The 115,343-nt window shown below is 60.8% G+C and carries 95 protein-coding genes, 1 tRNA gene, 2 rRNA genes and 1 pseudogene (1 of these 99 running past the window's edge); 48 read left to right on the top strand and 51 right to left on the bottom strand.

Annotated features, from left to right (window positions below; genetic code table 11):
• Window positions 1–108 precede the first annotated feature (108 nt).
• The 3 genes from KF691_03845 (at window position 109) to KF691_03835 (ending at window position 2,637) form a co-directional block, all read left to right on the top strand.
• Entirely contained in the window at window positions 109–690 is a 582-nt protein-coding gene (locus tag KF691_03845) for a DUF1905 domain-containing protein (protein ID MBX3388569.1), read from the top strand.
• Between the two features lie 128 nt (window positions 691–818).
• Window positions 819–1,472, top strand: a complete 654-nt coding sequence (locus tag KF691_03840) for a dihydrofolate reductase family protein (GenBank protein MBX3388568.1) — start codon at window positions 819–821, stop codon at window positions 1,470–1,472.
• A gap of 316 nt (window positions 1,473–1,788) precedes the next feature.
• Window positions 1,789–2,637, top strand: a complete 849-nt coding sequence (locus KF691_03835) for a CPBP family intramembrane metalloprotease (protein MBX3388567.1) — start codon at window positions 1,789–1,791, stop codon at window positions 2,635–2,637.
• Window positions 2,638–2,836: 199 nt separating this feature from the next.
• Here the strand turns inward: KF691_03835 and KF691_03830 are convergent, their stop codons facing one another.
• Genes KF691_03830 through KF691_03815 form a run of 4 tightly spaced genes read right to left on the bottom strand, consistent with a single transcriptional unit; the run spans window position 2,837 to window position 5,789 of the window.
• Entirely contained in the window at window positions 2,837–3,766 is a 930-nt protein-coding gene (locus tag KF691_03830; GenBank protein MBX3388566.1) for a hypothetical protein, read from the bottom strand.
• 36 nt (window positions 3,767–3,802) lie between these two features.
• Window positions 3,803–5,164: an aminotransferase class I/II-fold pyridoxal phosphate-dependent enzyme gene (locus tag KF691_03825; protein MBX3388565.1), complete on the bottom strand. Its 1,362-nt coding sequence runs from the start codon at window positions 5,162–5,164 to the stop codon at window positions 3,803–3,805.
• A 26-nt stretch (window positions 5,165–5,190) separates the two neighbouring features.
• Entirely contained in the window at window positions 5,191–5,514 is a 324-nt protein-coding gene (locus tag KF691_03820; GenBank protein ID MBX3388564.1) for a type II toxin-antitoxin system RelE/ParE family toxin, read from the bottom strand.
• Window positions 5,511–5,789, bottom strand: coding sequence for a hypothetical protein (locus KF691_03815; GenBank protein ID MBX3388563.1), 279 nt, complete (start codon window positions 5,787–5,789; stop codon window positions 5,511–5,513). Before KF691_03815 ends, KF691_03820 begins: the two co-directional genes overlap by 4 nt.
• Window positions 5,790–6,054: 265 nt before the next feature.
• Between KF691_03815 and KF691_03810 the strand changes: the two genes are divergently transcribed.
• Complete coding sequence (locus KF691_03810) at window positions 6,055–6,672, top strand: YceI family protein (protein MBX3388562.1); 618 nt, start codon at window positions 6,055–6,057, stop codon at window positions 6,670–6,672.
• A 212-nt stretch (window positions 6,673–6,884) separates the two neighbouring features.
• Window positions 6,885–7,814 (top strand): hypothetical protein, encoded by a 930-nt coding sequence (locus KF691_03805; protein MBX3388561.1) that lies wholly within the window; start codon window positions 6,885–6,887, stop codon window positions 7,812–7,814.
• Here the strand turns inward: KF691_03805 and KF691_03800 are convergent.
• Window positions 7,811–9,331, bottom strand: coding sequence for a DUF2330 domain-containing protein (locus KF691_03800; GenBank protein ID MBX3388560.1), 1,521 nt, complete (start codon window positions 9,329–9,331; stop codon window positions 7,811–7,813). The two genes, KF691_03805 and KF691_03800, sit on opposite strands and share 4 nt — an antisense overlap.
• A 72-nt stretch (window positions 9,332–9,403) precedes the next feature.
• Between KF691_03800 and KF691_03795 the strand changes: the two genes are divergently transcribed.
• A complete protein-coding gene (locus tag KF691_03795; GenBank protein MBX3388559.1) occupies window positions 9,404–10,351 on the top strand; it encodes an FAD-dependent oxidoreductase in 948 nt (315 codons plus the stop codon).
• Between the two features lie 12 nt (window positions 10,352–10,363).
• On the opposite strand, the gene KF691_03790 is transcribed toward KF691_03795, so the two are convergent.
• Window positions 10,364–10,585, bottom strand: coding sequence for a hypothetical protein (locus tag KF691_03790; protein ID MBX3388558.1), 222 nt, complete (start codon window positions 10,583–10,585; stop codon window positions 10,364–10,366).
• A gap of 88 nt (window positions 10,586–10,673) precedes the next feature.
• Between KF691_03790 and KF691_03785 the strand changes: the two genes are divergently transcribed.
• The gene (locus KF691_03785) at window positions 10,674–10,988 is read left to right on the top strand and encodes a hypothetical protein (GenBank protein MBX3388557.1); all 315 of its coding nucleotides are present in this window, start codon (window positions 10,674–10,676) and stop codon (window positions 10,986–10,988) included.
• A gap of 218 nt (window positions 10,989–11,206) precedes the next feature.
• Here the strand turns inward: KF691_03785 and KF691_03780 are convergent, their stop codons facing one another.
• The 9 genes from KF691_03780 to KF691_03740 form a co-directional block, all read right to left on the bottom strand.
• Window positions 11,207–12,631, bottom strand: a complete 1,425-nt coding sequence (locus KF691_03780) for a glycoside hydrolase family 30 protein (GenBank protein ID MBX3388556.1) — start codon at window positions 12,629–12,631, stop codon at window positions 11,207–11,209.
• Between the two features lie 65 nt (window positions 12,632–12,696).
• Window positions 12,697–13,479 (bottom strand): hypothetical protein, encoded by a 783-nt coding sequence (locus KF691_03775; protein MBX3388555.1) that lies wholly within the window; start codon window positions 13,477–13,479, stop codon window positions 12,697–12,699.
• A gap of 214 nt (window positions 13,480–13,693) precedes the next feature.
• Window positions 13,694–15,067: a beta-lactamase family protein gene (locus KF691_03770; GenBank protein ID MBX3388554.1), complete on the bottom strand. Its 1,374-nt coding sequence runs from the start codon at window positions 15,065–15,067 to the stop codon at window positions 13,694–13,696.
• A 346-nt stretch (window positions 15,068–15,413) separates the two neighbouring features.
• Window positions 15,414–15,520, bottom strand: a 5S ribosomal RNA gene (rrf, locus tag KF691_03765).
• Window positions 15,521–15,846: 326 nt separating this feature from the next.
• Window positions 15,847–18,619: ribosomal RNA gene (locus KF691_03760) — 23S ribosomal RNA — on the bottom strand.
• A gap of 633 nt (window positions 18,620–19,252) precedes the next feature.
• On the bottom strand, window positions 19,253–21,130 hold the full coding sequence (locus tag KF691_03755) for a hypothetical protein (GenBank protein ID MBX3388553.1): 1,878 nt from the start codon (window positions 21,128–21,130) through the stop codon (window positions 19,253–19,255).
• 46 nt (window positions 21,131–21,176) lie between these two features.
• Window positions 21,177–22,541 (bottom strand): hypothetical protein, encoded by a 1,365-nt coding sequence (locus KF691_03750; GenBank protein MBX3388552.1) that lies wholly within the window; start codon window positions 22,539–22,541, stop codon window positions 21,177–21,179.
• A complete protein-coding gene (pilM, locus tag KF691_03745; GenBank protein ID MBX3388551.1) occupies window positions 22,538–24,490 on the bottom strand; it encodes a type IV pilus assembly protein PilM in 1,953 nt (650 codons plus the stop codon). Before pilM ends, KF691_03750 begins: the two co-directional genes overlap by 4 nt.
• A 568-nt stretch (window positions 24,491–25,058) precedes the next feature.
• Window positions 25,059–25,694: a tyrosine-protein phosphatase gene (locus tag KF691_03740; GenBank protein MBX3388550.1), complete on the bottom strand. Its 636-nt coding sequence runs from the start codon at window positions 25,692–25,694 to the stop codon at window positions 25,059–25,061.
• Window positions 25,695–25,735: 41 nt separating this feature from the next.
• On the opposite strand from KF691_03740, the gene recR reads away from it, so the two are divergent.
• The 5 genes from recR (at window position 25,736) to KF691_03715 (ending at window position 32,066) form a co-directional block, all read left to right on the top strand.
• On the top strand, window positions 25,736–26,425 hold the full coding sequence (gene recR / locus KF691_03735) for a recombination mediator RecR (GenBank protein ID MBX3388549.1): 690 nt from the start codon (window positions 25,736–25,738) through the stop codon (window positions 26,423–26,425).
• Window positions 26,426–26,481: 56 nt separating this feature from the next.
• Window positions 26,482–28,107 (top strand): RNA polymerase factor sigma-54, encoded by a 1,626-nt coding sequence (gene rpoN / locus KF691_03730; protein ID MBX3388548.1) that lies wholly within the window; start codon window positions 26,482–26,484, stop codon window positions 28,105–28,107.
• A gap of 189 nt (window positions 28,108–28,296) precedes the next feature.
• Window positions 28,297–29,520 carry a thioredoxin family protein gene (locus KF691_03725; GenBank protein ID MBX3388547.1) on the top strand — a complete coding sequence of 408 codons (1,224 nt, stop codon included), beginning with the start codon at window positions 28,297–28,299 and terminating at the stop codon, window positions 29,518–29,520.
• A gap of 27 nt (window positions 29,521–29,547) precedes the next feature.
• Window positions 29,548–30,786, top strand: coding sequence for a thioredoxin family protein (locus tag KF691_03720; GenBank protein ID MBX3388546.1), 1,239 nt, complete (start codon window positions 29,548–29,550; stop codon window positions 30,784–30,786).
• Window positions 30,787–30,818: 32 nt separating this feature from the next.
• Complete coding sequence (locus KF691_03715) at window positions 30,819–32,066, top strand: thioredoxin family protein (GenBank protein MBX3388545.1); 1,248 nt, start codon at window positions 30,819–30,821, stop codon at window positions 32,064–32,066.
• A 26-nt stretch (window positions 32,067–32,092) separates the two neighbouring features.
• Here the strand turns inward: KF691_03715 and KF691_03710 are convergent, their stop codons facing one another.
• The 15 genes from KF691_03710 to KF691_03640 form a co-directional block, all read right to left on the bottom strand.
• Complete coding sequence (locus KF691_03710) at window positions 32,093–33,010, bottom strand: GGDEF domain-containing protein (protein MBX3388544.1); 918 nt, start codon at window positions 33,008–33,010, stop codon at window positions 32,093–32,095.
• A 70-nt stretch (window positions 33,011–33,080) separates the two neighbouring features.
• Window positions 33,081–34,130 carry a hypothetical protein gene (locus KF691_03705; protein MBX3388543.1) on the bottom strand — a complete coding sequence of 350 codons (1,050 nt, stop codon included), beginning with the start codon at window positions 34,128–34,130 and terminating at the stop codon, window positions 33,081–33,083.
• 170 nt (window positions 34,131–34,300) lie between these two features.
• Entirely contained in the window at window positions 34,301–35,068 is a 768-nt protein-coding gene (locus KF691_03700) for a type 1 glutamine amidotransferase (GenBank protein MBX3388542.1), read from the bottom strand.
• Between the two features lie 24 nt (window positions 35,069–35,092).
• Complete coding sequence (locus KF691_03695; protein ID MBX3388541.1) at window positions 35,093–35,320, bottom strand: type II toxin-antitoxin system HicA family toxin; 228 nt, start codon at window positions 35,318–35,320, stop codon at window positions 35,093–35,095.
• Window positions 35,317–35,808: a hypothetical protein gene (locus tag KF691_03690; GenBank protein MBX3388540.1), complete on the bottom strand. Its 492-nt coding sequence runs from the start codon at window positions 35,806–35,808 to the stop codon at window positions 35,317–35,319. Before KF691_03690 ends, KF691_03695 begins: the two co-directional genes overlap by 4 nt.
• A gap of 196 nt (window positions 35,809–36,004) precedes the next feature.
• A complete protein-coding gene (locus tag KF691_03685; protein MBX3388539.1) occupies window positions 36,005–36,226 on the bottom strand; it encodes a type II toxin-antitoxin system HicB family antitoxin in 222 nt (73 codons plus the stop codon).
• Between the two features lie 225 nt (window positions 36,227–36,451).
• Window positions 36,452–37,372, bottom strand: coding sequence for a sugar kinase (locus KF691_03680; protein ID MBX3388538.1), 921 nt, complete (start codon window positions 37,370–37,372; stop codon window positions 36,452–36,454).
• A gap of 45 nt (window positions 37,373–37,417) precedes the next feature.
• Window positions 37,418–38,434, bottom strand: coding sequence for an SRPBCC domain-containing protein (locus tag KF691_03675; protein MBX3388537.1), 1,017 nt, complete (start codon window positions 38,432–38,434; stop codon window positions 37,418–37,420).
• 19 nt (window positions 38,435–38,453) lie between these two features.
• Window positions 38,454–38,879, bottom strand: coding sequence for a DUF1761 domain-containing protein (locus KF691_03670; protein ID MBX3388536.1), 426 nt, complete (start codon window positions 38,877–38,879; stop codon window positions 38,454–38,456).
• 13 nt (window positions 38,880–38,892) lie between these two features.
• Window positions 38,893–39,519: a TetR/AcrR family transcriptional regulator gene (locus KF691_03665; GenBank protein ID MBX3388535.1), complete on the bottom strand. Its 627-nt coding sequence runs from the start codon at window positions 39,517–39,519 to the stop codon at window positions 38,893–38,895.
• Window positions 39,520–39,678: 159 nt separating this feature from the next.
• Window positions 39,679–40,161, bottom strand: a complete 483-nt coding sequence (locus KF691_03660) for a GNAT family N-acetyltransferase (protein ID MBX3388534.1) — start codon at window positions 40,159–40,161, stop codon at window positions 39,679–39,681.
• Window positions 40,158–40,622: a hypothetical protein gene (locus tag KF691_03655; GenBank protein ID MBX3388533.1), complete on the bottom strand. Its 465-nt coding sequence runs from the start codon at window positions 40,620–40,622 to the stop codon at window positions 40,158–40,160. The genes KF691_03660 and KF691_03655 overlap by 4 nt, the downstream gene beginning before the upstream one ends.
• A 65-nt stretch (window positions 40,623–40,687) precedes the next feature.
• Window positions 40,688–41,698 (bottom strand): fatty acid desaturase, encoded by a 1,011-nt coding sequence (locus tag KF691_03650; GenBank protein MBX3388532.1) that lies wholly within the window; start codon window positions 41,696–41,698, stop codon window positions 40,688–40,690.
• A gap of 167 nt (window positions 41,699–41,865) precedes the next feature.
• Window positions 41,866–43,401, bottom strand: coding sequence for an aldehyde dehydrogenase family protein (locus KF691_03645; protein MBX3388531.1), 1,536 nt, complete (start codon window positions 43,399–43,401; stop codon window positions 41,866–41,868).
• Between the two features lie 41 nt (window positions 43,402–43,442).
• A complete protein-coding gene (locus tag KF691_03640) occupies window positions 43,443–44,042 on the bottom strand; it encodes a hypothetical protein (protein ID MBX3388530.1) in 600 nt (199 codons plus the stop codon).
• A 204-nt stretch (window positions 44,043–44,246) separates the two neighbouring features.
• Between KF691_03640 and KF691_03635 the strand changes: the two genes are divergently transcribed.
• Window positions 44,247–44,627 (top strand): hypothetical protein, encoded by a 381-nt coding sequence (locus KF691_03635; protein MBX3388529.1) that lies wholly within the window; start codon window positions 44,247–44,249, stop codon window positions 44,625–44,627.
• A 12-nt stretch (window positions 44,628–44,639) separates the two neighbouring features.
• Here the strand turns inward: KF691_03635 and KF691_03630 are convergent, their stop codons facing one another.
• The 3 genes from KF691_03630 to KF691_03620 all read right to left on the bottom strand — a co-directional run bounded on the left by KF691_03630 (window position 44,640) and on the right by KF691_03620 (window position 48,144).
• The gene (locus tag KF691_03630; GenBank protein MBX3388528.1) at window positions 44,640–46,022 is read right to left on the bottom strand and encodes a serine hydrolase; all 1,383 of its coding nucleotides are present in this window, start codon (window positions 46,020–46,022) and stop codon (window positions 44,640–44,642) included.
• A gap of 84 nt (window positions 46,023–46,106) precedes the next feature.
• Complete coding sequence (rpiA, locus tag KF691_03625) at window positions 46,107–46,781, bottom strand: ribose-5-phosphate isomerase RpiA (protein MBX3388527.1); 675 nt, start codon at window positions 46,779–46,781, stop codon at window positions 46,107–46,109.
• Window positions 46,782–46,971: 190 nt separating this feature from the next.
• The gene (locus KF691_03620; protein ID MBX3388526.1) at window positions 46,972–48,144 is read right to left on the bottom strand and encodes a carbohydrate kinase family protein; all 1,173 of its coding nucleotides are present in this window, start codon (window positions 48,142–48,144) and stop codon (window positions 46,972–46,974) included.
• A 67-nt stretch (window positions 48,145–48,211) separates the two neighbouring features.
• On the opposite strand from KF691_03620, the gene KF691_03615 reads away from it, so the two are divergent.
• Window positions 48,212–48,853 carry a non-canonical purine NTP pyrophosphatase gene (locus KF691_03615; protein MBX3388525.1) on the top strand — a complete coding sequence of 214 codons (642 nt, stop codon included), beginning with the start codon at window positions 48,212–48,214 and terminating at the stop codon, window positions 48,851–48,853.
• 77 nt (window positions 48,854–48,930) lie between these two features.
• A complete protein-coding gene (locus KF691_03610; GenBank protein ID MBX3388524.1) occupies window positions 48,931–50,160 on the top strand; it encodes a hypothetical protein in 1,230 nt (409 codons plus the stop codon).
• A 6-nt stretch (window positions 50,161–50,166) separates the two neighbouring features.
• On the opposite strand, the gene KF691_03605 is transcribed toward KF691_03610, so the two are convergent.
• Window positions 50,167–50,961 carry a 2-phosphosulfolactate phosphatase gene (locus tag KF691_03605; GenBank protein MBX3388523.1) on the bottom strand — a complete coding sequence of 265 codons (795 nt, stop codon included), beginning with the start codon at window positions 50,959–50,961 and terminating at the stop codon, window positions 50,167–50,169.
• 85 nt (window positions 50,962–51,046) lie between these two features.
• Here KF691_03605 and KF691_03600 point away from each other — a divergent pair, with 85 nt between their 5' ends.
• Together KF691_03600 and KF691_03595 are read left to right on the top strand one after the other, a co-directional pair.
• Window positions 51,047–51,844, top strand: coding sequence for a hypothetical protein (locus tag KF691_03600; protein ID MBX3388522.1), 798 nt, complete (start codon window positions 51,047–51,049; stop codon window positions 51,842–51,844).
• An 81-nt stretch (window positions 51,845–51,925) separates the two neighbouring features.
• Window positions 51,926–52,294 carry a cupin domain-containing protein gene (locus tag KF691_03595; GenBank protein MBX3388521.1) on the top strand — a complete coding sequence of 123 codons (369 nt, stop codon included), beginning with the start codon at window positions 51,926–51,928 and terminating at the stop codon, window positions 52,292–52,294.
• Window positions 52,295–52,369: 75 nt separating this feature from the next.
• On the opposite strand, the gene dnaK is transcribed toward KF691_03595, so the two are convergent.
• Window positions 52,370–54,319: a molecular chaperone DnaK gene (dnaK, locus tag KF691_03590; protein ID MBX3388520.1), complete on the bottom strand. Its 1,950-nt coding sequence runs from the start codon at window positions 54,317–54,319 to the stop codon at window positions 52,370–52,372.
• A gap of 220 nt (window positions 54,320–54,539) precedes the next feature.
• Here dnaK and KF691_03585 point away from each other — a divergent pair, with 220 nt between their 5' ends.
• From KF691_03585 to pckA, 5 genes are all read left to right on the top strand, one after another.
• On the top strand, window positions 54,540–55,313 hold the full coding sequence (locus KF691_03585; protein ID MBX3388519.1) for a class I SAM-dependent methyltransferase: 774 nt from the start codon (window positions 54,540–54,542) through the stop codon (window positions 55,311–55,313).
• A gap of 21 nt (window positions 55,314–55,334) precedes the next feature.
• A complete protein-coding gene (locus KF691_03580; protein ID MBX3388518.1) occupies window positions 55,335–58,268 on the top strand; it encodes a serine/threonine protein kinase in 2,934 nt (977 codons plus the stop codon).
• A 13-nt stretch (window positions 58,269–58,281) separates the two neighbouring features.
• A complete protein-coding gene (locus KF691_03575; GenBank protein ID MBX3388517.1) occupies window positions 58,282–58,896 on the top strand; it encodes an AAA family ATPase in 615 nt (204 codons plus the stop codon).
• 59 nt (window positions 58,897–58,955) lie between these two features.
• Window positions 58,956–60,134 (top strand): DMT family transporter, encoded by a 1,179-nt coding sequence (locus tag KF691_03570; GenBank protein ID MBX3388516.1) that lies wholly within the window; start codon window positions 58,956–58,958, stop codon window positions 60,132–60,134.
• Window positions 60,135–60,358: 224 nt separating this feature from the next.
• A complete protein-coding gene (gene pckA, locus KF691_03565) occupies window positions 60,359–62,068 on the top strand; it encodes a phosphoenolpyruvate carboxykinase (ATP) (protein ID MBX3388515.1) in 1,710 nt (569 codons plus the stop codon).
• A 28-nt stretch (window positions 62,069–62,096) separates the two neighbouring features.
• Here pckA and KF691_03560 read toward each other — a convergent pair whose 3' ends face one another.
• From KF691_03560 to KF691_03550, 3 genes are read right to left on the bottom strand one after another with little or no spacing between them, the layout of a single operon-like run.
• Entirely contained in the window at window positions 62,097–62,819 is a 723-nt protein-coding gene (locus tag KF691_03560) for a hypothetical protein (protein MBX3388514.1), read from the bottom strand.
• Window positions 62,820–62,875: 56 nt separating this feature from the next.
• A complete protein-coding gene (locus tag KF691_03555; protein MBX3388513.1) occupies window positions 62,876–63,307 on the bottom strand; it encodes a type II toxin-antitoxin system VapC family toxin in 432 nt (143 codons plus the stop codon).
• A gap of 24 nt (window positions 63,308–63,331) precedes the next feature.
• Window positions 63,332–63,574: a type II toxin-antitoxin system Phd/YefM family antitoxin gene (locus KF691_03550; protein MBX3388512.1), complete on the bottom strand. Its 243-nt coding sequence runs from the start codon at window positions 63,572–63,574 to the stop codon at window positions 63,332–63,334.
• A gap of 146 nt (window positions 63,575–63,720) precedes the next feature.
• Between KF691_03550 and KF691_03545 the strand changes: the two genes are divergently transcribed.
• Window positions 63,721–65,052 (top strand): FAD-binding oxidoreductase, encoded by a 1,332-nt coding sequence (locus KF691_03545; GenBank protein MBX3388511.1) that lies wholly within the window; start codon window positions 63,721–63,723, stop codon window positions 65,050–65,052.
• 24 nt (window positions 65,053–65,076) lie between these two features.
• Here KF691_03545 and tpiA read toward each other — a convergent pair whose 3' ends face one another.
• A complete protein-coding gene (gene tpiA, locus KF691_03540) occupies window positions 65,077–65,823 on the bottom strand; it encodes a triose-phosphate isomerase (protein ID MBX3388510.1) in 747 nt (248 codons plus the stop codon).
• 278 nt (window positions 65,824–66,101) lie between these two features.
• Between tpiA and KF691_03535 the strand changes: the two genes are divergently transcribed.
• The 3 genes from KF691_03535 (at window position 66,102) to KF691_03525 (ending at window position 72,055) form a co-directional block, all read left to right on the top strand.
• The gene (locus KF691_03535; GenBank protein ID MBX3388509.1) at window positions 66,102–67,955 is read left to right on the top strand and encodes a S8 family serine peptidase; all 1,854 of its coding nucleotides are present in this window, start codon (window positions 66,102–66,104) and stop codon (window positions 67,953–67,955) included.
• 1,038 nt (window positions 67,956–68,993) lie between these two features.
• A complete protein-coding gene (locus KF691_03530; protein ID MBX3388508.1) occupies window positions 68,994–69,890 on the top strand; it encodes a S8 family serine peptidase in 897 nt (298 codons plus the stop codon).
• 257 nt (window positions 69,891–70,147) lie between these two features.
• Window positions 70,148–72,055, top strand: coding sequence for a hypothetical protein (locus KF691_03525; GenBank protein MBX3388507.1), 1,908 nt, complete (start codon window positions 70,148–70,150; stop codon window positions 72,053–72,055).
• 53 nt (window positions 72,056–72,108) lie between these two features.
• On the opposite strand, the gene KF691_03520 is transcribed toward KF691_03525, so the two are convergent.
• Together KF691_03520 and KF691_03515 are read right to left on the bottom strand one after the other, a co-directional pair.
• On the bottom strand, window positions 72,109–72,921 hold the full coding sequence (locus tag KF691_03520; GenBank protein MBX3388506.1) for a hypothetical protein: 813 nt from the start codon (window positions 72,919–72,921) through the stop codon (window positions 72,109–72,111).
• Entirely contained in the window at window positions 72,918–73,502 is a 585-nt protein-coding gene (locus KF691_03515; protein MBX3388505.1) for a sigma-70 family RNA polymerase sigma factor, read from the bottom strand. The genes KF691_03520 and KF691_03515 overlap by 4 nt, the downstream gene beginning before the upstream one ends.
• A gap of 287 nt (window positions 73,503–73,789) precedes the next feature.
• Here KF691_03515 and KF691_03510 point away from each other — a divergent pair, with 287 nt between their 5' ends.
• Both KF691_03510 and KF691_03505 read left to right on the top strand, forming a co-directional pair.
• A complete protein-coding gene (locus KF691_03510; GenBank protein MBX3388504.1) occupies window positions 73,790–74,566 on the top strand; it encodes a type II secretion system protein in 777 nt (258 codons plus the stop codon).
• A gap of 33 nt (window positions 74,567–74,599) precedes the next feature.
• Entirely contained in the window at window positions 74,600–75,622 is a 1,023-nt protein-coding gene (locus KF691_03505) for a peptidylprolyl isomerase (protein ID MBX3388503.1), read from the top strand.
• On the opposite strand, the gene KF691_03500 is transcribed toward KF691_03505, so the two are convergent.
• Window positions 75,594–76,550 carry a hypothetical protein gene (locus KF691_03500; GenBank protein MBX3388502.1) on the bottom strand — a complete coding sequence of 319 codons (957 nt, stop codon included), beginning with the start codon at window positions 76,548–76,550 and terminating at the stop codon, window positions 75,594–75,596. The genes KF691_03505 and KF691_03500 overlap by 29 nt on opposite strands.
• A gap of 221 nt (window positions 76,551–76,771) precedes the next feature.
• Here KF691_03500 and KF691_03495 point away from each other — a divergent pair.
• Window positions 76,772–76,844 (top strand) — tRNA-Ala (locus tag KF691_03495).
• 1,056 nt (window positions 76,845–77,900) lie between these two features.
• On the opposite strand, the pseudogene KF691_03490 reads toward KF691_03495, so the two are convergent.
• The 4 genes and pseudogenes from KF691_03490 to KF691_03475 all read right to left on the bottom strand — a co-directional run bounded on the left by KF691_03490 (window position 77,901) and on the right by KF691_03475 (window position 88,109).
• Window positions 77,901–78,467 (bottom strand): annotated as a pseudogene (locus KF691_03490) (recombinase family protein).
• A gap of 110 nt (window positions 78,468–78,577) precedes the next feature.
• A complete protein-coding gene (locus tag KF691_03485) occupies window positions 78,578–79,033 on the bottom strand; it encodes a hypothetical protein (GenBank protein ID MBX3388501.1) in 456 nt (151 codons plus the stop codon).
• Window positions 79,034–80,300: 1,267 nt separating this feature from the next.
• Window positions 80,301–80,585: a hypothetical protein gene (locus KF691_03480; protein ID MBX3388500.1), complete on the bottom strand. Its 285-nt coding sequence runs from the start codon at window positions 80,583–80,585 to the stop codon at window positions 80,301–80,303.
• A 72-nt stretch (window positions 80,586–80,657) separates the two neighbouring features.
• Window positions 80,658–88,109 (bottom strand): hypothetical protein, encoded by a 7,452-nt coding sequence (locus KF691_03475; protein ID MBX3388499.1) that lies wholly within the window; start codon window positions 88,107–88,109, stop codon window positions 80,658–80,660.
• Between the two features lie 309 nt (window positions 88,110–88,418).
• Between KF691_03475 and KF691_03470 the strand changes: the two genes are divergently transcribed.
• From KF691_03470 to KF691_03430, 9 genes are all read left to right on the top strand, one after another.
• Window positions 88,419–89,156: a hypothetical protein gene (locus KF691_03470; GenBank protein ID MBX3388498.1), complete on the top strand. Its 738-nt coding sequence runs from the start codon at window positions 88,419–88,421 to the stop codon at window positions 89,154–89,156.
• Window positions 89,157–89,231: 75 nt separating this feature from the next.
• Window positions 89,232–91,589: a hypothetical protein gene (locus KF691_03465; protein ID MBX3388497.1), complete on the top strand. Its 2,358-nt coding sequence runs from the start codon at window positions 89,232–89,234 to the stop codon at window positions 91,587–91,589.
• A gap of 223 nt (window positions 91,590–91,812) precedes the next feature.
• Window positions 91,813–93,273 (top strand): type II/IV secretion system protein, encoded by a 1,461-nt coding sequence (locus KF691_03460; protein MBX3388496.1) that lies wholly within the window; start codon window positions 91,813–91,815, stop codon window positions 93,271–93,273.
• Complete coding sequence (locus KF691_03455; protein ID MBX3388495.1) at window positions 93,263–93,958, top strand: hypothetical protein; 696 nt, start codon at window positions 93,263–93,265, stop codon at window positions 93,956–93,958. Before KF691_03460 ends, KF691_03455 begins: the two co-directional genes overlap by 11 nt.
• Window positions 93,955–94,935, top strand: a complete 981-nt coding sequence (locus KF691_03450; protein ID MBX3388494.1) for a hypothetical protein — start codon at window positions 93,955–93,957, stop codon at window positions 94,933–94,935. Before KF691_03455 ends, KF691_03450 begins: the two co-directional genes overlap by 4 nt.
• On the top strand, window positions 94,932–95,621 hold the full coding sequence (locus KF691_03445) for a hypothetical protein (protein MBX3388493.1): 690 nt from the start codon (window positions 94,932–94,934) through the stop codon (window positions 95,619–95,621). The genes KF691_03450 and KF691_03445 overlap by 4 nt, the downstream gene beginning before the upstream one ends.
• A complete protein-coding gene (locus KF691_03440; protein ID MBX3388492.1) occupies window positions 95,618–96,232 on the top strand; it encodes a tetratricopeptide repeat protein in 615 nt (204 codons plus the stop codon). Before KF691_03445 ends, KF691_03440 begins: the two co-directional genes overlap by 4 nt.
• A gap of 195 nt (window positions 96,233–96,427) precedes the next feature.
• Window positions 96,428–97,945, top strand: a complete 1,518-nt coding sequence (locus KF691_03435; protein MBX3388491.1) for a recombinase family protein — start codon at window positions 96,428–96,430, stop codon at window positions 97,943–97,945.
• A gap of 276 nt (window positions 97,946–98,221) precedes the next feature.
• Window positions 98,222–99,835, top strand: a complete 1,614-nt coding sequence (locus tag KF691_03430; protein ID MBX3388490.1) for a hypothetical protein — start codon at window positions 98,222–98,224, stop codon at window positions 99,833–99,835.
• Window positions 99,836–100,187: 352 nt separating this feature from the next.
• Here KF691_03430 and KF691_03425 read toward each other — a convergent pair whose 3' ends face one another.
• Both KF691_03425 and KF691_03420 read right to left on the bottom strand, forming a co-directional pair.
• The gene (locus KF691_03425) at window positions 100,188–100,994 is read right to left on the bottom strand and encodes a hypothetical protein (GenBank protein MBX3388489.1); all 807 of its coding nucleotides are present in this window, start codon (window positions 100,992–100,994) and stop codon (window positions 100,188–100,190) included.
• 254 nt (window positions 100,995–101,248) lie between these two features.
• Complete coding sequence (locus KF691_03420; GenBank protein MBX3388488.1) at window positions 101,249–102,601, bottom strand: hypothetical protein; 1,353 nt, start codon at window positions 102,599–102,601, stop codon at window positions 101,249–101,251.
• A gap of 421 nt (window positions 102,602–103,022) precedes the next feature.
• On the opposite strand from KF691_03420, the gene KF691_03415 reads away from it, so the two are divergent.
• The 6 genes from KF691_03415 (at window position 103,023) to KF691_03390 (ending at window position 107,149) form a co-directional block, all read left to right on the top strand.
• Window positions 103,023–103,547 (top strand): hypothetical protein, encoded by a 525-nt coding sequence (locus KF691_03415; protein ID MBX3388487.1) that lies wholly within the window; start codon window positions 103,023–103,025, stop codon window positions 103,545–103,547.
• A 74-nt stretch (window positions 103,548–103,621) separates the two neighbouring features.
• Window positions 103,622–103,969, top strand: a complete 348-nt coding sequence (locus KF691_03410; GenBank protein ID MBX3388486.1) for a hypothetical protein — start codon at window positions 103,622–103,624, stop codon at window positions 103,967–103,969.
• A 621-nt stretch (window positions 103,970–104,590) separates the two neighbouring features.
• Entirely contained in the window at window positions 104,591–105,277 is a 687-nt protein-coding gene (locus KF691_03405; protein ID MBX3388485.1) for a DNA/RNA non-specific endonuclease, read from the top strand.
• A gap of 136 nt (window positions 105,278–105,413) precedes the next feature.
• Window positions 105,414–105,641, top strand: a complete 228-nt coding sequence (locus tag KF691_03400; protein ID MBX3388484.1) for a hypothetical protein — start codon at window positions 105,414–105,416, stop codon at window positions 105,639–105,641.
• A 10-nt stretch (window positions 105,642–105,651) separates the two neighbouring features.
• Window positions 105,652–106,659: a hypothetical protein gene (locus KF691_03395; protein MBX3388483.1), complete on the top strand. Its 1,008-nt coding sequence runs from the start codon at window positions 105,652–105,654 to the stop codon at window positions 106,657–106,659.
• A gap of 97 nt (window positions 106,660–106,756) precedes the next feature.
• The gene (locus tag KF691_03390; GenBank protein MBX3388482.1) at window positions 106,757–107,149 is read left to right on the top strand and encodes a hypothetical protein; all 393 of its coding nucleotides are present in this window, start codon (window positions 106,757–106,759) and stop codon (window positions 107,147–107,149) included.
• A 601-nt stretch (window positions 107,150–107,750) separates the two neighbouring features.
• On the opposite strand, the gene KF691_03385 is transcribed toward KF691_03390, so the two are convergent.
• A complete protein-coding gene (locus KF691_03385) occupies window positions 107,751–108,491 on the bottom strand; it encodes a hypothetical protein (protein ID MBX3388481.1) in 741 nt (246 codons plus the stop codon).
• Between the two features lie 372 nt (window positions 108,492–108,863).
• On the opposite strand from KF691_03385, the gene KF691_03380 reads away from it, so the two are divergent.
• Window positions 108,864–109,049, top strand: coding sequence for a hypothetical protein (locus KF691_03380; protein ID MBX3388480.1), 186 nt, complete (start codon window positions 108,864–108,866; stop codon window positions 109,047–109,049).
• Between the two features lie 513 nt (window positions 109,050–109,562).
• Here KF691_03380 and KF691_03375 read toward each other — a convergent pair.
• Both KF691_03375 and KF691_03370 read right to left on the bottom strand, forming a co-directional pair.
• Window positions 109,563–109,994, bottom strand: a complete 432-nt coding sequence (locus KF691_03375; protein ID MBX3388479.1) for a hypothetical protein — start codon at window positions 109,992–109,994, stop codon at window positions 109,563–109,565.
• A gap of 938 nt (window positions 109,995–110,932) precedes the next feature.
• Window positions 110,933–112,768 carry a M20/M25/M40 family metallo-hydrolase gene (locus KF691_03370; GenBank protein MBX3388478.1) on the bottom strand — a complete coding sequence of 612 codons (1,836 nt, stop codon included), beginning with the start codon at window positions 112,766–112,768 and terminating at the stop codon, window positions 110,933–110,935.
• Between the two features lie 207 nt (window positions 112,769–112,975).
• On the opposite strand from KF691_03370, the gene secG reads away from it, so the two are divergent.
• The 3 genes from secG to KF691_03355 form a co-directional block, all read left to right on the top strand.
• Window positions 112,976–113,464: a preprotein translocase subunit SecG gene (secG, locus tag KF691_03365; GenBank protein MBX3388477.1), complete on the top strand. Its 489-nt coding sequence runs from the start codon at window positions 112,976–112,978 to the stop codon at window positions 113,462–113,464.
• 37 nt (window positions 113,465–113,501) lie between these two features.
• Window positions 113,502–114,380 carry a YicC family protein gene (locus tag KF691_03360; GenBank protein ID MBX3388476.1) on the top strand — a complete coding sequence of 293 codons (879 nt, stop codon included), beginning with the start codon at window positions 113,502–113,504 and terminating at the stop codon, window positions 114,378–114,380.
• A 127-nt stretch (window positions 114,381–114,507) separates the two neighbouring features.
• Window positions 114,508–115,343, top strand: the 5' portion of a protein-coding gene (locus KF691_03355) for a hypothetical protein (protein ID MBX3388475.1). It continues 343 nt past the right edge of the window; 836 of the gene's 1,179 nt are visible here — the first part of the coding sequence; its start codon is at window positions 114,508–114,510; its stop codon lies off the right edge, out of view.

Raw genomic sequence — 115,343 nt, 5'->3', positions numbered from 1 at the left:
TGGTATTGGCTTGCGACAGGATGTCAACGTGCCGGGCATCTATGAACCCGCCCATAACATGGGCGGGCGGTGCTTCGATTCTCCTCACTGGTTCTCAAAGAGAAAACCATGGCAACGCGCACGTCAAAGTCTTCAGCAGTAACTTCTCCAATCCGCTTCAGCACGAAACTCCTCCGCCCCAAGCCCGACAACGGCATACGCCCCGCGTGGTCCTTTCTCGTTCTTCCAAAACAAGCCACTTCCAAACTTCCTTCCCGGAGCCAGGTTTCGGTCCGCGGCACTTTCAACTCCATCCCTTTCGCCTCAACCCTTCAGCCGGACGGCCGCGGCGGACACTGGCTCAAGGTCGATCCCAAACTCAGCAAGCGCGCTCGCACCAAAATCGGCGATGAAGTCTCTCTCGAGATCACACCCCTCGCTCCCGATCAGGAACCCGAGCCCGAAGTCCCGCCCGACTTTCGCAAGGCCCTCGCCGCCGCGCCAAAAGAAGCGCAGCTCGCCTGGAAAGAAATCACTCCCGTCGCCCGCCGCGATTGGATCCAGTTCATGACCTCCGGCAAACGCGCCGAAACCCGCACGCTCCGAATCGAAAAGGCCTGCGACATGCTCGCGAATGGCAAGCGCCGCCCCTGCTGCTTCGATCGCTCCGGCATGTACGACAAAAGCCTCAGTTGCCCCGTCCCCGAGTAAGACCAACGCCTTTCAGAATCGCCTCGCCGCTTCCAATTTGGCGCTTCCCCCGCTCGTCTCATTCCTCATTTGCCATTTGCTCATTTGCGATTTGCCATTTCTCTCCGCCATCCGCCCAGGATTCTCCCATGCCCTCCCGCCTCCGCGTCCTCTGCTTCTCCCTCTCTCTCGACGGCTACGGCGCCGGCCCCGCGCAGAGTCTCGAAAACCCGCTCGGCCTCCGCGGCTCCGAACTCTTCAATTGGTTCATGACCACCCGTACCTGGCGCCAGATGCAAAACCAATCCGGCGGCGACACCGGTGGCGATGACGACATCGCCGCCAAAGGTTTCGAAAACATCGGCGCGTGGATCCTCGGCCGCAACATGTTCGGCCCCGTGCGCGGCCCATGGCCCGACGAGAATTGGAAAGGCTGGTGGGGCGAAGAACCCCCTTACCACACGCCCGTCTTCGTCCTCACGCATCACCCGCGCCCGCCCCTCCGGATGAAAGGCGGCACAACGTTCCACTTCGTGACCGACGGCATCCACTCCGCGCTCAAACAGGCGACCGATGCCGCGGGCGGCAGAGACGTGCGCGTCGGCGGCGGCGTCGCAACGATCCGCCAATACCTGCAAGCCCGCCTCATCGACGACCTTCACCTCGCCATCTCGCCGGTTCTTCTCGGCCGCGGCGAACACCTCCTCCACGGCATCGACACCCACGCGCTCGGCTACTACTGCGAGCGGCATGTGGGCAGCGAAAAGGCCGTGGCGCATGTCTTCCTTCGTAAACAGCCCTAGTTCATCCAACGCCTCCGACCGATGCACCGCCCACTCGTTCCTTCAACTCCACGTTCGCCATTCTCTGTTCTGCGATCTGCGATCCGCGATTTCTGTTTCTGATTTCCGATCCGCGATCCGCGATCCGCGATCCGCGATCCGCGATCCGCGATCGGATTCTCCGCCCCAACGGGGCGCCGGGCTGTAGCCACGGGTGGAACGAGGTCGCCTCGACCGAGCGCAACCCGTGGAAACCGACGCGCATGATCTCTCCTGCCCCGGAGGGGCAGCGGAATCCCCCGCAACACAATCCCGTCCATTCCCAACAACCCTCCGCGTGCCTTCTTCCACCCCCAAACCCCGCGCAATCGACTGGCCCCTCCTCCTCATTCTCCTTGCCGGTGGCCTGCTCGGATTCCTCGCCACGATCCCACTCGTGGTGCAGTGGCTCCCAAGACTGGTGAGCCCGGGCGCCAAAGCCGAGTTCCAAAAAAACCTGCCGATGCCTCTCCCCGCGGTCTTCGCGCTCGGCTTCGTGCAAAACGCCGCGATCTTCGGTGTCGCAATCGCGGTCGGTCTCGTGCTCGGCAAGAAAGTCGGTCTCGGCGCGCCCGAACTCGAAGCCTGGCGTGCGGGTTCGCCGCGCCCCGGCCTCGCGCGCCGTCTCGCACTCGCCGCAATCATCGGCCTCGGCACAGGCCTGCTTCTGATTGTCCTCGACGCCTTCCTCTTCCTCCCGCGCACCGGCCTCGAACTCGCGAAGTGGATGGCCGACGTTCCACTCTGGAAGCGCCTCCTCGCCGGTCTCGTCTACGGCGGCATCACCGAAGAACTCATCTGCCGCTTCTTTCTTGTCACATTGCTCGCATGGCTTCTCGGCAAATTCTGGCGCACCCCCAGTAGCCAACCAGATGGCCAGCCCACCCCCGGCGCGATCTGGACCGCAATCCTGATCGCCACATTCCTCTTCGCGCTCGGCCACTTGCCCCTCGCCGCCCGCCTCGGCGAATTGACTCCTTGGCTCGTCGCCCGTGTTCTGGTTCTCAACGGTGTCGCCGGCACCGTCTACGGCTACCTCTACACCCGCCGCGGCCTCGAATCCGCGATGGCCGCGCACGCGGCAACGCACATTCCGCTGCAAATCCTTGCCGGAACTGCCGCGAGCATCGCGCAGAGTGTCAGCTAGTCTGGCAAGGTTTCCAATCTTCTGCGCCCGAGCGGGGGAGAGACGGATGGAGCGAGGTCGCTTCGATCGACCGCAACCCGTCGATAACAACCCCCAACTCCTCCTGCCCCGGAGAGGCAGTGGGCTCGCCCGCGATCTGAATCAACGATTTCGGCATCATCCAAGACATGTTGCAGACTTTCGCTTCTTCAAGTCCTACTTATCTTATCCCAATCTGCAATATTGCCTCCATTGTCTTGGCGGCAGATTCGGTATCAAATTGCATTGTCATAACCGGCATCTCCGACGCGTCCGTCAAAACATCCAAGAGCCACGACTCTGATACCAAGACACGCGACGCGCGTTGCGATTCTGCCCACGCTGCACCGATTGCGGCACCTGCCGCGAGACTTCCGCCACCGAGAGCTGCACCCATCATTCCTGCAAGAACACCTCCCGCCAAAGCAGGCCCTGTGTCCTGAACAGTCAAGTCTTTCTTATGCGACAGTCGCAGCTCTTTAATTCTTTCGTTTGAAAGAACCAAGAGCAAATCGCTCGGGACATCTGCCAAGACGAGGCCGTGTTTCGACGCAATCGCAATTAGCCCGTCTTCCCACACCTTCATCTGCCCATCCGCCATTATTTTCTTAAACTTGGATGCCAACTTATTCGCAAATATGTTTACGATTTTCTTTCCACACAAATCTCTTGCGCCAAGAACTTCATCGTAGGTCAGACCGGCCATTTGTTCAGCTGAAACAACTTCCCCAACTCCCATGCGTCTTAGTTCATAGGGCGCGATCCCGGGACTATTTGGAAGGTGAAGCGCGCGGCTGCCCGTCAACCAAAACAACAAGGCGCCGAGCAGAGCGATTGGGATCAGCGACAGCGCCGCTACGGCGGTGCCTCCGAGAGCGCTTAATGTCATTATGGCCATGAGAACGATGCCGACGAAAACAACGATGCGAGCGAGATCCCGTTGAGATTCGAACTTTGCTTGCGCTGCGGATCGCTTGCTAGTGGCCATCCCCAGCAATTGGGTAGCAAGCGACTGGCGCAATTGCTCCGAAAATGCCGCCTCGTGCAGAGAATCAGCCAGCCTAACGAGTTGAGCACCAGATATCCAACTTGGCGATCGAGTAGCACCCATCTCACCAATCCCCCTTCGCAGTTTCACAACTCACACCTACAACTTTCTCAGCGCCCCCACCAGCGCATCAATATCCCCCGTCGAATGCGCCGCCGAGATCTGGCACCGCAGCCGCGCATGCCCCTCCGGCACGACCGGATACCCGAATCCGATCACAAACACGCCCAGTTCCAAGAGTCGCTTGCTCATCGCGATCGCCTTCGCCGTCTCGCCCACGATGATCGGGCAGATCGCGGTCGGGCTCTCGAGCACATCGAACCCCGCCTCCTTGATCTTCTTCCGCGCATACGCCGTGTTGTCCTTCAGTTTCTGCACGCGCTGCGGCTCGCGCAGCATGATCTCGATCGCCTTCTTCGCGCTGCACGCCACCGTCACCGGCAACGCATTGCTGAAGAGCGTCGGCCTGCCGCGCTGGATGAGCAATTTCGTCACCCGCTCGCTCGCCGCCACAAACCCTCCCGCCCCACCACCAAGCGCCTTCCCCAGCGTGCCGGTAAAGATGTCCACGCGCCCATTCCCCGATCCATTTGAGCTTTGCTGCTTTGAGCTTTGAGCTTTCTCTTCATTTGGCCCTTTGGCCATTTGGCCATTTGGCCATTTCCCTTCTTCTCCCCCTTTGCCATTTGCTATTTGGCCCTTTGCCATTTGCAACTCCCCCACCATCCCCCAGTGCTCGTGCGTCCCTCTTCCCAATTTCCCCATCACCCCGTGCCCGTGCGAATCATCGACGACGAGCAGCGCCCCGAACTCATCGCACAGTTTCCGCATCGCCGGCAAATCCGCGATCGAGCCTTCCATGCTGAAGACGCCGTCGGTCACGACCCAGATCTGCCCCGTCACCTCCGGATTCTTCTTCGCCGCCTCGAGCGCCGCGCGCAGACTCTTCTCGCCTTCCAATCTGTTGTTCGCGTACACCGCCTTCTGCACGCCCTTCTTGATGACCGTCGTCAGGCGGATCGCATCGATGATGCACGCGTGGTTGAGTTCATCGCTGATGATGCAGTCGCCCGGCTCCGTGCACGTCGGGAAGAGCGCCTCCGCCGCGGTCCACGCGCTCACGAATGTGTACGAACTCTCCGTCCCCATCATCCGCGCGATCTCGGCTTCCAGTTCATGATGAGGCGAGAACGTCCCGCAGATGAACCGCACGCTTGCCGTCCCCGCGCCGTAATCGCGCAAGCCCCTGATCCCCGCTTCAACAACCTCCGGGTGATTCGCGAGCCCCAGGTAGTTGTTCGAGCAGAAGCACAGGACTTCCTTTTCCTTCCCGTCCGCCTGCCTCAGCCGGATCTTCGCGTCCATCGGCCCTTCGATGGTCTGCAACTCCTTCCAGACCTTCTGGTCGCGGAGTTGCGAGAAGAGTGCGTCCGTCCGCGTATCAAAAACGTTCTTGCTCATAATGGTCACCGACTGTATTCGATCACCTATTCCGCCGCCGAAATGTCCATCGCCGGAAGATCCCGCGAGCCGTGCAGGACCCTCACCACGTACAGGTTTTCTTCGCGAATGCGATACACAACGAGGTGCTTCGGAAACCCTTCGACAGCCAGCAGCCGCAACTCGGCAACTTCCACCGGGAACAAGTCTCGTCGCACGTGCCCCAATTCCGGCCGCTCTCTCAGCAACTCGATCGTGGAATCCACCCGTTCCAGAAACCGTGCCGCAGCTTCGTGGCTATCGAGCGCCAGAAACATCGCGTGCGACTCAACATCACGCTCCGCGGCACGCGAAATGATGATGTTGATCACGCGCTCTTCCGCTTCTTGAGCCGTTCAGCAACTCGCGCCTTCATCGCTTCCCAGAATTCCGGCGTCACCTCGGTGGCGCCGGTCTCATCAAGCCCTTCTCGAATCAACTGCTCAAACCGCGTGCGCTTCTCCGCATCCTCCCGCACCAGATGACGAAAATACTCGCTCCGGTTCCCGAACTGCCCCGCCACCCTGTGCTCGACAAACTCCGCCAGTTCCTTCGGTAGCGAGATGTTCATCGTCTCCATCTTCTGCTTGTCTTCCTTCTCTTTCATGATGCCTCCCGCAATCGCCGTCGGTCCCGCCCCTCTCTTCCCTGAGCAATCCGCCTTCTGCCTTTGCGATCCGAAATCCGAGTTCCGAGTTCCGCCATCCGCCATCCGCCTTCCAAGCCCTTCCCTCGCCCCTCGTCTGCCAAAATCCTACATCTATTGCCATCTATTGTCAATGAATCCTCCCGAAGCCCCCCGCATCCAACTCTCCGTCGCTTCCCGGACGTTTCCGGTAGGCTCTCGTTTCCCCGCTTGGAGACCGATTCTCATGCAGAAGCTGGCCAAACTCTCACTCCCCTTCCTCACCGTCGCCGCCGTCGGAACTGCCGCGGCACTCTGGAGCTCCACCCCGCCAGCAGTCGCCAACTTCGCCGCGGACAACGGCTACAAGGTCGATCCCGTTCACACCTCCGCCGTCTTCGGCGTCAAGCACAACGGCGTTTCCAACTTCTACGGTCGCTTCAACAAGACCGGCGGCACCTTCAATGTCGACCCCGCCGACCCTTCCAAGAGCTTTATCGATATCACGATCGAAACCGACTCCGTCGACACCGCCAACGCCAACCGCGACAAGCACCTCAAGAGTGGCGACTTCTTTGCCGTCACCGAATTCCCCACGATGAGCTTTAAGAGCAAGTCGTTTAAGAAAACCGGCGACGGGACCTATGACGTGACCGGCGATCTCACGATCCGCGGCAAAACCACCGAGGTCATCGTCCCCGTCACCGACACCGGCCACGGCAAAGCCCGCAACGGCGAAGTCGCCGGCTTCGAAACCAGGTTCAGAATCAATCGCTCCGATTACGGCGTCTCGTTCATGGTCGGTCCCGGCCTCAGCGATGAAGTCAGCATCCTCTTCAGCGCTGAAGGCGGCAAAGGCACCTGACTTTTTCGAAACCCCCTCCCGGAGGTAGGGGGCAGGGGGTGGGTCTTCCGCATTCCAGTACGATCAAACGCACCGCACGCCGCGGTGCGTTTTCTTTCCAGACCATTCGATCCATTTTTCTTCCACGTGCTCTCCGCGCAACTCCGCCAACTCCGCAACTCCGCGTTCTCTCCTTGCTTCCGTTTCGCGACACGCATCACCAAGAATCTCGCATGTCCATTTCTCCCGAACAACTCAAAGTGCTCCTCCTCGGCTCGGTCCCGCCCTTCTTCATCGGCGCGATCGTCTTCTTCTTCCTCGCGCCAAGGTCCGAGCCGCAGCCCGACGCGAATGGCAAACTCCCTCGTCCGCGCCACGCATGGGTGCTTCCCGTGCTCCTCTGCACGCTGATGTTCATCTTTCAGCCGCTGGTCGCGGGCAAGTTCGTGCTCTACCCGCGCTCCGCATCCGAGTGGCCCCTGCTCACCGCGCTCATCTCCGCCATTCTCGCGCTCGTCGCGCTCGCCCTCCCCCGCCCTCGCGCACTCCGCTTGCTCGCCCGCTTCGGCGCGATCGTCACGCTCGGCGGCTTTGTCGCACAAACCATCTTCTTTCGGTGGACGCTCCCCGAAAAACTCGCCTGGCTCGGCTTGCTCGGCGCGTTCGCCACCACTGCCTGGTTCTCGCTCTCCCACATCGTCACGCTGAACAAAGGCATCAGCGGCATCGGCATTCTCGCGCTCTTCACGCTCGCCGCGGCCGTCGCTTGCGAGCCCGGACTCAGCTCGCTCCCGAGCGCCCAGGCCATCGGCATCATCTCGTGGGCGCTCCTTGGCGGCGCCGCGGTCGCACTCATCCGCCCCAACCTGCGCCTCGCGGAGAACGCAACGCACGTCCCCGTCTTCGTCGCGTCGATGATCACTTTCGCCGCATCCATCGGCGCCGGCGAAGACCCGAATTGGCTCAAAGTCCTTTTCGGCGCGCTCGTAGCGCTCGTTCCGACACTCCCGTTCCTGCTCGATGCGATCTGGAAGCCCGCCGTGCCTTCAAAGGGCCGCACGTTCCTGCGCCTCGCCGTCGCCGCGATTCCTTTTCTTGTTCTCGCCGCGATCGCCGGCAAACGCGCCATGGACGCGCTCGCGGCAGATCCGTACTCGTATTAGTAACGCAAAGTCTCGACGGTCTCCTGTCCGTTCCAGTTGAAGTACACACACTGAATCTCGCCATTCTTCTCTCGAATGATGAAGTTGCCGGGCGAATCCTCGACGCGTACGTCGTTGGGATAGCCGAACTCTTGCTGAAGCAGGCGAACGGCGGCCTCTGCAACGAGCGATGCTTCCTTATTCTTTGCGGGCCCTTGTTTCTCCATCTGATCGATGGCCACGGAGCACGCACTCTGAATCTCCCTCATGCGCTTGTAATCTGAAATACCGGATTTGCTCGCTTCCGAAACCGCCGGGATCAAATGCCATGTCAGAAGGAAACCGACAATGCCCGCTGCAAGCGACATTCCCAACCCCTGCAGACCGGCAGGCCACGGCCCAATCTGCGCCGCCCAGCGCGACAAGCCGGCGCCGCTAATCAGAAACGCGGTCAGCCCCATCGCGATCGCCATCTGAAGCGCCGCGGTCTTCGATGCGATCGAGTTGCCTTTCCTGCTTGCACCGGCAAACTCGATATCGATGTCGCGGTTCATGTCTCCTGGCCGCAGAGTGCGCCGCAGCAGCGTTGCGCACGGTGCATCACCCACAACTTCCTTCACAAGCGCGTGCGAAACGCGAACGTTGGTAGAACCGCGCCAGTAATAACCTTGTCCGCTCTCCAGAATCTCAACGTCCGCCCGCCGCACGCTGTCGAATCCCGATGCAAACGCAAACGACTTTCCAAACACGAACAGTTCGAGCCGCAGCGGCGCCGTCGCGCCCGCTCCCGTGAGTTGCATCGGATAGACCGGCTTGCTCGCGGCAAATTTGAATATCAGAGGGGTCGGTGCGGTCAATCTCGCTTCATCGAAGGAGCGACGCAGCTTCGACACCGCAAAGAACCATCCTCGCTTCACGTAGTCCTCGATCGCCCGGTCCGCGTCCGGCGAAGTTCCGACTCCATTTTCCGCGAGCCATCCCTTTATTTCGCCGGCATCCGCCGACTGTACAACCGACACATCGAAGTCGCCGATCAAGGCACGTTCGATGACCGTCACCGCGCCGAAATCGCCTCCGCCTCCCCTCGCTAGTCCCAGTGAACTCATCACGCAGGACGTCACAAGGAGCCATGCCAGAGTTCCCCAGGCCGCGATTCTTGCACCTGCCGAACCAGCTCCAAGCATCACGAGGCAACACCCAACGCACCAAAACAACAGCAGTCCAATCACAACTCCGGCACCCTCGAAAACCCACATCCGCGGCAGAAACATCCCCCGCAGCGTCGGAAACATCCCTGCCGTGCCGGCCCGAATCTCCGGCTTCGCCGGCAGTGGCACCACCCATGCAAAGTCCCTGCCCTTCGCAGCAAACCGCGTTTCGATCGCCAGTGTCTCGACTCTCCCGTCGTACACAATCAGCGCCGACTGCTCGGGAATCTCCGCCGGCGCGGCATGACCGGCAAATATCTTCCCATCGCCGAGCGCCGGTGAACACACCAGCAATGCTGCGCAGATCAAAGCCCGGAACATCACAGCCATTCACCGCACCCGCCTTCCGTGCCGGACTATCCGCCGCGGCATGTCTCCAGGTTCCTCAGCGTACCCTGAAACATGGCTCGCGTTGTTGTTCTTGGCGCTGGTGTGATCGGCCTGACTTCGGCGTTGACGCTCGAAGAAGCCGGTCACGACGTGCGCGTCATCGCCGCCGCGAAGGGCAGTTCCACGACCTCCGCCGCGGCAGGCGCAATCTGGTACCCCTTCAAGGTCGGGCCGCCCGAAAAAGCCGCGATCTGGGCCGGCGCAACTCTTCATTGGCTGACCGAGCTCGCGAAAGCGACTCCGGGTGCGGGTGTGGATTTGCTTTTGCGGACCGAGCTCGCAGCGGATGGCCGCTGGCCTTGGTGGGCCGATGCAACTCCGGGTATTGAGAAGATCGAATCGGTGGATGGCAAGACTCTCCCCGCCGGAGCACATGTCGGCTGGAAGTTTTCCGCGCCGCGCTGCGATCCGCCGATCTTTCTCGAGTGGCTCGAAAAGCAACTGCGACGGCCTGTCGAGATTCGTCGGGTCGACTCGCTCGCGGAATTGCTCGCCGAGACGAATGCCGAAGCGCTTATTAACTGCACGGGCCTCGGCGCGCGCCGATTGACGGGCGACACTGAATTGCAGGCGATCTACGGCCAAACCGTGATTACCGCGCCGGGTCGGATCGATCTCGCGCACTGCCTCGGCGATGAACGCGATGAGAGCCGCATGTTCTATTCGATCCCCCGCCGCGCGGAGGTCGTGCTCGGCGGATGCGCCGAAGTTTGTTCCGATGATCGCCCATGCACAACCACCCGCGCGATGACCGATGTGATCCTCTCTCGCGCGGCATCGATGGGGCTCGAACCGGGCCCGGTACTCCGTGAATCCGCGGGACTCCGGCCCTACCGCCCTTCGGTCCGCCTCGATCGCGACGCCGCGGACCCGCGCATCATCCACAACTACGGGCACGGCGGTTCGGGCTACACGCTCTGCCGCGGCTGCGCGGAAGAGGTCGCACGGCTCGTTCGATGAACGGCCGCTCGCTCACTTCCGGCGGCGGAAATAGAGCCACCACGGATCGCGATCCATGTCGATGTTCGCGATGCGGATGGTGCGACCGACGAGTTCGCTGAACGACTGCGAGAGACTTGTCGAAGGCGCTGGCGGCTGCTTCGGTCCCGCGTCGGCGCGGTGGCGCAGCGCCTCGGCGGCATCGGACAACGCGTGACGAGCAAACGGGAAACGCAGGCGGCGGACGGCGGACATGAGTAACTCCCTTGTGGTTCGTGCGCCGGGCCCGCATCGGGAAGCGAGCCGCGGCGTGTGAGTGTCAATTTCAGCAAACCATGCGAACGTGCGCGAACAGGAAAACCTCTTTCAGAATCGTGCTTTCAAATTTGGTATCTGGATCCGTCGTACCTCGCGGTCAGATCCGCGGGCGAATCGCGCAACAGCATTGAAGCGTGTGCGAAAGTCGGCCGTGTCGGCCGGCATGGGCAAGTTGAAGTCGAGCGTTGATCATGGTCTTGAACATGGACTTGATCACGGATCGGCTCAGGTTCTTCAAACTTCCGGCGGACAAACGCGGGAGGCGTACTTGGCTTGGATGCCGCGTACACCCATGAGTATCGGCGCCTCGCGCGGTCTTGTCACCAACAAAACACGCTGAAACTGCTATGAAAATAGGCTGTTTTGTTACGGAAACAGCAGTGAAAGGAAGCGAAACGCGCAGGATGCCGGAAAAACACGGAAGGCAACGGAGAAGAAATACTGAAGAGGAAAGCGAACGTGTGAAAGGAAAACGGAAAACGGGGGCGGGAGATGACAGGAATCCGGAACATCGCGCGAGAGATTTGGATTCCGAGCGCGCGTCGCTGCGACGCATGCTCAGCGTTTGATCACCGCCGTGAAGATCGAGTGCGCGGGGGCTGTCTGCTTCACGGCTTCGCCTCGGAGTTGCAGGTTCACATCAATCGCTTTGCCGGTCTGGTTCATCACCACAACCGCGATCGAGCCGTCCGTGTTTTTGAATGCAATGGTGAGCAGGTCGTCGGATGTAGAGGACGCGATGATTCGTTTCGCGCCGGGGCGGATGAACTTGGAGAAGTGGCCGAGGTAGTAGAACGAGTTCATGAAAGTGAGCTTGCCGGCGCCGATGTCCGCATGCACGGGCGCGAAGCAGTAGTTGCCGACGTGATTCGGGCCGCCGCGCTCGTCGAGGAGGATGTTCCAATCGGTCCAGCCGACGGCGCCGTTGTTGAAATCGTGCATGAGTGATCGGCCGTAGCGCTCGCCCGCGCCCCACTCCTTCACCCGCGCTGCATCAAAACTCTCGACGCACCCTTCGGTGAAAAGAAGGTGGGTGTCGGGGAAGCGCTCCTGCACCAATCGCACGTTTTCGAAGTGATCGCCGACGTACCAGTGGAAGCCGACGCCCCAGATGTACCTTGCCGCGGCGGGGTCTTCGAGCACTACCTTCGCACGCTCGTACATGATGTCGCGGTTGTGATCCCAGACGATGATCTTCTTCGAGTTCGGCGCATCGACGTTTGCTGGATCGAGCATTCCCGCTTTCACGAGCGCGGGTCCGAGATAGTTCTTGACGAAATCGCGTTCCTGCTCGGCGGAGTAGATGCAGGATTCCCATCGCTGGACTGCCGCGGGCTCGTTCTGGACGGTGACGCCGAAGATTGGGATGCCCTGCTTTTCGTAGGACTGGATGAACTTGACGAAGTAGTTCGCCCATGCGCTGGCGAATTCGGGCTTGAGCTCGCCGCCCTCGAGCATGTTGCTGTTCGACTTCATCCACGCGGGGGGCGACCAGGGGCTGGCGTAGACGGTGATCTGGTTGCCGGCGAGCGCGAGGGCGCGCTTGATCATGGGGATGCGGTGTTTGAGATCGGGCGCGATGTCGAAGGATTCGAGCGACGCGTCGTTGTCTTTCACATAGGTGTAGCTCGCGCTCGAGAAATCGCAGGAGTGGATGTGCGTGCGGATGAGCGAGTAGCCGATGCCGGCGTTCGGATCGAAGTAGGCGGTGATGAGTTCTTGCTGTTTGGGCGCGGGGAGCTTGGCGAAGACTTCTGCCGCGGCATCGGTGATCGCGCCGCCGATTCCGACGATGGTTTGAAAGGTGGTGCCGTCGTCGAGAAAGATTGTCGCGTTTGCGTTGCCGGGCGCCGCGGAAGTGAGTACGCCCGCGGGCGCGAGACGCGACTCGGTGTCCTTGGCGGTGAGGAAGACATTGGCCTGAAAAGGCTGCGCGAGCGTGGGCATAGTGAGTAGTCCGAGTGGAAGTAGGAACCAGAACATGAAGAAAGGTAGTATCGCCGCGGAAGTCGCTCGCTTATTGATCCGGGGCGTAGCTTGCCTCATCGCTACGGACAGATCAGTTCGTTGTACGAAGCGACGAACACTGTGAAGTCCGCATCGTCAACGAGGCCGTCTCCGTTCAGGTCGCTTGGACAGTTCGGCGGCATTGCCGGATCGGCACAATCGAGAATGTCGTAGGCAGCGACGAAGAACGAAAAATCCGCATCGTCCACGAATCCGTCGTGATTCAGATCGCCGGCGCACGCGGTGAAGCTCTGCACCTGCAAACCGAACCCGTCGGTCTGACCGTTGCCCTCGACATAGAAATCGATCGTGTTCACGCCGGCGACGAAGCCCTTTGTCAGGGTGATCCAGGGAGAAAAGTCGTAGGTCGGGATGCGGTGATCGGGCGTCGAGCCGGGGTAGTTGATGAATGCGCCGCCGTTGAGACGGAAGGCGGGAATCCATGAGCCGCGAAAGGCGATGATCTCGCCGGAATCGTCCGCGGCCCAGCGGAAAGTCAGTGCCGCGACCGCCGGGTTGTAACCGGTGAGGTCAAAGGTCTGGCGGAAGACGAAGAAGGTCCAGTTGCCGACGCCGCCGTGACTGCCGCCGGGTACATCGGCGATCCAATCGGCGCGGGCGGGGGTGTATGTCACGTTGACGGCCTGCTGGAAGTTGTTGGTCACGAACGATGCGAAATTGCCGTCGCCGCCAGGCGCGACATTGGTGGAGACGAACCAGTGACCGAGGGGGCTTGCGGTCGGATAGAAGACGGGCGCGGCCTGGGAGAGGCGCGGGGAGATGCCGGAGACAACGACTGCCGCGATTCCAACATATGTACGCACGTTTGATTTCCTCATCGTTGCTTCGCGCCGGTGCGCATGGAGCTTGCGGGCGCGTGTCACAAAAGAATACCGCGGGCGGCGGGAACGGCAAGGAAAATCGTGTTCGTGGCGCGCGAGAATGAAGCGGGTTGTTCACGGGAGAATCGCAGAGAACGCGGAGAAAACAGGGGATTTCGGGGAAGAAAAGAGCTTGCCCGTTCCCCGCGTGAGGGTCTTATTTCTTCCTCTTCGCGGGGATCTGGCCGCCCTGGTGGAGAACGAAAGAATCCGAGCTGCCTTCATCGAACACGAACTTCACGTCGGTGTCGAAGGTCGGGCGGAACTCGCCGTTGCCCTGGTAGAGAAGGCGAGTTTCTTTCTGGCCGGTGGCCTGGGCCCACATCTTGCCGTCGCGGTCGAAGAGTTTGATTTCGAGCGGAATCCCTTCGAACGCGAAGTCGCCCTTGAAGCGCGCGATTTCGGCTTCGGTCAAATCAAGATCCTTGGGCTCGAAGACTTCGATGCCGAGCGCGTTCTTGGCGACGATGTCGGCGAATTTGCCGGAGTTGATCGAATCGTTGTTGACGAGCACGGCGACGGTGAGATCGTCGGCGTGCTTGTCGTCCGCCGGGAGCGTGAGGAGCATGGAGTTGAATCCGAAGATTCCGCCACCGTGCGAAATGCGCCTGCGATCCTCCCATTCATCGATCTGGAGTCCGAAGCCGTAGTCGGTCTGCTTGCCGCCTGTGAGAACCGCCGGCGTCGTCATCTGTTTGTACGACTCGGGCGAGACAACCTTTCCCGACGCGAGCGCCATTTCCCAGCGGCAGAGATCGCTCGCCGTTGAGAGAAGAGAACCCGCGGCGCCGGGCACATCCGCCCCGATCGCGCGATCGTTGGTGAGCTTGCCCTGCTGGAGCGAATATCCCTGGGCGCGGTTCTTGATGATGTCGGAATTGGATTCGTAGCGGGTGTGCTTCAGTCCGAGCGGCGTGAAGAACTCATCCTGAAGAAACGCGGCGTAGGGCTTGCCCGAAACCTTTTCGATGATCGGGCCCAGCAAGTAATACGCCGAGTTGCTGTAGTGCCACTTCGTGCCGGGCTCGAAGTCGAGGGGCTTTTCTGCGAACGTTGCGATCAGTTCGGTGGGCGTGAGCTCGAGCGAGGCGTCACGGCTCATCCACTTGCCGTCGCTGGTGTAGGACCAGATGCCGGAAGTGTGGGTCAGGATCTCGCGGATGGTGACGGGGTGGTCTTTCTTGGGAAAATCGGGGAGATAGGTCTGTATTTCTGCGTCGAGAGAGACTTTGCCTTGTTCGACGAGGCGCATGATTGCCGCGGCGGAGAACTGCTTGGTGACCGAACCGATCCGGAAGAGAGAGTCGGGCGTGGCGGGGACATCGAGTTCGACATCGGCGAGGCCGTAGGCCTTGGCGAAGATGATTTCTCCGTTGCGAGCGACGGCCACAGAAACCGCGGCGGCGCCGGGTTCGGCGAGTGCCTTTGTTGCCGCGGCGTCGATTTTTTGGGTGAGGTCGGCGGGAGGAGCGGCGAGGGCGGTGAGGGACGAAAGCAGGACAATGGCGAGCGATGCGCGGAGAGTGGGCATGGTGGCTCCTTCGGGGTGAAGGGTACTTGGGAATGCGCCCGAGGGATTTGCCGCAGCTTTTTGGAAGAGAACGCGGAGGTGCGGAGTCTGCGGAGTTACGCGGAGTGGGAGAATGAGTGCGCGAAACGCAACCGCCCTTTCGCCAACCCCTTTGCTCCCCCACGGAAGGAGCTTCGGAAGTGCGCGAGGTGCGCGGGTGCAGTATGTGTGCGTCACTCGCCCCCCCAACCCCCTCCCTCCGGGAGGGGCCTCGGAGGAAAGCACACCGCCCGGAAGAGCGGTGCCACGGCGAGCGCGCGGAGCAAAAATGAAAAGGGCTCCTCAAGGTTTACCTTGAAGAGCCCAAAGTCGGCGATGACCTACTTTCCCGCAGTGCAGTATCATCGGCAGCGTCAGCTTAACTGCTGTGTTCGGGATGGGAACAGGTGTTTCCTAACGCTTGTGGTCACCGACAAACCGAGTCGGCCTGCCTTTCGGCGGGCCGTCAGAGTTGACAGCGAAGCTGGAAGAAGAAGGCACCAGGCACTCGGCATCAGGCACGAGGCGAAATGCAGAGGGAAAAGGCCCGACGAGCACCGACCTTGCAAAGCCAAGGTCGGTGGCACGAGTGAATAGAAACAGTAAGGATCGAGACCGGACCGCGTGATTGAAGTCACGCGAACAGAACTCTTGAAGCGCTGCCACGAGTTGTTCGGATTCATCTGCGGAGGCGGATGAGAGGGACAAGCCCGTCTCATCTGCGGAGGCAGATGACTCGAACGAAATCGCGGCGGCTGGTTGGTGATCAGACATTCGACCGTTCGTACCGCTCCGCTGAAGGCATTACTGCCCGTACACGCGCGGCCGATCAACCTGGTGGTCTTCCAGGGGTCTTCCGTCTTACGACAAGCAAACCTCATCTCCGGGGGGGCTTCACGCTTAGATGCTTTCAGCGTTTATCCCTGCCATACGTAGCTACCCAGCGGTGCACTTGGCAGTGCAACTGGATCACCAGGGGTATGTCCAACCCAATCCTCTCGTACTAAGGTTGATTCCCGTCAAGTTTGCGACGCCCACAACAGATAGGGACCGACCTGGCTCACGCCGGTCTGAACCCAGCTCGCGTACCACTTTAATCGGCGAACAGCCGAACCCTTGGGGCCGCCTTCAGTCCCAGGATGTGATGGGCCGACATCGAGGTGCCAAACCGCTCCGCCGCTATGGACGCTCGGGAGCGATCAGCCTGTTATCCCCGGGGTACCTTTTATCCGTTGAGCTACGACCCTTCCACACGGGATCGCAGGATCACTAGAACCTACTTTCGTAACTGCTCGACCCGTCGGTCTCGCAGTAAATCCGGCTTGTGCTCTTACACTCGACACACGGTTTCCATCCGTGCTGAGCCGAACTTTGTGCTCCTCCGTTACTCTTTTGGAGGAGACCGCCCCAGTCAAACTACCCGACACCAACTGTCCCTCGCCCGGATTCACGGGAAACGAGGTTAGACCACAAACTTACTCAGGGTGGTATTTCACCTTTGGCTAATCCTGGACCGGAATCCAGGCTTCAAAGCCTCCCACCTATGCTACGCAGAATATGCTCGTGGTCAATAGGAGCCTATAGTAAAGGTCCACGGGGTCTTTCCGTCTTGCTGCGGGTAGGCGGTATCTTCACCGCCACTACTATTTCACCGAGTCGGTCGTGGAGACAGTGATCCAGTGATTACGCTATTCATGCGCGTCGGAACTTACCCGACAAGGAACTTCGCTACCTTAGGACCGTCATAGTTACGGCCGCCATTCGCCGGTGCTTCGGTCGCGACCTTCGCTTTCGCTTAGCCACTTCCTTGACATTCCGGCATCGGGCAAGCGTCACTCTGTATACTTCGGTTTACACCTTTGCACAGAGCTGTGTTTTTGATAAACAGTTCCCAGATCCTTTTCTCTGCGCCCTTTCCTTGCGGAGTAGGGCCCCCTTCTCGCGAACTTACGGGGTTATGTTGCCTAGTTCCTTCACGACCGTTCTCTCGAGCGCCTTAGGCTATTCGCCTCATCCACCTGTGTCAGTTTTGGTACGGGACCTGTTTCGCCACCGCTGCTTTTCTAGGAACTCCCTTTGCTCACATCGGCCACAAGGGCCTGCCCATCCAACAGGGCCGTGAACTCCGGAAATCCGCACAACGGATTGATCTACGCAGGTGCTCGGGAATATTGACCCGACTTCCATCGACTACGCCTTTCGGCCTCGCCTTAGGACCCGGCTAACCCTGGGCGGATTTACCTTCCCCAGGAAACCTTGGATATATGGCGGACAGGATTCTCACCTGTCTAATCGTTACTCAAGCCGACATATGCACTTCTTGGCGCTCCACCTAACTTTACAGTACAGCTTCGATGCACCAAGAACGCTCTCCTACCACTCAATATTGCTATTGAGTCCACAGCTTCGGTTTTCTGCTTATTCCCGATCATTATCGGCGCCAGATTCCTCGTCCAGTGAGCTGTTACGCACTCTTTAAATGATGGCTGCTTCTAAGCCAACATCCTGGATGTCACGGCAACCTGACTTCCTTTGACTGAGCAGAAATTGGGGACCTTAGCTGGTGGTCTGGATTTTTCTCCTTTTGACGACGGATATTGTCACTCGCCGTCTATCTCCCAGCGCTTGAACTATGGCATTCGGAGTTTGGTTGGTCCGGCTAGCCGGGTAGGCCGCTCAGACCATCCAGTCGCTCTACCTCCATAGTTTGCTTGCTGAGGCTAACCCTAGAGTTATTTCGGAGAGAACGAGCTATCTCCCAGTTTGATTGGACTTTGACCCCTCCCGTCAGTTCATCGCAGAACTTTTCAACGTTCACGCGTTCGACCCTCCAGGCGGTTTTACCCGCCCTTCAGTCTGACCAACGGTAGATCACAAGGTTTCGCGTCTAGCCCATGAGACTGATCGCCAGTTTCAGACTCGCTTTCGCTCCGCCTCCGGTCCGGTAGACCTTAGGCTCGCCGCATAGGCTAACTCGTCGGCTCATTATGCAAAAAGCACGCCGTCACCCCTCTTTTGGAGGAGGCTCCGACCGCTTGTAAGCGCACGGTTTCAGCTACTCTTTCACCCCGCTCGTCGCGGTAGTTTTCATCGTTCAGTCGCCTTACTGGTTCGCTATCGGTCGTCGAGGAGTATTTAGCCTTGGAGGGTGGACCCCCCATATTCAACCCGGGTTTCCCGAGCCCGAGTTTACTCGTGGGCATCCCCAACGTGCGGCTACAGGGCTTTCACCTTCTGGAGCGTGTCTTTCCAGACACTTCACTCGCACAATTGGTTCATCCGCGTTCGCTCGCCGCTACTTGCGGAATCGCTGTTGCTTTCTTTTCCTGTGGGTACTGAGATGTTTCACTTCTCCACGTTCGCTTTCGGCACCTATGCATTCAGTGCCGAATACCCTTGCGGGTGGGTTGCCCCATTCGGAAATCCCTAGATCTCTGCCTATTTACCGGCTCCCTAGGGCTTATCGCAGGTTTTCGCGTCCTTCATCGCCTCTCGACGCCAAGACATCCGCCGTGCGCCCTTCGTGCCTGATCACCAACCTGACGCCGCGATGCTCCGCCCGGCCAATCGCTTGGTCGAACTTCGCACCTCGTAGTCAAGTCGTACCCCGCAGGCCTGAATACCCGCGGTTTCGATTCCTCCGTCCGATTGCCTTGCGGCACGCGGACTGATTCGTCGAAAAGGCCAACCTGAATTGCGCTTCGAGAGTCCGTTGATGCCTGCTTGCTTTGGGTTTGCACCCATCGCAAACAGACGTCTCCGATCTCGATTCTTACTTGCTTCTATTGCACTCAAAACCTGGCCGAAAAGAAGTCTTTTTCAAGGCTTCCATTGTGGGCTCAAGGTCTTTGAGTCGTCGTGATTCCGGGTGTTGCACTCGGGGCCGCGGCACGCATGAAAGCATCCGCACCCGTCGGCAAAGGCCCGGGATCGATTCTTCTTCCAATCTCCGGTTGTCAAAGATACCCGTCGCCGTGGCCTTCGCCCCGGTGATCGGCCCGACTCGGTTTTCACCGTTCCGGGGTTCCGCCCGTTTTGAGAGCGGAGGGAAGTCTAGGGACACCCCCTCAGGGGTCAAGTGCTGGACAAAAGTCTTTTGCGAGTCGGCTCTAAACTCTGAATCTTCAAGCCTTTACAGAAACTGAACGCCGGAGTACCCCGAACGGTTCAGCCGCCGGCCGACTTCGCGGACGCTTCGATTCGCTTGTACAGCGGGCTGTCGCGATCCTTTTCAGGGTCGCGGATGATGACCTGGCCGTTGATATCCCGCAAAACCGCGACGAAACTCGGCGTGCCCGAAGCATTCGGCATCGGCGCGACATCGAGCAGAATCACGCCGTCGAGCGTGACGCGGATGTTGTCGGGAACGGTGAACGATGCCGGCGCTTCGGCTTCTGCCGTCGTTCCGGGATTCGCCGTATCAGAGGGCGCGGTCGGCGCGCTCGCGAGACTCTTGGGAAGATTGATGCTCCCCGAAAGCGGATCACCGATGTTCATGCCGGCGGTCTGCTTGCGGTAATGCCCGAAATAGAACTTGTAGAGTTCGACCGACGCTCGGGCCGCCCCGAGATCGTTGTCGGGAGTCGCCGAGGTCACGAAGAAGTACTCGGCCCGATCGACATCGACCGCGTTGCTCCACTCCGACCACGGGCTCTTGATGATGCTGTTTGCGGCAAGGCTCTGCTGCTCTTCCTTGAGATTCATGCCGCGACCGAAGAGGGGGTTGTTCACGCCGAGGCGGAGTCGGTAGCGGTAGCGCTCACCGGGCTGCGCGGTCGCGTCGTGCATCCAGAATGTCACCGAATCCTGCGAGAGCAGGCTGGTGATCGCGGCGGGCGCCCCGCCGGCGGGCGCGGTGTCGCCGGTCGATTGGGGCGAGATTCTCGCGATTTCTTCCGCGAGAAGTCGCTCGCGGTTCTCGAGCCTGTTGATGATGTTGGTCAGTCGCGTGCGCTCGACGGTGTTGTTGACCGTCGGAGTGGTGGGCGGTGGCTTGGGCGTGGGTGCCCGTCCGGGCGCCGGCTTTTCAGTTGGCTTGGGCGCTTCGGGCTTCTTGGGCTCGTCTTTGGGAAGCTTCTCGAGTTCCTCGCGCCGCGTCTTGAGGTCGGCGCGGACTTTTTCGAGTTCGGACTGCTTGGCGGCGATCACGCCGGGATCCGCGCCCGCCTTGGTGCGAGTCGCGGCAGCGGAAGGCGGAACCCAGTCCTGAGCGCCCAGTGTCTTGTAGAAGGCGGGGCGCAGGATTTCGGACGCTTGCTCGCGCGCGCTACGCAATTCTGATTGCATGTCTCCATTGGTTTTGACGTTCTCGTTCCAACCAACAACGAAGAGATGCCGCCCGAGCATCGCGGGGAGGACGACGCCCTTGCCCCACGAACCGTCGGACTTCATCTGCTCGCGCTCGGCTTCGACGGATACTGCTTCGATTCCTTCACGCCACCAACCCTGCGGCATCGCTTCGAGAGGACCGGCGCCATCGGGATCGGACTGAAGCGAATCGACAAGCGACCTGATATCGATGGTCGATTCAACGCTGACGAAAGGATGATCGAACGGCTGTTCCTTGGGCAAAAGCGCGGCGAGCTCGGGATATGCCGCGGTTTCGTCCGGGCTGATCGTGGACCAGAATGCCGCGGCAACAGCGGGCGCGGGCTGGGGCAATGCGACCTCGGCAAACGTCGCGTCAGTCACGATGACGTTGGTGGCACCCAGCGCGACCGCCGGTCCGAGCGCCGGGAGTGACTTGCGCGGGGCGATCGCGCCCTTGACCAACTTTTCCCACTCGCCCTTCATGTCCTTGCCGGCGGAATCAAAGCCGTCGGGCAGAGGGGGTGTCGACGCGTCGAGCTTCGACTTGAGCACGTTTGCGGCTCGTTTCACCGGTTCGTACGCGCGGGCGGCTGAAACCGTGTCGCCGCCGATCTTGACCTCGTTGGGGTTGGTGAGGAACTGCTGCGCAATGACGGCGAGCAAAGCCACGCCCGCGAGCACGACGACGATCTTTTCGACGTGCTGCTCGATCGGATTTATTCCCTTCAGTTTCATCGCTGATCCTTATTCGGGCGGCCGGCGGCGGCGCCCGCGAGATTGATTACTTGGGACCCTCTTCCGTGTGCCCTTCGCTTCCTGGAGCCGCGAGGTCGGGAAGCCCGAGCGCCGTTCGCACGGAAGGCGGGAAGAGCGGTTCGGTCCACGATCGCAGCCATGTGAACTCGAGATCGAGAAGCACACGGACGACATTCTCATCGCCGTAGTAGTACCCCTGAGAGAGGTCCTGCCAGCCGTCCACCTTGTCCATCGCGAATCCGACGACAAAGGCGAAATTGGTCCGGCCGATCGCGTTGAACAATTCGGGCAATCGAGCGCTCGAAACGATGAGCGTGACGCGCGCTCGGCGCACGTCGTATTCGGTCGATGCGCCGTCGGCGTGTCCGCTGATCGAGTCCTTGAATTCGCCGGGCGCGGCAGGTGCACCGGGGTTTCCAAAGGCGCCCGTGCTCTCCGAGGCAGTCTGAACGTGCCAGGGCAGAATCTCGATCTTCTCGATGCGCTTCACGACCGCGTCTTTTTCGCTCGCCAATCGGCCGTCGGAAGCTGTGTTGGCATTACGGATGATCGCGAAAACATCCTGGAGCAGCCAGAAATCGGCCTGCCAGAGGAATGTCTGCCGGATGCCGGGCGGAGTCGCCGGCGCGGTGAGAAGAATCTGGTTCGATCCGGTCGTCGCTGCTCCGTAGTTGCCGGGGCCGGAAGAGGCGGAAGACGGGAAAACGCTCATGTCGGCGTAGATGGAGATTTCGTTCGCGCGCCGCACGTATTCGGTCTTCCGCGCATCGAGGAGAAGCTTGGCCAAAGACTCCTTCTCGCTCTGTGTGAGTTCGCGATTGGCGGAATTCCCCCGGATTTTCTCGGTTTCGCGCCGCAGAACGTCGTTGAGCTGGGCTTCGAGTTGCGACGAATTGACCGGGCCGCCCGCTCGCACGGAGTCGAGCAGACCCTGGTACGCCGATTGAGTCCCTTGCGTGGGATTCCCGGCAAGCTTCTGGACGAACTCAAGGACTTTGAATTGTTCCTGACCGGGACCGGGCGACGGGAACAGACCGTCGATAAGCGCCTTCTTGTCACCCTTGTTGAAGGCCTCGGCGAGTTTGACGATGCTCTCGCGCTGTTCGAGCAGCTGTTTCTTCCGCTCGCTGAATTTCTGCGTGTAGAACGAATTCGGCGGCTCCGAAATCTCGACCGCCTTGTCCTGCCCGGCGACGAGCGGCAACGCGTACGTCACCTTCGTGTTGTTGACTTTGGTGAGCAGGTCGTTGGCCGCCTTTTGCTGCTCTTCGCGGATGCTCTCGTTCCAGGCGGAGCTGAACCACCAGGTGCAGCCGAGGACCGCGATCGTGAAGATGCAAAGCGTTGGAACGATCCAATTCTTCTTGAGCCACGGGAGGATATTTTTCATTGCTTGGCCTCCGGCTGCTGCGCGGGCAGCTTGGATGCTGTGAAAGAGATGGTGAAGGTCGTGGGAGGCGGAGCGCCTTCCTGTGCCGGAGGTTTCATTGCCGCGATCGGCGCGAGCGTCTCGAGGCTCGCTTTGCCCTCTTGTCCGGGTCCGGCGTTCGACGTCTGCGCGAGCGGAGTCGGAGACGTGCTCGGTGCACCGGGAATGATCGCCGAAGCGAGTTCCTGGCGCCATGGGGCGCGCGACACGATGATTTCGTACGGAACCCCTGGACGCGTGCCGTGCGTGCGGAGCCAATTGTCAAGTGTGGCGAGGATGAACTTTTGCGGCTCGGGCTGATGCGTTGTCACGACGAGCGTGACGAGCACGCGCGGGCGATCGGGCGGTCCGAGCGGGCCCGAATTGTCCGTGGGCTGGACCATTCCGGGCGCTTCTCCTCCGGAAGGCGGGAAGTACGCGGTTGTCATGCGGTCCACCTGGAAACCTTCGGGAACGACCGCGGCGGACCCGACGTCCTTCGCCCACGTGCTCGCGCGCCTGGACGAATCCTCGATCATCAATCCGACATCGTTCACGAGGTTGGCGTAGAACGTCCGGTTGTCGAGCATGGAGATCATCTTGGCGGCACGTTCGTCAGCAGCCACCGAACCGACAACGCCGGCTTCTTCCGCTTCCTTCTTGAGCCGCTCACCCTGACTGATCGTCGCTCGGATATTCGGCACTTCCGGATCCGCGGCAGAAGCAGCAACAGCATTCGAATCAAGGAACGGGCGGACAAACATCGCCACGCCGGCGACGGCCGCGATACCTGCCGCGGCACCGAACCACTTGACCTTGCCCTTCCACATCGCCTCGCGGATGATCGAGACCGGCATTAAGTTGGCGTTGATCGTGCCTGCCCCGACGCCCTGGAGTGCGAGCCCGTACGCCGTCGTCATGTCGAGCGCACGCGAATTGAACTTGGCGGCGCGCTCGCCGCCGTCCTTGTTCCCATCAAGCGGGAGAAGATTCGCCTTCTTGAACTCTTCGACGCGGTAGACCTCGATCCCGAGCTGCTGCTTGAGATATTTGCGGAGCCCGGGGAGATTCGCGGTCGCGCCGATGAGGATCACGCGCTGCAGGTTCGCATCCTTGTGCAGCGACTGGTAATAGCCGATGCTGCGCTGGATGTCCTGACCGAGGTCGGTGAAGACCGGGCGCATCGCCTGGAAGACCTGGCGAGCGTGCTTAGAGTCTTCGGCTTCCTGCTTGAGTTTCTCGGCCTTTGGGTAACCGATCTGGAACGCGCTCACGAGTGCTTCTGTGAACTGATGTCCGCCGAGCGGGAAGGTGCGCACCCACATACGCCCCGCTTCGGAAATCACAAGATCGGTGGACGTCGTGCCGATGTCAACAACGATCGTGCCCGGAGTCTTGTCGTTGAAATCAAGGTCGTACGCGAGCGCGTTGAAAACCGCGATCGGCCCGAGCGTGACATATCCCGGAGTGAGCCCGACATCCTGCAGCATCGTGAGCCGCTCGCTGATCCGCTCGCGCGTGATCGCGAAGATGCCGACTTCGATCTCCGGGCTGTCCGGGCTGATAAATGTCTGATAGTCCCACTCAACCTGCTCGAGCGGGAACGGAATCTGCTGCATCGCTTCGAACTTCACGATGTCGGGAACCTTCTTCGGCTCGACCGGCGGCAGCTTCGCGAAGCGCGCAAAGCTCGAGTGACCGGGAACACTGACCGCGATCTGCGTCTTGCTCAGGTCGTACTGACTGACAAGCGTTCCGAGCGAGACGCGCAAAACGTCGGACGGATCGACACCGGGAGTCGAGAGCGTGCGCGGGTGATCGATGATCGCCATGTCGAGCACATTGACGCGATCGCCCGCGTTCTCGATCTTGACGGCCTTGATTGCCGCGGCTCCGATCTCGATTCCCCAGCAGATGTTCGAACTTGCCATGCCTTGGTTTCCGGGCCGGAGCGATCAATCGCGCCGGCCAAGCGTGAACATGCAACACGGAGACTCGCGGCGCGAGACCTTCCGCCCCCCACTCCAACCCCACCCACCCCACCCATCCCCACCCATCCCCACCCATCCCCACTCCGCTCTGCGGCGAACACCATGCGGCGCTTCCCCCATTGGAAAGCCGATGGCGCCACGCTCCGACAGCCGGAGAGTGAACGAACCCCTTCCCGAACGAACCCACGCCGGGGGTGCTTGCGTCCGGATGGTACACAAAGCGACCCCGCTTCGGACACTACGAGCCAAATGATCGAGGTGTTTCGCGCCTTGGAAAGGCTCCGAAGCGCAAAAGTGAAAACAGCGGACGCTTCTCCTCTCTCTCCCAGACGAGTCGTGCCGCTGTTCCCACGAAAATGTCGAGATTTCTGGTGCGTACCGCGTCAGGATTCCAAGCGGACCAAGCTCGGAATCCGGCGGATGGCGGGTGCAATGTACACGACAACTCGTGGGCGATTCAAGACTCTTTTTCAGTCTTTGCGCAGAACTCTTGATTGGGGGAAAACGCTTACGGGCGGCTCGCAACGGGTGCCGCGGGCACGACCGTCACTGCGGGTTCTCCCGGGATCGAGCCGCCGTCGCGCAGAGCGTGCAGCACCTCCGGCGCGATCGAGCGGGTGACCTCGCCCACCTTGGGCTTGGCATCAAATCCCTGCGCTTCCGCAAGTGCCTGATCGATCGTGTAACTCTGCGAGGCCATACGGAACAGCGCAATCGCGCAGCTCGTCCGCTGGGCGCCGGTCGCGCAGTGAATCAGGACCGGCTGGTTGGCAGGATCCAGAGCCAATCGCAGTGCCGCCAGATACTCGTTCGGATTCCCGGTGGAATCTCCGACCAAATTGAACTTGTACCTCTTGAGCCCGAGCACTTGAGCAGTCAATTGCTGCCTGCGGTCGCGCGGGTCGCCGTCGGGGGCAACTCCCAGATCGATCACGGTTTTCAGGCCTGTTTTCCTGGCTATTTCTTCCATCGCGGCAGGCGAAAGCTCCGCGCTGCGATACACCTTTCCGGGAACGACTTCCCCGAATCGCTTGGGCCAAACATCGGGCTTCACAGCCTTGTAGGCGAAAACGGTCAGCCCGATGGCGAGCGCGAGAGCGATCGCAGCGCCCAGGAGCGATCCCAAACCAGCGGGTTTTCTCATGCGGCTCGTCAACGGCCCGATGCTACGCCTTAGGATCAGGCATGGGCCGCCATCAGACACCACCTTCCGAGGAACCGGGCAGTGCGGGCGTGGTGCGCCGCGGACCAGCCTATCCCTCGGCGGTGGAACGACTTATCGATGAATTTACGAAGCTGCCCGGGATCGGTCGAAAGTCGGCGGAGCGCCTCGCGTTCTATGTGCTGAAGAACGATGAAGCAACGGCGAACGGGCTGGCCCGCGCGATCCAGGACGTCAAACAGAAGATCAAGCACTGCCGCATCTGTTGGAACCTCGCCGACGGGCAAATCTGCGCCATCTGCGACAACCCTTCGCGCGACCGTTCGCAGGTGCTCGTTGTGGAGCAGCCCAAAGACCTGATCGCTCTTGAGCAAACGGGTATGTACCGTGGCACCTACCACGTTCTGATGGGCCGACTCAGCCCGCTGGATGGCGTGGAAGCCAGTGACTTGACCATCGCGGATCTGGTTCAAAGGGTAAAAGACCCGACTCGCAACGCCGGTAATGTTCCGATAACTGAAATTATTCTCGGACTCAACCCAACGCTTGAAGGCGACGGAACCGGGCTCTACTTGCAGCGTGAACTAGAATCGGCGGGTGTAGGTATCACTCGATTGGCACGGGGTTTGCCGAGTGGCAGCCAATTGGAGTATGCCAACAAGGCGGTTTTGGCCGATGCCATACAGAGCCGGCAGCGGTTGAGCGGGAGTTAGCCGCGGCCTGCCGGGCGAAGAGAGAACGTCGCTCGTTCTCTGCCTGGGAGCGCTCGATGAGGTTTGAAACCCAGCAACATCTGAAAATGGGCCAGCACATGAAGCTGGCGCCCAGGATGATCCAATCGATGGAGATCCTGCAGATGCCGCTGGCCGAGTTGCAGGAACGCATCCAGCAGGAACTGGAGAACAACCCGACGCTGGAACTCGCCGAGCGCGAGGGCGAAGCGGAAACCGAGGTCGCGGGCGACGATGTCGATGTCGTAACCGCATCCGACGACGACGCGGACGAAAGTGACTCGGACGGCGCGGTCTCGGAAGATGAGCGCGAGCTCGATGTCGGCGACGACGTGGACGATTTCGCGCGGCTCGAGAATTACGAAGAAGCAAACCCGGAAGCGGCGGAGAACGAATTCGACGAATCGCCGAAGGCCGAGGTGCCGAGCGCGCCCGAGAGCGCCTCGCAACCGTCGCGCGAAGAAGACTTCGACTATTCGCCCCGACAGCGCTCGGATGACGACCGCGATGCGAAGATGGAAGCGATGGCGGCAACGCCCGCGCGCGCCGTGTCGCTCGGCGATCAGTTGCTCGAGCAATGGGGTCTTGCGGAGATCAAGCCGGAATTGCGGCCGCTCGGCGAACTGATCATCTCTTTTCTCGACGCGGACGGATACCTGCGGACCGGGCTCGATGTGATCTCCGATCGCGCGCCCGGCGAACCAAAGCCCACCGTCGCCGAACTCGAGAACGCGCTGAAGGCCGTGCAGTTGTTTCTCGAGCCGCCTGGGGTCGCGGCACGCGACGCTCGCGAGTGCTTGCTTCTCCAGATCGATGCGCTCGAAGACGGTGAAGACGAGAAAAAGATCGAGCCCGAAGTGATCTCTCACGCGCGGCTGATCATCGAGAATCACCTCGATGATCTCATGAACAACCGGCTGCCCCGGGTGAGCGAGAAGACGAAGCTGTCGCTCACACAGATCCGCGCGGCACTCGAACTCCTGAAGAAGCTCAGCCTCGCGCCGGCCCGCCGGCTGGTGACGGATGATGTGCGCCCGATCGTGGCGGATGCGATCGTCGAGTACGACGCCGAGAACGATCGGTACGTCGCGTACCTGAACGAGACGCGCATCCCCGATCTTCGGATCAATCAGCAATACGCGCTGCTCGGCAAGGGCAAGGAGATGGACAAGCGCGGCAAGGAATTCATCCGCACCAACCTGTCCAATGCATCTTGGCTGATCGACGCGGTGAATCAGCGCAAGCACACGCTGCTGCGGGTTGTTCAATCCGTGGTCGATGCCCAGCGGGATTACTTCGATTTCGGGCCGCAGGCGCTCAAGCCCTTGCCGATGACGCAGGTGGCGGATCAACTCGGGATTCACGTGGCGACGGTGAGCCGCGCCGTGAGCGAAAAGCACATCCAGACGCCGCGGGGGGTCGTGCCTCTGCGAAAATTCTTCTCCGGCGGCGTGCAGACCGAGGGCGGCGAGGACATGGCGTGGGACGCGATCAAGGTCGCGCTCCGCGACATCATCGACCACGAGGACAAGAAAAAGCCGTGGTCGGACGACGCGCTGGTGGACGAACTCAAAGGCCGCGGCATCGAGATCGCGCGGAGAACTGTCGCGAAGTATCGGGATCAGTTGAACATCCCGGCGGCGCGATTGCGGCGGGAGTTTTGAATCCGATCGGTTCGCCGATTCCCGCGTTCACCACGGTTGGCGCAGAAATCCCATGATGCCGAGCGATCCAATTCCCGCGTGCAACCCGATCAGAACCGCAAGCGCAAATAATAAGCCGCAGAGTTTCAAGTGCATGGTTCGTATACTTCTGCATTGGAGGTGTGCATGCGCTTGACCGGGATTCGTTTAATGGCGTTCGTGTTTGCGCTCGCCTCGGTTGTCGTCTGCCTTCGAGCGGCGGCGCTGCCTCCGGCGTTTACCGCGATCAATCTCGATGCCGCGAAAAAGAAAGTTGCGGGAACGGACAAGGTCGTGGTCATTAAGTTCACGGCGGAGTGGTGCCCGCCGTGCAAGCTGATGGACAGGACGACGTGGCGCGACGACAAAGTCGTCGCGTGGGTCAAAGAGCACGCCGTCGCGATCCAGGTGGACGTGGATCGTGAGAAGAAAACCGCTTCGGCGTACAACGTCGAGGCGATGCCGACGATGGTGATACTGCGCGAGGGCAAGGAGATCGCCCGCTTCGTGGGAGCGATGCGGCCGGCGCAAACGCTGTCGTGGTTGGAATCAACGACGGGCAAAGTGGCGACGGCGAAGGCGCCCGCTCCGAAACCGGCGGTGAAGAAGCCCGCGGAGGCGACCAAGGCGAGCACGGTTGAGCCGATCGTCGAGCGGCTCAATCAGAACATCGAAGATAGAAAATACGCGGAGGCCGCGAAGGACCTTCGGGAGATCTGGAGCAACGACAACGCGAACGACGCGCTTCGGCGGGGCGGGGTCGCGACATCGCTCTATCGCCAGATCGCTGCGCTTCTCGATTCCTCGACCGAGGCGAGATCAACGGTCACAGGCATTCGCGACGAGATCGAAACTCGACTCGCGAAGGGACCGGAAGAGACGCCGGCCGATCGCGGCGATTGGCTTGTGCTCAACGAGCTGCTTTCGGAAGATGCGAAGAGCCTGTCGTGGTTCGATCGGGTGAAAAAGCAGGACGAGGCCGCGGCAACGTTCCAGCCGGTTTTTGCGACCCTTCTTCCGTTGCTGGACAGAAGCAAGCGACTTTCAGATGTGCCCGAGGCGGTTCCGGACCCATCGACCTGGGCGATGGAGCGGTACAAGGCGGTTTCAGAGGAAAGCACGGGCTCGGGGTCGCTGGCCGAAGCGCGATGGAAGATCTTTGAAAATCAGGGCGCGAAGGTGTACGCGGGATACATCGCCGCGAAGCAGAACGCGAAGGCAGACGAGCTGGCGGTGGTGCTATTAGAGCTTCGCGACACCCCGACTATGCGTGTCGCTCTGGCGAAGGCGCTGGCGGATGCGGGGCTTTCCAGCCCGAGCGCAAGGGTCTGGCTGGACGAGGCGGCAAAGAGCGGCGAGGATGTTTCGGAGTTGCGGGGGCAGTTGGCGCGGTGAGGCGAACAGGAAACACCGGAGTTGCAAATGAATCGGATCGTCGCGTGCGTGTTGGTACTGTTCGCTGTGGCGATCTGCCGCGCCGACCTGCCCCCCGCCTTCAGCGACGTCACGCTCGATGCCGCGAAGAAGCAGGTGCAGGGAACCGACAAGGTCGTCGTAATCAAGTTCACGGCGGAGTGGTGCCCGCCGTGCAAGGTAATGGACAGGACGACTTGGCGCGACGACAAGGTCATTGAATGGGTGAAGAGCCACGGCGTCGCACTGCAGGTTGATGTGGACAAAGACCAGAAAACCGCGATGGCGTACAACATCGAGGCGATGCCGACGATGGTGATGCTCCGAAGCGGCAAAGAGATCGCCCGCACGCTGGGGTACATGGACCCGACGCAGACGATTTCATGGATGGAATCGGCGGCGACAGGAAAAGCAGTGACCGCCGCGCCGGCCAAGGCCAAGGCCGATCCGAGCGACACGCCCGTTCTTCGATTGATGTCGAGCCTCGACAAGAGTGTGGAGGAAGGCAAATTCACCGACGCGCTTTCGATCGTGCGCGAGATGTTCGCGAAAGAGAACGCAAGCGACCCGCTGCGGCAGATCGGGCTCGTCGCCGAAGTGCACCCGCAGTTGCAGGCGATTCTCAAGGGCGCGCCGGACGCGAAGCAAGCGTTCGCATCCATTCGCGATGAGATCGAAAACGCGCCGGTGGAGCCTCCGTCCATCGCCTCAAACGGGCCGCTGAACGACTGGTTTGCGTGGAACAGCATCCTCGACGATGACGCCCGCAGCCTCGCGTGGCTTGAACACATGAAGGGAGAACGCAACGGCGCCGCGTGGATCGACGTCGGCTTTGCCGGAGTCGCGCCGCTTCTCTACCGGCACCGGCGCGCCGCGGAGATCGCCGAAGTGCTGCCCGGCGCCACCGATGCTCTCAAGCGCCGGCACCAGCAGATCGTTCCCGTGGCGGACGGCCTAAGCAAACCCGATCCGTCCGCCGCGGCGAGGATGTGGGCCGACTTTGAAACGCTCGGCGCGCAGATCTTCGCGGGAAACGTCGCGGCAAAGAAGATCAGGGAAGCCAACGAGATCGCGGAAACAATGCTCCAGTTCCGCGACACCCCCACCATGCGCGTCGCGCTCGTGCAGGAGTGCGTCGAAACAGGAGTGCTCGGCCCCGGCATGAACCTGTGGCTCGATGAAGCGCAGAAGTCCGGACAGGATGTGGGCGGGCTGAAGAAGCAGGTTGAAGCGCTGCGCAAGCCGTAGTTGCGCTCTCGCGCGCGGCTCTAGAGTTCGTCATGCACAAGCTGTTTGCAACGTTTCTTCTCCTCGTGACTGTCACCGCCGCAAGAGCGGATTTGCCCCCGGCTTTCAGCGATCTGACGCTCGACGCCGCGACCAAACAGGTTGAAGGAACGGACAAGCTGGTGCTCATCAAGTTCACTGCCGAGTGGTGCATGCCGTGCAAGGCGATGGACCAGACGACCTGGCGTGACGACAAGGTTGTTGAGTGGATGAAAGACCACGGCGTGGCGATCCAGGTCGATGTCGACAAGGAGCGCGACATCGCGGGGCGCTACCAGATCTCGGCGATGCCGACCATGGTGATGCTCAAGGGCGGAAACGAGATCGCGCGCAAGACCGGGTACATGGATGCGGCCGGGACGCTGAAGTGGATGGATGATGCCGCGGCAGGGAAACTGATCGGCGGACCGAGGGTGGACAAGGACTCGCGTGACATGGGGGCGCGATACCAGACGGTTCGCGAGCTTGCAACATCGGGAAAACCCGACGAGGCGACCGAGGAATACGTGTGGCTGTGGGAGCACATGCTGGAATACGAACCCAGCATGGCCGGCGTGCGCGGTTCGTACATGGCGAGCGACATGGCGAACCTGGCGGCACGACACGCGCCGGCGAAGGCGGCGTTTACAAAGCTGCGGGATCAAGCGGATGAGGCGCTCAAGGCCGGCAACGCGAGCACCAGCGGGCGCGATGACTGGATTGTGCTGAACGAAATCGTCGGCGATGAGGATCGGACCCTCGCGTGGTTCGATGCAGTGAAGAACACACCGGAAGCACCGGCACAGTTCGAACGGTCCGCGTTCCGGATCTTTGATCTTCTGGTCACGCGCGATCGGCTCGCGGATATTCCGCTGCTGTACCCAAGCCCGTTGCAGACGATTCGCGCCGACTACGCGATGAGCGCCGACATGGCGAAAATGGCGCCGCAGTTGCCGGATTCGCTTGACGAAGCGACGAAGCAATCGATTCTCGAACAGACGTGGACGATGTTTCGCGAGCGCGTCGCCGTTCTCTATGCAGGGTACCTGACCGCGGGAAGGGACGAAACCGCCGGAGAGATTCTGAAAGACGCGCGGAGCTTGCACGATCCGCCGCGGTTGATCACCGGCGCTGTTGGATATGCAATGAGCAAAGGGCAGGCACGTCCGGACATGCGGGCGCTGCTGGATGATGCGGACAAGAGCGGAGCGGACACAATGGCGCTTCGCGAGCAGCTCGAAGCCGCGCTCTCAGGCAAGTGACGAACGAGGCCGCCGCAAAGCACTTTCTAAGCCACCATCTTGCCGCCCGGAGCGGGTTCGCTGGTCTTCTTCGCGTCTTGCGTGTGGTACACGAAGCGATCCTTGCCCCCCTTTTTCGCCCGGTACTGGCAATCGTCAATGCTGGCGAGCAACTCATCGACATTGGCGGGCGGCGCATCGAACGTCGCGGCGCCGATGCTGAAGGTAACATCACGCTTCAAGGCGTCCATAGCACGCGTGAGTTCGGCGTGAATGCGCGTGACGGCCAGCTTGCCCCCTTCGCAGTCGGTCGCGGGCATGAGCAGCACGAATTCATCGCCACCGACGCGCGCGACGACATCGGCCGGGCGCGTGCAGGTGCGGAAGACTTCCGCAACGGCGCGGAGGACGGCGTCGCCCTCGGCGTGGCCGAAACGATCATTGACCTGCTTGAAATTGTCGCAATCGACGTACGCCGCGGAAATCGGCGTCTTTTCCCGCCGCGCCGCGAGAATCAGCCGCTCGGCCTGGATGCACAGGTCGCGGAAATTCGAAAGGCCGGTGAGTCCGTCGGTGCGCGCGTGCGCCGCGTATTGATGGATGAGATCGCGGAATCGCGACGAGATCTCGGCCATGAAGATGTAGGTGATGGCGCGCGAAGCGAACGACCAGGTAATGAGACCGAGGCTCGCGTCAGTTGGAAGAACGCGGTAGGAATCGACGAACGCGCAGAACGCCGCGATCACGGAATAGGTGTACGAGACGAGGCGACCGCCGAAGCAGCCGACGAGGAACACCGGCGCGAGCGTGAGTGCACTGAGCGAGATATGCGGACCGAGCTTGAGATCGACCGCGACGATCGGGATGAGCGCGATGAGCGCGAGAGACAGCACGTCGAGTTTGCTGCGACGTTCGAGCCACCGCGCCGTATCTTCGGCGTCGAGCTGTGACCAGAGACGGAACACCGCATCGGATATCGACGCCGAACGGGGCGTCGTTTATCCGGGCTTGGCGGATGGACGGGTCAAAAGCGTGTTATTTTCGGGCCGGGGCGGAGCGGCGGGCCTTGCGGGCGGGGGAAGAGCTCGCCGCACTTCGCTTTGGGTTCGGTAGACCATTCGCTTCGGCCAGCTTTTTGAGTTGCGCCGCCGTGAACATCGTGCCCGTCGTGTCCCGCTCCCAGGTGTGCGCCGGCCCCTGCAGCTTTTCGTAGTGCACCCACATCTCGAACCAGTAGCTCCGGAAGGCGTGCGATTCGAACGGCGCGAAGTGCTCGTGCACGCGCTTCATCACCTGCTTCGAATTGCCGGTGTAGCCGAGCACCGAGCGACCGTGGCGGACGCTCTCGGTATCGAGCGGAAGGCGCGAGTAGCGCCCGAGCAGCTGCATGATGTTTGCCGCGGCATACGGACCGACGCCGGGAAGCTCGAGCAGCGTTTCGTGCAGCACGTCGTCCGGCGTGGAAGGGTCCTCGATGATGCGTACTTCGGGAGCGTGCGTGGCGAAGAGCCGCGCGAGTTCGATAATGCGGAGATCGCGATAGCCGACGCGGCACTGGGAGCGCAGTGTCTGCGGTCGCGCACGTGCAAGCGCCGAAGCTGTCGGGAACGTGAGCAGACCCGACGGCGTGCGCTTCCCCACCACTTCGCACAACCGCCGGTTCATCTGAACAGTGCCCGGCCAGGTCACGTTGCAACTCGTGACGGTTTTCAGCACATCTTCAAAGAGCGTCGGCGAGCGGAAGAGTCGCGCACGGCCTGAACGCTTCCAACGCGGATCGACCTTGTGGAACGCGCGGACGTGCGCCTCGTCCTCATCGAGCCGGAGCATGCGCCGGATCAGCGCCTCTGCCTGCTTGCGCTGGGCGAGCGCGAGCGCCCGATCGACGCGAACCTTCAGCGGCTTGCCCTTTCCCCCGGGCTGCGTGATGACGACGCCGACGACCTCTTTTCCGATGTTGAGGCCGCGCGAAAGTGCCTGCTCATCGACATTCCAGCGATTGGGCGCGAGAAGGAAGTAGCCGTACGAGCACGCGTCGCGAAGGAGGGAGTAATCGGAGGGTGGCTTGATCGAGAACGAGGGCATCGGAATTCACCAAAGGAGCTGCAGAGGCACAGAGAGAGGGAATTGGGGGAAAAAGCAAGAACGCCGTCCCATCACCCCCTCCATCTCTCCACCTCCCCACCTGGTCACCTCTTCACCTGCTCACGTTTCATTTCTTCTCTGTGTCTCTGTGCCTCTGTGGTAAATGTCCTTCACGCCGTCAGCTTCCGCTCGAGCGGAAACAGGAAACTCGCGATATTGACGCAGAGCCGGTCGGAATAGCGCGCGAAATCGGCGTAATGCTTGTCGAGCTGGGCGCGGAGATCGCCTTCCGAGATTCCGGCGCGTGAGCAGAAATCTTTGTCGTGCGGCAGCAGCGCCTCGATCATCGCGCGATCGAACTCCGGGTGATGCTGGAAGCCGTACGTGCGAACCCCCGCCTTGAAGATCTGGTTCTTGCACTCTTTGGTCGAACCGAGCAGCGTCGCACCCGGCGGCAGTTGCTTGATCTCGTAGCCGTGCGTTTCATACGCCCCCGCATCCCACGCGATTCCGGCGAGAAGCGGCTCGGTCTGGCCGACCGGGTTGAGCGACATTGTCTTCATCCCGATCTCGGGCGTGTCCATCTTGCCGACCTGGCCGCCGAGGGTCTGCGCGATCATCTGCGCGCCGAGGCAGATGCCGATGACCGGGAGCTGGCGCTCGTGCGCCTGTTTGAGAAACGACATCTCGCCGGGCATCCACGGATGATCCTCGCCGACGTTCTGCGGGCCGCCTAAGGCGATCACGCCCTGCACATTGTCGAAATCGGTGGGGATGAGTTGCCCGTCACCGAAATCTTCGAGCGCGAGAATGTTGATCGGATGATCCGCCGCGAGATCAAGACGCCGGATCGAGAGTTTGAAGCCGTGATCCCGAAGCGTCAGACCGAGCCGACCGGGACCGACGAGCGCTCCGTGTTGAAAGACGATGATTGCCATGGGAGCCGACTATAGGAAGCAGCGCTATCGATTCAGGCTTGCAACAAACGTTTCTACTGACAGTCCAGATTGCCGAATAATCGCGCGCAGCGTCCCCCGATCCAGTTCTCGATGTAGTGGTACTGTGACAGCCAGACGTGGCGATTCCCGTACCAGAATTGCATGAGAACCCTTCGTACGACGATGTTGGAAGCCGAAGCGTGCGAGCGCGCCGATCACTTCCAAGCCACTCATGACCGGAAGCCCGCTCATTCTTCTGCCGCCTTGCTCTTCTTCTGCCGAGCGTTTTTTTCGGCGTCAGCAGCTGCTTGCACACGTCCCAGTCGTACTGAGAGCCCCGTGAGTTCGAACTCATTTCGCTCGTTTCTGTGACCGGGCCTCGGATTCTCTCCTTGGCTGAGCTTCCTGTTGGTCCGGATTGAAAGCAGCCCCTTCTTCTTGAGTTCATACGCCCAGCGTCGCACGGTGTTTCGATCGCGGCCACACCACTGTGCAAGCTCTTCCCAGTAATAGCGAACCTTTCTGTCTCGATATTCATCCACCTTCAACATCAGAATCAAGAGCAGGTGGTGTGGCTCAATCTTGAGATCGAAGAATCGCTTCGCCAATATCTTCGGGAACTTAATGAAGTTTCCGTCGCTCTCGCAGCTCTTCGGCCAACGAACAGTTCCTGCCTGCTGATCGAGATCGCTGCCTGCCTTGGTCGCCAAGCGAACTGTGGGCTTTTTCATTGCAGTCATACCAGAATCTTGGCGCTGTTACGCTCGCAATCCAGAAAGCACCTCTCCGTCATCCCGTATTACCCGGTTACGTCTTACGGCGCAACGTCTCTACGCGCGACATCTCTAGATGGTGTCCACTTTAGAATAGGTGCGGAGCATCATCAATGACACCACAGTATGTTCAATGTTAGACACCCAGGGTGTCCAAAGATTTCTATGCGGCAGGGTCTGGAATCGTCTCGATTCGCGCGGACATCGAGTCAACGGGAATATTCCAGCCCATTTCGCGAACTGTTTCCACCCAAAGACTGATTGCTTCGGCCACATTCGCAAGGGCTTGTTGAGTGGAGCTGCCCTGCGAAACACACCCGGGAAGCGAGGGTACTTCCGCAACCCAGTTTCCGTCCTCTCCCTTGTAGATCACAACTTGCCTCACGCCTTCATTATCAGATATTTCCGGCGGCAAATCAAGGGAATTTTGATGCATCACACGGCGCGGTTCTGATACAGATTCGCGGCCGGGACGCCTAGCAGGCTGTTGAAAAACTCCAACCAGTCGCAATTTCGAACCGCCATCTACCCTCGCGACCCGGGTCTGAGGGCCAGAAAGTTGTCTGCAATGCGTCGGCGCAGTAGGCACAATCAGAATTTCAACAGCCTGCTAGACCCGCACCATGCTCGCGTATTCCTCGAAGCGCTTGTCGAGGTCGGCCCGCTTGATTTCCTTGAGCCGATCGAGGCTGAACGCCTCGATGGTGAAGCTCGCGACGACGGTGCCGTGCACCAGCGAGCGACGGATCGACGCGAAGCTTCCGGGGTCGTGCTGCGACGATTTGTCCGACGACAGGAACCCCATCAGCCCGCCGGCGAATGTATCGCCGCAGCCGGTTGGGTCGATGACGCGCTCGGTCGGGTACGCGGGCAGCGAGCAGATGCCGTCGCGATGGATGAGCAGGCAGCCGTGCTCGCCTTTCTTGATGATGACAAAGCGGGGGCCCAGGTCGAGGATGTGGCGACCGGCGCTCACGCTGTTCAATTTTCCGGTCAGCAGTTCCGCCTCGTCGTAGTTCAGCACGAGCCCATCGACGCGCTTCAGGAGCGCGAGCAGATCGCTCTTGGCAACTTGGATCCAAAGGTCCATCGTGTCCGCAACGGTCAGCACGCGCTTGGGGCACTGCTCCAAAAACCCCGCCTGCACCGCGGGCGGCGAATTGGCCAGGAACAGATACTTCGAATCCGCGTACGACTGCGGCACCTTCGCCGGCGCTTCGCCCACGACACCAAGCTCGGTGAAGAGCGTGTCACGGCTGTTCATGTTGCTGTGATACTTGCAGCCCCAGCGGAATGTCTTGCCGCCTTTTCGGGTCTCCAGCCCCTCGAGATCCACGCCCGGAAACTGCTTGAAACTCTCGCGGAACTGCGGCGGAAAATCCTCACCGACCACCGCGACGATGCGCAGCGGCGAATAGAAACTCGCCGCGGCGGAGAAATACATGCACGATCCGCCGAGCACCTGATTGGCGTGCCCCGTCGGAGTAACAACGTCGTCAATGCCGATGGTTCCGGTGACAAGAAGTGACATAGGGCGGAAGAGTAGGAAGACCGGAAATCGCGAATCGTGCGGTCGTCACTTCTTGGCGGGCAGCGGAGTGCCCGTGTTTTCCGGACGAACGTAGTGCACTTTGGCGATCGTGTTGCGCGTTCCGTCCGGGTTCGGCGTCGCCAACACCTGCACGTCGTACGTTCCATCATCGAGAAAGGTGTACTTCACCTGGTACGGCACCATCGTGCTGTTCTCAGAGAGCGCGTAGCTGTTCCAATCAAGGGTCATCGTGTTGCCTTCGAGACGCACCGGCGCGAGCGTGAACGTCCCATCCTGATCAAAATTCCAGACGGTCCATTCGCCGCTGCGCGGATCGACCGCGGCGGTGAAGTGGCTGTGCTGCGCCATTGTTTTCTCATTGCCGAGAAAACCGGTCGCGAAGTACACGCGCCCGTCGAAGAGCGGCGTGACGTGCGTCTTGCCGCGGAAGGTGCCCCCGTCGCTCGTCGTTTGCGAAAACTCCCAGTCGCCGACCATCGACTCGAACCGCTTCTTGATCGCGTTTGCCTTCGCCTCGCGATCCGCCGGTTCGAATGCTTCCTGCATCTTCTCGAGCGACCACGCGTTGCCCTTCTTAAAGAACTCGTACGCCTTGTCGTACAACTCGCCCTCGCGATAGCCCATCCCGGTGATCGTGATCCTCGTCGATGTCGGCGTGAGCGGCTCGAGGCGCAGCACGCTCCATCCGGTTTCGCAGATTGCATGTATGTAATCCGGCGCGCTCTTCGGCGCGACCGACTTCAAGACAAGCATGCGCTCGGGCTCGAACGTCACGATCTGATTCACGATCGTGCCGTCATCGCCGAGTGTTCCCGTCGCGTCGTACGTTGTTCGGATCGCGCCGCCAGGACGAAAATCGACGTCCGCCTTCGCGACGCCCCACATCTTCTGGATTCCCTCGCCCGTCTGGAAAGCCTTCCAGATCTCAGATGCGGGCGCATGGATCACGCCGGAGTGGCGGAGAATCCGATCTTCGCCGAGAGCCGCGAGCGCCATCGACGAAACCGCGGCAACAACAAGCAAGCAAGATGCGAACTTCATGGGTGCAACTCCAGTGAGATCAACGCCATGCGCCAAGGATCGCGCCGGCGGCCATGAACGCGACGAGCTGGTACACGCTGTCAAGGATGTACGCCGCGAAGGGGCGGGTACGGGTGATGTGATCGGTGAGTCCGATGGCCGTGGTGGCGAAGAGCCAGAGAAATGCGCCGAGCACGGCGCCGTCGAATGCGCCGCGCAGACCGATGTTCACGACGATGAGCGCCATGGCGAGCGCGCCGATGAGGTACGCGATGATCATGACGCTGAAGAAGACTTGAGGTGGGCGTGCCTTCTGCATCACCTTGACCTGCTCGTCGGTATACCCGTGCAGGCGCTGCCACAGCTTCGCAAAAACCGCGCCGTACCAGATTCCGCCGATCAGGAACATCGCGACTCCCGCGACGACGACCGCCAACCAGTTGATCTCGTTGAGCTTTGCGAACATGCGTGTCTCCCGGTTACCTGGAGGATCGCTCGGCGGACGCCCGCTCGAGCAGAAGTTCGAAATATCGACGGAGTTGTCCGACCGATGCGTCGTATGCCGCGGCGGAGCGCGACGAGCGCGCTTGCATCAATCCGCCTTCCATCACAGTGAGCACCGTTGCGGCGAGGTGCGTGCGATCGAGATCGCGCGGCAGCCGATCGCCCGCATCTCTCAGCCACTTTTCGACGCACGCGGACCATCCATCGAAATTGCGTTGGATCAGCGGCCGGATTTCGGGGTGCGAATCCGCGACCTCGAGCGCAAGATTCCCGATCGGACAGCCGAGCCGGAACTCCAGCGGCGAAAACCAATCCCGATACTGCTGCAAAAGAGCGAACACGCGCTCGATCGGATCGCTGGTCTTCTTCTCGACCGGCGCCATCACGATCGGATGCAGCAGTTCCGTGTATCGCTCAAGCACCGCGGCAAGCAGCGCATCCTTGCTCGGAAAAAGGTTGTAGAGACTTCCCGGGTTGACGCCCGCCTCGCGCAGGATCGTGGAAACTCCGGTGGCGTTGAACCCCTGCTCGTGGAAGAGTCGGGCCGCGGCATCGAGGATGCGTGTGCGCGTGTCGGGCTGAGAGGACAAAGGAGGACTCATTGAATGATCGCTCAATTGTTGAGCGTTCATTCAATCATGCTGCAGCGGTCCTGTCAAGCGGATTTTCTCTGAAACCGAAAGTACTTTCAGTTATGGACCGGGTGGCGAATGCGCCATGTGGGGCGTGAACCCGAAGACTGTCGAAGTACCTCGAACCGATCAGCGCAGTTCGAGCAGCATGTCGATCGTCGCGACGCAAAAGCCGCAGGATTCGAAGAGTTTGCGCGCGGCCGGGTTCTGTGCCGCGGTTTCGAGGCGTATTTGTTCAACGCCGATCCGGCGAAACTTTTCGATTGCCCGTAGCGCCAGCAGTTTTCCGAGGCCTTTCCCGCGCGCGTGCGGCTCGACCCAGACATCGTGGATGAATCCGAAACGAGCAAGACGGTAGATCGGGATGCTGCGCTCGGTGGTCGCGACGAGAAATCCCGCGATCTTCGAATCCTGTTCGACCACGAGCAGCGCGCTCTCCGGATCGGCGATTCGCTCGGGAAGCCAGCTCTCATACATCATCGCGACGTTCGGACGCATCGCGTAGCGCGCGGGATCGAGCGATTCGTGCATCGCACAGATTGCACGCACCATCGGCAGAATGGCGGGTACGTCCGCATCGGTCGCGTCGCGCACCACTGCCGCGGCAGTCATCCGACGCTCGCCTTCTCGAACCGCGCCGCGATGTACGCCTGAACATCCGCGGGCGCAAAGCTCAGCATCGTGCGGATGAACGCGTTGCGCTCGAACCACATGATGTCGAAGTCCCAGACGCAGAACGACTCGTTGCCGGGAGGCTCGCCCCAGTCCGCTCCTTCCGAGCGCGTCAGGATTCGCGTCGCGAGTTCGTTCTTGTTCTCCCACCAGCAGATTACGAGGTAGTCGAGCGGCGTCGCCAGATGCTCGATGACAAAGCCTACGGGCGGGCGCTCGGGACCTTCGCGCGCACGCGGCAACGTCCGAAAGACCGCCTCGGTCGATTCTGCCGACAGCGGCTCATCGCGATTCGATTCCCGCCCGAGAATGCGGTACGGCTTGATCGCCCAACCATCGCTCCGGACGACCGGGAGTGCCGCGACGGGTCTTGGATGAAAGCTGGCGGAGTTCAGCGTCACGCCTGAGTTTACGAGCGCGGCCGCACCGGGATTTGAATCAGGTCGCGCGTGAAGCGCACAGTCACTCAGATCTTGCGTTCGCCCCATTCCTTGGGCTGAACAACTTCCTTCGCGAGGCCGACGGCGCGGAACGCGCGAATCGTCCAGTAGGTGAGATCAAACTCCCACCACTTGTGGCCGTGTGCCGCGGCACGCTGATCGGCGTGGTGGTTGTTGTGCCAGCCTTCGCCGCCGGAGAGAATCGCGACAAGCCAGTTGTTCCGGCTGTCCTCATCGGTTTCGTAGTTGCGATAGCCGAAAGTGTGCGTGAACGAATTCACGCTCCACGTGATGTGCCAGACCGCGACGGTGCGCACAAAGACGCCCCAGAAGAGCCAACTGAGGGCGAGCGCCCAGCCGCCGGAGGTCGTGCCGGTCGTGGCGTATCCGACACCGAAGCCGAGCGCCATGATGATGACCGCGTGGATCGGATAGATGAGAAGCCAGAGCGGGTTCTCCTCCATCGACTTGTAGACGGGGTCGCGGAAGAGATCGACGCAGTACTTGCGGATGCTTTCTTTGCTGTCAACGTGCGGATTGGTGACAAAGAGCCACAGGATGTGGCCCCACAGGAAGTTGACAAGGGGAGAGTGCGGATCGGGCTCGTGATCGGAGTGCTGGTGGTGGCGCCGGTGTGCCGCGACCCACGATGCGGGTGTGCCTTCAAGGTTGCAGATGGCGAGCAGCGCGAGGGCGCGCTCGAACCACTTGGGGACGACAAAGCCTTTGTGCGTGAGCAGGCGGTGGTAGCAGATGTTGATCCCGATCATCCCGAAGAAATAGATCCCGAAGATCATGAGCGCCACGCCGCTCCACGAGAAGAACATCGGGAAGAACGCGGGAATGGCGGCGAGGTGGATCGCGCCGATGGCGATGATGACGTGCCAGCGAAGGACGTACGGCTTCACACCCTCGGGAACCGAAAGCCGCCGCTCGACGGTCGCGGGCGCACCCGTTTCCGGGTCCATCGGAATATCGAGCGCGGGGGCCGGAGGTTGGACGAAGGGCGAGACGGGCCGGGTTGCGGTGGTCGTCATGAGTTGTTCACTGGTATCGGGGAGGAACGATGACCGCGCGGAGGGAAGGGGGTGGGGTGGGGTGGGGTGGGGTGGGGTGGGGCGCGGTCGGACCGGAAGGTTAGCCTGTACCAACGATCTTTGGGAAACAATTCCGGCCGCTTTCTCCATCGGGTTTGTTTCCGACTTCACTCGAATCGGATGCCCTGCGCCAGTTCGAGCTTTCCGGAGAAGTTGATCGAGCAAGTCTGGCGCCGCATGTAGGCCTTCCAGGAGTCAGATCCCGACTCGCGCCCGCCCCCCGTTTCCTTTTCGCCCCCAAACGCGCCGCCGATTTCGGCGCCGCTGGTTCCCATGTTGACGTACGCGAGCCCGCAGTCCGATCCGGTGCCCGCGGGAGAAAGGAAGCGCTCGGCGAGCCCGGCGTTCAACGTGAAAATTGCGGACGAGAGCCCCTGCGCGACGGAGTTCTGGAGTGCGATCGCGTCTTCCGGGTCGCGATACGTAAAGACATAGAGGATCGGAGCGAACGTTTCCTCGCTGGCGATCGGCAGTTTGTTGTTCGTCGGGGCGCGGACGATCGTCGGCTGAACGAAGTGGCCTGTGAGGCCGGGCGCGGAATGTTTGTCTCCGCCAACCAGGACCGTTCCCCCCTGCTGCTTTGCCGCGGCAATCGCGGCAACGAAGCCTTCGACCGCGCGGGCGTTCACCAGCGGGCCGACGAGTGTTCCTTCGTTCGAAGGATCTCCGATGCGGACCGACGAATACGCCTTGGTCAGTTTGGCGAGGAGAGCATCCGCAACTTTTTCGTGCACGATGAGCCGGCGCGTCGTGGTGCAGCGCTGGCCGCAGGTGCCGACCGCGGCGAACAGGATCGCGCGCGCGGCCAGATCGAGATCCGCATCCTCGTGGACGATCGCGGCGTTGTTCCCACCGAGTTCGAGCAGCGAACGGCCGAGCCGCTTTGCGACGACCTCGCCCACGCGCCTTCCCATGCGGCAGGAACCGGTCGCGCTGATCAGGGGCAGACGCTTGTCGGCGATCAGCCGCTCACCCACGACATCGTCGCGCCCGATGACGAGCGTGAACAGGTCTTCGTGACCGAGCGCCGACGCGACGCGCTGCGCGATCGTGTTGGTCGCGATCGCGGTGAGCGGCGCGAGCAGGCTTGGTTTCCAGATGACGCTGTCGCCGCAGACCGCGGCGACCATCGCGTTCCACGCCCAGACCGCGTTCGGAAAATTGAACGCGGAGATGACGCCGATCGGGCCGAGCGGGAGCCACTGCTCGCGCATCGCGTGGCCGGGTCGCTCGCTGGGCATGGTGAGGCCGTACAACTGGCGCGAGAGGCCGACGGCAAAGTCGGCGATATCGATGGTTTCCTGCACCTCGCCTTCGGATTCCGAAATGATCTTGCCCACCTCGGCGGTGATGATCGCGCCGAGCGCCTCTTTGTGTTTGCGGAACTCATCGCCGACGGCGCGCACGACCTGGCCGCGGACCGGGGCCGGGACTTCGCGCCATTTATTGAATGCGGCCACACTCCGAGCAATCGCGGCGTCGTAGGAGCGCTCGTCGTCGAGTTTGATCGCGGCGATCGGCACCGCGGTTGTCGGGCTATTGACGACCTCGATCAGCCCATCGACAGACCGATCGCCGGACAAGTCGAGAATAATGCGAGGATGTGAAGTCAGGCCAAGGGCATCGAGTGCGTTTCGAAGCATGGTGTCAGTGTATGAAAGCGCTGCGATTTGTCGCGCCGCCTTCAACGGCTCGGACGGTTGACGATGTGCGCGATGGTGTCGGAAATCGCCATAGTCAGCATCTCGTCTTGCTCGCCAGGGGGAACGCTCAGCAACTCGCACGCTGGGGACCAGAGATCGTTTTCGCCCTTGGATTTCGAGGTGGCAATCAAGAGCCATCGGGCGAGGCGGCCTCGTTCGACCTGCGAAAGCTGTCTTATGTCCAGCGACGCCAGAATCTGGTTGCCGACGGCGGGGTTCAGTCGAAGCAGCCGTTGCAAGCCGTATCCCGCGCAGTTGTCGCCTGACATTCGAGCATCGGATCCTGTGCCATCGTGGAGCCACGAGACTATTACGCGCCGCGACTGGTCAGCCGAATAGAGAGACATTTCGATCGAAGCGGAACACGTCGCGAGCAGGCGATCTTCCTCCCCGTGCTTGGCCTCCAAGAACGAGACGAGGTACTCCGGGCCCTCCTTCACAAAATGAAGCGGATCACGGATGCGAGGCCGCTCCGTCATGCTCAGCGTGAACATCGCGATCGCGCGGAGCGTCAATAGCCCAAGCCCGAGACCGATCGCAATCAGAATCGCTGCCGCAACCCATTTGTGCAGGAGTTTCACGCGACGTATTCCTCGAAAAGACCCCGCTTTCCTTGCTGTCTACCCGAAATTGTACAGACAACCTCCAAACACGATCGCGCGTTATCCGGCCGCATTCCGGCCGAGTTTGGTTCGATTCTGCCATCTCCATAGATTCTGAAGAAGCGACCTTCAACGAGCGCCGATGTTCGAAACAGCCCTTTTTGCTGAGAGACGGGGCCAAGTATGAGCCGCACACGCGCCATCCATCTCGCGACGCTCATCGGCGCAGGAGTCGTGTCGGCAGCCCTCACCGGCTGCGATCGCGGCCCGAGCATCGGCGTCGGCGTCGTCAACAAGACGGGCCTCATGATGACCAATTGCATCGTGCGCTTCGACGAGGCGAATCTCAACACGGGCGTCGTGCTGACGAACGCGCGGCGCGAGTTCTCGTATTTCGACAAGCCGATTTCAGAAACCGCGACGGTCGACGTGATCTTTCCGGACGGCGCCAAGCGCAACATGAAGGCGCACGTCGGGAATGTCTACGACCGGGCGCGATCGGGAACGCTCGTCTTCGAAGTCGGCACCGAATCGGTGCGGGTGTTCTTTGAACGGGCGAAGTAGCGCCCGCCGTTTCTACTTGGGTTCCTTCGCGAGCAGATCCGCCACGCCGCGGGCGATACCGACCATGGTGTTGATGTCCACCGCGGCCTTTGGATTGTTCCAGCCCATGGAGACGGCGAACATCGCGCCGTCGTTTCGCTCGAGCAGCCAGGTGAGATTGATCACGCCGGGCTCGGAACCGCCCTTGTACGCGACGCTCGGCCAAACCTTCTTGTCGAAGGGAATGCCGCCATTGATCCGCAGCACACGCTTGAGCTCGTCCATCCCCGGCCTCTCTTCAAGCTCGTGCAGCTTCAGCATGGCGTTGCAGAGGTCGGTCGCGGAGGAAAACCACTCGATCTCTTCGATTTCGATCGGGACTGTCCACTTTTCTGCAAATTTCAGATCGGGCTCCGACTTGCTCACCTCGCCGCCCGGCGCGAGAAGCGCCCGCCTCCCCGCTTCGTCCGCGCTCGCGTAACGCGTGGCGAGCCCCTTGTCCGGCGAGAGCTTGATCCGGAACATTTCCATCGTCGTCAGAAAAGGCGTGGTCCGCGCCGCACACGAATTCAAACCGGCGGCGTATTCCTCGACAGCTTCGCGCCCCGCCCGATGGATGAGATGATCGGTCGCCGTGTTGTCGCTGATCGAGATCATCTTCGCTGCGAATTCGCTGAGCGGAATCGCCTTGCCCGCCGGCTCGTTCTGCATCACTCCGCCCGGCAGACTCTTGAGGTCATCCGAGATCTTGATCTCTTCGTCCCACTTGCCCTTACCGGCGAGAATCTGCTCGCCGAGCGTTCCCAGCACGTAGAGCTTGAACGTTGATCCGGTCGCGAGGCACAGCTCGGGATGAATCGTGTACACCGGTCGCAAGGCGAATGTTCCGTCCGATGAGGGGGTCACGGCGTACGCGGCAAAGTTCGTGCTCCCCGGCAGCGACCCGAACTTCTCGTCGAACTGCTTCCAGGATGAGAACGCGGCCTTGGCGGGTGCCGCGGGCTTGAGCAGCAGGCCCTGCATCTTCCCTGACGCGTCCGTATCGACCGACACCTCGAGCAGTGCGTCGCCACCCTGTAGCACCGCGACGAGGTGGGATTCCGTGGCGTCCGGCTTGATCTGTGTGAGCTTGGCGCCGTCCTTGAAGACGGTTGACTTCGCGGATTCGAGGAGCGGCTTGATTCGCTCGGCCGGAACTTGCTTCAGGAATGCCTCGTTGAAGCGATCGGTCGGCTCTCCGAACTCGCCCTTGCCGTTCAAAAAATTGACCAGCCACTTGAGCTGCTCACCGGCGGGGGAATCGGGAACGGCAACCTCTGCCGAAGCCGACCCCGGCGCGGCCGGCTGGCGCGCGACCGATGGCAGGGACCCCAGGCTCACCGAAACGCCGAGCAGAATCACGAGAAGTCGATTCATGTGTGCCCTCCGGGTACGGAATATGCGCCGAGCCAACGGCCGGCCGCGAACGCGCCCTCAGAATAACACCGGATGGAGCGTGGATCAGGCGGTGACCTTGCGGGTCATCTTCTCGATGCCATTGGGCGTTTCGACGAGCAATTCCTGGCACTCGGTCAGGAAAAGGCCGTGGTCCGCCACACCGGCGATCTGATCGAGTTCCGCCGCGAGCTCATCGAGGTCGTGGTGTTCGATCGAGACGTCGATCAAGAGATGCCCGTTGTCGGTCAGGAAGAACTGGCCATCGAGCGTGCGACGGATGACACCGTTCAAGCCAAGATCGCGCAAGCGGGTGCGAACCGAAGCGAGCCCGAACGCCATCACGGCGATGGGAAGCGTGCAGGTCTGACCGAGGCGATCGACGAGTTTGTTCTGGCCGACCATATAGATGGAGCGAGTCGAAGCGTGCGCCACGATCCGCTCGCGAACGATCGCGCCGCCCTTGCCCTTGAGCATGCGGAGCTGAGGATCGACTTCATCCGCGCCGTCGAAAATGAAGTCCACTTTTTCGACCATCGCGAAATCGATGATGGGCAACTGGTAGTTGCGCGCGACGGTTTCGGATGCGTGGCTGGTCGGCACGCATTGGATCGAGAGCTTTTCGGCTCTGACGCGCTCGGCGAGAGCGAGGATGCCTCTTGCCGCGGTCATGCCCGTCCCCAAGCCGATGATCATCCCGGATTGAATCTCGGCCACTGCCGCGCGTGCGAGTGCATCCACTGGGAGCACCTCCGTGCCCGTATCCACATCTGCTGACTGAGCCGTGAAACACATCGCGATGACTGTAGGCGATACTCAGCGCACGAAAAGCAAACGGCCGTTTCAATTTCACGCTTGCGATTACTAGGTTGCGCTCGTGCATACCGTTTGTTTCGCTCTGGCGCAGCATGCGCGCCGCGCGATCATTCGTCTAGCGCGGCCTCGGCTCCGGTAACTCGCGGAGAAACTCAACGAGTCTTTGTGCTGTCGGGCTGCCCGCGTCACGGACGTACGCCCCGCTGGTCGCACAACCGAGCGCCAGGCACTCTTCCAGAGTCATTCCCGCGAGCTGTCCGAGGGAGAACCCCGCGTTGAAATGGTCGCCCGCGCCCGTCGAAAGCCGCGGAGTTTGCGTGAATGGACCGTCGAACCACGCGGCGTCCGCGTCGACGCTTGCGGCGCCGGCTCCCTCGCGCGGATGGATCACGACGCAATCGATACCGATCGCGGCGCGAATCGCCTCTGCGCCGTCGCGCACGCTCTCGCCCAGAGCGGAACCGGACTCCACATCGAGAACAGAGAGCTCCAGCACCGATGCGATGCGCTGCGCTTCGGCGTGATTCAGTCCGAGAGTGACCGGCACGGCCGCATCTAAATCCGCAATTCTGCGTACGGCGGCGCGGACATCGTCATCCGACCTGCGCGTCGGATCGGCGAGATCGAGAAATACCCGCTTGGAGTCGGCGCGCCCCTCGCTGAAGACCTCTTTGCGTATCCCTTCCCAAACTGACTCGACGCCGGGCATCATGACCCAGTTCACGATGCCGATCAGCGCCGCGGAACGGAAGATCGAAACCAGTCGCTCGCGTCCGATCTCCGACGCAAGCGACTCCCAGCAGATCGTTTGCACGTTGCGGGGGCGCCCGAGCATGATCTTGCCGTCATCGAATTCGAGTGCGTCGGTATGGGCGGGCGGCCCCACCGCGATGACCTGCGAGCATCTCGTGGCAAAGTCGGCGTAGATCGGATGAAGCTCGCGGGGCCTGTCGTGCGCGCCCACGGCGCCGATGTACGTCACGGGCGCGCCCGCGCGCCCCATCGCGCCAGCCATGAGAGGTCCGTTGCCACCGAACCGATCTTCCTTGACGACCAGCTCGATGTTCGCACTCTTTCCCGCGGCCGCCGCCACGCGCCGCGAGAACTGCTCGATCGTTCGGAAAGGAATGTATCCGTCCGGACCGAGCGATTGTCGCTTCTCGACGGGATGGATGATCGAATCGATGAATCCGTCGAATCCGACGACCACCGGAAGGTTCTTGAGGGCGTCGATCGATTCCGTGAGCCTGGTTGCCGCGGATCGAGCGATGTCATTCCTGGCGGGCATGGCGGCAAAGTAGGCCGGGCGCCGTCGAACCGGTGCATGCCCGGGGCCGGCGCTGCAAGAATCGATCATGGTTGAGATCGTGCTCGCAACGGCAAACCCTCACAAAGTCAAGGAAATGAAGGCGATCTTCTCGGCTCTCGCGCCGGCGGTGCGGCTGATCGGGCTCGACACGCTTGCCCCCGGACCGATCCCCGAGCCCGCCGAGGTCGGCTCGACCTTCGAAGAGAACTCCGAGATCAAGGCGATCGCGTACGCAAGGGCAACAGGGCGCGTGTGCCTGGCAGACGATTCCGGGCTGGAAATCGACGCGCTCGGAGGGCGTCCCGGGGTCATCAGCAGCCACTACTGCACCGACGGGCGCGAAGCGGGGATGACCCGCGCCGAACGCGACGGGGCCAATAACAATCGCGTGCTCAGGGAGTTGGAAGGAATCGAGAGCGTTCAACGCTCGGCGCGCTTTGTCTGCACCATGACGCTCGGCGACGCCCAAGGCAGGATTCTCGGCCGGAGCAAAGGAACCTTCGAAGGCCGAATCGGAATTCCGCCTCGTGTGCCGAGCGGTCACTCCGGATTCGGATACGACCCGTTGTTCCTCGTGGCGCCCGACTTCCTGCGAACGAGTTCGGAGCTGCCTCCCGAGGAAAAGAACCTGCTCAGTCATCGCCGGCGCGCGGCGGAACAAATGGCAAGAATCGTCGAAACTATGTAGAATCGATCGTCTACCGGACATTGAGATTCGTTCCCTTTGGGGTACCGGCTTTTCAAGACCGAGCCTGGGAGAGCTTCATGAGCCTGTTTCGTTGGGTATTGATCGTCTGCATGCTGCTCGTCGCGGCCGTCCGGACCGCCCGTGCTGAGGACATGATCTATTTCAGCGACGGCCGCGTGCTGCTCGGAGAGGTGATCAAGGAGACCGACGACGAAGTTGAAGCCAAAGGCACGATGGCCGGCGTCGAACTTCATTCAACATTCAAGAAATCTCAGATCGCTTCGATCATCCGGAACGTTTCGTCCAGATCGCCTTCCAAAGTCGAATCCGATGTCAAAGACGACGACTCGAGCGGCGATTTTCTGATTGTCCCCCTGAAAGGCACGTTTGGGGAAGACGTCTATCCCCTCGGACTCATCAACGCGATGGATTGGGCCGTGAAGCACAAGGTGCCGCGGATCGTGATGGTCATCGACTCCCCGGGCGGCTATGTCTGGGCTTCGAGGTACATGGCCGACAAGATGAAGGAGTACGACGACAAGCTGAACTTCACGATGGTGATCGAGAATTCGATCAGCGCTTCGATCTGGCCCACTTTCGCGAGCGACGATCTGATGATCACGCCCGGCGGCACGTTCGGCGGCGCCGTTGTTTATCACATGACCAACACCGGCTCGGCGGAAGTGGACATGAAGATGAATTCGATTCTCGCGGCGGAAGTCGCGGCCATGGCCGAGAAGCACGGCCACAGCGGTGCGCTCGCCCGGGCGATGATGCTCTCTGGCCAGCAGGTCTGGGCCGTCCCCGCAGGGCCAAACAAATGGACGCTCACGTCCGAGCCGCCTGCCGACAAATCCGGTGCCAAACAGCTTTCGGTCGGACAGGTCTTCACACTGACCGGAGTCGACTGCGTGAGGTACGGCATTGCCCGGTCGATCCCGGACACGAGCGTCTCTTCGATTTCTCACGCACTTGGAAACCTGAAGAGCGCGGGTGATCAGGGCGAGAAGTGCATGAAGAACGCCAAGACCGCGTGCGACGGGCTCATCAAGCGCGTGAAGCAGTGGCGGCAGAACGTTGCCGACCGAATCGAAAAACTGAAAGACGCCGCGGCGACCGCCAAAGACAAGGAATCGTTCATCCGGCGTATCGACGATGTCGCGTCCACCATCACCAACAGCATCGGACCCTTGCGCGACCAGGCCAAGGCGCTGCACATGATGCCGCTGTTTGAGTCGTTCAGTTCCGCCGACGTCATCGAATACCGAAAGCGGATCGACAAGATCAAAGAGCAAATCCGCAAATAGCTTGGATCACTCGACGAGGGTGATCGTGCCGGATTGCGCGTCGTAACGTGGCAGCACCGGCACACCATCGACTCTCGAGCAGAATTCGATGTCGGCTTCGAAGCCGAGTTTGACGAGGTTCCGACCGCCGCGGCTGACGCGCATAGCGTCGAGAATTCCGGTGCGCGCGGCTTCGTGCCAGTTTCTCAGACAAACCTGTCCGGAATCATCCGAACCGAGTTCGCGTCCGGCGTCGCGCAGCCGGTCGACCATCGCTCCCGCCGCGATGCAATCGTCGAGGCTGATCTCACCGCGCGTTCCGGAACAGATGATGTGCACGTCGCGGGGATCTGTGGCAACGGCACGGCACACGGCATCGACATTGGTGAGCGCTCCGACGAGAACGATTGAGGCTTCGCGCGCGTGGAGGAGCGTCGATGTCCCGTTGGCTGTCGTGAAAACGACCGCCTTATCGCGCACCCGATCGGCCGTGTACGCGAGCGGCGAATTGTCGAGATCGAAACCGGGAATCAGGACTCCGCCGCGCTCGCCACCGAGGATGATGTCTTCTTTCGGAATCCCGGAGTGAATCATTTTCTCTGCCGCGACGAGCGCGTCGTCCACAGTGAGAACCGGGTAAACCGCGCGAGCCCCAGAGGCGAGTGCCGCGGCGATCGTGACGCTGGCACGGAGTGCATCGATCATGATCACAATGGAGCCGGCCAGAGACGACTGGGCGACAAGTCCGGGCAGCAAATGCACCGACAGGGGTCTCTCACGATGCGGGAATGAGGCGGGCGGACCGAGGTCGGGTGCGGGCATGGGGGCAAGGGTACGGGGCATCTGAAACCTTGCCCCATCGTGCCGGTATCAACATCCGAGGAATCGGACAACGGGAGATTCGCTCATGGCGGACATTTCAAGGCGGGAGTTCCTCGCGACCGGCAGCGTCGCCGGGGTTTGCTTTGCAACGCTTCCCGCGTCGGGTTCCGAGCCGGATTCGCTCGGCGCACCCGTCACCGATTGGCCGAACTGTCCGCACTTTGATCCGAAACTGGTCGCCGAAGTCGTCGGGAAATCGCACTTCGACGAGAATCGTGTTCGCGAATTGGTGGACACGCATCCTCCGCTCGCGAATGCGTGGTGGGATTGGGGATTCGGCGATTGGGAATCGGCGTTGGGCGCCGCGTCGCACACCGGTCGCCGCTCGATCGCGGAATTCCTGATCGAAAGAGGCGCACGCATCGACATCTTTGCCGCGGCGATGCTCGGGTACACCGACGTTGTCAGGGCGTTCGTCGCGGCACGACCCGGCATCCAGCGGCAACTCGGGCCTCACGGCATCCCGCTCCTGAACCACGCGCGCGCCGGAGGCGACAAATCCAAGGACACGTTCGAATACCTGAGCTCACTGGGGGATGCGGGCAACGCCCCGGCCGCAAAGCAGATCACCCCTGAGGAGCAGCAGCAATTCATCGGCAATTACAGCCTCGGCGACAAGCGATTCGAGATCAAGCTGAACAACAACAAGGCGCTCGTGTTTGCGATGCCCGGAGAATCGGATCGAATCATTCACTGGCTCGGCGGCGGCGACTTCTTTCCTGCTGGAGTGCCGACGACGAAGATCGCGTTTGACCTCGAAGCGAATCCGGTGAGTGTCGCCGTTTTTGCGGGTCCATTCGTGGGGCGCGGGACGAAGCAGTAGCGCGGATCGCCCTCGTTTCCGTGCTCCTCGCTTTGTTGCATACAACTATCCGGCTTTCGCGTGCGGCTCATACACTGAGTCATGACGATTCCCCGCCCTGTCAATCTCACGAGCGCGTTCGCGACGATTGCAGAGCACTGGTCGCCGCGGATCGCCGCCGATCTGAACGGCCAGCAGGTGAAGCTCGTGAAGTTTCAGGGCGAGTTTGTCTGGCACAGCCACGAGCATGAAGACGAGATGTTCCTTGTGCACAAGGGTGCCTTCACGATGGAGTTTCGGGATCGCAAAGTGGAGCTCAGCGCGGGCGAATTCCTCGTCGTGCCGCGCGGCGTCGAACACCGGCCCGTTGCAAGGAACGAAGTTGAAGTCATCCTCTTCGAGCCGGCGAGCACGCTGAACACGGGTGATGCGAAGGACCCGCGCACCGTCCGGGATCTCAAGCCAATCTGATCCTCGCCGAAAACAAAAGCGCCCCGGGTTTGAGTCCGGGGCGCTTCTCAAACACTTTGAATAGTCACGGAAAGATCAGTTCTCGTCCTTGACCTTGAACTCCGCGTCGATGACGTCGTCCTTCTTCGCGCCGTCCTGCGCTTCGCCGCCGGGAGCAGCGCCCTCGGCACCCGGGGTTGCGCCCTTCTTCGAAGCTTCCTCGTACATCACCTTGCCGAGCTCCATGCTCGCGGCATCGAGTTCCTTCATTGCCGCCTCGATCGCGGCCTTTTCGTCGCCCTTGAGCTTGCTCTCGAGATTTGAAAGCGCGCTCTCGACTTTGCCCCGAACTTCGGGGCTGACTTTGCCGCCGTACTCCTCCAAGCTCTTGCGCGTCTGGATAAGCATGGCCTCGCCGCGATTCTTGAGGTCGATCACCTCGCGACGCGACTTGTCCTCGGCGGCGTGCGCCTCGGCGTCGCGCTTCATGCGATCGATTTCGTCCTTCGACAAACCGCCCGAGTTGGTGATCTTGATGTCCGCCTTTTTGCCGCTGGCCTTGTCCGTCGCGGTGACAGTCAGAATGCCGTTGGCGTCGAGCGCGAATTCCACTTCGATCTGCGGCACGCCGCGCGCCGCCGGCGGAATGCCGGTGAGGTCGAAGTTGCCGAGCGTGCGATTGTCCTTGGCGAACTCGCGCTCGCCCTGCAGCACATGAATCGTCACGCTCGTCTGATTGTCCGCCGCGGTCGAGAAGGTTTCCTTCTTGCTCGTCGGGATCGTGGTGTTGCGCTCGATGAGCCGCGTCATCACGCCGCCGAGAGTCTCGACGCCGAGCGAAAGCGGTGTGACGTCGAGAAGGAGGATGTCCTTCACGGCGCCGGTGAGCACGCCGCCCTGGATCGCGGCGCCGACCGCAACCACCTCGTCCGGGTTGACGCTCTTGTTGGGCTCCTTGCCGAAGATTTCCTTGGCGATCTGCTGCGCCTTGGGCATGCGCGTGCTGCCACCGACAAGAACGACTTCGTCGATCTTGCTCGTGTCGAGCTTCGCGTCCTTGAGCGCGCTGAGGCACGGTCCCTTGAGCCGATCGAAGAGATCGGCGCACAGCGATTCGAACTTGGTGCGATTCAGCGTGACCTGCAGGTGCTTGGGTCCGTTCTGATCGGCCGTGATGAACGGCAGATTGACCGTTGTCTCCTGCATGGTGGAGAGTTCGATCTTCGCTTTTTCCGCCGCTTCCTTGAGGCGCTGAAGAGCCATCGGGTCCTTGCGGATGTCGATGCCTTCCTTCTTGCGGAACTCCTCGGCGAGGAAGTCGATGACGCGCTGGTCCCAGTCGTCGCCGCCCAGATGCGTGTCGCCATTGGTGCTCAGCACCTCGAACACGCCGTCGCCGATATCGAGCACCGAGACGTCGAACGTACCGCCGCCCAGATCGAAGACAGCAATCTTCTGGTTCTTCTTGCCTTTGTCGAGTCCGTACGCGAGTGCCGCGGCGGTGGGCTCGTTGATGATGCGCTCGACCTTCAAGCCCGCGATCTCGCCGGCGTCCTTGGTCGCCTGGCGCTGCGCGTCGTTGAAGTACGCCGGCACGGTGATCACCGCGCGCTCGACTTTTTCGCCGAGATAATCCTCGGCGGTCTTCTTGAGATCCTGCAGGATGAACGCGCTGATCTGCTGGGGTGTGAACTCGCCCTGGTTTACTTTCACCTTGACGAAGTCGTCGGGTCCGCCGACGAGCGTGTACGGAACTTTTGATTCTTCGTTGCCCGATTTTCCGTACGACGTGTCTGCACCGCCCGACACTTCCGAGCGCCTGCGGCCCATGAAGCGCTTGATCGAGAAGATCGTGTTCTTGGGGTTGGTCACCTGCTGGTGCTTGGCGGGCTGGCCCACGAGGCGCTCGCCCTTATCCGTAAACGCAACGACCGAGGGGGTGATCCGGTTACCCGAGCTATTGATCAGCACCTTCGGCTGCGTGCCTTCCATGACGGCGACGCACGAGTTCGTGGTGCCGAGGTCGATTCCAATGATTTTGGACATAGAGATTCCTTCCTTTCTCAAACTCTGTCATCATTCGGTGGGGCAACCGGCGTGCCAAGCCCCGTGCTTTTACCAAACCGGAATGAGACGGGAATGAAGGGAGGAATCGGGCTGCGTCTCCCCGTTTTCAGCCGACTAGACGCCCGTCGGCCGGATCGCCTGCCATACTGACACCTTCAAAGAGGGGGTGTTCGAGCGACTTGTTTTGATGGAGACTTGCGTGGCGCTCAGGAAACTTCCCAAGACATCCCGAAGCGTCCGCCTTGCCACGCGTTCGCTCGATGTGCCCGCGGAGGGCGCTCATCTCATTCAGGAATTTTTCCGCCCGCTGCATGCGCTGGGGAGCATGCCCGAATTCACGGCGCGCCGGCTCAAGCGTGCGGGTCTAGGCCCGGAATCGCGCGTGCTCGATCTTGGGTGCGGCAAGGGCGCGGTCGCCGTGGAGATCGCGCGCAGAATCGGCTGCCGCGTGTTGGGCGTGGATGCATTCGCGCCGTTTATCGCGGATTGCCGCGACTTGGCGAGAGCGCGCGGCGTTGAAAACCTGTGCGAGTTCCGCGTGGGCGTGGCGGAAAGAATTCGGTTGCGTGGTTTCGATGCGGTCGTGTTGCTCAATGTTTTTCCTTTCGAACAGGCGATCCGGATCGCAAGGCGGCTGACAAAGCCGGGAGGTTGGTACATATTCGATGACGCGGTGGCTTTGAAGCGACGGCGAGACACAGCGCATTTGCCGACCCCAGCGGATGTCGAAAGAACGATCGAAGATGCCGACGACCGTGTTCTCGATTCCAAGGTTTGGAGCGGGGCTGAAGTGCGCTCGCGCGAGCGTGCCATCTACAAATTGCTTCGAACAAACGCGGGGCGGGTGATCACCAACGGAGCCGCGGACCGCGCATTGCTTGAAGAGTGTCTCCGGCGCAAGCTCGCCGCGATTTCCGAACTCTCGGGATCGGTGCGGCCCGGCTGGTGGCTGGCGCGGCGCGGCCGCAGGTAGCGTGGCGCAATACTGTTGAGCATGGCGGCGTCCGACCATCGCGGGTTCGAATTCGGAGGCGACGCCACGCGCGATGCGGCGGCCACGCCTCCGGATTTTGGCGGGCAAACGCCGCGGATCGATCCCGACTCGCCGACGGTGGATCAGGCGGTGTCGCCCGCGCTCAGCAGCACGGGGTGGCTTGCGCCGGGAGACGTCGTCGGACCGTACAAGATCGTGCGCGTCATCGGCGAAGGCGGCTTCGGCGTGGTGTACGAGGCTGAACAGAGCGAGCCGATCCGGCGCACAGTCGCGCTCAAAGTCCTGAAGCCGGGGATGGACACGCGCGAGATCATCACGCGCTTCGAGGCGGAGCGGCAGGCGCTCGCGCTGCTCGATCACCCGGGAATCGCAAAGATTCTCGATGCAGGGGTGACTTCGAACGGCAGGCCTTTCTTCGCGATGGAGCTCGTGCGGGGCGTTCCGATCACGAGATTCTGCGACGACACGCGCATGAACATCGAGGCGCGCGTCCGCCTGATGATCGACGTTTGCGAAGCCGTGCAGCACGCGCACCAGCGCGGCATCATTCACCGCGATCTGAAACCCTCGAACATTCTCGTGCACGCGGAATCCGATCGCGCCGATGCACCCGCCCGGGCACGCATCATCGACTTCGGGATCGCGAAGGCGACCGCACCCGGCGTGCAGCAAGCCCGGACGCTGGAAGGTCACTTTCTCGGCACGCCGGAATACATGAGCCCGGAGCAGGCGGGTTCGGGGGGAGTGGACGCGGATGTTCGCTCCGATGTCTACTCGCTTGGGGTCACGCTCTACGAATTGCTGACCGGCCGTCTTCCGATTGAACCGCCATCGCGGGGCGCGGCGCTCGAGATGCTCCGGTTGCTGCGCGATGCCGAGCCGGTGCGGGCATCCGATCGGTACGCGGCGCGCTCTTCGGCGAGCACGCGCACGCTTGCCGATCGGCGCGGCGAACGACCCGCGGCGATCGCCAAGGCGCTGCGCGGCGACCTCGACTGGATTCTGAACAAGAGCCTCGAAAAGGATCGCGACCGGCGTTACGCATCGGCGCGCGACTTCGGGCTCGACCTCGAGCGCGCTCTCACGGGTCAGCCAGTGCTCGCGGGGCCGCCGAGCACTTTCTATCGTGCCGGGAAATTCGCGCGGCGCCACCGGCTTGCGCTGAGCGCGGCGGTTTTCGTCGTGCTCGCGCTTGTCGTGGGGCTGGCGCTCGCGAGCTACGGATTGATCCAGGCGCGCGACCAGCGCGACATCGCCGTGCTCGCGGCGGAGAACAGCGATCGTGCCGCGGTCGCGGCGAAGGAGGCCAAGGAAAAGGCGGATCGACAGGCGGAAGCTGCCGACAAGGCGAAAAGCGAAGCGCAGCACGAAGCGGAAACAGCGCTCGCGGTCCGCAGTTTTCTTCAGGAGATGATCGCGGCGGGCGACCCAGAAAAAGGCGCGACGCCGGATATGACGGTGCGCCAGGTGATCGATCGGGCCGCGGCACGCCTCGACAACGGTTCATTGAAAGAGCAGCCTCTCGTCGAGGCCGAAGTACGCCAGACACTCGGAGATGCGTATATCAGCCTCGGGCTGACGGAACAAGCGGAGAAGCAGATCCGGCGCACCCTGGCGCTACGAGCGCAGGTCTCGGGCACGAACAGTGTCGGCTACGCGGAGGCGCTGAACAGCCTCGCGTTTCTTCTCGATGATCTTGGGCGCTACGACGAGGCCGAAAAGTACTACAAGGAAGTCGAGTCGATGTTCGAAGAGTGGCGCGCGACCGAGCCGTTCAATCTTGCAACCGCCAAGAACAATCTGGCGACGCTGCTGCGTCGAACGAATCGTCTCGAAGAAGCAGAGCAAAAGTGGCGTGAAGCGCTGCAGCTCATGAAATCCGTGCCCGGACAGGAGCACCCGACGCTGGGCCAGACGATCGGGAACCTCGGCCTCTGCCTGCGTAACCAGAACAAGCTTGCGGAAGCCGAAGCCCTCGATCGCGAATCGCTCGAGATCCTGCGGCGAACCGACGGCGAGAGTCCGAGCGTGGCGCGGGCGCTCTCGAATCTTGCTTCAGTCCTGCAGGATCAGTCCAAGTACGAAGAGGCGGAGCCGCTCTTCAAGGAGTCGCTCGCGATGCAGCGGAAGTTCTTCGCGGCGCCGCACAAAGAGATCGCGACTTCGCTCAACAACCTGGGCATTCTGTACGTGGATTCGGCGCGGCCGGATCTCGCGCTGCCGCTGCTGGAGGAGGCGTTGGTGCAGTGCGCCGACGCGATGGGAACCACGCATCCGGAGACGATCTTCCAGAGGATGAACGTCGGGTTGTGTCTGTTTTCGCTCGGGAAGATCGACGCGGCAGAATCGATGCTGTTGAGTGCCGCGACGGACGCGCGGAATGTGATCGGGCCCAAGAGCGCCACGACCGCGCGCATCCTGTTCGGGCTTGGCGATGTGCAGACCGAGAAGGGCGAATTCGACCGGGCGGAGAAGACACTGCGAGAATCGCTCGAGTCGTATCTCCTCGTGTACGGGGAGGAAGAGCCGCAGGCGACGGGCTCGCTCGTCGCGCTCTCGGATGCCCTTGTTCGCAAAGGCGATGCACCGGCGGCCCTCGAGATTGCTCGGCGGGCGCTCGCGATTCGCGAGAAGGCGTTCGGCGAATCGAACTGGCAAACCGCGCAGGCACGCGGGGCGGTCGGCAGCGCGCTGGCGGCAAGCGGCGACATCAAGCAAGGAGTCGCTCTGATGGAAAGTAGCGCGGAGACGCTTGAAGGGGCACGAGGCGTCTCACTCGCCGGGATCCGGCGTGCGTATCAAAGGCTTGCGTGGCATTACAAACGTGCTGGTGATCAGGGACGCGCTGATCAATTCACCGCCAAGTCGCGCTCCGTGCGATCGCTGAAGAACGATCCGGTCCCGGAAAAGCTCCCGGATTCCGGCGCGCGATAATCCCGCTCGACCAATGGCAGACACTGCACAACTTCTGAACTGGGACGAAGCGCCGAGGGCGATTCGCCTGCGGATTCCCTCGGGGCGCGTGTGCGTTATCGGCGTCACCGGGCCCGTCGGCGCCGGGAAGTCTCATCTCTCACGCACGCTTCGTGGAGAACATGGCATACACATCGCAACCGACGACTATTTGCCGGACTACGACAAAGTTGCGTACGAGGATCGCGACGATCCGGACCGCGCCGACAGCGCGGCGCTGATCGCCAACCTTTTGGACCTTCGGCGCGGCACATCCACCCGCATCCCGACATGGTCGTTTCAGACTCATTCACGCGTGGGATACCGAGAGGTCGCGCCGGCAAGTCTCGTTCTCGTTGAGGGAATCCACGCGCTGCACGAGCGGATTTTGCCTCATCTCGATCTGTGCGTGTTTGTGGAAGCGCCGCCCGAAATCCGCTGGCGGCGATGGGAGTATCTGGAAGCGACAGGCCAGCGCGGCTGGGGCGTTGAGGTCGCGCGGGAGTTCTTTCACTCCGTTGCGGAACCCACCTTCGCGAAATTTGAACATGTCTATCGCTCTCGGGCGCATTTCGTCGTGCGGAACGGTGCGGGGATGCCGACGGTCTGAATCGGGAATGCTCTGTCGCGCGATCGGTTTTGGCGCTCATACTCTCGATCCGGCAACTCATGAAACAACCCGCGACAAGCAGCGACGCGACGCACACCGGCACCGGAGCCGGCATTGCGCTCATTCTCACCTCGCTGGCGTGCTGGACGACGATTCCGCTCTTTCTCCGATTCTTTACCTCGCAGGTGGACGGCTGGACCGCCAACGGATGGAGGTACGGATTCTCTGCGTTGCTGTGGTTGCCGCTCTTGCTTGTCGCGGCGCGAAAGGGTGCGCTGCCGCCCGGCCTTTGGAAGGCGGCGTTCTGGCCGAGCGTATTCAACACCGCGGCGCAGGCGTGCTTCGGTCTTGCTCCGTACTTCGTGGACCCGAGCCTGATGACGTTCAGCCTGCGGTTCCAGATCGTGTTCGTGACGTGTGCCGCGGCGGTCATGTTTCCGGCCGAACGCATGATCATCAAGAAACCCGGATTCATCCTCGGCATCGCGATGGTGGTGTGCGGAACGCTGCTGACGATCGCGCTCACGCCGGGCGGCCTGGGCAAAGGCACCGCGGTCGGTGTCGTGCTTTCAATCGCTTCCGGGCTGCTTTACGCCGGGTATGCGCTCAGCGTGCGTGCCACCATGCACGGCATGAAGCCTCTGCTCGCGTTCAGCGCTGTCAGCCAGCTCACGGCGATTGGGATGATCGTGCTCATGGTCCTTTTCGCCCACGATCAGCAAACCCATGAGCACGATTTCGGGCTCGGAGTTCTGCACATGTCCGGCGGAATGTGGGCGATGATGCTCGCGTCCGCGGTCATCGGAATCGGCATCGGGCACACGGCGTACTTCAAGAGCATCCAGGCGCTCGGGCTCGCGGTGTCGGCGGGCGTCGTGCAGTTGCAGCCGATCACGGTTTCAATTGTCGCGCCTTTTCTCTTTCCGGAGGATCAGCACCTGAGCGCCGTTCAATGGGCGACGGGGCTGATCGCCGTGGGCGGCGCGGCGACGATGCTTCTGACACAAAGCCGATATGCCCGGAGACTCAAGGAGCTGTCCGACCCGATGCGATGTTCGCATTGCGGATACTCCCGCGCGGGACTTCCTGCGGGTGCTGCATGCCCGGAATGCGGCAAGACTCCCGGAATGGGAATGGATGATGACCGGTTCGACGACCTTCCCGTCGACCCGGATGTCGCACTTGTTGGTCAGAGCAACGAAGTCGCGCCCCCAAAAGAAAACGCGGCCGCCCGATGATGATTCGGGCTATTTCCCAAGCATGAAAGCGCCACTCATCGGAATCCGGTCGGTGGCGGCACCGGCCGCAGCCAGTGGCATCGAAGAGTCGCTTTTTGCACTTTTTGTGTCTAGGCTCTCCGTTACCCCCTGAACGAATCTTCACGTCGCTCTGTTGCGGGAATTCGTCGGGATGTAACGCCCAGAACTGCGGCAAACCAGCGATCAACACGGAGGCCTCAAACTTGTCCAGCACCCCCACCTCCAGCACCCCCACCTCCAGCACCCCCACCTCCAGCACCCCCACCTCCAGCACTCCCACCTCCAGCACTCCCACCGCAGCGTCAACCAAAGTGACGCCGTCGACGAGCTACCTGAGCAATCTTGATCTCGCCCCGCACAAGACGAGCTTCAATTTGAGTCCGGCGGAGTTGGTGCAGCGGGCGGTCGCGGCGGGTGAAGGAACTCTGGCGGCGAACGGCGCGCTGGTCTGCAACACGGGCGACCGCACCGGGCGCAGCCCCAACGACAAGTATCTCGAAGAGACGCCGGGGATCAAGAACAACATCTGGTGGGGCAAGGTCAATCGCCCGATCACGCCCGCGAATTTCGACGCGGCACTCAAGATCGCCGTCGATCACCTGAACACACGCCCGCATCTGTATGTGTTCGAAGGCTTTGTCGGCGCCGACCCGAAGTATCGCCTTGGCGTGCGCGTGGTAACAGAACAGGCGTGGCACAGCCTCTTCTGCTCGACGCTTTTCATTCGCCAGGGGAGCAAGGGGGCGGGTGCGGCAACCAAGGACTTCGCGCACGACTGGACCGTGATCAACGCGGGTCGCCGTCGCCTCACCAAAGAGGAAATGGAAAAGTTCGGCGTCAAGAGCCCGGTGCTCATTCTGCAAAGCCTTGAGCGCAAGCTCGTCGTCATCATCGGCACCGAGTACGCGGGCGAGATGAAGAAGAGCCTCTTCTACGCGATGAACTATGACATGCCAGAAGTGGGCGTCTTCCCGATGCACTGCTCGTGCAACACCGACATGAAGGGAGACAACGCGGCGCTCTTCTTCGGGCTTTCGGGCACGGGGAAAACGACGCTCAGCGCCGATCCCAACCGCAAGCTCATCGGCGATGATGAGCACGGCTGGAGCGATCACGGCGCGTTCAACTTCGAGGGCGGCTGCTACGCCAAGTGCATCAAGCTGAGCAAAGAAGGCGAGCCGCAGATCTGGAACGCGATCAAGTTCGGCAGCGTGCTCGAGAACACGGTGATCGACCCCCGCACCCGCGTGCCGGATTACGACAGTTCGAAACTCACCGAGAACACGCGCGTCACGTATCCCGTCGATTTCATCGACAACGCGATCATCCCGAGCGTCTGCGGCAATCCGAAGAACGTGATCTTCCTGACGGCCGATGCGTACGGCGTGATGCCGCCGGTGAGCAAGCTCACGCCCGAGCAGGCGATGTACTACTTCATCAACGGATACACGAGCAAGCTCGCGGGCACGGAAGCCGGCGTGACCGAGCCGCAGCCGAACTTCAGCCCGTGTTTCGGCGGCGTCTTCCTGCCGCGTCCTCCGGTCAGCTACGCCAAGCAACTCGCCGAGAAGATCAAGCAGCACGGCGCGAACGTGTGGCTGCTCAACACCGGCTGGACGGGCGGCCCGTACGGAACCGGAAGCCGCTTCAAACTCGCCTACACGCGCGCGTTCGTGACGGCGATCCTCGACGGCTCGCTCGCCAAGGCCGAGTTCGTGACCGAGCCGGCGTTCGGGCTGCACGTGCCCAAGGCGGTGCAGGGCGTGCCGGGCGAAGTGCTCCTGCCGCGCAACACGTGGAAGGACGGCGCCGCGTATGACGCGCAGGCCGCGAAACTAGCCAAAGGCTTCCGCGAGAACGACAAGCAGTTTGAGATGCCGGAAGCGGTGCGGGGGGCGGGGCCGAAGGTGTAAGCAAAGCGCCGTAGTCGCGTCGACGTAATTAGTTCGTCGTACGCAAATCGGCGACATACGCCTCGGGAAAGAGTTCAGTATTCGGCGGGACCTCGTCAATCGAGTCAATCGCCGAATAGCGAATAACGCCTCCGAGCACCGAAGGCACTTCACGCCAAATTCGCTCGGCCCATGCGCGCACGTCGGTAGCCCACGGCTCGTCCATTACGCAATCGCCATCGTGCGTGAACCAGCAAATGTTCCCGGCCATGGAGCCGCGCAGGACCACAAACCAACGTTCTTCGCTGAAGTTCACGCCGGCGAACGGGGCGATGTCGTTCCATGTGTATGGAAGCGGCCCGAATTGTTCCTCCAGTCCATCAGGAAACCAGTCGCGCATGTGTGACCGCACTTCGTCCCATTCGTGCGGCGGGAAGAGCACGACCGTTCCGGCCAGTGCTTGGGCAACATGTCCAGTTCGATCGATTGTTCCAGCGTTGGTTTTTCTTTCCAGCTCTGCCGAAACAAATAAACCGAGTCCATCGCCACCCGCAAGCAAACTCCGCAGCTGCGCCACGCTTTCAGATTCAGGCAGTGCATCCAGCATTCTCTGGCCCGCCGTTGCATTTGGTGCTTCGCTGTATGTATGAGTGAGCGCAACGTGCTTAAGCGGCACGCAATATCGGCGTGGATCGCTTCTTTGCGTGTTGTTCTTGCATACAAACGCCGGCGCCGGATCGTTTATGGGCGGAATTAACTTTGCGGCTTGCATGGCTCAGAGGATACCCGATCGATATCCCGCCGCTTCGCCTGCGACTTACCCCCAACTCACTCCGGCGGCTCGGTCTCCCACGGATTTATGGCGATCACACCGGTTGACTCAAAATCCTTCACGTTGCGGGTCATGAGCCGTAGGCCGTGATGGATCGCGGTCGCTGCGATCAGGCCATCGGCGGCGTGGAGCGTCCGACCGGCGCTTGCCGCCTTCGCGGTGATCTCGCCCCAGAGCTGAGCGATGTCGCGGTTAATGGGAAGGATGCGATCGGCGAAGTGTCGCTCGGTCAGGCCGAACCACTCTTCCAATTCACGGCGCTTGTTTCCGGCTTGGAGCTTCGCGATGCCGTGAGCGATCTCACCGATCGAGATGACACTCAGGAAGAGATCGTCCGGATTGGCGGCCGCGATCTGTTGCTTCACGAGCGCGAACCCATCGGGCTTGCGCGCTTCGGAAAGCACATCGGTGTCGATCAACGTTTTCATGTACAGCCGCACTCCCGAGTCCGCTCAGAGCGAAACATCTCGCATCCGGGAGTCGCTTCGCGGCGGCGTTGAAAGGTCGTCGATGCGAGGGCCGTTCAGCAACCAATCGGTGAAGTTCGGGGCTTTGCCGGTCAATTGCTCGTACTGGTCTGCCGGGAGTAGCACAAAGGTGTCGCTCCGGCGACGGATGATCTGAGGGCCTTCCCGCCGCGCGCGATCGAGCAATTCGCTGAGACGGTTTTTGGCGTCGGAGAGATTCCAATTCATGCCGTGGGCTCCCATGCGGCTTCGGAGAATTAGTCTAGCCTATCTAGACTTTTTTGACAAGGACGTCTGAATGCAATTAATTGGCATTATTATAGGACTACAGACTCAGTTAGCGACCTGTTGCGGGCTCTTGATAGATTCTCGTCGTGACGGTTTCCCACTGGCGACGCTCCGCTCAGCCCCCCACCACGCTCGACGTCGATGTGTGCGTGATCGGCGCGGGCATCTGCGGCATTGCTGCGGCGATCGCCCTTCAGAAAAAGCACCAGAGCGTTGTCGTTCTCGAGCGCCACGCGCTCGCCAGCGGCGCATCTTCTCGCAACGCCGGATTCCTCATGCGCGGGGCGGCGTGTCACTATGCGGAAGCGATCGACCTCTACGGGCAAGAGCGTGCGAAGGCGCTCTGGCGATTCACCGAAGAAAACCTGGAAGGCTTGCGCGCGGAGGGCTGTGAAGCGCTTTCGAGCTACCGGCGCGTGCCGTCGATGCTGCTGGCGCTGCGCGCAGGAAGTGGAAACGAGCCTTGGCGACCCTCAGCGATAGATGCCGCGGCGAATCGCGCGGGGCTGGAGCGTTCGCGTGACCTGATGCGACAGGATGGGCTCGAAGTTGGATGGCTGGAGCCCGGAGATACCGGACCGAAGGACAGTGCGTGGGCCTCGGGACAAATCGCCAGTGCGCTCGTGAATCCGGGCGATGCGAGCATGAACTCATACGAGCTCATGAAGATGCTCGCTTCGAAGTTAAGACCGCACGCGAGCGTCGCGGGGAATATGACCGCGCCCGTGATCGAGAATCAGGAGGTGTTTGACATTGCGGATGAGAACGGTCGATCGTTCTTGAGTGAATTGGAGCCGAAATTGCTCACCCTCAACCGCCTCCCTCCGAGAGGAGGCTCCGGAAGAATCGCGGTTCGCACGGCTGATTTTACGATTCGGTGCGAGCGCGTGCTGGTCTGCACGAACGCGTACGCGTCGCTGCTGCTGCCTCGGTTCGAAGGAATTGTGATGCCGCGGCGTGGACAGATGCTTGCGCTCGATGCGCAAGGGCGCACGCTCGGCGCTTCGTATTACTGCAACGACGGAAGCGAGTATTTCCGCCAAACGGCGGACGGAACGATCGTTGTCGGCGGTTGCAGGACGTACTTCGCGGAGGAGGAGGTCGGATTCGAAGATCGGACGACGGCGCGCGTTCAAGAAGCGCTCGAGTCGTTCGCTCGCACGATGCTCGGCTACGAGAAGGGCGAAGTGCTGCCGATCACGTCGCGCTGGGCGGGAACGATGGGTTTCTCGCCGGATGGATTGCCCTTGATCGGCCCCATCGCGCCCGCATCGCCGGTCTGGTTCTGCGGAGGGTTCACCGGACACGGCATGTCGATGGGGTACAAAGCAGCGCACGAAGCGGTCGATGCGATGCTGAGCGGGCGCGAAGCGATGTTCGCGCTTTCGCGTCTTGCGGCGCAATTCAAAGCACGATGATCGCGTGCAAATTCAACGATTGACTCAGCGATTGGCAGCGCCGGGAACCGCGGCCTTCACGATCCCCGCGAACTCCGGGGCCTTGAGGGATGCACCGCCGATGAGGCCACCGTCGATATCGGGCTGTTTGAAGAGTTCCGCCGCGTTGCTCGCTTTGACGCTGCCGCCGTAGATGATGCGGGTGCGCTCGGCGACGTCGGCGTTGTACATCTGGCTCAGCAATTTGCGGAGCTTCGCGTGAACATCCTGAGCGTCTTCGGGCGTCGAGGTTTTGCCGGTTCCGATCGCCCAGACCGGTTCGTAAGCGATGACGACGTGTTCGAGCGCATCGGCGGAGATGTCCGCGAGGCCGCCCCGAAGCTGGCGCTGGTTGACCGGATCGGTGTGGCCCGATTCCCGCTGCTCGAGCGTTTCGCCGATGCAGAGAACGCCGGTGAGCCCGCCGTCGATGATGGCGCGGAGCTTGGTGTTGACGACTTCATCGTTCTCGCCGATGACGTGGCGGCGCTCGCTGTGGCCGGCGAGCACGATCTGCACGCCGCAATCCTTGAGCATCTCGATCGAGACTTCTCCGGTGAACGCTCCGTCGGGCTTGTTGTAGCAATCCTGCGCGCCGAGCTTGATCGAACTGCCCCGGTCCCGGAGGATCGAGCGGACCGCGAGCAGGTAAGGGAATGGCGGAAAAACCGCCGTCTCGACGGCGCTGACACTCGAGAGTGCATCGACCACGGCGCGGGTGAGATCCGCCGACGTGGTGCGGTTGGTGTTCATCTTCCAATTGCCGCCGACAAAGGGCTTTCTTTCCCGCACGCGCGCGCTCCTCAATTTCACCGAGACGTCGAGCCGCCGGACGGAGGCCCGAAAACCGGGAGGATACCCGTCCCGAGTTCCCGCGAGGCGGCGCGATCGCAACGAATCATTTTTCTTTCGCGGCCTGGCGAACCGGGTTTTCTCGGACTTTTTGGCAATTGATTTGCACAATCCACGCTCTCCTGCGAAGATACGTAGGGGCTGGCTCTGCTCCTTTGTTTCACGCCTCAGGAGGACGGATGTTTACATCGCATTTCGTTGGGTGCGCCGGCGCGGCGCTCATGGTTTCTCTCGCTCCATGCGTCGCGGCCGAGCCCCTGCATTCTGATTCGCCGTCTTCCTTATTTCCCAACTCGCGCGAATCGCTCGACGGTTTCCAGGCGGGATTGGGTATCGCCTCGCGGGAAGTCATCGAAGCAGTCCCGCTCTTTCATCCAAGCCAGATCCTCGTGAGAATGGAGCCGTTTGCCGACCGCGCCGCGCAGGAATCGGCGCTCAAGAACGCCGGAGCCGGAGAGACGATTCGAACCATCGGAATCGTTCCGGGCCTGCGGGTCGTTTCTGTTACTCCGGGTAGCGTTGAAGAAGTGTGCGCGAGATTGAGGAATCAGCCGGGGGTTCTGTATGCCTCGCCGGACTATGTTCGGCACGCGCTCGCCCAGAGCACGCCGTACGGAATCTCGCTGGTGAAGGCGGATGTCACCTGGGCCAACTACGGGCGTGGCGGCGGCGCGAAGGTCGCGGTCCTCGACACCGGCATCGACGCGGCGCACCCCGATCTCCCCGCGCCGCTCATCATGAGTTCTTTTGTTCCGGGGCTGCCGGTTGATGACTTTCACGAACACGGAACCCACTGCTCGGGCACCGTGCTCGGCCTTGACAACACGATCGGAGTCGTCGGCGTCGCGCCGCAGGCTTCACTCATCATTGGAAAAGTTTTAAACAACGGTGGATACGGGCTTGATAGCTGGATCGCGACGGCGATCGATTGGGCGGTAACGCAGGGCGCGGATGTCATCAGCATGTCGCTCGGTGGCGACACGATCGACCCGGCGCTTCAGGATGCTTGTTTGAACGCGTACAACGCGGGAGTGCTGGTTGTCGCCGCCGCGGGCAATGACTCTTCGGCGCTGCCGCATTATCCCGCGGCATTTCCCGGCGTGATGTCGATCGCGGCGGTTGATTCCTCCGAGCAACTCGCCTCGTTTTCGAACTACGGACCGCTCATCTCGGTTTCGGCTCCGGGCGTCGGCGTGCAATCGACCGTGCCAACGGTGAGCGATACAGTTTTTTTCAGCAGCGTTTCGCACAACGCGGCGAATTTCACGGGTTCACCGGGCGGCTCGCTGACCGGAACCGTCGTGAACTGCGGCACCGGCCTTGACGCTTCCGAGTTCCCCGCGTCGGTGTCAGGAAAAATCGCGCACATCCGGCGCGGACCCAGCGGAAACCCCGCCGCTTCTTTCTACAACAAGGCTACGAACGCCGTGAATGCGGGCGCGATCGGCGTGATCATCTCGAACAACACCGGGACGACTTCCGTCGTGGCCGGGGCGCTCAACGACACGTTCTTTATTCCGGTCTTTGGGATCAGTCAGAACGACGGCAACGCCCTTCAGGCTCTCTCGCTTCCGACCGTCACCCTCAACGAGGCAATCGTCGGTCACGACTACGCATCATTCAACGGCACCTCGATGGCCTGCCCGCATGTTTCGGGCGCCGGCGGATTGCTCATCGGACTCTTCAAATCGGTTTCTCAGCCGGCGCCGCTTCCCCCCGGCAGCGTCCGCTGGATACTTGAACAAACGGCAAAGGACCTCGGCGCTCCCGGGCGCGACGATACATTCGGCTTCGGGCTGATCAACGTGCAAGCTGCGGCGGGCTATCTCTATGGCCGCGCAATCTGCCGGGGCGATTTGAACACCGACGGGCTTGTTGACGACTCTGACTTCGTGCAGTTTGTGAGTTACTACAACGATCTGATCTCCCCCGGCGGACCTTGGACCGGAGGCGACTTCAACGGCGACGCGTTCGCCGATGACTTGGATTTCGTTGAGTTTGCAAGTTCGTACAACAACTTATTGTGCCCGTGAGTTTCGGCTCTTCAACGAGCGACTCGCTTGGGAGTTGTCTTGGAATACGGAAGTCGTCCGACGGCATCCCGCGAGCGCTGATCTTGTCCGAAAAGGAGAATCTCGATGAACAGTGGAAGCAGGCTCTTGGCGTGTTCGGGTTTGGTGATCAGCATATTCGCGTCTGCTTCAATCGGCGCCGAGCCTCAGCCTTCATCGGTGATGCGAAGTTCTCTCGATTCACTCGCGGGGTTCCGCGCTGGAGACGGCGTGAGGGCGCCCGGCGCCTTCAATGACTGGCCCGAGAAACATCCGTCGCGAGTGCTGGTTCGGTTCGAACCGTTCCTCGATCGCGCCGCGGAGAACGAAGCGTTCGCACGGGCGGGCGTGCGTGAGATCGCGGAGGAGCTTCCGCTTGTTCCGGGTCTGAAGGTGGTTCGGACGATCGGCGACAACGCCGAACAGGCGATCGAAATACTCAAAGCAACGCCGGGAGTCATCTACGCCGAACCCGACACATTGATGGTCGCCGAAGCCCAGAGCATTCCGTACGGCATCACGATGATCGGCGCAACCTCGGTCTGGCCGAGGTGGGGACAGGGCGGCGCGAAAGTCGCCGTACTGGACACTGGCGTTGATACGGCGCACATCGATCTCGCCGGCGCGGTGCAGTCGGTGTCGTTTGTCGATTCACCGGTCGAAGCGGTCGAAGACTACAACACGCACGGAACCCACGTTTCGGGCACGATCCTCGCGCTCGACAACACCGAGGGCGTTGTCGGTGTCGCGCCGCAATGCCAGTTGTTGACCGGCAAAGTTCTCGCGAACAGCGGCTCGGGCTTTTCTTCCTGGGGAATGGCTGGAATCAACTGGGCGGTGGCGAACGGCGCGAAAGCGATCAACATGTCGCTTAGCGGCTCCACGTTTTCGCAGGCTTATTCCGACACGGTTCAGGCCGCCGTCAACGCGGGAACGCTCGTCTGCTGCGCCATGGGCAACCAGTCGTCGGGCACTCCCCGGTATCCCGCGGCGTATCCGGCGAGCATGGCCGTCTCCGCGGTGGATTCGTCGGGCGCGTTCGCGAGCTTCTCCAACTTCGGATCACACTGCTCGGTCGCCGCACCAGGGGTAAGCGTTCAATCCTCCGTTCCGGTTGTCACCTGGAGCGCGAAGTGGCTTTTGACCGATCACGAAGCGCTGCCGCTGACGGGCAGCGTTATTCGCGCGGTCAGCGCGCAGGTGGTCTATTGCGGACTCGGCGAGACTGCCGCGGATTTCACCGGTGTATCCGGAAAGATCGCTCACGTGCGCCGGGGAAACGTTTCATTCAACATCAAAGCAACAAACGCGCTCAACGCGGGCGCGATCGGCGTAATCATTTCGAACAACGTCGCCGGCTCTCTGAACGGCACGCTCAATGTCAGTTCGACCTTCGCGATCCCGGTCGTCGGCTGCCTGCAGACCGACGGTGACAACCTGCTCGCGAACAACGGAACCACCGTCAACCTGTATCAATTCAACGACGGACACACCTACGCCAACTTCAACGGCACGTCGATGGCGACGCCGCACGTTGCGGGTGCCGCCGGGCTTCTGCTCGGCAATTTCGTTCCCGGCGGCGGAAATCCGGCGGTTCCTCCGGCGACCACCCGGTGGGTGCTCGAGCGAACAGCAACCGATGCGGGAGCGCCCGGCAAGGACGACAACTTCGGCTGGGGAATCATCAACGTCCAAAGAGCGGCGGAATACATGCACGGCCGTATCCGTTGTCCCGGCGACCTGGTCTACGACAATCTCGTGGATGACACCGATTTCGTTGCGTTTGCCTCTGCGTACAACGACCTGATCGCTCCGGGCGGCGCGTACACCGGCGGCGACTTCAACGGCGATGGGCAGACCGATGACACCGACTTTGTGATCTTTGTTGCGTCATACAACGAGCTGCTCTGCCCGTAGCAGCCGTCAAGCGCGCGAGAGTCTGAGAGGGGCCCGAGTCCACTTCTTTCTGCGCCCCTCCGGCGCGGGAGGGAGCCCGCATTCATTACGTGCGGGCCTTTATCCACCCCGTTGGAAGCGATTTGACCCCATTTGCAGCCATTGGCCGGATCGCCTTCAGCCGCGCGAATTCGGTGCCGATAAGCGAAGTCTCAGGGAAGTTCGACGCGGCCCAAGGCGACCGCGTCGTGACCATCGCGCCGGTGCCGAGAGACGTCATGAGCCAAGAACCGACCGACTCCAGCACGATGTCAGCGACAGACCCGCAGGTGAGCAATACCGGCGCCGACGCGCTCGGCGCGATCACCGATTTTGAGAAAAGCATCCAGGGCCTGAAAAAGCTCTACGAAGAACGCAAGGAAATCGAAACACGGCTTATTGACTTGCAGTCGCGGCTGGTCGCCAAGGAAACCGAATTGGCGCAGCGCGATCGGGAACTCGAACAGGCCCGCAAGAACCACGCCGACGCCGATCAATCGTTGCGTCTGCTGCAGGAATCAGTCACCACAAAGGAAACGGCGCTCCAGGAGGCCGAGGATTCGCTCCGTGTTCTGACCGGAGAACTCGAAGCCCGCAAGCAACAGGAAGCAGCAAAGGCCGGGGAACAGGCACAGGAACAAGAAAAATCGAAGTCGCTTGCGAAAGAGCTGGATGAATTCGCCTCGGAATTGCAGAAACTGCAGAGCGATCTCGACAAGGACAAGGCGGAGCTCGCCGCTGCGCGAGAATCACTCGCCGAGCACGCGAAAGCCCTGAAAGATCGCGAAGCCGACCTGGATTCGCGGAACACAGAGATCGAGAGCGAGATCGCGCGCCGGAAAAGCGAACTGGACCAGCGCGCCGAGGAATTGAAATGCGCGCAGGCTGCAGCTTCGGAAGCCGCGGCGGCAGATTCCGAACTCGCCCGGCGCCTGACGGCCGAGACCGAAGCGAACGAACAGCTGCGATCCGATATCGAGCGGGTCGCACGTCGCTGCGCCACGCAGGAGGAGGTCCTGGCCGAATACGAGGAGCTTCTCGCCGTCGAGCGCACGCACATTCACGAGATCGTCTCCGCGATTCAGTCCAGGGACGCCGAACCCTCGGTGACGCGCTCGAAAATCGAAGAACTGAAGAAGTGCCTGGCCCACGAACGTCAAGAGCGCGACCGGCTTGTCCAGCGAATCGGGGAACTGCAGAACGCGGCAAAGTCTTCGAGCGCGGGCACGGCGGCAGCGGGTCGCGGGGCGACCGCGCTGCGCCAGCGCCGGCTGAAACGATGCCGCGCGATTCTGCGAGAACATGTCTCGAAGGTCCGCAAGGCGAGCGAAGTACTCGCCAAGCGTTTCGAGCAATGCGAACAGGTGCTGGCGCAGCGGGCTCAATTGGCCGCCACCAAACGTCAGCTCGAGGTTGCCGGCGCAGCCCTGGCGCGGCGAGCCGCCAGCAAGCGCGCCGGCATTCTCACCCTTTGCACCGTCGTTACCCTCGCCGTGCTCAGCGGGCTCTCCTGGTCGGTTGTCGGACAAGCATGGCCGGGCGATTTCGCGGCGAGAGCTGAGATCGTCGCCGATGGGCGCGGGCGCGAGCTCTCCGACCCCGAACTCGATGAATGGCGAAGATCGCTCGAAGCAACGCTTGCCGACCCGCAATTTGTGGAGACTGTGGCATCGCGCATGAAGCAGCGCGGCTACGAAACGCTCGGCAACGCGGGCGCTGTCCGAACACTCTTGACGACTTCATTCTCCCATGAATCACCGTCGCCGGGCACGCTCTCGCTCGAGATTCGAGCTCCCGGCCGTGAGAAATCCGCCCGCATGCTCGACATCATCAGCACCGCGCTCGCCAGCGATGCCAACGCGGCACGCGAGCATCGCGCGGACGGCGCAGTCACGCTCATCAAAGCGCCCGCCGCGGCGGGCACGCAACCGATTGACGACCAGCGACTCCCTCGCGCGGGGATGGTCCTTCTCGGCGCCGTGGTGCTGACCTGCGGCCTGGGATTTGGCATCTGGGGACGACTGTCGCGTGCCAAGCGGGAGTTCGAGCTCGGATCGCAGATCGACGAAGTGCTGGATGATGCGAAGTGGTCGGAGTTTACGGCTTCGACAACGGTCGGTCGTCCGGCCGCGGCGCCCACGAAATAGAAAACCCGGGGGTGGCCCGGGCTTCTTGATCGTTCGAATTCGGTTGGATTCGTTCAGATGGTCGAAGTGATCATCGCGAGATGTCCCTTCGCGGCATCCAAGCCGCGGGCCGTCACGTAAATGGCGAGCTGCTTGGGGTTGTACCCGCTCATCGAGACCGACTTGGTGATGATCTCGCCCTGTGAGGCGAACTCGGCAATCTGGTCCGTCACCTTGCCGTTGTCATCGAGCACAACCAGACGGATGGTCTCGTTCGGCGCCGTCACAATGTTGCGACAGAACAATCGCGCCGACTGCTTCTTCGAGTTGTACCAGACGGCCGCCTCACCCTTGAAATCGGGCTCCGAAGCCGCAAACGGGATCTTCTTGGTGTTGGCATTGAACACGGCGTCTGTGAGGTCCGCCGGCCCAAACATATCGACGAGCTTGTTCAACGCCGCGTCACTTCCATTCACTAATGCCAGCTTCTGCATCTGTGCATTCTGCTGGAACACCAGCACGGTGAGCACCAATGCCGCCGTTGCACACGCGAGGGTCGCGACGCGCCAAGCGCGGCTGACTCGCCGAACCGGATGAACGGTGGGGAGTTCGCGGCCGGCACCGTGCAGACGGCCGCGGGCCGCGCCCGCAACGCCCGCGATTTCGGCCCGGATGGCGCCCAGGATGCGAGCCCGCAGATCAACCGGTGGTTCGACATTCAACCGCAGGCGATCGGGCTTCACGAAGCGTGCCTGTTCGTCACGCAGCTGAGCACGGATCGCCGGCGAAGCACCGGCGAACGCCGCTTCAAACTCGGCCTGCTCGCGCTCGTCGAGAAGACCGAGTGCATCGAGCTGCGCTGCTTCAAAGAGTTCTTGCGTGTTCATACGGCAAATTCCTCGCTTCCACGTTCACGTAATCTGGTCAGAGCCCGGCTGAGCGCCGACTTGATGGTGCCAAGAGGCGTGTTCAATTCTTCCCCGATTTGTCTCAGCGTCTGCCCACCCAAGTAGGCGCGCTTCACGACAGTTCGCTGAAGCTCCGGGAGCGCATCGATGCGCCGGAGCATTTCCTTCATGTTCTCTTCGCGCTCGCCGCGGGTCTGTTCCTCGCTGCGATCGGGCACCGGGACCGGCGTGGACTCGTCCAGCATGCCCGGCTTGATCCTCGCCCGGCTGCGGCGCATCCGGTCGACGAGTTGCCGCCTCGAAATCAGCATCACCCACGTCACCAGCGCCGCCCGTTCGGCGTCGTATCGCTGAGCGGTCTTCCAAAGGCGCACGAAGATCTCCTGGACGGCGTCTTCGGCTTCGGCTCGGGTTGGCATCGACTGAAAGGCCATCTTGTAAACCAGACTCCCAAACCGGTCGTACAGCTCGGCGACGGCTCGTTCGTCACCTGCTGCCACGCGTTGCATCAAAGAGATGTCCTGCGCGGCCTGCTCACGATTGATCCGCCTGTCGGCCATGGTCGTCCCCCGACCCGGAAACCAAACAGATACGAATCCCGCGGACGAAGACGCGTCCGCAAGAAGAGGTACGGGAAGACTCCCGAACGTGATTCCAGAATCGCGGATTTGCGACCTTTTGGCAAGTGCGGACCGTAAGAATTCGGCCTTGTTCAAGCTCTGTCGTGTTCAGGTTATGATCGGTATGCATTGAAACGTCCGAATACGGGAATCCGCTTGCGGCCGATGGCCGATTTTGGTACCGTGGGCGTTGGTGCGGGACGAAGGCCCGCAGAGGAGGTTCGACGTTGCGGGATCGCGAGACCCAGGTTGGTCTCCTTGGCGCGACCCAAAAATCTTGGGGTGTTGCAGCGCGCGCAGCGTTCACCCTGATCGATCTGATGGTCTCGATCGTCATCATCGCTGTCCTGATCGGACTGCTCCTGCCTTCGATCGCCAAAATCAACGAAGCGACGCGGCGTGTTATGTGCCGCTCGAATATGCGGCAGGTATCGATCGGCGTTTCAATGTACGCCGGCGACAACCTGCAGTTCCTGCCGCGCAGCCAGTTTGTCTCATCTCTCGGCTCGGGCCGCGCCTCTTCCACGACCACCCTGCGTGTGGACGAATCGGGCGGCACCCGTGCGCCGCAGCTTTCCGACTACGACGGCCTCGGCCTTCTGTATTCACGTGAATACCTCCTGGCACCCAAGATCTTTTATTGCCCCTCGAACAAGGGCACCAATACTTTCTCGAAATTCGCTCCGCAGTGGGCCAAGCAGCCCGGCCCGATCATCGGGAACTTCCAGTACCGCGGCACGATGGCCGATGGCAACCGGCTGCTGAATGTTTCGACGGACGCAGCAGTGGGCGCGCTCATTTCCGACGCCCTCACAAGCGTGCAGGATTTCAGCCACGCTTCCGGTCTCAACGTGATGCGGGGCGATCTCAGCGTCACGTGGCTCGCGGACAATGACAAGAAAATCATCACCATGATTTCACGCGCCGGGAACAAGGACAAGAACGTCGGCGACACCTGGCCCATCATGGACGAAGCGATGGGGATGGTCGTGCTTGATCGCTAGTTTGATCTCGCAATCCAGCCCTACCCTCCGCGAATGAACAAACTTGTAGCGCTCGGTATCGTGGTCGCAACCGCATTTTTTGCAGCGGCGCCGTCTATCGCGCAGCTCACGCCCGACAGGCTGTACTACGGCATCAATCGCGAAGTCCCGATTGAGGTTTCCGTTCCCGAAGGCAAGGAAGGCGAAGCGGTGATCGAACTGCTCCGTCCCGTCACGGCGGAGAAAGCCGCGACCGCTTCGGTCCTGCCCGGCAAGGTTAATCTCGCCACGCTGTTTCCGAATCTCTGGAACACCAAAACGCCTTCGCTGCTCTACGCGCAGCTGTCGGTCGGGGGTGAGAAAATCGGACCGGCGCTTGTGCTCCAACCGATGGTCAGCCCGAAATACGCGTCGATGCAGCCCGGTTCTCGCGAACCCAAGTTCTCATCGAGCGGCGAGACCTACTCCGGCCTGCGCATCTACATCGACAAATACGTGCGGTTCGACACCGACAAGGGCGTCATCGAATTCGAGCTCCGTCCTGACGTCGCGCCGAACACCGCATGGAACTTCCGCGAACTCGCCGCGGGCGGGTTCTACACCGATGTGATCTTTCATCGCATCGTTCCCACGCGCCAGGATGGCCAGCCGTTTGTCATTCAGGTCGGAGACCCGACCGCGACCGGAACCGGCGGACCAGGATACCTGATCGATCTCGAGCCCAGCAACCTCCCACACGATTTCGGCGTGCTCTCAATGGCGCGCTCCGGCGATCCCAATTCGAATGGTTCGCAGGTCTTCGTCTGTCTGAGCAAGGGCGGCACGTCATTCCTCGACAAGAATTACACGAGTTTCGGACAGGCGATTCGGGGCGCCGATGTGATCCAGGCGATCGCCGCGGCACCGATCGGCGCCGAAGGCCGACCGCTCGACCCGATGCCGCGCATCAAATCCGCTTCGCTCGTGGATGCGGCGCCGTACGGCACCGGCCCCAAGCCGATCACGCTCGGCAACAGGAATTCTCCGTCGCTCGAAAGCAACCAACCGGCTAAAAGCGAAGCACCAGTCCAGCGCTGAGATACAGGCCCGGATCAACATCGACCTGGCCGAGCGTCACGCGCTGCGCATTCCGCTCCTTGAGCTTCTGATAGACCATCGCACCGACGCGTCCCTGCAGGGTCAAGTTGGGAATGGGCGTCCAATCCACGCCGAACGTCACGGGCACCCGCTCGTCGCTGGCGATGTCGCCTGGCCCGGAATCGTCGCTCGCGAGCCGGAACTCCGAAAAGTCGTAGCGTGCGCCCGCGCTAAACCGCCACACGTCATTCGGCGCGTAACTCAGATAGAGCCCCGGCTGATTCTCGTTTGAGAGACGCCACTGCTTGTTGATCTGCCAGTCGATCCCGACGATCGGGAAAACGTAGACGCCCCCGCCCAGCTTCGAGCGCACAAAGCAGCCCGCTGTCAGATCGAATCCCTCCGCCAACTGGAGAATGAGCGCCCCGCCTCCACCTCCGGTAAACCCATGGTCCCAGACCGCCGAGCCCTCGCCCGCGAAGTTGATCGTCCCGATGAGGATCGTCGAGATCGTCTCGCTCCATTGCGTCGAGAAGTTCGCGCCGATCGTGTACGACTGGATGTGGTTCCAGGGCTTGAAGTCTCCGGCTTCGAGAAAAGCGCCGCTCGAAAAATCGTACCACGACTGTTCCGCGCCCATCGTCACGCTGAATCGGTTCCGCGGCGGCACGGGCGCGGTAATCGTCAGCGCCGCGCCGGTTCGCAAGATCCCGACGCTTCCGCTGTCGTTGTCGAGGTCGCCCCGCAAGCGGTAGTTCACCGAAGCGTCGAGAACCGCCGTCACACGCTTGTCGCGCTCTTCAAAGCCCGGGCTCGCACCTTGAATGTCTTGCCGCGGCCGGGCCGTCGGCTCTTGCGCCGCGGCTCCGCGCGCCAACCCGCCCGCGATCAGGATGAACGAAAGTATGAGTCGGAAATGTGTATTCAAGTTTGGGCCGTCCTTGTCCCGCCGCGGCAGTCTAGCGAATTCTGGCTCCGGTTTTCGGGCCAAACCGACTTTTGCGCCCGGCGCGAGCTCGAAGCCCTCTTTCGCGACGAGGCAATGCAGGAAGGCGCGGCATCACGACTCGGAATCCCGATTGGCAATCGGCGTCGTGGTGTCCGATCGGCCGCGGCCGGCCTTTGCAGCGCGTAAACTTCCACCCCTTCGGGGCGGTAGCTCAGTTGGTAGAGCGCCAGCTTTGCAAGCTGGATGTCGGGAGTTCGAGTCTCCTCCGCTCCATTCCCCTGCATCCTCCTCTTCTCTTTCCCTTTCGCTTCGTTCCTCTCCCAGACACGCCACTCTCTTCAACCACACAAACTCCGACGTCTCAACCAGTTGCCACACTCCACGCCGATCCCACGAAAGCCGCTGATCCCGCAGGGTCAGGTTCGAGCCGAGGTTTTTGACGAATTCCGCTTTCTCGCGCTCGTCTTCGCTTCGTGCAATGGATGTGCCTTCAACTGAAGCCTTTACGAATCTTCTCATCGGTTCGAGCCACGAAACCGATTTTCCCGCTGCGAGTGCCGCCAAGCGATCCGCTCGCGATCGGTTTTCGGTTATCAGCTGGTTCTTCACGCCACGGAATTCGTCGAGACTGAGGTCGTTTGCCGCATAGGCCAGCATCACGCGTGCAAGTCTCTCGTCGCACACTCCCATCTCGTCGCGCACCTTCGCTTGTTCAACCTGGGATTCCGCCCGTTCGCTCGCCAGCAGACTCTCCATCTTGGCGAGCAATCGTTCTGCAGTCCTCGGATGCATTGAGCACGTCTCGATAATCTCATTGATTTGCTGCGTCGCCTTGTCTGCCCGCAAAAACCTTTGTTGGCAGCGGCCCCTCTTTTTTGTGCACCGCAGATACCGATGACCTTTCTGGGTCTCCATCGAGACCACGCAGCCGCACTCGCCGCACTTGAAGAGCTTCCGGAAGGCAAAGGGTTTGAATCGCTTGTTGTACGCCGCCCGCCCAATCTGCTTCCTGATGCGCTGGCAGCGTTCGAAGAGGTCCTGCGTGACCAAGGGCTCGTAAGCGCCGTCGTACAACTCCCCGCTGTATCGCATTACTCCGCAGTAGAACGGGTTCTGAAGGGCGTAATGGACTTTAGCGAGGGCGATGGGCCTGCCCCGCAAGCCCGCCGTTAGTCCCATGTCCAAGATCTTCTGGTGCAAGAACCGGACGGAGTACTTCCCTGTGGCGTATAACTCGAAGAGCTGCCGGATGATCGGCCCGTTGACCGGATGCGGGATGATCTGGCGGGCGACGCGATCGTTGAGATAACCGATTGGGGCCCCGGAAGGCCATCCACCCCGCCGGAGCTTGTGCTTCATCCCTCGCCGGATGTTCTCACTGAGATTGTCCACGTAGTACTTGGACTGACCGAACATCACCATGAGCATGAATTTGCCCTGGGCGTTCGACTCAAAACGGAACGTCACGAATCGCAAGTCGGCGATCTTCGCCGTGTCGACCAGGTGGATAATTCGGCCGGAGTCCAAGGCGTTTCTGGCGATCCGGTCTGGATGCCAAGCGATAATCCCGTTGGCTTCTCCCCGCTCTATCCGCTGGAGCATGGAATTGAAGATGGGCCGGCCTGGGTGCTTGGCGCTTTGCTTTTCCGTTAGGACTTCGACGACTTCCAGCCCATCCCTTTCAATGAGTGTCTTGACCTCTGCAAGCTGATCTTCGATCGATCGCTGTTGACGGTGGCCATCGTCCGTCGACTTGCGCGCGTAGACAAAATATCGCTTTCCCATCTCTTCCCCCTTGGCTGGAGTCGGCTGCGGGAGCCTTTGCGGTCCCACAGGTATTTGTACGCGGGTTCCCCGATCCGCGACGGCGTGAGTAGTTTGAAGACTTGCAATCATGGCATCCCGGTTCTTCACGCGCGGAGCCTGCCATGTCAACTCGCAATTGCGCAGAAAAACGCCGCCTACAGGGGCGGCGTTTGGCACACTCAAAATGGCAGATCCTTCAGTCAGGCCAAGGCGTACGCCTTGGCACGCTGAGAATCATCGCCCTTCGGAATTGTCTTGCCGTCCTTGTTGTACCGGTGGACCTTGCCCGCCTTAACAAGCTTCATGATGGCCTGGGCCACCGACGGCTTCGAGGAGGCTCTCGTGGCTTCAACGATTTGGTTCACGGTGACCGGCTTGTTGGCGTTTCCGAGGACCGCCAGAATTCCCTGCGTCACTGCCCCATGACCAGAGTGGTTGCCGGCAGCCTTGCGTCCGCCCAGCGATGACGCAGGCACCATCCCAAAGTCACGTTCTAACTGACGTTGGCGCTTGCCGAACTCAAGCACGTAGGAATGCACGCTTTTGCGATAATCCGCAAGCTCTTGTTCCTTCGCCTGTATTTTCTCTTTCGCGCCCTTAAGCGCCGCTTCCAATTCAGACAGTGACATTTCTGATGCGGACTTGCCCTTTGCCATAGAACTTTGCTCTCCCTGCCAGCTGGCAGCAAGCCACCCCGACCACGATTACGACAATGGAGTGTAGACAGTGTTGAACTGTCACTCCATGCGTTTATCAGAATGCATTAATTGCTGGACACCTACTTTGCAATTCACTCATTCGCGGCGGAGCATGAATTTCACGCGTCGCGTGAAGAAGGGCATGCTCCGCCTTTGATCCGCTCGCCGGGTGCGCCGTGCGGCGACACATCCCGGCTTCGCTTCATCCCGACCCCTGCGTGAGCAGCGGCGATCGTGGGATCGGCGTGGTAAAGAAGGAAATCCTGTGTGGCAACAAGCGAGCACTTAAGACGTCGGAGTTTGTGTGGTTGAAGAGAGTGGCGTGTCTGGGAGAGGAACGAAGCGAAAGGGAAAGAGAAGAGGAGGATGCAGGGGAATGGAGGTTACTCTCCACCGCTCGAACGATCCTCGCGGCGGAGACCTCGGGGAAACAATGACGGAATTACCTTTCCGCTGCAAGCGAACAGATCTGCGAACACGCCTTAGGGGAGATGTGTGAGGGGGCTGTGGGTTTGGTTGGCGGGGATCGCCTCCTCCCCTGGGCTGAATTCGCGCACACCGCGCCGCGCTCCGCGCGGCGGTCACGCGGGCAAGCGGCCCCTCCTCGCCCCGAGCCCCACTCCTACCCCCCATCTATGAGCAGGCTCTTGTCAAGGCGATCGCGGGAAAAAATCGGGATCACTCCAACCATCTATCCGGCATCACCGCACGAGGTGCGCCACATTGCAAATGCGGGTCGGCCCCATTCACCCAAACAGCCTTTGCGGCTATGGGGGGAACCACGGGGTCCGACCTCTTGATCCCGCATGTCCGTGACAAGCCTGACAATGACGATTCTCTCGGCACCCGTCGGACGATTCTACGCCTTCGGCAAGAAGACCCCTCCGACGGGTGCCGAGAGAACGTGTTCCTCCTCTCACGACACAGAGATGTCTCTCGATCTCCGAATTGACGCATCATGGCATCCGAGAAGGACGCCTCACAACTGCGCTGAAACTGTCTCATGCAAACTACACTGGCCGCATAATCGCCCTATAGATGCAACCAAAATCGTCCCAATAATATAGTCCAAGTTCCAAATGCCACCGCCACTTTGAACTTGCCATCACAATCGTCGCTAGCTTTCCGCGTCAATTCAGGAATTTGATATTACGCTCATTTTCTTTTCGGCTTTAAGCGCTTTCACTACACAAGCGCAACTTGGCGAAGGAGAATCGGCGGCATACTAAGGCCCCGTAAGCATTTCTTTTTCTTCAATACTACTCACGTTGCCTTGTTCATCTAATTTAAATGTGTAGGACATGCTTTTTGTCACCATTCCCTGTCTCGACACATTGCGCCGAATTGCCCGAATAACGTTATTTTCCTTCTCGTATCCGCATTCGATGCCGCGAGATTGCAACGCTTTCATAGCCGCTTCCTTTGACATTCCGATCGTGACAACATCTCGCATAGCGTCGCCTTCGCCGGTCCGGTTACGAGCTGGACACCCAGCGATCAATGCAGCCACAATTGCTATTGTAAATATTTGTCTAATTCTGATCATTGGAATTTCATCCGAAAAACAATTACAAAAACAAATCTATCGAATCGACGGCGGTGCGGGCGTTGGTGGTGGACGATGGGGGATGGTGGTCGGCAACAGGTTATTGTCTGAACCTGGCGCCCAAACAGGGGAGATTGGCCGCGGAAATCCTGATTTTTCAAGAATTGAGTGAGCTACCGAATTGCTATTGTCGCCAATCGGATTATATGGTATTTTACAATTCTGTATTTTATTTAGTGCGTCAAGCAAACGCTTATTGATTTCGTCACAACTTGCTGCGTCGTCTTGAAGGACGAGCTTTGGCACGTTGGGGTTATTGCCGTCCCAGTCAATAGTTCCAGGCGCAAAAGGACCGCTACTTGTGTCAATCGGCCCCCATGGCCCATATCCGTTTCCGTTAGCAGGCCCCCCCCCGTCGCTAACCCCCGGACTTGTTCCATTTGCTTCCGGACTAGAGCCGCTTCGACTATCCCCAGGGGTGCTAGCCCCCCCAGGACCGCTTGTGGTAGAACGCGAAGGTCCAGAGGAAGGGGAGGACGTCGGCCCTCCACGAAAATACGTTTGGGAACCATCTGCAGATGTCGTCACGACGTATGCATGATAATAATGCAGCAAGCCGTTTCCGATGTCGGCATAACGTACTTCAACTTTACATAGCCCGCTTGGATCGACAAATCTTATTGGAATTGATCCAACGTATTGAAACAAATTGCTACCATCTAGATATTCAATATAGTCTCGAGAAATCCAAGTCCCTCTTTCAAAGTCGCAAATACGATTTCGAACGAAAAATTGGGCAGTTTCTCCGTTCCATATATACCCCCCATACCCGATCCTGCTATCCACATTGTCGCTGGCCGTCGAGCTGCGGTTGGACAGCTGCCCCGTCTCGACACCAAGCAGGTTGGTGTAGTGCGGCACCCAGATCGCGTAGTCCGTGTCGTCCACTATGCCGTCCTGGTTCAGGTCGCAGACCGCCCAGGCCTCTCCGCTCTTGCTGCCGCCGGCGGTGTATCCGACAACCAATTCGTTGTAGCTCGTGCTGAAGATCGCGAAGTCCGCGTCCTCCACGAGCCCGTCGTGGTTGAAATCCCCGACGCTCGCCGTCTTGGGAACTCCGTAACTCGTGTACTTCGGCCGCTCGACGATCTCGCCGTTCTCCTTGGAGATCGCCACCACATCGTGCCGCCAGTTCTGCAGGTAGTAGAGCCGATCGGCGAGGCTCGCTCCGGCGGCATCGCTCAAGAGATCGCCGTTGTCCCGCTCGCGCAGGATCACGTCGTCGATGTACGAGGATGACCCTCGCCCGTCCATGCCGGCGTTATGGTAGACGAACCGCTCGTGCGGCTTGTCCGGGTCGTCCCCATGCTTGAACGTCGCGACGATCCGCCAGCTGTCGTCGTAGACCTGATCGACCCAGACGTTGTCCGTGCTGCCCACGCCGTCCAGGTCCCCGTCCAGATCCGTGTCCAGCTTGTACGCGATCCTGTGACCCAGGCCGTTGTAACGGGACTCTTCGATGAGCGTGCCGCGCGCTCCCGAGGTTCCCCGCGTGTGCACGTACCGCAATCTCCCGAACGCGTCGTACGTGTACACCCTCTCTCCGTCGTCGGTCAATTGACCGGCCTTGTTGTAGACAAACGGAGTTGTCACCGGTGTCCCGGTATCCACCGTCCTTGTCGCGATCTCGTTCACCGCCGTGTTCGTCCGCGTCTCTTCACGGGTCGCGGTCGTCGGGTTGACCGCATCGGCAAAGTCCTTGAACTCCAGCCAGTTCCCGGTGTGGGAGAGACTCCAGGTCTGTTTGAACGTCTGGCTGCTAATTGATCCGGACGCCAGCGTTCCCTCTTGCGCCGCGACCAATCGGTGCAGCCCGTCATTGACGTAGAGCACGTCGGTTCCCGGTGTCACCCGGTCCTGCGTGCTGGTGATGTCGCCGCCGGAAGAGTAGTTCACGTTCGTCCGGTACGCGTACCACTCGATGGGGCTGCTTCCATCCGTCGACTCTCTTCCCCAGCGGCTTTCCTTGACCCGGTTGAACCGGTCCAGCCCCACCCCCGTGATTGCGGAGGTATTTGTCGCCAGGGGGCCGTCCGCGAACAGACGGCTCGTGTACCCGGGCTCCTCGAGCATCGTCCCGACGAGCTGCGCAGCGCCGAGGTAGGAATAGCTCGCCGCGGCGATCTCCCCGTCTCCCATCAAGTACACCTCCTCGACCCGCCCGGCCAAATCGTTCAGGTTTCCTTGGAATTCATTGGGAGTCGACGATGAAGTGAAATATCGATACGCCACCACCGCCGACGCGTTGTGCGGCGTCGGGCTTCCCGTCGTCGCTCCGGGCAGCGTCATCGCGGTGCGGCGGACCGATTGCCTGCCGACGAACCCCGACGAACTGGGCGCCGCGCGGCTGTTGGTGTACGACACGGCGTACCCGTCCGGCGTCGGCGATGCGATCGCTCCGTCGGTCTGCTGCCGAATCTCCGTCAGCATCCCGTAGTCGTCGTACGCGTACTTCACCTGATCCGTCGGATCGTCGCTGTCGTCGTACTGCGTGACTTTTTCAACCAGCCCGCGCTCGTCGTACTCGAGCCCGATCTTCACGACATCCGACGCGGTCATCGCGCCCGACGGCGCGGCGGTCGGCGAACCGGTCGGGTCGTACGTCGAACCAAAGCTCGCAACGCGCGTCGCGATCACTCTTCCCGTGTTGTCGCGGTCGGTGAAGATGACGTTGTCGAGCTGGTCTTTGCTCCACGCCGCCTCGCCCAGCGCGTTGTAGGCGACATGCACCGTCGCTGTTGACCCCGAACTCGTCGTCCCGTCCGGATACACCGTCCGATTGAGCAGCTTGCCGGTTGCGATGGAAGATGCGTACGCCGAAGCGCCCGAGCTCGAGTCACCCAGCGTTCCCTTCGTCGTCCCGTAGTGATACTCCGTCACCTGCGGCCCCGCGGCCGTCGGGCCCGATCCGGAAATCTGCGACGCGGGAATCACCGCCGTCATCGATGTCAGCAGGCCATTCGTGTAGGCATACTCAACGATCTGATCGTCGTCGTCGTAGGTTCCGCCGCCCGCCGTTCCGTTAACGTAGTTCCGTGTCACCTTTTCCACGCGGCCGTCGTCCGTGTACTCCGTCTTTGTCTTCTTCCCATCCGCATCGATCGCGATCTCCAGATCACCTGCCGCGTTGTACCTATTCTCCATCACCAGCACGTCGGCCGTGCTCGACGAGGGGATAGACCCCGGGATGGACGCCGCGGTTCCCGAACATGCCGTCGGCGTGAGCGGGTCGTAGTCCGTGAATCCGCCGGCTCCTCCATGCCCCCAGAACCCCGCAAACGTCACGCGATTGAGATCGTCGTAGAAGTAGGTCGTCAGCTGCATCCGCCCTTTCACGTCCGCAGCGGCAATCGACGTCGGGAAAACATCATCATTCCCGTGCAAGTCGCCCATCGTGCCGAGCGTGCTCGATGTCCAATTCAAGTGCTCGGCCTGCGAACGGCTGATCTGAACCCTGCCGAGCAGGTTGCCTGTCGCCGGCTCGTACACGCTCTGCTGCAGTTCGAGCACGACGTCCGCGGCGCCGCCGTTTCCGTTCACCAGCGTCCCCACCGTCGCGCTGTAGTCGTTCGTGTAGCTACTCATGTGCCCATCGCTGATTCCCGTCCCGTCCGCAGCAAGCGTCCAGCGGCGCAGCACCCGACCCAGGCCGTCGTACCGCATCTTGCTCAGGCTTGTCCCCGTCGTCTTGATGAGCCGCCCGACCGGGTCGTACCGGAACAAGCTCATCAGCGCGTTCGAGCTGTCCGTCTCAATCGCGCCGCTCGACTGGTTGATCCGGTGCATTACCGTCTTCCACACCTGACCACGGCCGTCGTATAGGGTCTCCGAGAGCGACAGCCGATCTGTTCCCGTCGATGTCGGGTCCGTCGCCGCCGTCACCGATGCGGTGCTCTTGTACGTCGCCTGCGCGATGACACGCCCGAGGTTGTCGTACTTCCGCACCAGGGTTGGCGCGTCCGTCCGTTTCTCCACGATCACCCGGCCGCGGTAATCGCGGAGGTATTCCGTGATGCGCTGATCGGAGTCATCGCCCCAATTTCCGTCGGCATCTTGCGTCGTTTTCGAAAGCCAGCCATCGCTCGCGCCCTCGCCCGGGATGTACTCGAATGTGGCAACCTTTGTCATGTTCCCGCCCGAACTTGGGCTCGTTCGACCGGTGCCGATTGTTTCATCAATGTCATCGGTCCCGATCCATCGCTCGACGGCTAGCCCGCGATAGTCATAGACGGTGCGTGTGATCGTGCCGGTGGGGTCTGTCACTCGTCCTGCCCGACCTACCGCGTCATATTCATACTTGCTGACTTCGGCGTTCGCCGCGGTCAGATACACCCATGAACCCGTGCCGCCGGAACCCCAGTCTGTCACCGCGTCGGTGCTTGTTCCCGTCAGAATGGTGTGATAAACGCGCGATTGCTGAAGCTGGACACCGGAACGATTGTAAATGTTAACGCGCAAACGTGAGATCGCCGCGGGACTCTGGATGGCGGTAAGCACGTTCTCGGCTTCAACATCGATCCAGGAGGTTGGCGCGGTCGTGGAATACGAGAAGTAACCCCCTCCGCCGTCAGAATCGCCGGCAATCGCCAACTCGGCGTCTACTTCCACCTTGCCCGCCAGATTCTCGACGCGATACGAGACCGGCCCGAAAAACCTTTCTTCGGAACCGGTGTCGATCACCATCGGCACTGTCATTGTGATCTTGCGACCATCCGGAGCTGTGAAGTAGTAGAACCGCTCGGAGCGATCTGAAACCGACGCGGTCGGTGGCAATTGATGCTTGGTCAGCCTTCCGACTCCGTCGTACTCGTATTCATGCACCAAGTGTTGGCCGCTACTGGGGAAATCCGGCGTGATGCCGAACGCTGTTGTAACCCCGGTCGGAATATCGCTGGAGCCTGACTTGACGTCCTGAATGCTCCGCGTCAACTGACCCGCGTAGTTGTACTCGAAGTAGGTCCACCGCCCATCTTCGGAGCGCCGAAATGCCGTACGGCCATCCCGATACCGATACTCCGTGGAGACCACGGCGCTTCCCGAGCCGTTTTCCGAGCTGGAAACCGTGCGGGAAGTCGCGATGCTCATGATCAAGTAACCGGGATCCGTGCCCGCGGACCATGTTGTGTATGAATAAGTCGTGTCTTCGCTTGCTCCAGACGTCGACTCTGTCGTGTAGGCCTTGGTTTCCAGTGGGAGCGAGAACGGGGCACGCACATGGTCGCCGGACCAGTCTGCCCCATCTGGAGGCAAAAGCACATTGACGGACCACGCTGAGCCGCTCTTGAACGTCGCGTCATCTTGCACAACTGCTGTCCCTGTTGCTCCGATGGATGTACTCCGCTGCGTCGGCGTCCCTGCAAGCAAATCTGTAGCAGCCTTTGTCGCTCGTTCTGCGATATCGCCCGACGATGTCCCGGTTGGATACGCCGTCATATAACCGACCTGTTGCACCAATCCCGCCTCAGGCAAGACTCGAATATCCCCGCCTTCGGGATTGAATGTCTCGGGATCAATCGCGCTCGGAGAAAAAATCGCTTGAACTCGATCTCGAACATCGCGATCCGTCACCGTCGCCTGCCACTTGGCGCTGCTCCAGTCGGTTTCGTAGGTGGCGTACGTATCCGAGACGTACTCGCCAACCTGCTGCTGGTATCCATCGAACAGACGTGTGCGAAATGTCCCGTCAGCGCGGATTTCGTATGACTTCTTAGTATCGTAAGCGTCCTTCGCAGACGGGGCCGTTTCCGAGCCAAGTCGCGTCCAGACAAAGCCGTTCGCGTTAAAAACTGGCTCCCCGTCGTTCAACTGATCTGCACTGCCCGATTCGTAGAAAAACTGCCAGGCTCGTGACGCTTCACCGCCGCAGCCGCATCCCGACTGTTGCAAAACGCGGGTACCGTTCTTTTGGTCATAGTCGACACCTTCGGGTGCTTCATATAAAACTTCGCTGGTGGACAAGTCGATCCAAGCAGTGACGCCGTACTGAAGCCAAGTGCTCGCGTAATTGATGAGCTCGTCGTCGTGAATATCTTCAAGCTCAGTTAGACCGTGTTCCTGTTCGAGCAGGAGGCGTCGCATTCCTTCTGGTCCAACGATCGCTTTCAGCTGATGGCATGGCGACGTGGCGTCCAGTGGATACGGAGGAATCGCGCCGGTCGTTGGCTCGCTACCCGTGTAATAGCGATAATACGTGTGCTCTACGAGATCTCCGCTATTTGTCGGTGTGGTAACGGTAACGAGTCTCAGATCACCATGCCCCCCACAGCCGTCTGGAAAATCGGGAAATGTCTCGTGGAGTGGCGGCCATTGCGTAATAAGATCATCATAATAATTGTAATCGATGGTGCGCACGATGATCGGTTCTTCGTCTTGCGTCTGAATCGTAATCTTGGCCAGTCGATAGGGGGGCCTTGTGCCATACTCGTAGACGTATTTGTTTCCACCCTGCTGGATAACAGAATTTACTCTGGTCACGACCTGCGCAGCGCCGTAGTACCCGCTGCCGCCAAGTCCAGTGATGATTGCATCGAATCCTTCGTTCGCAGCCTCGAGCGGATCGTCGGGGTCGCCGACGTAGAGAACATTGGATCCGCTGGTTCCCTTTGGCCGCTCAAGCTTCCACAACTGACCGGTTGCGAGGCGGTTCTTGTATGTCAAGGTCACAAACGGATCGGGCTCGTCCGTGTCGTCGTAGAAGCCGAAGAAAGTCATCTTCGTCCCATCCGTACCGTAATACTCGACGAGCGGAGGGATTTCATCCGGACTTGTCACGCGCGGCTTGGCCAGAAGGACGCCGGACTCTCCATTGACGCCCACAAAAAGAATGGAATGGACCGTATCAGTTGGAGAATCTTTGTACCGCCCGCCGGTGATTCCTGAGGCAACCGCGGGATATCGACGAAATGTCTTGTAGCCCCCCTGCGGCGTGGACATCGTGATGTAATCTTTTCTGTATTCGTCTGCTGAGAACCGCTGCAGCTCCGGCCGCAGTCCGTCCGTTCCCCCGTTCCCCAGGTTGCCGATCCCCTCGACTAAGTCACACTCGCCCAGTCCGGGCCACGGAACCCCGATCGAAGGGCGGAGGTACGAGATGCTGCAAAACGCATCGCCGCGCACTTGAATGCCGCAGAACACCGCGGGTTGGAATGGAGACGGCAGGTCAAAGTCCTGCGGCGGCGTGATGTAGACCCCGTCGCCCGCGTCGTATCCGGACCCTGGTTTGTCACATCCACCCGGGCAATTCAGGTTCTTCGGAACACCGGAATCACGCGGCTGCGGCTTGTCCGTGATCGGAGAATAGCTGCAACTGGAGGTTTCACCGGCTGGCCCTTTGTCGGACTTCGCCGTATCAGCATCGGGTTGGCAAGGCGGGATGTCGTCTGCGTGAGAAATAACGGCAATTCCCGCCGTCCAAAGAAGGCTCGCCACAATCGCGCCGCAGCGAACCAAGTTGGGCTTTGATCGACTATTCGAGCTTGATTTTTGCCCCAAATGCTGTTTCGCGTGCATAAACGTTCCCCGAAATTGGTTTTCGAAGCGAGTTTTTCAACTAAAAGACTGGAGGCAGTATGCCAACGCACGTCCTGTTTTTCAACTGACCTCCCGCGCGTTCACGCGGTCTGAACAAAATGTGGATAACTTTCTCACTGCTTGAGTAATTTGCCGTCCGGTCAGCATCTTCCAATCATTCCACTCAAAAACTTGGTATCGTGCTCTCCACACTTCGGAGTCCATCGCATGCGCCGAGCAGCCATTCGAACATCCGCGTTGGGTCTGATCGCCATCGTTTTCACCGCTTCGCTGACTTCGCTCATGTGGCGCACCGGATCGGCGACCGCAACCATCACGGAGCCTGCAACGGTGCAGGTCAAAGACGTGAGAAGGATGCTCGCGGTCGCCGGCGTCGAGCCGCTGGCGCTCGCCGCGGCGGGCGCTTCGGCGACGGATGCCCAGTTGATCGTGTCGCAGGCCCGCGCCTACCTCACCGAGCACTTGCAGGTACTTAATACATCCATCGAATCTGCTTCGACCGCCGCGAAGCGGGCGGCGCGTCGCACCCCCGAAGAAACTCAAACCGTTGCAGAGTTGCGCGCTGCCGCGGCGAGCGCGAAGTCTGATCGCGATTCGGCCATCGCTGCATTCAGGGCAGCGGCATTGAGCGGCGTGAACCAAACCATCGTCACGAAGCTGGACAACATCCGGGCCAATCGCTCGCAGGGCCTGCCGCTCAAGTACCTCGTCAAGAACCGCACCTCCGACGAATGGGCGGCGCTCCGCAACGCCCTCGCCGCGGAAAAGACCGCGAACAAACGTGGAGTCGAGCTGCAAGGGGCCTGCGTCACCATCCTCGCCGAGGCGAATTCGGACAGCGCGGTCGCTGCCGCGGGTTCTGCGTGCTCGGCGAACAACACCGCGATCGTCAAGGCGGCATGGAACACCGCGATCGCGTCCACTGGAACTACGCACACTCCCTGATCGCATACCTTGCTGCGGAGTCAGCAATAGGTACCAGAGCGTGGCTTGTTAAGATTGCGGGCTGGAGGCCCACTCATGAATACCACGCCTCGAGCCCTTCGCTTCGCGACGCGATCGGTCTTGTGCATCATCCTCTTCGGCGGAACGTGGTTGATTTCAGAGGCTGGCGCCCAGGTACTAGATCAACGCGTCTCTCTCCCCGAGCAAGTCGACCTCTCCGGCCTTGTCATTCTCACCGCGAACACCCTTGAGATCCCGCTCGAGTTCGATCCGGCGATTCTCAAACTATCGGGATCAGGTGCGAGTAGCACGGTGACGCTTCGCGGCGTGAACGACGTCACGCCGGACGAACTGTGGGCACTCACAAATCAGGTACTCGCATCACGACAACTGGCATTGGTGCGGAGCCCGAACGCGCGTGTGCTTTCAATTGTGAGGCTCGCCGACGCGCCGAACGCATCGGGCGTGCAGATCGCGACAGTTCAACCCGATGTTTCGCTCCGGCCCGGGTTTGTGCAGCAGATCGTCCGCCCCAAGTTCCGCTCCGCGAAGGATCTCGCCGAGGCGATCAAGCCATTTCTGACCAAGAACGTTGGAACCGCGGCACCGGTCGGCGACTCGGGCGTTCTGCTCATCAGCGATTTGGCGTCGCGCGTCGAAGAAGCGAAGAAACTCCTCGACACGCTGGATGTGCCGCGGGAGGACATCTCCCCGCTGGTCGTTGAAGCGCGGAATATCCCTGCCGCGGCGTTGCAATCAGCCGTCACGCAGCTCGCTGCCAAGCGCGACACGGTCTCAGGGGACAAACTCCGCGGCGAGCTCACGATCGCGCCGGACGGCAAGTCACTCCTTCTGATTGCGCCCGCCGAGACGCGCGACTCGTGGCTCAAGTTGATCGCGGCGCTCGATCAGCGCGAGGAAGTCATCACACGCGATTACACGCCCAAGGTGTTCAGCGCGAAGGAAGTCGCGAACTTGATCGAACAGACGATCCGCGAGCGAGCCGCGAATGCGCCGGCGCCCGCAGGGGGAAGTGCCGCGCAATCGGCAGACGATCGCTTGCGCGTTGTCACCGACGAGTTGACGGGAACACTGATTGTCACTGCCACGCCCACCCAGCATGAGCGCATCGTCGCCTTGCTCGCTCGGCTCGACGCGACGCCACAGTCCGCCGCGCGACCGGTTCGAGCTTTTCCGGTGCGCAATAGGCCGGTGAAGGAAGTCTTGCAGACATTGCAGTCGCTCATCGCGGCGGGCGCACTCGACACCACATCCGTGGTCGATGCATTCGGACAGGGCACTTCCGCGAGTTCGATCCGCGATGCCGGCGCACAGCGGACGTCGCGTTCCGATGATCCCTCACAAGGGAGCGTGATACCCACCGTCGTCCCTCCCCCCACGCCGCCTTCATCTCCCGTGTTGAATTCGAGCGGTTGGACCGGCGGGACGTCGCTCGGTTCACGCGGCTCGGGTCGGTCCGGCACGGGAATCCCCGGCTTGTCGATCACCGCTGACGAAGGAACCAACACGCTTATCGCGATCGCAGAGCCGCGGATGCTCGCGCAGCTCGAACTTCTCATCCGTCAACTCGACGTGCGCCAGCCTCAAGTTATGCTCGAGGTCTACCTCGTAAGCCTGAGCGAGCAGGATGCGCTCAATCTCGGGGTGGAACTCGAGAAGATCGGCCAATTCAGCGGGAATCTCTATCAGTTAAGTTCGCTCTTCGGGTTGACATCAGGCACGCCGGGGAACCGGACTCCCACCGCGTCTCAAGGTTTCACCGGCGCGGTGCTCAATCCCGGCGACTTCAGCGCCGTGATCAAGGCCTTGGAGACTATCTCGAGCGGCTCGACCAAGAGCTTGCCACGCGTGCTCGTCAACAACAACCAGCAGGCTTCGTTCAATTCGGTGCTTCAGCAGCCGTACACGATCAGCAACACGACCAGCGGCGCCGGAACCACAACCAGCTTCGGCGGCACGCAGGATGCAGGTACCACGATCAGCGTGCGCCCGCAAATCGCGGAAGCGGATCAACTCGTGCTGGAATACTCGCTCTCTCTGAGCTCGTTTGTCGGTGCGCCCCCGGCGAATGGACTCCCCCCACCGCGCCAGCAGAACAACGTGAGCAGCAACGCGACGATCCCCGATGGGCACACCGTCGTGGTCGGAGGCATCGAGCTCATCAGCGACGGGAAGAACACGTCGCAGGTGCCGTACATCGGCGATGTGCCGGTTGTCGGCGAGTTGTTCAAGGTTCGCGACAACAGCACGAGCCGGCAGCGGTTTTATGTATTTATTCGTGCCGCGGTGCTGCGCGATCAGCAGCTCAATGACCTCAAGTACCTGACTGATGCGACAATCCGGAAGGACAACCTCAAGAGCCTTGGGATCAATGACGGCTTCCCGACCATGAAGCCGCGGGTCATTCGCTAATACACCAGCCATCGCGATGCAGACTGATGCGACCAACCTCCAAGACGCAGCCGCTCCGGTGGTCGCATTGGCCGACGCGAGCCCATCGGAAGACTTCCTCAGAAAGATCCCACGCGATTTCGCGCGTCATCATTTGGTTTGCAGCATCGGTCTAGGCGACACTGAGCAAGCCGAGTCTCCTTCCGAGCGACTGGTCGTCTCAGCACGGACAGCCGAGACAATTATGCACAACGTCGGAGTCCGGCTTGGCCGCACCGCTGTAGTGACCATTGCAGAGGACGAAGAGATCGCCAGGCTGGTCGATCGCGCGTACGACAACGCCGCGGCAAAGCAGTCGACCACTTCAGCCACCGGTACGGAGACCTTTGCCGCCGAGCCGGGCGATGTGGATGCCGCAATCGAGCAGTCGCTCAGGGCTTCCGATCGCGACCTGCTCAACCTGGACGGCAAGGGACCTGTCATTCGGCTCGTTGATGCCATGCTCTTCGAGGCGCTCTCGCGTCAAGCCAGTGATATCCACCTCCAACCCCTCGCGGATCGGACGCTCGTGCGCTACCGCGTGGACGGCGTGCTCTTCATCGCACGCGAGGTCCCGCACACCCTGACGCACGCGCTCATCAGCCGCATCAAGGTCATGGCGCAGATGGATGTCGCCGAGCGGAACGCTCCGCAGGACGGCCGCGCGACCGTCACCATGGGGAGATCGAGAGGTGGCGATCGAACGGCTCGATCGATCGACCTCCGGATCAGCACGCTCCCGACGAACTACGGAGAGCGCGCCGTCATCCGCCTGCTCGACAACGCACGCGGGTCGCATCTCGCGGATTTTTCCAGCTTGGGAATGCCGCAGAATGTGCGAACAGCGTTGCTCGATCGCGTCGAGCGGTCGCACGGCATCATCCTCGTCACCGGGCCCACCGGCTCGGGCAAGACCACCACGCTCTACACACTTCTCCGCCACATCGCGACCGGCGGGGACACGGGTCACGTGCCGCAAGCAAGACGGTCGGGACGCAACCGCGGCGATCTCAACGTCATGACGATCGAGGACCCAATCGAGTACGAACTCTCAACGACCGGCATCGCCATCAGCCAGTCGCAGATCAACCCCAAGAAGGGTGTCACGTTCGCAACGGGGTTGCGCCACATCCTGCGGCAGGACCCCGACGTCGTCATGGTCGGCGAGATCCGAGATGCGGAGACGACCAAAATCGCGATGCAAGCGAGCCTGACCGGGCACCTTGTGCTTTCAACCTTGCACACCAACGACGCGGCAAGCGCGGTGACTCGACTTGTCGATCTTGGCGCCGAACCGTATTTGGTCGCCGCGTCGCTCTCGGCGGTCATGGCGCAGCGGCTGGTCCGACGGCTTCACTTTTCTTGCCGCGGCAGCGGATGCGCGGGCTGCCTGCAAACGGGATATTCCGGACGCCTCGGCGTCTTCGAATTGCTCCTCGTTGATGAGACTTTGCGTGACATGGTCTCGCGCGGCGGGCAATTGGTCTCCATCCGCGAGCACGCCGCCGAATGCGGCATGCGCACGTTGATGGACGAAGGCAAACGCCTCGTCCGCGAGGGCCAGACCGACGAATCCGAAGTGCGACGGGTTCTCCAAGGCATGGAAGATGCGGACCTCGCGGAATCGCTCATCGAGACGACGAAGGAGTCGATCGATGCGGCGTGACAACGATCTCTCTGCCGAATTGACCACAAGATTGCAGCGGAACCGCGCGACGGGAGTCGTAGTCTTGATCGCTCTTGCGGCTTGGGCGCTGTGGCCGGGCGGAACCGCCGAATCAATGAGCACGGTCGCGGCGCAATCGCCGGAGCCGCGCGCACCATCCGACGTTCGCTGGGTCGCGCCGAAACTCTTGAGCAACGCGCAGTCCATCGATGTGAAGGCTTTCGATGCTCAGCTCTGGAAAGTCCCGCCGAAACCGATCGAAGTCGCGGTCGAACCCCCACCGCCGCCACCCTCGCCTCCGCCACCTCTCAAATTGCAACTCGTCGGAATTCTCGCGAACGCCACGAATTCCGGGTCGAGTTTGGAGAGCGAAAAAAACCAGCCGAGCGAACTGCGCGCGGCGCTCTTCGATCCGGACGCCAACAAGATCTACACGGTTGCGGTCGGCGCAAGCGTCTTGCGCTATCGCGTGAAGTCGATTTCTTCGGATCTTGTCGAACTCGTTGACGCCCAACTTCCGAATCTGCCGCCCTATGCACTCAAGATGAAATCGAACGAGTTCAAACTTCCGGTGGTGACCCGCGGCACACGTTCCGCGACGAAATCCCAACAGCCGCCTTCCTCCATCACTCCGAGCGGCGCCGAACCTGTGAACGAGGAACTCGCCAGCGGAGGGGGTCGATGACCAGCCCTTCATCTGTTCATACAGACGCCACTGAATCCCAGCCTGCGAGTCAGACAGCCGCGTCGGCCGATGCGACATCGAGAGGATCCTCCAACGGGCAGATTCCGATCACAAAGCTCGTTCTTCCCTGGCAACGCTTCTACTGGGCGATCCTTGACGTGAACGATGCGCCGCAAACGGCTCGTTCTCTCCACTCGAGTGCCGCACGCGCCATGCTCGATGACCGATTCCAATCCGAATTGCCCCTGCCAGTGGACCAGATTGCGACCGCATATGCAACAACGGTTCGAAACTCCGTGATTGCGTGCGGGCTCGAGATCGAAGTTCTTCGCCGTGAACTCGAATCGCATCCGGCGCTCCTCACTTTGGTCCCGGATGGATTGCCGCCGCAATTGCGCGATCGGTTCCCCGAATTCCAACTAGAACAATTGAATCTTCTCGTCGCCGCGCACGAGCCTGTACCGATTCGGAAACTCCGTGCTTCAAAGCGCCGAACGCTGCTCGCGTTCACCGCTGCATCGCTTGTTCTGGTCGCGCTGGGCATGCTCCGCCGCGCGTCGATCGATCGCGTGCAATCATCTCAATTGCAAACATCCCTGAGCGACGCTGTCGCCGATGTGTCGGGATCGAAGCTCGATCTTGATGTCGGTCTCCAGACGCTTCAGCACGAGCGCGATCGCCTGATCTCGACCCGCACCATGCAGGCCACCCGCGGCCTCCCGATGGATGCGTCCCGCACGCTCGCCGCGGTTCTCGCGGCGTGGCCGACGGACTTGGAAATCCGGGCCCAATCGATCTCCTCAACCTCACAAGGTGTGGCCATCGCGGCGGAGGTGAACGACCAGTCCGGGGCAGAGACGCTTTCCAAGGCTCTCGCTTCGGTACCGGACATGTCGCTCCAATCGCCGCGAACACACGCATCCGGAAAAGTCGTCCGCTTCGACGCATCTCTCCAGCTCAAGGGAGGTGCAAGATGAGCGAAGCGAACAACGACATGACCATCGATATCAAGAAACGCGCGCGGAGCAATCTCGATGTCGCGCTCGGCGCGGTGGTCGCGCTCTCAGCGGCGGCACTCATCTGGTCCACCTTTCAGCTGTGGAGCAACAAGAAGGCGCTGGAGCAAGCTCGATATCAGGATCTGCAAGCCGCGAATCTGATCGCTGAAGTCCGGCATCTGCGATCGCTCCCGGCGATCGTGGAAGAACAGGCGATCCGCGAAGATCGCGTGCTGGGACTGGTCTCCGATTGTTTGTCCCAATCCGGCATCAACCCTTCCGTCATCCGAGATGTGAGCTCGGAATCGCTGCCCGGCGGCGGGTTCGCGGGAGCGAATCCGGGCGGGGGTGGGGCGAACTATTGCCGGCAGAACATACGAGCGCAGCTCGATTCGCTCGGCGTTCCCGAAATCGGTCGGTTTCTCGCGACCTGGAGCAAACTCCACCCCAATTGGATTCCCACGACCGTCAACCTCTCGCCAACGTCAAAGAACGCCGGATCGAAGTCGGATGACGGATCCGTGCTCTGGACAGCGACGATTGTTCTCACGTCCACCTATCTCAGCACGCCCTCCGGAATACCTCCGACGTCGGAAGTCTTGGCTCAACCGCCATCACCGGGAGCCAAACGTGGTATTCTCCCGCCGGAGAAACCGACTCGATGAAGGCGCCGCGCGACATCAATTCTGTTTTTTGTGGCGCGGCCTTGATCGCGTTGGCTCTCGCTGCCGCATCCACCGCTGGCTGCTCGATCGCGAAAAGAACCGATCCGTACGCGCCGGTCTCGGAAGGCGCCCGCGACACGCAGAAAGCCATCTCGCTCAACAACGAAGCGCTGCCCTACATGGACAAGGGCGACCTTTCTTCCATGAACAAAGCAGAAGATTTGCTCCGCCAGGCGCTCGCGGCCGATCTGTACTTCGGACCGGCGCACAACAACCTCGGCGTGATCTATTTACAGGAAGGGAAGCTTTTTGAGGCTGCAGGGGAATTTGAGTGGGCTCGGAGGCTGTTACCAGGCCATCCGGACCCGCGCGTAAACCTTGCGATGACGCTCGAGTCCGCGGGCCGCAGCGACGACGCGATGGCAACGTACCGCACCGCGCTCGAGATCTATCCGGACTACGTCGCTGCGGCACAGGGTCTCGCGCGCCTCCAGCTCAAGAGCGGCAAGGCCGATGAACGAACCCCCGCGCTCCTCCGCGTCGTCGCCATGCAGGGCGAAACACAGGAATGGCGCGATTGGGCCAAGGGCGAGTTGACACGGGTGCGATAGCGATTTGGTCGCACCGCTCGCCGGAGAGGTCGGACCATGGGTCTTCCCCAAAGGTTTGGTCCGAGGCTGAGATTCCCACGGATCTACCGCCGCCTGGAGATTCCGCCGCCACCGACCGCAGATGCCGTCGCGGAGCGCCGCCCGTCATTGCTCGAAGGACCTCCGCCTCGCGTCCGCGCGGCGCAATACCTCCGCATGTCAACCGAACACCAGAAGTACTCGCTGGCGAATCAGAGCCAGGCGATCAGCTGCTTCGCGGATTCGAACGGCATCGAGTTGATGCGTTCGTATCACGACGCGGGCAAGAGCGGGCTCACGCTTCACCAACGCCGCGGGTTACAGGCGCTCCTCCACGACGTCGTTTGCGGGGAAACCGACTTCGAGATGGTCCTGATCTACGACGTCAGCCGCTGGGGCCGCTTCCAGGACTGTGACGAGAGCGCCCACTACGAGTACATCTGCCGGGAAGCTGGCATCCGCATCGAGTACTGCATGGAGCCGTTCCGCAACGACGGCTCGCCGCTGGCCTCGGTCATGAAGAGCTTAAAGAGGGTCATGGCGGGAGAGTACAGCCGCGAGCTCTCCACCAAGATCTTCGCCGCCAAGGTGCGCATGATCAAGATGGGCTTCCGCGCCGGAGGGATCGCGGGCTATGGATACCGAAGGATGGTCGTCGACTCCCACGGGAAGGAGCGATTCATTCTCGCTCAAGGTGAATTGAAGTGGCTGCAAACCGATCGCGTGATCCTCGTGCCCGGCCCCGCAACCGAGGTGAATCGCCTCCGCTGGATATTCAGACAAGTGGTGAACGGCAGAATGCCCTTGCAGATCGCCCGCGAACTCAATCGTCGCGGCGTTCCGAGCCCGGAAGGCCGACTCTGGACCGGGCAACGGATCTCCTGCATGGTCGAGAACGAGAAGTATCTCGGCAGCTTGGTCTACAACAAGCGGTCCACGAAACTCCAGACCCCGGGCGTAATGAATCCTCCCTCGGAATGGGTGCGGACGGAGAATGCCTTCCCGCCGCTCGTGGATCCGAAACTCTTCTGGAAAGCTCAGGCCCGAATGGCCGAGTGGTCCACGCGCATCACCCGCAAACAGGCACTCGACGTGCTGCGCCCGCTTTTAGCAAAGCACGGCAAACTCTCGGCCCAGATCATCAACGACGCCAAGGGCGTCCCGGGGAGCGTCTTCTACGAACACCGATTCGGCGGCCTGAATGCCGTGTACGCGCTGCTGCACTATCGCCCGAAGAGGGACTGCAGCCACCTGCGCGGCTACGGCGCCCGCAAGCAGCGGATTCGTCGACTGCGTCCCGAATGGGCCGATCAAATCCGAGCACGGGGCGCGGTGGTCGAGCAAGATTCCGAAACGACATTCCGAGTCAACGGCAACCTTCGGGTCGAAATGCTCTTGTGCTTTCGAGGCATGGAAGATGGCCGACCTCACTGGGTCGCCCAGACGCACACGATGCCCCGCCCGGACATCGTGCTGATCGCGTGCCTCCAAGAAGACGGCGAGACCATCGGGCGGTACGTCCTCATGCGCGGCGGCACCTGCTGTTACAAGGTCGGAGTCAAGCCGCGTACGCGCAAGTTGATGGTTTCAGAATTGCTAGCGCCGCTTCTAGACTACATCGCTTCAAGCCCTACAGATCTTGAAGAAAGCCTTGGTTCGCCCAAGCGGAAGTGCCAACCGACTCGGCGCCATTGATTATGTTCTCACCATGCCAGTTATTAGGCATACGCCAATTCCCCTGCACGCGTAGGAGCATCGCGCTCAGGCCGCGCGTGGCCAATTGCTCTCAAATCGAGACTGCCGCAACGAATAGCTTGCGCCCACTTTGGGCGAATGCACCGTCACCACTTGGTATGAACCAAGGACCAACGTGTGCCCCCTCGATCGCCGCGTCACTCGTTCTGCAATATCTTGATACGCTAGCACCAACTCGGCCAGGCCGAGGGCGTCGAAGGGCGAAAGGGGCATGAAATGGGAATTGAGCGACCGTTCTATCCGATCGTGTATGTACGCGGCTTTGCGGCAACCCAAGGCGAAATCGAGGATACTTCTGCTGATCCCTTCATGGGATTCAACCTTGGTGCGACCAAGATTCGCCAGAACTTCGAAGGCCACATCCTTCGCTTCATCTTCGAGTCGCCGCTACTTCGCCTGATGAAAGACGAAGGGTACCAAGACTGCTTCCGCGACGGAGACTTCTTGCCCGCCGCCGAATGCGCTGATCCTCGCAGTATCTGGATTTTTCGCTACTACGAACGTGCTTCCGACTCGCTTGGTGACGGAACGCGTCAAGCTATTCCTGACATTGCTCAGGATCTCCGCCGCTTCATTCTCAGGATCCGAGACAGCACTTGCCAGAAAGACGCCGCAAAGGAGAAGGACTTCCGCGTGCATCTCGTCGCTCACTCGATGGGAGGACTAATCTGCCGCTGCTATCTTCAAAATATCTGCGTTTACGGCACTGGCAACAAGATTGTTGATGCCACTCTCGAACTTCCGACTAGAGCGCCCTTCACGCCGAGCGATTCGATTCATCTGGTCGATAAGGTCTTCACCTACGCAACGCCGCACAATGGCATTGACTTGGCTGGATTTAGCGCGCCAAACCTCGGGATTCTCGATCCGTTCCACGTTCGCAATTTCAATCGCGTTGTTATCCGCGACTATCTCAGGCTCCCGGCGCAGTCCGATGGCGATGATTCGGTCCGATCATTGAATGGCGCGTTTCCTCCGGATCGCTTTTTCTGCCTTATTGGCTCGAACTATCGCGATTACGACGCTTTCCATAAGCTCTCTCGTCGAGCGACCGGTGAGATGAGCGATGGTCTCGTGATGATCAAGAACGCTGCGGTCGACGGCGCTCCCAGAGCCATTGTGCACCGTAGCCACAGCGGGCACTTCGGGATCGTGAATTCGGAGGAGGGATATCAGAACTTGCGGCGCTTCCTCTTCGGCGATATCCGCGTTGAGGCAACGCTTTTTGCCGATGAGATTCTACTTCCGACAACACTAGGAGAGCGTAAGGCTGAGGCTGATCGTACCGGAAAAGACTTTAAGCTCCGGGCTTCATATCAGATCGAAGTTACCGCTAGGGTTCGCGGGGCAACGTACTACATGCACGAGCGGAAGGTCGATCACGCGTCCGCGATTCTCGCGCCCTACGACGATTTCGTCAAACGAAAGAAGCCGGAGTACCTCTTCTCCGGATATTTGCTCAAGCGTGCAAAGACTGACACCAATGACACGGCTCTCGCTTTCGCCGTTCGCGTCAGCATCCGTGTACCAATGTACGAGATCAACGAGCGCTTCTGGCTCGACGAGCATTTCGAAGGAGGCTTTGTCTTCGACGAAACGGTGACATTCTTCGTTCGACCTCGCGCCAACAAGACCACGATCAAATTCGGTCTCGCATCCAAGATCGGCATCGGAGAGGTTGAAACCGAGGCGGAGGCCAAGCAGATTTCTGACAAGTTGTTGCGGATTGAAATCAATCTCGGTTTCCTGCCAGAAGAGAAGAATCCCCCTCGGCCAGGATTTCGTGGCAAGCTCCGGCTTGACTGCGCACCGTGGAATCGGCCGACTTGAACTCGGTCGCGCGTTTGTTCGACACCGGATGAGCCCCGTTGCTGCGGGGGTCAAATTGATCTCGAGCACCCATCGGATCTAACAATAAATCCTGTCCACATGCACCGATCAACCCCGGGCAGCTTGTCGGCTTTTGCGATTGGAAGCGTTGAATCGTGGACGCCATTTCGATGCCAATCATGCCGCGTCTAATAGCTGTTTAGCACGCTTGGAAATAAAGAAGATGTTCCGATTCAAAATCGTGGAGCGTGCATCGGATGCGTTTTCGCCCAGGGCGTTTTCCGCCATACATCCAAGCTCACTCCAACATGAGAGGTAGGAAAAGTGATACTTGATGAAAGATCGGATCCGGCTACCGATTCTCCACCTTCTTTTCTGCCTGAGCATTCTTGATGGTTTCTGCTCTGAGCCTGTTCGAATTCTTGAGCGCGTCGACCGCCCCCCGAATCGTGTAGTGGTTGGCATAATCAGTAATCGCAGCGATGACGCGGGTTGCTGGATACTGGTCGTACGACATGGTGTTCAGGTCTTCGATGAGCTTGTTTTTTGCCTCCATAATTTCGTTTTTTACTGCATCTCGCAGCGCGGTGTAGAGCTCGGGATCAAAATTCGCGGTTATATAGTCGGTCGTGGTATCGACGAATAAGCCGCCGCCTGTGAGAGCAGCGCCGAGCACTGGAGAAATGAACGTCGCCGCGATACCTGCGCCCATGAACGCCTTGGCTCCCGCCCGAAGTCCCCGCTGATATGTGATCAATGCCGAAAAGCGACGCCAATACTCAAGCCCGTTCATGTCCGCAATTTCCATGAGCTTCATCGCGATGATCAGTCGCTTTTTCCGCAGCTCGAGCTCTTCTGCCACCGTGAATCCGATGCTGCAACGAAAGCTCTGATCCGTCGCGGTGGGCGTGTTCACCGCGGTTCCCTGAACACCCAGGTAGAAATGACTGTCGATCGCGCTCACATCCGCGACTTGATAGACGAATCCTTGTGTGGTCGGATCGAGTGTCCCAAGCCCGCTGACGTTGACGCGGTAAACCTTCAGCAAAGGCTCGCGGCTGCCGGGGACTGGCTCAGGCTTGGCCGACCCATCCGGGCCGACATCGACCATCAAGTCGACGTCGCCCTCCCAGATGACGGGGTCGGCGCCGCGGGTCACAACGGGGATTCCCCCAAGCGAGCGCGCGAGCTGATCCGTGCAGCCAGCAAAGCAACCCGCTATCACGACGCAAAGAACGATCAGAATCCCGCACCGAATCATGTGTGCCTCCGCTGTACTCCTCGTAACGCCGCCACCAAACAACGATTGGCTATCGATCAGACACGATCATCTCGAGTTGACCAGGCTCGGGGAGTTTGGACATTGGCGCTTCGCCGTGGTTGGCCTCATCAAACTGCCCTTTCCGAGCGCCTCTACGGGGCCCCGGTGAAATCGAACAACCTCTGCGCACGCTCGCGCTTGAGTCGGAGAGTGACAAGAACGGTTCGGTTCCGCCGAAAGACGGAGGAAAGCTGGGCTTGCGGGATTCGACAGCCACCGATATCTGCCGCATTCATGGTGCTATACCCGACCGGTGATTGCCCGGGATCTTCGCCGACGCTCGGGTGGGCGGTAATACTCACGCTCAGCGCTTCGTCCACTTTGTCGATCACGCGCTCGAGCTTCGTGCAATTGACATAGAGACTTCTGTAGGAGGGATCGTCGCCATACGCATGAACATCCACCAGCGCGGTGGTATGAAACATCTTCGCAATCAGGTCCTTTGGATCCTTGTCGTCGTCGTAGAACTCGATGAAATAGTCCGGAACTGCGTTGCCGTCCTGGTCCACAACACGCACGACCGTGTTCTGGAATCCTTGCGTCTCCGATCGTGTGTCGATCTCGTCCATCAATGCGTCGGTTTCTTGTCGTAGCGTGCCGCACCACGCCGCAAAGTTACCGTCCGAAACATCGAGCGCCTTGTTGATCCGTTCAAGGAGCAGCTTATCACGCTCCGAACGCCCCGATGATTCGTTCAAGGTAATCGTGGTGTGATTGTGCCCGTCCATCACCGCGAATCCCACCGTACCACTCGATTCAGTCACTCGGTACGTCGGCTCCATCGGGCGATCGACAAAGTCCGCTTCCAATCTCGCACAGTTCAGATTGGCGGTGGAAACCCTGACCGTTCCGTCCGATCCATCTTCATTGGCGACTGCGCGGATCCCGCTGTACCCACGATTTCCAACGAGAACCGTGCAGAGCACGCCGCCTGGCCCGTACATCGCCGCGCGATCGCCAAATCGATCCGTCAACGCCAGATTCCACGAGTAGGGGCTCGCCAACTCCAATCCGCGCAGGATTCGTGCTCCGGTCTGAAACGCCCCTTCCTTGTTGTCGTAGCCCTTGACCACACGACCGATGAACGACCTGCCTTTATGGGCGAGGGGAGACCCGAAGTTCGCCGGCGCGAGCATCACAAGATGATTGATCGGAATCTCGGCAATGGGCATCCGCTTCATCCAATCACGAATGACGAGCCCTCCGGTCGAATGGACAATTGCATCTATCGACCGGGGGTCACGCGGCAACCCCCGTCGCGTCCACGCCGTATCCATCGCCGCCGCGAGATCGTCGAATGTGACATAATCGTTCATCGAGACGTACTCGGCAAGCGAGATAGTGGTGACTTCGCCACCCCGAGTTTCTCGAAGCCTTGCTGCAAGCGTCTTGAACGTCGCCGCGTGATCGCTCCAGCCATGGATGATGACAAGTGGTCTTGGCATGCCAGTCGTTGTTCCTAATCGTTCGACTCTTTCGAGTCAAGAGAGTCCGCCCACTTCTCCGTTCGCCATAAGACGCGCGGCACTCGTGTTTCTCCGATTGCCCCGCTAAATAGAACGATCGAACACACGCTGCAATGAATCGCATCCACAACGCATCCTCGCCGCCTAATCGATTCCCCACCACATCGCGATCAGATCAGTTTGCCGAGACACGCCACGCCACCGTCGGATCGTACTGCATCAATTCGTTGGGTGCAAATCGATGCTCGGCCGTGTTTTACACACCAAGTCCATGTCCGTCGAATTCCACGAATTTGTGGAATCACCGAACACTGCATTAAGAATCGCTGTAAGTTGCACACGGGCCTCGAGCGGACCAGCTCGGCCGACAGCCTCATCCTTTCCTTAGTAGACTGAGACCGTGAGCATCCCCGCTCCCAATGTCGCCGAAGCCTGTGCCTTCGGACTTGCACTTTCATTTTGGGTTGTGACCACATTCATCGGAAGCCCTCGCACGTGGCCCGATGAAGAATCGAGAACGGGATTGTCGGCGCTGCCGCTTGCCGATCGTCAGGAGCTCTTCAAACTCGAATTCGATGCGTTGCAGAGGTTTGCCTCGAGCTTGTCGTGGAACATGATGCTGCAGGTAACCCTGATCGTGACGGCGCTCTACGCGATCTGGCACCCGTCGGATTCCGCGATTCCGCTCTCGGCTCTCGGTTTCACCTTCGATCGGCAGCCCTTGCTGACGTGTCTAGCGATCGTTTTGCTTACCGTCTGGTTCCACTTCGGCCTGGTTCTTCACTCCAGTATCGACACCCGCTTGATCTTGTGGGAATTGGCCCGCGATCTTGACGGAGACGCGATCCCCGCCCGCTCGATCGTGAGCCGGACGCGCGTGCTGCGCGACGCAGGAATTCTCGACGCCTGGCTAACAGGCTGTTGAAATTCTGATTGTGCTTACTGCGCCGACGCATTGCAGACAACTTTCTGGCCCTCAGACCCGGGTCGCGAGGGTAGATGGCGGTTCGAAATTGCGACTGGTTGGAGTTTTTCAACAGCCTGCTAAAGGTGTTCGAACCCGAGCACTTTTTTCATGAGCCGCCGAAATGGAATTTGTTCGACAAGTCCCAGTTGCTTGTATTCGCATGCATGCTCGGCACGACGCAGGCTCTAATCTTGGTTTCTCTGTACGCTTCCGCGGCCCCGGCAAACTCGCTGCCTTGGACTGTGACTTTTGGCGTCGTTGCTGCCGCGGGATTTCTCCTCGCCACAAATTTGCATTTCTACTACGGCGGGCCACACCGGAACTGGCTCCAACACATCTACTTTGTCGTTGTCTTGGTCGTGACGATTTCATTGACGTGAACGACCCCGCTTCGCGTTTGCATTCAAACTTGTTCTTTGGGGAAACGAGACGAATGACCACCGAAGCTCTACAAGTTCCGCCGCAATCTGAGCGACCGCAACTCTTGCCCGAACGGCCGCTGCCGCGTGGCCATTCAAAGGGTGAACCCACCGACATCCTGCTGGCCTACATCCGGCAGCTTCTCACGGACTGGAAGCTGGTTCCGGAACCGAAGCGAGATTCGGAAGCCGGCCGCGTCATCGACGGATTAATCGCATCGAAGAACGACGAAAGCTGGACCTGGGACGACGCCTACTCCATCGAAAAATCGCTCTGTTTGGTCGAAGAGGATTCTCGGGTTCGCTGGAGGCTGTGGGCAGCCCGGATGGAGTATCAAGAGCTCGCTGGAGAAAGAGTCTTCGCGATCTATCAGAACGCGAGGAAAAACGATCTCTGGGAAGCCCCCATCGACGACATCCGATCGGAACTCATGCAGGTCTTCGCTGAAGTTCAGTGGCTGTACTCCACGATCTGGGTGCAGGATCGCTTCAAAGACGAACTCGCACGCAATGTCGCGATCGTGACCGCGATCGTACTCATCGCGCCAATGAGCTATGTCTTGTACCGACTCCAGAGCTCGGATGCCTCTAATCGCACGCGATGGCTACGTGCTCCGGCACAGCGCGCTCAACAAGGAAGCGCTCTGGGTGTGCGAGCACGTTCGGCGGGATCAACTGAGCGGGAATCTGAAACGCAGCGACGCCTTTCGGCCCGACCCCCTCCTGCAGCCGGGGGATCGCGCAGAACTGACGGACTACCGCGGCTCGGGATACGACCGTGGACACATGGCGCCGGCCGGAGATCAGACCGTCGATGCGCGCAAGAAGGATGAAACCTTCTACCTCTCCAACATGGCGCCGCAGGAACCACAGCTCAACCAGCGGGTCTGGGCCGCCTTGGAGGATCAGGTGCGGGATTGGGCAGACCAGCGCGGGGAAGTCTGGATCATTACGGGCCCGATGTGGTACGACCCGCGCGAGGATGATCCGTCGACCGCCCGTGGATTTGTCGACTATTGGGTCATCGGGGCGAACGAGGTCGCCGTACCCACGCATTGCTACAAGATCGTCATCCGGCCGGACGGTAATGGCGATGTCGATTGCGTCGCTTTCGTGATCGAGAACAAACCGGGCTACCGCGCCCCCTTCCACCTCGATGAATACATCACTTCGGTCGATTTCATTGAGAAGCGCACCGGCCTGAACTTCATGCCCAACCTCAGCCCGCCAGCGAAGGCGAGGCTCGAGAACAGCCCGGGGCACATGTAGCACCATGAGCCGGGCAGAGAATCATGCCGCGAGGTATCGACCGCTTCGGCCCGGTATCCAGTTGCTCAACCCGCGAACGGGAAGACCGGGAACGCTCGGGTGCGTTTGTATCGACCAGGCTAGAGACCTCTGGCTTGTGAGCTGTTTTCATGTCCTTTGCGATCAGCCGGGCGGGCAGGCGGTGAGCGGCGACTCGATCTATCAACCCTCCGACCAAATCCTGTCGGACGCCGTCGCGATTGTCGACTCGGCAATGGCATTCCCCAGCGCCGGCCTGGACTACGCCGCGGCACGCCTCCTGGCACCCTTCGCGGCCTCGAATGACGTCGTCGGATTGGGAATGGTCGCGGGCGTGGCCCAATAGTGAACTGGCCTTGGATGTGTCTGGCGATGGCCGCATTGTTCTTGGCCGAACTTACATCGCCTACATTGCCAACGCGTCGCAAACAATCGGATTGCTGTGGTCAATCGGCAACATCGAGCCGCTGTTTGGCCTGTCAGGTGGTTGGTTCGCCATGCCCGAGACCTTGAGCTCCGACGGTTCGACCGCCGTGGGCACCCTTCGCTTCTATAGCCCGACGCCACCAACGCCTACGCGTGCGGCAACCTGGACCCAAGGTCAAGGGGGATTCTTGCCCGCGCTGGCTGGGCTCACCGAAACTCGGGCGACGGCTTGCAGCCATTACGCTGACGTGATTGTGGGGAGCGTGGGTTCGTTTACCCAACTAGATCGTCCGGCAATTTGGCGAAGGAGCGGGATCGAGATCCTCACTTTGCCCCCCGACGCGATTTCTGGGGTTGCAACTTCAGTCAGCGGTGATGGGAGCGTGGTGGCCGGCGCGGTTACCACTAGCACCGCTGTGAAACCATTTATCTATTCTTCTACACAAGGCGTCAGAGTCATTTCAGGATATGCCTTTCGCACCGTGATAAGCGGCAACGGCGCGGTCATGATTGGTATGTTCGATCCTCCCAGCGGAACTCGGCGTGGCTTCATTTGGACGCCGCGAATGGGATACATGGATTTGTACGAGTACGCGCTGGCAGCCGGCGTTGATCTGAGTTACATCAAGAGCATGGTTCCAGTCGATATCTCACATGACGGCACCTCAATTGCTGGCTATTTGACGCATAACGGGGGAATTCGAGCGTTTCGATTGTCTCAGCTTCGGCCGTGGGACCTATGTCCCGCAGATCTCAACGCGGATTCTGTCGTCGACGATGCCGACTTCGTGATTTTCGTTGCCGCCTATGACACGCTGCTGTGTGCAAGCGAGACGATGGCCGTTGGTTGCCCTTCTGATCTCAACGGCGATGCCGCGGTCGATGATGTGGACTTTGTTCTGTTCGCGAATGCATACGACGCTCTCAGGTGTTTATAGCCGCGCGCCAAGTGCCTCAAGCTCGCCATCGAAGCGGTCCACTATCCAGGGACCACAGATAAAGTCGACCTCCACTGGCATCGACAAATCCTACGAAGTGAACGAGGCGTACACGACACTCTCGCCACTCATGGAGAAGCAACTGGACGCACTGATTGGAACGCTGATCTTGGAAGCCATCACCGGCTACCCCCACCGCGACACTCCGCTCGTGAGGCTGCTTGCTACCGAACTCGGCGTGTCGATTCGAAAGAAGTGGACACCCAGCGCAGAATGGCTCGCGGGCTACCAAAAGGTGCAGCTTGCCCACCTGATGGGAGTCCTTCGGGGACCTGCTCATGGCAGCGCCGCGCTCAGCCGAAAGAAATCGGAACTCGTTACAGAGCTTGACACTCTTTTCGGACAACCAGTAGCGGCCCCGAAGGAGCTTGGGAACCACGAACTGGCCGACCGAGTCAACACTTGGATGCCAAAGCCAAGTGACAGGTAGTATCCGTAGCTAGGGCCGGCGTTCATCCGCTCGAAACCACAGAACAGCCGAGCGAAGGCTCGGCTGTTCTGCTTTTTCGCATCGCGCAGTAGTCAATTAATCGACACGATTGCACGCCACCCAAATCCACCCCACCAACAACTATCGCATGACTACGGACGAAGCAACACGTTGTATGCCGCAGCAAAGACGCCAAAGTCACCGTCGTCCACCATATCGTCATGATTCAAGTCTGCTTGGCATCCGGGCGGCATCGCAGCATCTCCACATCCAGCGAGGTCGCACGCCACCGCAAACACGCTGACATCCGCATCATCCACAACGTGGTCCCCGTTGAAATCGGCTAGACACCGAGGCGAATGCTCCCACCTTTGACTACTGATCCCTGATTTCGTGTCCCCTCCGAAAAGCGCTGCGCCACGCCGGTGCGAATCATAAGTCATCGCCGGGACGAACCGCGCTGAGGGCCCACTGCCTGATACTCTAGTCCACGATTTGCCAAAACCAACCCCAGAGCATTGCTGCTCCTTCCGTAGCAACTATTAGTTGCCCGCGCGTAGTTTGTAGCGCTTGCAAGCTTGCATCACCATATTGCTATGCCTTATTGCGGAGACGTAGACTGACCGATCGCGGCAGTTGGATTTATACTATTCCACGTCTCGCTATCGGACAACGATACCGTTATCAACATGTGGTCCGTGGGAAATATATTTTCAAGCAAAGGCATCAGCTGCCGCGTCGTCGATACAACTTGATCCTTTGCCAATGCCACAAAATACATATACTTTTCAGCTATTAGTCCCTTGTCGGCGTCGTCCGGTCGGTCTGATTTTCGCTCAATTCGCCATCTGTTCCAACCGCCGACGCCATTCAATATTTTGTGCAGCTCGATGAAACTCTTGTCCGCTTCGCTCGACGTGATTGCGGGCACTCTTATTATCAAGGCGTGCGTCAACCGAACCGGCTGATTCTTGTCATCAGAACTTAAAGATGTGCCCTTTGTTACTGTGTCAATTACGACACCGGCGAGCGCGTCGGGTTTTCCAGAGCTCTTTGCAATCAGTCGCAACCACGAATTCGCTTCGGGAATAGCCCACAAAACCACACTCAGAAGAACAAGAGCGATGACCACGGCGGCGAACGTATTTAGAATTTCCAGGAATTTTCTTGTGACGCCTCCAGCCTTTTCCTGTTTGGGTGCGCCGTTGGCGAGCGCTACCACAACTTGCACCAATGCCTCTTGACTCTTTTGAATGGCTCTTGTCTGCGACTGAAGAAGCTGCATGGAAGAAGCCACGTCCTTGAACCCGGCTCGTACTTTGCCTTCAAATTCGTTGCTCATTTCGACCCCCGTAAGCCTCGAACTCCTCCGAAGACGAAGTATACGCTCAACAGCAACTTCGACACTCAGGCTGCTTTTGGTATCATGTAAAGAGGCGGTGGACATGTTGCGGCAGTGAGCGATGCTCGATACCCGCATTTATGGACCCAGTCCCGCGATTCGGCGGAACAGCCGCAGGCAAATTGATTTGCCCGCTAGCTGCCGCCATGCCGCGCTCGGCAAAGCGGCTCGCTCGCCGGCGCCGTCGTTGATGCGCCGGAACATCAGCTCTCGGGAGCGCCGCCTCCTCCTCACGAAGGCGGCTGGCTCCGAGAGCATGTCGGGATCGGGTGATCCCGCCCCGGAACCGTCGCGGTCACAGGAGTTACGGCAATGAAGATCGCGTTGTCCAATCTGATCGCGGACCGGCAGAATCCCAGGCGTGTGAAGCCCGAGCTCGTGTCCGAATTGGCCGGGCTCTTTGAGAAGGCCGCGACGAAGCTGGAAGGTATTGGCGAGCCCGGCTTGGCGGAACGGGTGAACGGGTGGATGCCAAGTGTTGAGAGCGAGCCCGTCTAGGGCAGGACGGAACTTTGAATCATCGCAGCCGCCGGATGAGAATGCGGTCGCTGCATTTCCTCGAAGCCTCCAGCATTACGGTAACAGGACAGGCTTTTACACCGCCTGACAAGTAGGAGACATGGGTTTCAATTCGGTACATGCACCGAAAGGAATCACCGCCCCTGCAGGGAATTCCACTTTGTCGATTCGCGTTGCCTCGTGTCACCTGGCGGCCATTGCAACGAGATTGCATCGCGAAAGCAGTTTTGATAGCCTCCGGTGTATGGCGGTTACAGTGAATTAAGTGGACAACAGCAAGGCCGACAGGCACCGACGCAGTGCGTCACGGTAGAGCCGACTATCTGCATTGCCGTCTGGGGGGTCGCTACCGTGGAAGTGATCTGGCAGCCAACCCGAAGGAACTTTCCATGAGGGAGGCGCACGAATCAACGGCATCTTCGATCAGCGATAAAGGACAAAGCCCATGACTCCGCCAGGCAACCGCGTCCCGCCAAAGGACGACCCCACCTCTCACGAGGCGGGGTTTTCGTTGCGCTCCTCCCACCTATCGAGTTGGAGTTCCGCCCAAAGCACATCGACCTCAGCAGAGTAAAGGTCGTTGCTCCACGATCGCCCCGGACGTGAGTTCACGCGTACACGGATCTGAAGTAGGCATCCGCGTATGGCGTGACGGAGTAATCGACGTTCCAGATCGGTGTCCGTGCCATCGCGGCACCTCGCGTCCATTTGGCGCATCCACTCTCGCAAGTCGTCCTTGAGCCGGCGGAGTTGCTCGTGGCAGCTTTCGCGATCCGGCTTCTTTGCTCCCGCCTGTTGGGCAAGCACTTGCACTCGAAGCCTTAGTCCCTGCAGAAACTCGCGGGCCTCTTTCGGGCTATCAATTCCCTTCAGATAACCGGGGGTCGCAGGCCGCCGATCCGTAGTTCCATTGCTCCCGTTCATTGTGAACTCCTTCGCTTCGGAAACTAGCGCGAAGTGGAGCTTTGGCAACTGCCGTGCATCGAGTTTTTTTTCAGCTTGGACTTGGGTCGCGATCTTCCATCGGCAGCGTCGATTGCGAGGCTTACGGCTGGGTGAAGGCCTCGGCAACGCGCTTTGGCCGGAAACCACGGATGAGTGGCCCGTAGCCCAGCGAGGCAAAACCTGCGGGGGCCGTTGCCGACCCCTCGCAGCATTGGGGTGGGGGATTGCGTTTCCGCCAGAGGAGTTGGAATCCCGCACCAAGCTGCAGCATACCCGAAGACTGGGCCGTCTCGCACTAAATTGGTGCCGGGATGAGCGCGAACAAGCTTGTTCGCTCCTGTTCACGGCTGTTCGCGCGGTGGGAAGGCCGAAATGGCGAACGCCAATGGCCCTAGAACGCGCTCAGGCTGCTCGGTCGCCCCTCGGGCTCCGGGCAACCTGTCAAACACGTTTTTACCCGCCTTAGCGGCCCTCGTTTCACGGTGGCCGCTCCAGCCGCTCAGAACTATCCCACCCACCCGCCCGTTTGCCGATCCCAGGAACCTTCAGATGGCAGTGTTGACTCCCCAGAGGCCTTTGTAAGGACTTGAGACCCAGGAACCAGAATCCAAAGCCATCAGCTCCCCAGAACCAACCACCAAACCCTGGAAAACCAAACGGTGCGAATTCAGCCCAGGGGAGGAGGCGATCCCCGCCAACCAAACCCACAGCCCCCTCACACATCTCCCCTAAGGCGTGTTCGCAGATCTGTTTGCTTGCAGCGGAAAGGTAATTCCGTCAGTGTTTCCCCGAGGTCTCCGCCGCGAGGATCGTTCGAGCGGTGGAGAGTAACCTCCATTTCCAGATTGGAACGCGCTTCAGCGCGGCTGGCGAGCCGCTCGCTTGCGGGGGCGAGCGACACACGCGAGCCCCACCCTTCAACTCCTGCTCGGATTCGCAGGCGCTGGCGGGGGTGTCTCCTGCTCTCTCTGTTCTCGCCGCCTCGGCATGTTCGGGCGCTCGCCCGCCGTATCCACCTTCGCCCGCGGCAACAGCGTCGGCGCGCATCCGAGCCGATAAGCCACGACAGCCGAGTTCGTCGCCGATTGGATCAGATACTCCTCGATCGCAAGTTCGATCTTGTCGTTCTGTGTGTGCCAGCCGAAACCGTAATCCGCGCGTCCGCCTTCCTCCCAAAAGAAACCGGGCACGCCGGCCTGATTGAAACTCGCGTGATCGGAGCCCCCGTGGCTCTTCATCATCTCGCCCGTGTTCTTGATGTCGACGTTGAGGAATTTCTTGTCGAAGCGGCTGAAGAAGACGTTGTTCATCGGTGCGCTCGCCGCGGCGAGCATCTCCACCTGCCCGGTTGCCGCCTGCACGCCCGCCTGATATCCCGTTCCTCCATCATCAACGAACACGGCGCTGATGCCGGAGAGTTCGTCTTTGTGCGACTCGATATAACCCTTGGAGCCGAGCAGACCCTGCTCCTCACCCGCCCACAAGATAAACCGGATCGTTCGCAGCGGCCTGGCGTTCACGGCCTTCAGGATGCGCGCGGCCTCGAGTGTCACGGCGCTCCCGGTTCCGTTGTCCGTTGCGCCCTGGGAGCCTGGGCCATCCCAGCTATCGAGGTGCGCCGAGATGATCACGTATTCGTCGGGGAACTTGCTGCCCTTGATCTCGGCGATCACGTTGTGCACTGGCACCGGACCAGACTTGAAGTGGTGCTCCAGGTTGAACTCGACTTCCACCTTTTCGCCATCGGCGAGACGCGAATTCAGAAAGTCGTAGTCGCTCAGCCGGACCTGCACGTGCACCTGATCGTCGTCGGCGCCATCGCGATCGGCGTTCGTGAGATCGCGCCAGCCGGGGACCGCACCGGTCCACACGCGCTCATCGCGGCTCGAAGAGATGTACCCCGCGATCGGCTCGAACGCGAGCCGTTCGGCGACCGGGAGTTCGGAGATGGGCTTGCCTTCCGCGACTTTCTTCCGAGCTTCTTTGCGCATGTCGTAGCGCGCCGACATCATCGAGCGGATGCCGCGCATGCCGAGCGCCGGCGGCGCCTGCACCAGAATCCAGGCGCCCTTCAGTTCGCCCTTGACGGCTTCGAACTCCGCATCGGTCTTGGGTTCGCGGATGACCGGGCCGCGCACCGTCCCGTTCGTGCCGACACTCCACGAAAGCGCGGTAAGTTCCACCTCGCGTGCTTTGTTCCATTCGATCCTTGGTTCGGGCTTTGGCGCTTCCTTCTGGGCGTCCGGTGCCGCATCCCTTGCCGGCGTGTCTGCGGCATCGCGCGTGTTCACACCCGGACGGGTCTCGGGGCGCATCGGACGCGCGAGATAAATCGTGCCGCTGCTCGGCCCGCGATCAAAGCCGACGCCGACTGTTCCCCACTGCTCCAGGTGAACGTTCGTCAATCCCCAATCGCGGAAACTCTTGCTCGCCCAGTCCTGTGCTCTTCGCAGATTCTCGGAGCCCGTAAGCCTCGGTCCGCGCTCCACCGCGATCGCGCGCAAGTTGTTCATCACCTGCGAATTTAACGCACCCTCTTTCAGAATGCTCATCGTCATCGAGTCGTCGCCCATCTCCATCGAAGGCACAGCGACTTCCTGTCCGTCGATCACGCTCTTCCAGTCTTGGGGCTGATGAAACGTCACATCGAGTCCCGGGCGATCGAGCGCGACGACGCCAGAGCTTGCGGCCGTATCCGCCGAGCGGGGTTGCGAACCGGCGCACGAGGCCAACCCCCCCGCGACAATTGCCACCAGAATTGATTTGAGACTTGGCCTCAGACAAGGCGTCAAAGCCGGGATTCGAACGACGACGCAATTGTTTTCTGCCACAGACTGCCTCCGAGAATGTTGCGCTTGCGGGCGGGCTAGAGCGTACCGGTTTTGGGCCGGATTCGTTGCGACCAATTCGGCTGCCGGTTCCGTTCGCGACCTACCATCTCCGCCTACTTCGGAGCGACAATGAACAGCATTTTCGAGTGGTTTATGAACAATCCATGGGCGACCGCGCTGCTCATGGTGGTGTTCATCGGAATCAGCACCCTGATGGTGCTGGCCATCCTGATCCAGCGCCCCCAAGGCGGCGGGCTGTCCGCGGCGTTCGGAGGCGGCTCGGCCGGCTCGGGCCAGACAGCATTCGGCACCAAAACAGGTGACGCGCTCACCTGGTTCACAATCTCGGTGTTTGCGGCATTCCTGCTCTTTGGAATCATTCTCAATTACGCGACGACGCCCGCTGCCGTCCGGCAAACCACCGCCGCGACGTCGACGAGCGCTCCAGAAGAGAAGCCCGCGGATGGAGCATCGCAACCAGAGAGCCAAACTCCCCCGGTAACGCCTCCGGCCGAGACCAACACTGCCGCGCCCAGCGCGACGGAGCCGGCGGCAGCGCCCGCTTCCTCCCCGTCGGCCCCGGAACCCAAACCCTCCGAGCCCGCTCCCAAGAACTAATGCCGGCGCCAGCGTCCATCATTGTGGGAGGTGTGGCTTGATTCGGAGCATGACCGGTTACGGCGAGGCATCCGCACATGTGGATGGCGCTCATTACGTTCTCGAGATCCGCTCGCTCAACAACAAGTACCTCAAGACGGTCCTTCGGCTGCCGGAGGAACTCCAGAGTCTCGAGGCAGAACTCGAGACACGATTGCGCGAGCGCATCAGTCGCGGCACGGTGACGGTCAATGCCTCGATTTCGGATCAGACCGAGGCCGCGGCCCACGAGATCAACACCAAAGCGCTGAACCGCTATATCGAGCAACTCAAGCGGCTCGACGGCGCTCCGTCCGTTGATCTCGGCGCCCTCCTCTCTCTCCCGGGCGTGCTCCAACCGCCGGCGGATGCGGAGGGACGGTTCGAAGCGACAAAGGCCGCCATGCTCGATCTGCTCGACAAGGCGATCAAGCAACTCCAGTCGATGCGCGAGCGCGAGGGGAAATCGCTCGTCGCCGACCTGCGCACCCACCACGCGTTCATCGCCGAGCGGCTCAAACTTGTCGCCGATCGCGCGCCGGAAGTCATCGCCGATTACGAAAAGCGCCTCCGCACCCGGATCGACACGCTTCTCAAGGATGTCGGGGTCAAGATCGATTCTGTTGATCTGGTGCGCGAGATCGCGGCGTACGCCGAGCGCACCGACATCGCCGAAGAGATCAACCGGCTGCGGGCCCACCTCGAGCAGTTCGAAGAGTTGATCGCGAGCAACGAACCCCGCCCGCTCGGACGCACGCTCGATTTTCTCGCACAGGAAATGCTCCGCGAAGCGAACACCATCGCCAGCAAATCGCCCGACGCCGTGATCTCGCGACACGCCGTCGAGATCAAGGGCGCGATCGATCGCATCAAAGAACAGGCCCAGAACGTCGAATAAGGCGGTTTCGGGACAAGGAATGAATTGCCGGTAAGTATCCGCTCACCGCAGGAACCGCGCGGCTTCGGCACAGTACAACAACATGCGCAGGCAACGGTTGGTTATAATCAGAAGGGGCGCCACCCTTATGGGTATTCGAATCCGCCAACCCGGCTTTGCAATCATCCGATCGGTCGCGATCGCTCTCGCTCTAGCGGCGGGCTCCGCGCCGACTGCGCGGGCTTCTGGACCACTCGTCGATTCCGCAGTACGCGACCTCGAGAACGATTCGATCGAAACGCGCGAGAAGGCGGCGGAAACACTCCGGGCCTGGGCCGGCGCTTCGCCGGATCGCGTGCTCGCGCTCGTCAACGCGGATGCAACTCCGGAACAGCGCGAACGCCTGATCGGCATCGCCCGCGAGATTTTCTTCGCGACGCCGCGCGGCGCGCTCGGAGTGCAATTCGGAATCGTCCGCCAGATCGGTGTCGCCGGCGCCGAAGAGCAATACGAAGAAGGAATCCCGATCGATGCGACAGTCGATGGCTTTGATTCGGCGAACGTGCTCAAGGGCGGCGATCTGCTCCGATCGATCGATAGTTGCCGGATCCGGACCAATCTGCAGTGTCAGCTCGAAACGATCTCCCGCGACAAAGGCCAGATCGTGCAGATCGAGATCGAGCGCGAAGGTCGTCCGATGCGTGTGAGCGTCTGCCTTGGTTCTCGTCGCGACCTTCGCGGAGCGCAGATCCCAAGTCCGGAACTGATGGAGGCGGCGTGGAAGTTGCGGCTCGGGCGCAGCGCTTCCGTTCAGCCCGCTCCGCTGGCGCTCGGTGCGATTCCGGCGCAGGCCTGGGTTGAAGCGGACCGATTGAGCGCCGAGCCAGTCGATCCCGAAGCGGAAATCCGCCGCGCGTCGATGCAGCGCCCCGATTTTCAGGTGCAGCGCGTGCTTCCGGATGGATCCCGCATCGCGGTTCAGCG

The sequence above is a fragment of the Phycisphaeraceae bacterium genome (genome assembly GCA_019636555.1).
Taxonomy (GTDB): domain Bacteria; phylum Planctomycetota; class Phycisphaerae; order Phycisphaerales; family UBA1924; genus JAFEBO01.
The sequence above is the reverse complement of the archived record's forward strand: the minus strand, read 5'-3'. Positions and strand labels throughout refer to the sequence as shown.

Bases quoted from the DNA above. Each gene is read 5' to 3' on its own strand.
- KF691_03845 (MBX3388569.1), top strand. From the start codon at position 109: ATGGCAACGCGCACGTCAAAGTCTTCAGCAGTAACTTCTCCAATCCGC.
- KF691_03840 (MBX3388568.1), top strand. From the start codon at position 819: ATGCCCTCCCGCCTCCGCGTCCTCTGCTTCTCCCTCTCTCTCGACGGC.
- KF691_03830 (MBX3388566.1), bottom strand. From the start codon at position 3,766: ATGGGTGCTACTCGATCGCCAAGTTGGATATCTGGTGCTCAACTCGTT.
- KF691_03825 (MBX3388565.1), bottom strand. From the start codon at position 5,164: ATGAGCAAGAACGTTTTTGATACGCGGACGGACGCACTCTTCTCGCAA.
- KF691_03815 (MBX3388563.1), bottom strand. From the start codon at position 5,789: ATGAAAGAGAAGGAAGACAAGCAGAAGATGGAGACGATGAACATCTCG.
- KF691_03810 (MBX3388562.1), top strand. From the start codon at position 6,055: ATGCAGAAGCTGGCCAAACTCTCACTCCCCTTCCTCACCGTCGCCGCC.
- KF691_03805 (MBX3388561.1), top strand. From the start codon at position 6,885: ATGTCCATTTCTCCCGAACAACTCAAAGTGCTCCTCCTCGGCTCGGTC.
- KF691_03800 (MBX3388560.1), bottom strand. From the start codon at position 9,331: ATGGCTGTGATGTTCCGGGCTTTGATCTGCGCAGCATTGCTGGTGTGT.
- KF691_03795 (MBX3388559.1), top strand. From the start codon at position 9,404: ATGGCTCGCGTTGTTGTTCTTGGCGCTGGTGTGATCGGCCTGACTTCG.
- KF691_03790 (MBX3388558.1), bottom strand. From the start codon at position 10,585: ATGTCCGCCGTCCGCCGCCTGCGTTTCCCGTTTGCTCGTCACGCGTTG.
- KF691_03780 (MBX3388556.1), bottom strand. From the start codon at position 12,631: ATGTTCTGGTTCCTACTTCCACTCGGACTACTCACTATGCCCACGCTC.
- KF691_03770 (MBX3388554.1), bottom strand. From the start codon at position 15,067: ATGCCCACTCTCCGCGCATCGCTCGCCATTGTCCTGCTTTCGTCCCTC.
- KF691_03755 (MBX3388553.1), bottom strand. From the start codon at position 21,130: ATGAAACTGAAGGGAATAAATCCGATCGAGCAGCACGTCGAAAAGATC.
- KF691_03750 (MBX3388552.1), bottom strand. From the start codon at position 22,541: ATGAAAAATATCCTCCCGTGGCTCAAGAAGAATTGGATCGTTCCAACG.
- pilM (MBX3388551.1), bottom strand. From the start codon at position 24,490: ATGGCAAGTTCGAACATCTGCTGGGGAATCGAGATCGGAGCCGCGGCA.
- KF691_03740 (MBX3388550.1), bottom strand. From the start codon at position 25,694: ATGAGAAAACCCGCTGGTTTGGGATCGCTCCTGGGCGCTGCGATCGCT.
- recR (MBX3388549.1), top strand. From the start codon at position 25,736: ATGGGCCGCCATCAGACACCACCTTCCGAGGAACCGGGCAGTGCGGGC.
- rpoN (MBX3388548.1), top strand. From the start codon at position 26,482: ATGAGGTTTGAAACCCAGCAACATCTGAAAATGGGCCAGCACATGAAG.
- KF691_03725 (MBX3388547.1), top strand. From the start codon at position 28,297: ATGGCGTTCGTGTTTGCGCTCGCCTCGGTTGTCGTCTGCCTTCGAGCG.
- KF691_03720 (MBX3388546.1), top strand. From the start codon at position 29,548: ATGAATCGGATCGTCGCGTGCGTGTTGGTACTGTTCGCTGTGGCGATC.
- KF691_03715 (MBX3388545.1), top strand. From the start codon at position 30,819: ATGCACAAGCTGTTTGCAACGTTTCTTCTCCTCGTGACTGTCACCGCC.
- KF691_03705 (MBX3388543.1), bottom strand. From the start codon at position 34,130: ATGCCCTCGTTCTCGATCAAGCCACCCTCCGATTACTCCCTCCTTCGC.
- KF691_03700 (MBX3388542.1), bottom strand. From the start codon at position 35,068: ATGGCAATCATCGTCTTTCAACACGGAGCGCTCGTCGGTCCCGGTCGG.
- KF691_03695 (MBX3388541.1), bottom strand. From the start codon at position 35,320: ATGAGCGGGCTTCCGGTCATGAGTGGCTTGGAAGTGATCGGCGCGCTC.
- KF691_03690 (MBX3388540.1), bottom strand. From the start codon at position 35,808: ATGACTGCAATGAAAAAGCCCACAGTTCGCTTGGCGACCAAGGCAGGC.
- KF691_03680 (MBX3388538.1), bottom strand. From the start codon at position 37,372: ATGTCACTTCTTGTCACCGGAACCATCGGCATTGACGACGTTGTTACT.
- KF691_03675 (MBX3388537.1), bottom strand. From the start codon at position 38,434: ATGAAGTTCGCATCTTGCTTGCTTGTTGTTGCCGCGGTTTCGTCGATG.
- KF691_03670 (MBX3388536.1), bottom strand. From the start codon at position 38,879: ATGTTCGCAAAGCTCAACGAGATCAACTGGTTGGCGGTCGTCGTCGCG.
- KF691_03665 (MBX3388535.1), bottom strand. From the start codon at position 39,519: ATGAGTCCTCCTTTGTCCTCTCAGCCCGACACGCGCACACGCATCCTC.
- KF691_03660 (MBX3388534.1), bottom strand. From the start codon at position 40,161: ATGACTGCCGCGGCAGTGGTGCGCGACGCGACCGATGCGGACGTACCC.
- KF691_03650 (MBX3388532.1), bottom strand. From the start codon at position 41,698: ATGACGACCACCGCAACCCGGCCCGTCTCGCCCTTCGTCCAACCTCCG.
- KF691_03645 (MBX3388531.1), bottom strand. From the start codon at position 43,401: ATGCTTCGAAACGCACTCGATGCCCTTGGCCTGACTTCACATCCTCGC.
- KF691_03635 (MBX3388529.1), top strand. From the start codon at position 44,247: ATGAGCCGCACACGCGCCATCCATCTCGCGACGCTCATCGGCGCAGGA.
- KF691_03630 (MBX3388528.1), bottom strand. From the start codon at position 46,022: ATGAATCGACTTCTCGTGATTCTGCTCGGCGTTTCGGTGAGCCTGGGG.
- KF691_03620 (MBX3388526.1), bottom strand. From the start codon at position 48,144: ATGCCCGCCAGGAATGACATCGCTCGATCCGCGGCAACCAGGCTCACG.
- KF691_03615 (MBX3388525.1), top strand. From the start codon at position 48,212: ATGGTTGAGATCGTGCTCGCAACGGCAAACCCTCACAAAGTCAAGGAA.
- KF691_03610 (MBX3388524.1), top strand. From the start codon at position 48,931: ATGAGCCTGTTTCGTTGGGTATTGATCGTCTGCATGCTGCTCGTCGCG.
- KF691_03605 (MBX3388523.1), bottom strand. From the start codon at position 50,961: ATGCCCGCACCCGACCTCGGTCCGCCCGCCTCATTCCCGCATCGTGAG.
- KF691_03600 (MBX3388522.1), top strand. From the start codon at position 51,047: ATGGCGGACATTTCAAGGCGGGAGTTCCTCGCGACCGGCAGCGTCGCC.
- KF691_03595 (MBX3388521.1), top strand. From the start codon at position 51,926: ATGACGATTCCCCGCCCTGTCAATCTCACGAGCGCGTTCGCGACGATT.
- dnaK (MBX3388520.1), bottom strand. From the start codon at position 54,319: ATGTCCAAAATCATTGGAATCGACCTCGGCACCACGAACTCGTGCGTC.
- KF691_03580 (MBX3388518.1), top strand. From the start codon at position 55,335: ATGGCGGCGTCCGACCATCGCGGGTTCGAATTCGGAGGCGACGCCACG.
- KF691_03575 (MBX3388517.1), top strand. From the start codon at position 58,282: ATGGCAGACACTGCACAACTTCTGAACTGGGACGAAGCGCCGAGGGCG.
- KF691_03570 (MBX3388516.1), top strand. From the start codon at position 58,956: ATGAAACAACCCGCGACAAGCAGCGACGCGACGCACACCGGCACCGGA.
- KF691_03560 (MBX3388514.1), bottom strand. From the start codon at position 62,819: ATGCAAGCCGCAAAGTTAATTCCGCCCATAAACGATCCGGCGCCGGCG.
- KF691_03555 (MBX3388513.1), bottom strand. From the start codon at position 63,307: ATGAAAACGTTGATCGACACCGATGTGCTTTCCGAAGCGCGCAAGCCC.
- KF691_03550 (MBX3388512.1), bottom strand. From the start codon at position 63,574: ATGAATTGGAATCTCTCCGACGCCAAAAACCGTCTCAGCGAATTGCTC.
- tpiA (MBX3388510.1), bottom strand. From the start codon at position 65,823: ATGAACACCAACCGCACCACGTCGGCGGATCTCACCCGCGCCGTGGTC.
- KF691_03535 (MBX3388509.1), top strand. From the start codon at position 66,102: ATGTTTACATCGCATTTCGTTGGGTGCGCCGGCGCGGCGCTCATGGTT.
- KF691_03525 (MBX3388507.1), top strand. From the start codon at position 70,148: ATGAGCCAAGAACCGACCGACTCCAGCACGATGTCAGCGACAGACCCG.
- KF691_03520 (MBX3388506.1), bottom strand. From the start codon at position 72,921: ATGAACACGCAAGAACTCTTTGAAGCAGCGCAGCTCGATGCACTCGGT.
- KF691_03515 (MBX3388505.1), bottom strand. From the start codon at position 73,502: ATGGCCGACAGGCGGATCAATCGTGAGCAGGCCGCGCAGGACATCTCT.
- KF691_03505 (MBX3388503.1), top strand. From the start codon at position 74,600: ATGAACAAACTTGTAGCGCTCGGTATCGTGGTCGCAACCGCATTTTTT.
- KF691_03485 (MBX3388501.1), bottom strand. From the start codon at position 79,033: ATGGCAAAGGGCAAGTCCGCATCAGAAATGTCACTGTCTGAATTGGAA.
- KF691_03470 (MBX3388498.1), top strand. From the start codon at position 88,419: ATGCGCCGAGCAGCCATTCGAACATCCGCGTTGGGTCTGATCGCCATC.
- KF691_03465 (MBX3388497.1), top strand. From the start codon at position 89,232: ATGAATACCACGCCTCGAGCCCTTCGCTTCGCGACGCGATCGGTCTTG.
- KF691_03460 (MBX3388496.1), top strand. From the start codon at position 91,813: ATGCACAACGTCGGAGTCCGGCTTGGCCGCACCGCTGTAGTGACCATT.
- KF691_03455 (MBX3388495.1), top strand. From the start codon at position 93,263: ATGCGGCGTGACAACGATCTCTCTGCCGAATTGACCACAAGATTGCAG.
- KF691_03450 (MBX3388494.1), top strand. From the start codon at position 93,955: ATGACCAGCCCTTCATCTGTTCATACAGACGCCACTGAATCCCAGCCT.
- KF691_03445 (MBX3388493.1), top strand. From the start codon at position 94,932: ATGAGCGAAGCGAACAACGACATGACCATCGATATCAAGAAACGCGCG.
- KF691_03440 (MBX3388492.1), top strand. From the start codon at position 95,618: ATGAAGGCGCCGCGCGACATCAATTCTGTTTTTTGTGGCGCGGCCTTG.
- KF691_03435 (MBX3388491.1), top strand. From the start codon at position 96,428: ATGTCAACCGAACACCAGAAGTACTCGCTGGCGAATCAGAGCCAGGCG.
- KF691_03430 (MBX3388490.1), top strand. From the start codon at position 98,222: ATGGGAATTGAGCGACCGTTCTATCCGATCGTGTATGTACGCGGCTTT.
- KF691_03420 (MBX3388488.1), bottom strand. From the start codon at position 102,601: ATGCCAAGACCACTTGTCATCATCCATGGCTGGAGCGATCACGCGGCG.
- KF691_03410 (MBX3388486.1), top strand. From the start codon at position 103,622: ATGGCGGTTCGAAATTGCGACTGGTTGGAGTTTTTCAACAGCCTGCTA.
- KF691_03405 (MBX3388485.1), top strand. From the start codon at position 104,591: ATGCCTCTAATCGCACGCGATGGCTACGTGCTCCGGCACAGCGCGCTC.
- KF691_03385 (MBX3388481.1), bottom strand. From the start codon at position 108,491: ATGAGCAACGAATTTGAAGGCAAAGTACGAGCCGGGTTCAAGGACGTG.
- KF691_03380 (MBX3388480.1), top strand. From the start codon at position 108,864: ATGAAGATCGCGTTGTCCAATCTGATCGCGGACCGGCAGAATCCCAGG.
- KF691_03375 (MBX3388479.1), bottom strand. From the start codon at position 109,994: ATGAACGGGAGCAATGGAACTACGGATCGGCGGCCTGCGACCCCCGGT.
- secG (MBX3388477.1), top strand. From the start codon at position 112,976: ATGAACAGCATTTTCGAGTGGTTTATGAACAATCCATGGGCGACCGCG.